Here is a 115,343-nt window from a genome sequence, read left to right on the forward strand (position 1 = left end):
AGGATAAACGACCGCAAAAAGAAATTTTTGATTTAACTGAAGACCCCCAAGCTACACAGAAGTTAGTTGCTGCGTTGCGCCAAGACGGAATATTGAGGTAGAAAAATGACATCAATCTATTATATTCAAGTAGAAGATCGAAATAGTATGGATGGCAACCGCAGCAATACTTTAGCAGGTTTAAAGAATAATTTTGCTGGTGAAAAAGAAGTACTTGTCTTTTCAAATCATGCTACAGAAATTACAGAAAAGTACGCTCAATCCGGAGTTAAAACAACAATTTATCAAAATGATGCTTATACAATTGCTAACTTTGATGCTGTTTTAACAAAACTAAAACAGATATTCAGAAGCAAAACAGATTATTTACTAGTCTTTGATAATGATAGTTTGGGTAGTAGTCTAGGAAGCAGAATTGCTGCCTTACTTGATATAACTTTTGTTGCAGATGCCAAAAAAATTACTGATACACCGAACTTGACGGTTACGCAAGATATTGGTGCTACTAGTGCCAAGCGAGTTATTCCCCTAGCTAAACAAGCGGTGATTACGTTTTCGTGTAATGGCGTTGCAGCGAATGAGCCGGCTAAAGTTGATGTGATCAGTTGGTCGCTAAATGAGCAAACAAAGCAGCAGTATCGCCAAGCAAAAACTGCGGGCAATGGACTGGCTTTTGCTAAAGTAGTGTTAGCTGGTGGTAAGGGATTAGGTTCACAGCAGCAGTTTAAGCCGTTGATGAAGTTAGCCCAAAAATTGAATGCCAGTGTTGGCGCCACTAAAGCAGTAACTGATTTGGGTTGGCTTAGTCCGGAACGCATGATTGGTATTTCTAATTTGACGGTCAAGCCAGATGTCTACTATGCTTTTGGCATTTCCGGTGCTGTCCAGCACACTAGTGGAATGAATAAATCAAAGCAAGTAATTGCAGTCAATACTGATCCAGAAGCACCGATTTTTAAATTGGCTAATTATGGCATTGTTGGGGATGCAAACAAAGTCATTAGCCAACTGAATGATCTTTTGTAAGGCGAAAAAATGAATGTTAACGCTAAGATAGCAACCGTTAAGGAGCTATGGAACTGGCGTTTACGCCAGAGTCGACAAAAAGTATTTGTAATTGAAAATGATCAGCAATATAGCTACGGTGAGATAGCCAAGTTAGTTGCGGCTAAAATTAAGTTACTGAAAGCATGTCGAATTGGTCAAGGCGATTTGGTTGCACTGCAGTTTGAACTTGATGTTGAAAATGTTGCTACTATTCTTGCGTGCATTGAACTTGGCGCAGTGATAAATCCACTGAATCCGCATTTGGACATTACCGAAGTTGAAAACTTAGTGGAAAGGTTTCAACCTTGTGCAATTATTTCCCAAGCTTCGGTTCGTGGACGAGATACCATTAGCAACTTTAAACACTTAAAGCATTATCAAGTTGAAGTAAATGGTGATCTAAAAATTTTTACCAGAATAAAGCACGGTATTAGTCCTTTTACTAATAAAGCAGGGGCTAGCGCACCAGTGATTGTAATTAATACATCTGGAACCAGTGGCCTGTCAAAAGGCGTGGTCTTATCTAATCAAAATGTTTTGGCTGCAGAAATAGGCTATAATGCTGCTTTCGGTATTAATAAGCATGACATGATTTTATTAGTTTCGGGACTTTACCATGCCATTGGCTTTCACCACGGATTAATTTCAACAATGATGGCCGGAAGCACTATGGTTTTAATGAAACATTATCAAGTTGATGAAGTGGCTAAATTGTTACTGCGGCTGCCGATTACTTGTATTGATAGCTTGCCAACTATTATGTATGATTTGCTTTTCCACGTTGCAAATATCGGACAGCTAAGAATGTTAATTTGTGGCGGTGACAAGATCAAAACTAGTCTGTTAGTCCAAGCAAAAAAGCGCAATATTCCACTTTATAATTGTTATGGATTAACAGAAGCAGTTCCGTTTAGTTACACGCCAAGCAATTATTTTGCGGAACATCAGGCTATGACGACAGCGGTAACACCAATAACTGGCGTCAAGGTTCGAATCGTTAAGAAACAGCACGTTGTCGAACAAAAAGACGTTCAGGGAATAATTGAAGTTTGTGGGCCAGTAGTGTTTCAGGGCTATCTTAATAATCCTGAGAAAACGCGTGAAGCTTTTGATCATGGCTGGCTGATAACAGGTGATTTAGGTCATTATAATAGTGACGGTCTTTTTGAAATTGATGGTCGCAATAGCGATAAGATAATTCGTGGCGGTGAAAATATTTCTGCAGCGTTAGTTGAAGAAAAAATCAAAAGCTGTCAAAATATTAAGGAAGTAGCCGTTTTAGGCGTGCCTGATGACCGTCTAGGACAAAGAATTGGCGCAATTATTGTTTTAAATCATAGTCAGCTGGCGCTAAATAAAACTAAGCTGCTTGCTGAATTACGAGAACAGCAAGTTGATAAAAAGTTATGGCCAGAAAAAATTTTGATAGTCGATTCTTTACCTAAAACAGCCAACGGCAAAGTAAAAAAATATTTATTACGAAAACTGCTGGAAGGCAAGAAGTAAATGGAAGATAATTTTTTTAAACGACAAATGGCGGATTATTTTATTACGCCCAAAATGCTAAATCACATGAATATTACACATGGTGGCACACTACTGGATAATGCCGATTCGGCAATGGGGATGTTTGCTAACTCATACTGTCATACGAGAACACTTACTGGCCGAATTGATAAGTTTATTTTCCACAAAAAAAGTTATGTGGGTGATCATATTAGTTTTTGTGTTAGTTTGCTTAAAACAACTTCCAAAACGATGACTATCTATGCTGAGATTAATCGGCTGGCAATCGATGATTCAAGCACGGAGCTAATTGGAGAAGCTGTGTTTACTTATGTTGCAGTGGATGAGAAACTGAATCCGATTGCTGGCTCAATTGAGCAGTATCATCCACAGGATCAAGAAGAGCAAAAATATCTTGCAATGATTAAAAAAAGATTTGGTATTAAATAATAAAATAGCGAGGTTGAAGGTAGAGATACTTCTCCTCGCTATTTATTTTTTTAACTAAAGTATTAAGATAAACTATAAAAATATTGATTAAAGCGCATTCACGAGTGCAAAACTACGATATTTACTTGTTTAAAACAACTTTCACAAAAAGATAGCAGTATAAACTTTGCCATAAATCCCATTGTGGTAACGTTTTCTATTATAGTTATTAATAATAGCAAGCATGTTATAAACAATTATTCATAAAACATAAAATAGGTTATATTATTTGTGCTTATTAACGATTAATTTTGAAAGGTGAAGTTATGAAACAAGAAAAAAGTTACGCGGGAGTAGCAGCCTCTGTTTATTTACACTTTGCAGTTGTTGGTGCTGCAACGCTATTTATTAGCCAATATCGGCAAATTTTAGCTAGTTCGTGGCATGCCAGCGAGACTCAAGTATCATTGGTCATTGCTATGGTTGGATTGGGCAGAATTATTACGATTCTATTTGCTGGAGCAATTTCAGATAAAATTGGGCGCAAGAAAACTTTACTAATTGCATTACTGAGTGATGCGGTTTTCTTGCTCGGAGCAGCTTTTGCTAGCAACATTTGGGTTGCTGGCATTGCGGCAATGTTTTTTGGTGCTACCAACTCATTTGGTGATACGGCTGGTTATCCGGCTTTAGCAGATGCATTTCCTACAAAAACAGCAACAATGAATTCTTTTGTTAAAGCGGCAATGCAAGTAATGCAAATGCTGTTTCCATTTTGTGTCAAACTAATTAATAATCCGCGGATAACAGCTTGTATTTTAGTATTAATAATTTCACTTGATGTTGTTATTACGCTTAAGACGGCTTACGCACCACAGGCTGTCGAAAAAAAGGATGATACAGGTGAAACTGAGACTCATTTAGCAGATGCTCAACAGCCCAAATTGGCAGTTGACGGTTTAATGATTATTGCATTAGGCTTTACGCTTTGTTTTACGTTTTACATTTTTTCTTTATATGCACCATATTATGGTCAATACGTATTAAATCAGCCTGCCGCAAGTGCTAATCAATTAGTTTCTTGGTATTCAATTGCCTCCTTAATCTCAGTTTTTGTTACCTCAGCTTTAGTTACAAAAGTTAAACGGCTAAATCTGATTTTGGTTTACTCAATCATTACTGCTCTTGGATTACTGTTTATGATCATTAGTCCGTCATTAGTGGCAGGCGAAGTCGGTGCTCTAGCAGTTGGTTTCTTTACTGCTGGTGGTGTGTGGCAAGTTGGCTTATCAGTTCTGACATCATATTTCCCACAAAGCCACGGTAAGATTACCTCATACTATAGTTTTGCACCAGCCGTAGTTTACTTTGTTGCACCATTAGTTGCAGCATTTGTATTAAAGGCAAACGCTGCAAGTACTTTGATGGTGTTCTGGATTACTGCAATTATCACAATAATTTCTGTAGTATTAGCAGCAATTTTAATTGTTCGCAGTAAGAAATTTGCTATTAAAGGCTAATTAATAAAAAAGGTGAATTTATTTATGTCAGAAAAAATAATTAAAGCCCAGGCAATGGGACGTAATGGTCAAATTGATTTTGATATTGCTGTGGCCAATGATCGGATTGAAGATATCAAAGTAACTAAAAGTTCGGAAACGCCTGGTATTTTTAAACAAGTAGTTGGCAAACTCAAAGAAAACGTCATTAAAAATCAAAGTTTTTCTGTTGATGCCGTTTCTGGTGCATCAATCATGACCCAGGCAATGCTAGACTCTGGTAGTAAGGCACTTAAGGAAAACGGTATTGCCATTCAGTCTAAATTATCAAAACCAGAGCACCGCGATGTAACTTTAGATGTCGATGTTGCAGTTATTGGTTCAGGAATGGCAGGTTTAATGGCTGCTGCGCGCGCCCTGGCGCTCGGAAAAAATGTCCTTGTGCTTGAAAAGAACGGTTATATTGGCGGTGCAACCATTCTTAATGGGTCAAATGTCGTTGGCACCGGATCAAAAGTTTCTGCTAATTTATTTGGTGAAGAAGCACAAAAAGATTCTCCAGCATTACTTGTAAAAGACATCACTCGTGAAAGTCGTGGAACCAATTACACAGAACTATCGCAGCTTTTAGCTAATAATATTGGTAAAGCCGTTGACTTTATCACAGAGTTTGCCAATCTTACCTATCAAAAAGCTGAAACGCAAACAATTGAGCATTCAGTCGACCGCCAAATTGAGATGCCATCAGAAAGTTCCTATGAATTAGTTTCAAAAGTCGCAGAAGCTTTTACGAAAAAAGGTGGAAAAATTCTACTTGAAACTAGGGTTGAACAACTGAATAAAGACGATCAAGGTAAGCTAGTTTCACTGGTTGCTGAAGGCAAGCACGAAACAGTAAAAGTTAATTTCAAATCACTTGTAATGGCAGCTGGTGGCTGGGGTGCACGTGATTATCGCGAGCATAAAACTAAAATTCCATACTATGGGCCAATGACTTCAACTGGTGATTATTTTGACTTTGCTCAAAATATGAATTTAGTAGCACGCAATCTTGACTGGTATAAGGTTTACCCACACGGTCTAGAAGTAGAACCGGGGATTGCAAAATTGACGACATATTCAACTAAAGAAGCTACTGATATGGGGGCTATTTTTGTTAATACCGATGGTAAGCGAATTGTAAATGAATCGGCACCTTATACTCATTTTAGGGATGCAATCGCTGCTCAAAAAGATAAAATTGCCTTTGTTGTTATGGATCAGCGAACTTGGGACAGGTTTTACGAATTATTGCTGAAATATGGTTTTACGGCAGATGAAGTTCAGGGCTTTTTTGATCTTGACGGCAAAAAGAGTCCAATTTTAGTCAAAGGTGATTTACAAACAGTCGCGCAAAAAGCTGGTATTAACTACACTAATTTGCAGAAAACATTAACAGATTATGCTGATGAAGTTAAAGCCGGCAAGGATCATGAATTTAACCGTCCAGCTAAATTTATGCACGAATATGAAGGATCTACTTATTACGTGATTGAGCAAAAGCTCCGTTTTTGTACGACCTTAGGTGGCTATGAAACTAATAAGCAAATGCAGCTGCTTGATCAGGAGTTCAATCCTGTTGCTAATTTTTATGCTTCCGGTGAAATAGTTGGGGGAGCTAATGGTCATGATTCAATGCCAAGTATGATGAATTCATGGAGTTATGCATCTGGATTTGTAGCGGGCACAGAAGCAGCAGATAATGCGAATTACCAGCAAATTTTATCGGCACCAGCAGAAAAAGCAGATACTGTATCTGGTGCCTCAGCTAAATAGATATTAAATAAGGATTTATTTTTAAGAAAGAAGAGCTTTAAAATGGCTAATAAAATTACGGGAATTAATGGTCCAATTACTGGTTGGTTAGATGGACATACTTATCTAATTGGTTTAATGGCATATCCGATCCGGCACTCAATGTCGCCAACAATGCATAACAATGCTTTTGCTAAATTAGGTTTAAACTATACTTACCTTTGTTTTGAAATAGGTAATAATAAGTTGGAAAAGGCTGTTGATGCAATTAGGACATTAGATATGCGGGGCTCAAATGTTTCAATGCCTAATAAAAAAGAAGTTATTAAGTACCTGGATAAATTATCTCCTGCTTCGGAAATGTGTGATGCGGTAAATACAATTGTTAATGACAATGGCGTTTTAACGGGTTACACGACTGATGGGATTGGCTTTGTGCAGGCCCTTAAGGACGAAGGTATTTCAATTAAGGGTAAGGTTATGACCATGACCGGGGCCGGTGGTGCTGCTACACCAATTGCTGTTCAATCTGCACTTGATGGTGCCAAAGAAATTAGAATATTTAATATTAAGGATGATAAATGGGCACAAGCTGAAAAGAATGTAAGAACTATTCAAGAAAAAACAGATTGTAAAGTTTCGTTAACTGAGCTTTCAGACCAAGAAGCATTTAAAAATTCAATTGCTGAAAGTGATATTTACTGTGATGCTACCAGTATTGGTATGAAGCCACTAGAAGATAAAACTTTGGTTTCAGATCCATCATGGTTCCACAAGGATATGGTTGTCTTTGATACTGTTTATTCGCCAAGAACTACTAAGCTAATGAAGGTTGCACAAGAAGCTGGCGTTGAACATGTTTATGATGGAATCGGCATGATGATTGATCAGGGAGCCGCATCATTTAAGCTATGGACCGGAAAAGACATGCCAACCGATTATATTCGTGAGATTATGTTTTCTGACGACAATAAATAATTGAGGTTAAACCAATGGCAACAGTAAAAATTAGAAATATTGTTTTAGGTGAAGGTTTGCCCAAGATTGCGGTTCCTAACGTTGGCTCAAATGAAGACGAAATTATTAATTCAGCGACGGAAATCTTAGCAGCTCGGCCTGACTTAATGGAATGGCGCATTGACTACTATTCTGTTGGGATTAATGATTATGAACAATTAATTACTACGGCTAAGAAACTACGCAAAGCGGTTGGCGAGTTGCCAATTTTAGTTACTTTTCGTACTAAAAATGAGGGTGGCGTCTGTGATTTAACTGAAGATGATTACCTCAAGCTGATAGAAACAGTAATTACTAATCGCCTTGGAGATGCCGTGGATATTGAATTATTCCATGATGAAAAACGGGTTCAGAATCTGGTTAATCTTGCACATGATTACAATCTTGTCGCAATTATGAGCAATCATGATTTTGAAAAAGTTCCCGCTAAAGATGTTATTGAATTTCGGTTGAAAAAAATGGCAGAGCTTGGTGCCGATGTGCCCAAGCTTGCTTGTATGCCTCATAGTGCCAGTGACGTCTTAACTCTTTTGCAGGCGACAACTGAAACACATGCGGCAATTACTAATCCGTTAATTACAATGGCAATGGGTGACATTGGCAAGGTAACTAGGATTGCTGGGCAAGTTTTTGGTTCAAGTTTATCTTTTGGCGCGGTTGGACAAACTTCTGCACCAGGGCAGCTTTCAATTGAAGATTTGCGCAACGCGGAGAACTTTTTAAAGTTGTAATAATAAAAAATTTAATTAAATAAGAACCGTAAAATTATTTAGCTTAATTTTACGGTTTTTTATGTGCCCAAATATTGCTCAAAAGACTACATAGTCAGTTTTTTGGTAGTTATTACTAGGTCATTATCTTGATTTCGTGAACAAAATTTCAATAAATAACTTTACATTTGTAAAATAAGCTATATAATTAACTTGAAATTAGAGAAAGGGGTTTCAATTAATGGAAAAAATTAATCAAGCAGAATTAGCAAAGTATTTGGATCATACTCTTTTGAAACCAAATGCAAGTAAGAAGGATATTTTGCAAACTTGTGCTGAAGCCAAACAATATCAGACAGCGTCTGTCTGTGTCAATGCGTATTGGGCAGGATTGGTTCACCAGCAATTAACTGGCACTGGAATTAATACTTGTTGTGTTGTTGGCTTTCCCTTAGGAGCTACCAGTACGGCCACAAAGGTTTTCGAAGCCAAGCAAGCTATCAGTGATGGTGCAGATGAATTGGATATGGTTATCAATATCGGTGAATTGGTCAGCGGAAACGCTGAAGCTGTTCAAAAGGATATTGAACAAGTAGCCGATGCCGTTCATGCACAAAACAAGTTATTAAAAGTGATTATTGAGACATCATTTTTGACTAACGACCAGATTGTTCAAGCTTGTCAATTGGCTGAAAAAGCTCATGCAGATTTTGTTAAAACTTCAACCGGTTTTAGTTCTGCTGGTGCAAAAACAGTTGATGTAAAGTTGATGCGCCAAACTGTTGGTGATCGCTTAGGAGTAAAGGCTTCAGGCGGAATTCATAGCTATGAAGAAGCAATCAGCATGATTGAAGCGGGCGCTAATCGTTTAGGTGTCAGTGCTACCGTCAAAATACTCGAAGGTGCAAAGGATTAAAGGGAGGAAAAATGGCTTATAAAAGAATTTTTGGTATTGTTTTAGATTCGATTGGTACTGGTGAGGCCCAAGATGCCGCCAAGTTTGACGATGTAGGTTCGGATACTCTTGGTCATATTGGCGAGTACTTTAATGGTGATTTGAAATTACCTAATTTACAAAAATTGGGTTTGTCTAATCAACGTAAGACTGCCATTAAGGGTGTTCCTAAGGCTGATCAGCCAATCGGATACTATGGCAACATGCAGGAAGTTTCGGTTGGTAAAGATAGTATGGATGGTCACTGGGAAATGATGCAGTTACCAGTAAAGACTGAACTATCATTTTTCCCGCACGGCTTTCCTGCAGATTTATTAGATAAAATTGCTAAGTTTTCCGGACGAAAAATTATTGGTAATCGTCCAGAATCCGGTACTAAGATTATTGCTGAACTAGGTGAGCAGCAAATGAAAACCGGTGATTTGATTATTTATACTTCTGGTGATTCTGTTTTACAAATTGCTGCCCATGAGGATGTAATTCCGGTTGATGAATTATACCGTATCTGTGAATATGCCCGTAGTTTAGTAAATGGACCCGAATATACTGTTGGCCGCATTATTGCCCGTCCTTATGTTGGCCCAGATAAAGATCATTTTACTAGAACGGCAAACCGGCACGACTTTACTCTTAAACCAACTGGAAAAACAACTTTAAATTATTTGCAAGATAATGGCGTGACAACCATTGGAATTGGTAAAATCAATGATATCTTTAGTGGAGAAGGTATCGATCAAGGTTACCATAATGAGAGCAATATGGATGGCATGGATCACTTAGATCATGTCATGCAAAAAGATTTTACCGGATTTTGTTTTACAAATTTAGTTGATTTTGATGCAATGTACGGTCATCGGCGTAATATAAAAGGTGACGGTCAAGCCTTAATGGATTTTGATCATCGCCTTGGTCATGTTTTAGCTCAAATGCATGAAGATGATTTGTTAATTATCACTGCTGACCATGGTAATGATCCAAGCTATCGAGGTACTGATCATACTAGAGAATTAGTTCCCCTTTTAGTTTATTCACCAAGCATGAAGAATCCGGGTAGTTTAGGAACACGGTCAACGTTTAGTGATTTTGGTGCCACGGTTGCGGAAAACTTTAAGACTAACACTAATAATTGGGGGACAAGCTTTTTGAATCAACTCAAATAATAGGTGAAACATGACAAATAACGGTGAAACAAAGTTAAAGCAGGCACTAATAGTTGCTCAGTTATACTACGAAGAGAATCTTAGCCAAGCGGCAATTGCTAAAAAAATGAAGCTTTCCCGCCCGACAATCTCTCGGCTATTACAGTTAGCCAAGGAATCAGGTTTAGTTAAAATTGAAATAGAAAATCCTTTTATTAATTATTCGGATTTAACTAATGTTTTGGCACAACGTTACCACGCACAAATAAAAATCGTCCCGTCTCATTATGCGGGTCAACAAACTAGTCTTGATAGCGTCGGCGCTTATGCTGCAAGCTTTTTGACTAATTTAGTTAAGCCTAACGACATTATTGGAATTGGTTGGGGCAAGACGATTCATGCTGTGACGACTAACTTAACTGAGCAGACAATCCCTGGAGTAAAAACAGTGCAGCTTAAAGGTGGCTTTAGCTTTAATCACGAAAAGACTTATGCCTATGAGAGTATTAATGAATTGGCGCAAGCCTTTCAAACACGCGCACAGTATTTGCCACTGCCAACTATTTTTGATAGTAAAACGACCAAAGAATTAGTTGAACAGGATCGTTTTATTAAACAAATCCTTGATTTAGGACAAAAGGCTAATATTGCTTTATTTACCGTTGGTAGCACCAACAATAATTCATTGTTGTTTAACTTAGGCTACCTCACTAAAGCTCAGAAAAATGAAATCCAAGCAAAAGCTGTTGGCGATGTTGTTTCCCGTTTTATTGATAGTGATGGTCAAATTATTGATCAAGAGTTAAATGAACGAACGATTGGTATTGAAGTGCAAGCTTTGGGGCAAAAAGAAAGTTCGATTGTAGTAGCAAGCGGCTTGCGTAAAACTGCGGCTGTTCATGCCGTCTTAAAAGCTCGATATGCAAATATTGCAATCATTGATGCTACGCTAGCCCAAAGTCTAATCGATTATGAATAATTATTCTCTGATATAGCCAAAATGAAAAAACCTCTCAATGCACCTAGATTGCGATAAAGGCAAGCAAAGACTGGTAATAAAAATATTTTGGCTATAACATGGGTAACTTTTTTTGCCCAAATTGTAAGCGCTTCCCTAACTTTGTTATTAAATTTTGTAAAAAGAAAGTAAGGAGCAGATAGAAATGAGAATGGTCGATATTATTGACAAGAAACGTAATGGTCAAGAATTAACTTCACCGGAAATTCAGTTTTTCATTGATGGTGTCTGCAATCAGACGATTCCAGACTACCAAACGAGTGCATTATTGATGGCAACTTATTTTGAAGATATGACGGATCAAGAAAGAGCCACTTTGACTATGAAAATGATGGAATCTGGCGATCGGCTAGATTTATCACAAATTCCAGGAATTAAAGTGGATAAGCACTCAACGGGAGGTGTTGGTGATAAAATCAGTATCCCTTTGGCTGCTGTTGTTGCGGCTACGGGCATTCCGGTCCCAATGATTTCTGGCCGGGGATTAGGGCATACTGGTGGTACTTTGGATAAGTTGGAGGCGATCCCAGGGTACCAAGTTGAAATCAGTGAGCAAGATTTTATCAAACAAGTGGCTAAAGAAAAATTAGCTATTATTGGCGCAACTGGTGATATTGCACCTGCCGATAAAAAAATTTACGCTTTAAGGGATGTCACAGATACTGTAGACTCGATTCCGTTAATTGCTAGTTCTATTATGAGTAAAAAAATTGCTTCTGGTACTGATGCACTAGTAATTGATGTCAAAACGGGATCGGGGGCCTTTATGAAGACCTTAGATGATTCTGTTGCCTTAGCTAAAGCCTTAGTTGCAATTGGTAAAGGCGTTGGTTTAAAGTGTATGGCAGTTATTTCCGACATGAATCAGCCTTTAGGATATAAAGTTGGCAATTCACTTGAAATAGAGGAATCAATTGATGTCTTGAAGGGTAAGGGTCCCGAAGATGTTAAAGAATTGATGCTTACTTTGGGTAGCTATATGGTTGTTTTAGGCGGTAAAGCTGCAGATGCAAAAACGGCCCGGAAATTACTGGAAGAGGCAATTAGTTCAGGTAAAGCATTAGATCGTTTTCGTGCCATGATCAAAGCTCAAGGCGGTGATGAACGTGTTATTGACGACTATTCACTCATGCCGCAAGCTAAATATAAGATTGAGCTGCCTGCTAAACAAAGCGGAGTTGTAGAAGAAATTAAAGCTGATGAAGTTGGAATTGCCAGCATGATGCTTGGTGGTGGTCGGCAAAAAGCTGGCGACCAACTTGACTACAGCGTCGGTATCGAATTGAAGAAAAAAGTTGGCGATGAAGTTAAGGCAGGAGAAAGCTTGCTAACCATTTATAGTAACCGGCCTAATGTTGATGACATTAAGGATCTGCTGTATCAGAATATTGCGATTGCAGATCATGCAGATAAAAAGCCAATGATTTATCGAGTTATTGAGTAGTTACTGTTAAAATTGAGGTTTGTCGGTAATTTTTAGCAAAATCAAAGGTAAAAGTCATTTACTTAATAGATAAGTCTGAGCTTTGACCATAGCGAACCTTAAATACATGAAATAGTAGCGATAGTTACTAGGAGTAGCTGCGAAGCTGTAAAAAGCAGCCCGCCAGGCTCTTGGTACTAAAAGATCAGATCCATTATCCTATTCATTATTTAGAAAGGTGGAAAAAATGCGATTTGTATTCTTATTAACCGGAATTCTTCTGGTGTTAGTAATTGGCTGGTTAGTTAGCAGCGATCGCAAGCATATTAAATTTAAAAAAATGGGCATTATGTTTGTCCTTCAGTTGGTTATTTCTTTTCTGTGCTTGAATACTTCTGGTGGTATTAAAGCGATGGGAGCAATCTCTAGTTTCTTTAATTGGCTGATGATTCAGGCAGCTGGCGGAATCAACTTTGTCTTTGGTGGATTAGTAATTCAAAAAGGAGCTTCGGTCTTCTTTCTTAACGTGTTAATGCCAATAGTTTTTATTTCTGCTTTGGTTGGAATTTTAAACTACTTAAAGATTTTACCGTTTATCATTAAGTGGACAGGCTATCTCTTAAACAAACTTGCTGGAATGGGTGAACTAGAAAGCTACTTTGCGGTTTCAACAGCAATCTTAGGACAGCCAGAAGTTTTTTTAACCATTAAAGATACCATTCCAAAACTAAATGAAAAACGTCTCTACACAATCTGTGCCTCAGCTATGAGTGCAGTTTCGGCGGCAGTTTTAGCTTCATATATGCAGCTCGTGCCCGGGAAATTTGTAGTTACTGCTGTTTTTCTAAACATTTTGTCAGCACTAATTGTTTCTTGCATTATTAATCCGTATGACGTGACTGATGAAGAAAACCAAGCGGTCAATGCGGAATCAGCAACTAGTGACTTAACAAAAGAACCATTTTTCCAAGTGGTTGGCAATTATATTCAGGATGGTTTCAACCTCGCCATTACTGTTGCCGCCATGCTAATTGGCTTTGTTGCCCTGGTTACATTTTTAAATAGTACTTGTACGGCACTCATTCATATCAGTTTCACCCAAATTTTAGGTTACATCTTCTCACCAATTGCTTATTTAATGGGAGTACCGGTTAAAGATATCCAACAGGTTGGCAGCTTGATGGCAACGAAGATGCTTACCAATGAATTTGTAGCGTTAGGAGAGTTACATAAAATAGTTCATGCTCTGAGTCCTAAGGCCGTTGCAATTATTTCTTCGTACCTGATTTCCTTTGCGAACTTTAGTGTAATCGGAATTATTACGGGGGCAATTAAATCAATTAGTGCAAAGCAAGGTGCATTTGTTGCCAAGTTTTCGATGAAATTACTTTTAGGAGCAACATTAGCATCGATTTTAACTGGCACAATTGTTGGACTCTATTTTTAAATTAATAATATTAAGAAAAAAACGTACTAAGATGCAGGGTGTCAAACGTTATGCAACCTGATTTAGCACGTTTTTTAATGTCTTTGGTTAACTTAAAAATTCTAAGACGCTTTCTACTTCGGTTTTTACACCGTTAAGAAGTGCATCTTCAGCAATAATAAATTTAGGACTATGGTTGGAATAAGGATATCCTTCCTCTTCGGTTCCACCACCAAGCAAGAAGAAGCAAAGAGGTGCAAGCTTACCATATGCGGAAAAGTCTTCACTAGCGCTCATCATTGTCCCTGCAGGAACCATTTCTTTAGGCAAAACTTTAAGTGCGCATCGTTTAACAAGACTGGCAATCTTAGGATCGTTTATGACTGCAGCATATGCAAACTGATAATCTAATTGGTAGGAAGCACCATAAGTGTCACATGTATTCTTGACAATTTTCTTAATTCTGTTGGCAATGGCCTGCCTCGTGTCCTCATCAATAGTGCGAACGGAACCGCCGATTGTGGCTGTGTCAGGTAAGACATTAACAGCTACGCCTGAATGAAACTTGCCCACAGTAACAACGTTTAGGTCTTTTGGCGGGGTAAAACGAGAGGTAATTGTATGTAATTGGTTAATAATCTCTGTACCGACAGTAATTGGGTCGATGCCTTCTTGCGGCATTGATCCGTGACTACCTTTACCCTGAATTGTTAGATCAAAAGCATCCGCGCCCGTTGTCACCGGGCCGTCAGTTACGATGTTAACAGTTCCGGCTTTAAGCCCAGTCATGATGTGCAAGCCAATAACAGCATCGAGATTATGCAACTGACCACTGGCAACAATTTCCTTTGCACCGCCAGGCACCTGCTCTTCAGCATGTTGAAAAATGACCTGAACCGTTCCGTGCAATTGTGACCGTAATTGAGTCAATACCTTTGTTGTTGCTAATAAAATTGCGGTATGCGTATCGTGACCGCAGGCATGCATGACGCCATCGTTTTGTGAAGCAAAGTCGAGCCCGGTTTCCTCTTTTACAGGAAGTGCGTCTATATCAGCACGTAGTAAAATCTTTTTTCCAGGGTATGCTCCCTTAATTGTTCCTAGGACGCTGGTAGGAGTGGGATGAGTAATAGTAATTTGGTCAAAGGATGCAAGAATCTGAGTTATTTCTTTGCTAGTTTTGTTTTCTTTAAAAGAAAGTTCCGGATGAGCATGAAAATATCGCCGCCATTTAATCATTTGCTCTTGCGGAATTAATTTAAACCAAGGCTGTGTTTCCATTATTATGATAGCTCCTTTTTAATATGCTCTTTGCCCTTTTTTGTATACCGCTTTATCTTCTTGTTGGACGGCAGTAATATCGGCTAATGGGTTAGCATCTAATACTAAGAAGTCCGCGTATTTGTTTGGTTCTAGCGTGCCGTATTCATCGGCAATTTGCATTAATTTAGCTGAGTTTTGACAAGATGTTAGTAGAGCATCATATGTGCTAAAGCCAATTTTAACCATCAATTCGAGCTCAAAAGGAGTCATAGAAAAATCGTTAAATGGCGTACCAGCATCGGTACCTAAGGTAATCGCAACACCGCGCTTATAGGCATGGGCAATATTATGACGTAAATCATCTAGTGCATCAGCTGCTTTTTTAATTTCCCAGTCGGGCAAAATACCAGTACCATATTTGGGAATAGCCCAGTCTGCCACAATTGTTGGCGTTAAAAAGGTTCCTTGAGAAAGCATAAGATCAATTTCTTCATCATTAACATAAAAGCCATGTTCAATAGAATCGACTTTGGCTTTGATAGCGTTCAAGATTCCTGGATTACCTTCTGCGTGTGCGGCTACGATGTTGCCTTTATGATGAGCTTCTTCAACTGCCGCGCTTATTTCTGCTGTACTCAATTGCGGATCATCCATAAAATCATTTTTAGTCATTACGCCACCGGTTGCCATGACCTTGATAGCCTTAGCTCCCTTTTTTTGCCCACGCCTTACGGCTTTACGCATTTCATCAGGAGAATCAACTAAGTGACCAAAGTTAGGGAAATCTCCGTGACCGCCAGTCATTGAATAAGGCCGACCTGATGGTAAAATCTCGGGTGCATGGTCAATCGTACCGTCAGCAACTAGCTTGCTTAAGGTAATATCAATATCATAAGTACTACCACATTCACGAATGTAGGTTACACCAGATTTTAAAAAGGTATGTAAGTTTTTGACAGCTCTAACCGTTGAGGCAACAACGTTAGCTGTAGTTCCACCATCCCCAACGCTTGGCTCCATGGTTATGTGAGTATGGCAATTAATTAAACCAGGCATCACATATTTTCCTGCTAAGTCGGTTTTTTGTTCAGCCGAGGGCAGGTTAGTGCCATCAGTCCCTACGCTGACGATTTTACCCGTTTGATCATCAACTAACATCCAGGCATCAGCTTGGAGATCACGTTTATTACCATCAAATAATGAAAAATTGTAAAAAAGCTGTTTAGTCATAATAACCTCCTTAAGTTTAAATTGAAGTGCTTTGGTAACATTTGCTGTAATAATTGTGTATTCTAATAATTGTTTAAGCTAATGTCAAATTTATTTTAATCTTTTATTGACTTAATTTAATAAATTGGTTAATATTCTCTTTAATTTATCTTTAATTATTGCTCAACCAAGCGGAGGTATAAATATGCAATTTATCATCTCATTTTTAGTCGTGATGCTGTTCTTAATGTTAGGAGAATGGGTATCTTCTCTAACGCACACCTATATTCCATCAGTTTTTATGACGGCAGTCTTATTTGTATTGGGTTATTGGACCTTTTTGCCCAAAGATGTTGTTGCAACAGCCTCTTTTGGTACTAATTTCAGCACAATTTGTGTTGGCCTATTATTAGTGCATTTGGGAACCTTAATGAGTTTAAAAAAGCTGCTTGAGCAATGGCGTGCAGTTTGTATCGCTCTTTTAGGCGTTTGCGGTACGCTAATTTTAACTTTAACTATTGGTACGCTGATTTTTGACTGGCACACTGTCGTTGCGGCAATTCCGCCATTAACAGGGGGATTAGTCTCGGCTCTTTTGATGACAGATGGATTAAAAGCTCAGGGAATTCAAACTCTAGTTGCTTTACCTGTATCAATGTTTATTTTTCACTCATTATTTGGCTATCCGTTAATTTCTTGGCTATTGAAAAAAGAAGGCGGTCGCCTGGTAAATGAATATCAGAAACAGCCTGTTAAGCAAATGGCACCAACCGGGTTAGATAATGATTCGAATGAAAATAATCTTTTTAAGAAAATGCCTGCTAAATACCAAACTTCTGCATTTATTTTGGTCAAAGTGGCCTTAATTGCCGCTCTTAGCAGTGGTCTGTCTATTGCATTAAAAACTTATCTGCACATTGACCTTAATTCAAATGTCATTTGTCTAATTTTTGGTGTTTTGGCCCATCAAGTAGGGTTCTTGGAATCCGATGTCTTAACTAAAGCTGGTGTTTATAACTGGTTAATGTATGGTTTGCTAGCGTATATTTTTGCTCAACTGAGCCTTACTACGCCACACCAAATGGGCACGATTATTGTGCAGATCATCGTTTTAATTATGCTTGGTTTACTAGGTATGTTTATTGCGTCTAGCCTTTTGGCAAAACCATTTAAAATGACTTGGCAAATGGCCTATGCTTGCTCACTAACATCTTTGTGCGGCTTTCCAGCCGATTATGTAATTACGAGTGAAGTTTCGCATGAAGTAGCTAATAATAAGGAAGAAGAGGCCTATCTGATGGAAAACATGATGCCTAAGATGTTAGTAGGCGGCTTTGCTACTGTTTCTGTCGCATCAATTATTATTGCCTCTGTTTTCTTGAAACTATTGTAAAGTTAGCCTGGTTAAAACAATTATTAAAGCTCAAAAGAGTAACAAAAACCGCTTTGCCATAAGCAAAAGCGGTTTTTAATTGCAACATAAGCGTGAGTCCAGTTCTTACTATTGTATTTTACCCAAAAATTTAAAAAATTGTCTAAACATGAAGGTAGCAATCACTGCATTATTAGGCTTCAAATAGTTTGATTAAAATTTTTGCAAGCTTTCAATTATAAAGGTCAAGCCCAGAATAACTATTGTACTAAAAAGTAAAACGATTATTCCGGAAGCAAAATTTAAATGAGAATTTTGATATATTAATCCTAAATAGCCTGAAGCTGAATCGACTGCATTCAGATAAGTCATTGGCAACCAAGCACTGATTTTTTTAAATATTGGAACAGCTATTTCTGCAATGTTTACTCCTAGAACTAATAAAAGAGTAAATAATAAAGTAGGGAGCTGTGTACGAAAAATTTTTGCAAAAAGTCTAACTAAAACTACTAGAAATAATATGCCCAAAATTTGTAAGGTAATAATTGGTAAAATCAGTTTTCCACTTGCCACAAAGTTATTAGTTACCTTACCGTTAACAAAACTATGGGTCAAATATGGAAATTCTAGGTTTCCTGAACCTGCACAGAATGTAGCAGCAATGAACATCAATAAATTTATTACTAAAAAGCTTCCACCAATTAAAATTAAGCCAGCGGTAATTTCTGTTGAGGTTAAGCGTAATTTGCTAATAGGAATAAGCTTTGTAGGGTTGAGCTTTTGTTTGTAATTTTCTGTGAATAGTAGGGTTAAAATAAATAAGGCCACTAGGGTGAATAAATAAGGCAAATATTGCTTATTAAGGTGTAACCAAAATTGGATACCTGTTACTGGCATATCTTGACTTTCATAGGCTAGAGGTTTTAGTTTTAAATAAGTAAAGAAATCCAGTTTAGTATTTAGCTCTTTTACTTGCGCTTGATTAATTTGATTAGAGTCAATTGCTTCTAAATACTTTTTTTCTTTTTTCTTTTTTTCCCACATAAGTGTATAGGCACGATGCCATTTATTGGCTTGAGCAGCTTGTTGTATTTGATAATCTTGTGAAGAGATTTTTTCATTGATCTTAATAGCATACTTGGTTTCTCTATAAAGATCGCTATTCTTCTTTTGCTGTAAAAGTTTCTTTTTTAGCTTAACATTTTCTGCTTGGTAGTATGTGATTTCTTTTTTTGCACCTGCCTGTAAAGTAAATTCTGATTCGGCATGCAGGTTCATGAATAAAACGATACCTGAAATTATAATTAGGATAGAAATACTAATTAGAGCTAACTTGTTTTTGATAACTTTTTTTAATTCAAATAAAAGATATTCCATTATTGTTCCTCTACACTTTTAAAATGATGGGCCCTAACTTTATCTAGCAAACAAATTAATATGAATAATATGAGTGTCCCAATAAGTAAAGTAATTAATCCGTTTGTAAAATTAATTTGATAATTATTCAGGTTATAAGCAATTTCACCTGAAACAACTTTGAATGAGTTAAGATATGTGCTAGGAATCCACTGAGCAATTTTGGTGAAAGGAACAATAACATTTATTGACAATTCCATACCAATTACTATGAGTACCGCTAATAATAGTGTTGATAGTTGGTTGTGTAATAGTTTGGCTAATAATTGAATAAATAGGGCTAAAAAGATAAATTCCAGAATTTGCAAAATCAAAAATTGGGGGATTAGTGCGGCTAATGGAACTAGATCAACTATTTGATGACCACTAACTAAATGATGGATGATCGTGGGATATTGTAAACTTCCAGTCCCAAAGATTAAAGAAGCTCCAGTAAAGACTAATAGGCTTAGTAGAAAAAACAATATGCAACTAATTACAACTCCGGTTGAGCAACTAATTAGTAGATTGTTAAATTTATTTATTGGCAGGACAGATGTAATATCCAAGCCATTTTTATAATTTTCAGTATATAGATACGTTAGAATAACAATAATTACTAACGTAAATAAGATTGGCCAATAAGATTGGTTTAAATCCAATAAAAGTTGATTACCAGTAATAGCTGCATCGCTTTCGTAGGGCATTGGATGGTTAATTAGATACTGATATCGTTTCTTTGCTCCAATAATAAAATTACGCTCATTATCACTTAAATTACTAGTTTTAATTTTTTTGATGTCATTGATTTTTATTTGATAAACTGGAATCCATTGATTTTTGTTAATATGTTTAACTATAGCTTGATTTACTTGTAACTGCTTCTCGGCTTGCTTAAGTGCAGTTTCAGTTCTTCGATAACTTTCGCTAGATGGCGAATACTTTTTTAATGCCTGCTTATCTTGAGCAATAACATTTTGCTGCATTGCAATATTGCCTTGTGCATCACCTTTTATTGAAGTACCATTATTAACTTGCATTACATTAAGATACAGAACACCAAAGGAGATAATTATTAAAATACATAAGGTAATTACTGATAAATTGGATTTGATGACTTTTTTTAATTGAAAACTAAAGTATGCCATTATTCTGGTACCTCACGCATCATTTGCTTATCTAAAACTAAGCGATGGGAATTTACAATCCTTAGCTCACTACTATAATGAGAGGTCATAATGATACATTTATTTTTCTTAATAACTTCTTGGGATAGACGGTCGTATAGTTGATTGCGACTTTCTTCATCCAAGCCATTTGTTATTTCATCCATTAAATAATATTCTGCATCACTAACAAAATACATAGCTACAAGCAATTTTTGCTTCATACCCAATGAATATTTTTTTATAGGAACTTTTGCATAATCTTGTACACCTAAAAATTCCATTTCTGCTGTTAGGCTAGCACTTGAGTTCCACATTTTCTTGACAAATTTCAAGTAGTCTAAACTATTGAGATTCGGATTAAGCCAGTCACTACTCTCAAAGAAAAAAACTTTTTCTTTATTTTGAGAATATGATTTACCATCTAAAAGGATTTTTCCTGTAGCTATCGGAATTAAATCTGTAATTGCGCGCAAAAAACTAGTTTTGCCTAAGCCATTTTCTGCAGCAATTTGATAAAATTGACCTGGCAAAAATTGATAATTAAAATCATGCAGAATTGGTTGCCGGGTCTTAATGGCCAGATTATTAACTTCAAGCATAGCTGTCTCCTTGATAAGTAAAGTAATGTTAATAAAAATGATAGGGTACTAAGCCCTATCATTTTTACTTTTTATTGATAATTAATAGCCGCCTTGGTAAAGATTTAACTGCAGTTCTTTTAGCTCCAAATGTTTCAAATGTTGGATTGTCTTGTGCATCTGCCTGAACGGTTGCAACACCTGCTACAGCTAATGAAGATACTGCTAGTAATGACATTAAAAGCTTTTTCATTTTCTCTTGCAAAGATTATTATAACTTATTTTTAATTAATATCAATGCTTATTTAATTTATATATAAATATATTTTAATATTTAACGGAATCTAGTTCAGGATTAAGTATGTTACGTAATTTTGTGAACTAAAAAATTGCTCAAATAGCTTGAATCAAATGACTAAAGGTAGTACTTATAATTTGGCACTAAGCGGAATAATGCTTTATACATAATTGCTCGCTTCTGTGAAGGGTTAAGTTTTTCGAAGTGAAGTTAAAGAAAATAACTGAACTAGAAACAGCAGTCAAAAAGTCAATGCAAAACTAAAAGGACTAATCCCCGATTGAATATCGAGAATTAGTCCTCAGTTTAATTGTTAACCTAGATTAGTCTTCGTAGGTACCAACTTTGTTTAATTTGCCCAAAACACTTGTGCCGTGAGGTGCTTGACCGATTGCAATTGTCAAATCTTGTCCTGCCAAGTTGCCGTGGTGTTCACCTTCAGCCCAGTGTGGGTTACCAGTAACATCGTAAACGTCGCCATTAATTGCAACGTAAGCGGGATTACCGTTCTTACCATCGTATTTTGCCAAAGATTCTTTTGTAAATTTCTCCATCCAAGAAACCCCTTTTCTTAATATATATAAAATAAAATAACTCCACTATTATCATAGTCGATAAGAACGGTTAAGTCTATCGAATTATTTTTTATTTTGATAATTGTAGCGCCAGCCTGCGATATCCCACGGGGTAAAATCGTAATCTAGTTTACGATGATAGGCTTGTTCGAAAGCAGCCACTTTTTGCTGGTAATCTTGCTTCAGCATTCGCTTCGAGTTTTCGTTAGCGCTCAGTTTTACATCTGGATAAATAGTCGGTAGAACACGGACCACATACTTATTTTGATAAAAATTAGGGTGGTCTTTTTCCAATTTATCGGTTGTTTGAAGCTCAATAAAAGTAGAAATGACTGGTATATTTTGTTTAGCAGCAAAATAGTACGCACCACGTTGAAACTGCCGCGGCTTCCGGTAATTCCACCACATTTCCTGTTCGGGGTAGATTAGAACCCAATTATCGTCTTCAAGTACATCGTGAAGGTGCTGGGGGAATTCCGTACCAACATAACTAGGGGTTTTGATTAATGGAATTGTGCCAACATAATTCATTAAATAGCATAGAAAACCCGGCAATTTTAGGTTAGTGTCCTCAATGGCAATAGCTAAATTGTGATGAGTTTTATTGGCTAAATGCTTGATTGGCAATGAATCCAGCTGATTGAAATGATTAGCTGTAATAATTGCGCCGCCTTTAGGCAGGTTTTCTAAGTTTTCAAGCCCCACAAATTTAGTGGTAGAAGTAAACAAGCCTGTTAACGCGTTAAAGATTAAATGACCGATCTTATTATTGACCTTACCCTTAATTGTGTCTTGCTCTGACCAAAAACTGTTAACCAAGCTTTTACGTTCTTTTAATGATAGAACCGGATCGCCAAGTTCAACTTTTGCATTCCAGTCTTCCCGGCTTACAGCCGCTTTAATATTTTCGATTACTTTTTCACGATTGTCGCCAATAATCATAAACTGACTGAACCCCGCTTCTTAACCTGCGCCCAGCTATTAGGGTCGTTGACTACCTTATCTTCTTTTGCAAGCATATGATTGAGCTTGCCACGGTCTTGTTCACGTTGCTCATCAGTATAGTTTTCAAGTTCTGCCTTTAATTCAGGGTAGAACTTGGTCTCCTTAGCACTAGCCCAGAAGTACTTTTCATATTGGATTGCAGTAAAATGCCACGGCTTAAAGAACAAGTTGTAATGAATTAAGCTTGGTGATGCAAGTGGCTCGGTATTTTCGTTGGGCATTGCATCCCATTTAGGATCGAGGTGCAAAATGCGCTTGTCACCAATTTCATTTAAATAGTCTTGGTCAGGCGCAATACAGTCGAAATGATAAGTTTCCAGCAAATCCATAAAGTGATCAATGAACTTTTCGTCGCGGAATGCTTTGCAGTTTAATACTAGCATACCGGAATTGATATACTTTTTAGGCTCTAAGGCTAAAACATCTTTGATATATGCCAGCATTTCTGGGACAAACTGAATTGATGAATCCGTGCATGCGCCAAATAAGTGATTGCCAAGTTCGGTTTCGTATAGTTTGCCAATGTCATCATTAATAATGGTATCGCTGTCAATATAAATTGCTTTATCATATTGCGGGAAAAGGTCAGGAATGAATAGACGGTAGAAAATAGACATTGTAAAGAAGTCTGCCCGTAAATAGTTTTCCTGCCGGTTTTCAATCGGAGCAACAATTTCATCATTTATCTTAAAGAATTTAACGTGAACATTGTCGGAGCCCAAGTCGACTAAATCTTGCTTGTGCTCGTCTGCCAGATCCTGACTTAAAAAGTAAACAGTGTAGTCTTTACTTGGATCAGCATGCTTAACTAATGAATTTAATGAAACAGCTGCATATTTAGTAAAATCATCACTAATAGCATAAAAAATAGGAATAGTCATAGTATATATATCTCCAAATTAAATATTAATTTTGAACTAAGTTATCTTTTAAATCAAGGTACTGCGTCAAGATATCATCGTATTCGTGCAATTTCAAAATCTCATGAACACGCTCAACTTGCCATGGCTTGACAGTCAAAGTATGAAAGATTGGCCAAAAACGAAAGCTGGTCGTAAAGTGCTGAATCACAGTATCAGATTGCAATTTGTACTGCTCATTGTAGCGGCGCGGTGCAATTTTCTTTTTAGTCGCAAAGTGATTGAGAGCCGATTGATCTGGCATTGGAACAGTTCGTGTTTGCAAAAGGTGCCTAATTTTAACAAATAAGTTAGTCTTTCTGATTTCTGGCAAATTTAGTAATAACACGCCTGAATTAACGTAGTCAAAGACCTTGTGCTCATGCAAATTATGGAAGAAAAATCGTCCCCAGTAATCAAGTACACCGACGAATTCTGTTTCCGTAAGATCTTGCTGGTAAAAATCAACTAGGCTGCGGCGGATAATCACATCAGCGTCAAGATACAAAATCTTATCTGGCAGCTGGGGAATCTGGTCGGCATAAAGCCGTAGCATTGCATAAGGCGTAAAGTGGGTACTCATATTGGCCACTAACGGTTCGCGGACAAATAAGCCAGTACAATCCATTAATTTTAACGTACTTTTAGGATTTTGCTCAACCAAAAGCGATTTGAGGTAATCAGCCGCGTGTTTACTAAAGGGACTAAATTTCTTTTTAAAACTTTGGGTGTACATCGTTAGGATGTAAATATGGAGTTCTTCGGATCCGCTATTTTTAAGCAAAGAAAGAATAGCGATAAGAATGCCATTTTCAGCGTTTGAATCACCGCAAAAAAGAATATTCATTTTGAACTCCTTAAATTAAATTTTTTGGTAAGTGCAATATTCATAGTTACTGCAATTTGCACGTTTTTGCATTGCTGCAATAATTTGCTCGTGCAATTTTTCTTGTTGCTGCTTTTTACTAAGCTGGGTAGCGGGATAAAAAGGGCCGTCAATAAAAACAGTTATTCGTGGTCGTTTACCCCATTTTGGTTTGGTATACGTTGTGGTCATAGTAAAACTAGGCGCATTCAATGCCACCGGAAAGTGCATACTGGTTTTAGGAAACGGCCGAATCTTAGTGTAATACGGCCAGACATGAGCTTCAGGATAAATGACGACCGTTTTGCCTGCCTTAATTACAGTTGAAACAGCCTTAATTAGTTTACCAGACTGTGCAAGATCGTTGCCGATGGGAAGACCAAAGTATGGTAATACCAATTTGCCTAAAATGGGGATGCCCCAGTTGGCTTGTGCCCCAATTGCATAATAATTTTGAGCAGGAATAATACTAAGTGGTAAAACAACATCACCAAAAGCTTGGGTGTGATTACCATAAATAAAGTATCCTTGATTACGTACCTTAGCTAACTTTTCTTTTCCAATTAAATGAACGTGCAAAATTAGGTGAATATAGACAAAACTAATTAAATGTCCCAGTGGGCGAACTATTTTTGCCCAGATCTTGCCACAGCGTGATGGGGGAAAAAGCGAATAATCGTCAGGCAACTGATAATCTTGTTGGTGACTATCTACTAAATCGTCAGTTAAGAGATGGTAATAGTATTGATGCTTGCCCATGAAACCCTTCTTTCAATAACAGTATTAGGTAATTTTATCATGAATTGCACAATAAGAAAAAGGGCGTCATATTTTTACACTTGAAAACAAAAAAAGCACACAATTAATGTGTGCTTTAAAATCATTAGCCGAAAATAGGATTATTTGCTTGTTTAAAATAAACCAATCAAGCAGCCAATTGTAACAATTAAGACCATAATAATAATTACTTTAGTGGCGGTTAACTGCTTACTTGAGACTAGCCACCAGCCTAAAATAACCATGACTAAAGGAAGCAAACCAGGGAAAATGCCGTCAAGAACGGTTTGTAAAGGTTGAAATTTACCTCCTAGAGGAATTTTGGCAACAGTTTTTAAAACAATCGTGTTAGCTGCCAGTGCACCGACAACCATTACACCTAAGATATTGAATGCATCGGTAATTCTTTTCGAGTTTTCACCAACGATTGTATCAATTGCACCAACACCAAGGCGATAACCACTATGAAATGCAACGTAGGAAATGGTTGGCCCAATAATGCCATAGGCGATGATATAAAAGAGTGGTCCGACTGGGCTGCCGCCTTTGGCTAAGCTCATTGCGATTGATAGTAAAATCGGAACAATTATTCCTTGAATAAGCGAATCTCCAATGCCAGCCAGCGGGCCCATCAGAGTGGCTTTAATATTAACTGGCATTTCTTCGGAAACATCATTGCCTAAGGCAATCTGTTCTTCAAGCGAGGCAACGATCCCGTTAATGATTTGTCCGGTTTGCGGCTCAGTATTATAAAACATTGAGTGCCGCTCAAGTAACCGGCGCTTTTTAGCAGGATCATTTTGATAATATTTACGGGCAAAGGGTAAATAAGAGTAAGCCCAGGCATGGCCCTGCAGTTTTTCATAACTCATTGAGCTGAGGTGGGTAAAACCCCATCTGTACCAAATTTGATTAAGTTCATGCTTTGACAGCAATTTTTGCGGTTCTTGGGTATTTTTAGTAGCCATCCTTGTTCGTCCCTTCTTTAAAATAAGTCTTCATCTTCATAGGTATCATCCGTATCGACCGCCTCAGGTCCATTATCGGCTGAACTAGCAGCAGGCTGATTGTTTTTGGCTGTAGCGACATAATAAAGGTATGCTACCAGCGCAGCAATAAATACAATGGCAATCATACTTAGTTTGGCAAAAGCCAGCAGTACGAAACCGGCAAAAAAGAAGATGAAGTGAGCTTTATTTTTAATAACAATACTCATGAGCATTGCGATTCCTAAGGCTGGCAAGACACCGCCCAAAACTTGAATAATGTGCGTAACAATTGCTGGAATGCTATTGATCAGCCAATTAACTAAGCCTTTACCATAGAAAATTGCTAAAAAAACGGGAACAGCACGTAAGAGAAAAGTAGTAATTTGCGGATAAACTAAGTGGTTTAGCACAATCTGGCGGTCGTCATTGTTATGGGCCGCTTTTTCTGCGCGCGTGTTCCAAAACGAGTAAAGTGCCATTCGGCCATTATAGAAAATTAGACCAAAGGTTTGCCCGATGAAAATGGCCAGTGTAACGGCAATTGCGGGATTTTTGGTAGTAGCCATGGCTAAGCCAATCCCACCATAGGCCGCGTAGGTTATTTCACTATTAGTTGCGCCACCTGTTGACAAGTTGGCAATGAAGACAGCTTGGACGGCTAAGCCGCATAGGATACCATTTTTGACATCCCCAAAAGCTAGCCCAACTAGCAGTCCGGCTACCAGCGGTCGGCCGACGATGTAAAATCCACCTGACATGCCGAATAGCCAAGGCGATTCAATCGCACCAAGGTAACAAAAGATGCCAGTCAGTAAAGCTGGAAAAAACAAATTATTCATAATTATTGCCTCCAAAGATAGTTAAGACATTGAATCAAATTTCTTTTTCATGGTTGACCAAGGCTTAATTTCATCATCTGGTAATAGCTGGAATTGGATTTCAATTCCGTGATTAGCAATATCCTCGAAGGCATCGTAATCAGCTTGGTCTAATGCGACTGTTCGCCCTAAAACCTTGGTTCCTGGTCGGGTATTCATGGGACCAACATTTAGTACTTTGCCAAAATCAATCCCCATGTCTGCAAGCTGTGCAAAAGTTTTAGGGGAATCACTAATTAAGAAAAATTTTTTCTTTGATGCAATTCCCTTGGCAATTTTATCCCCGGCTTCAGCTACGGTATAAATGCCAACCTTTAATTCGTTAGCCGCAGCCTTTAAAACTTTTCGGCGCAATTTATCATGTGCAATATTGTCGCCAACTACTAAAATACCATCGACAGGACGTGCTTTTGTCCATCTAGTCATTGTCTGGCCGTGAATAACGCGATCGTCAATTCGTACAACTGAAATACTCATTTTTCTACTCCTTTTTCAAATAATCAGAATTCAAGTTCATCATCATCTGGTTCATCGTGTGCAACATCAATTCCAGCTTTTCCGGCATTAAGGGCAATTGCTACAGCCTCATCTAAAGTCAATTGCTCAGTTAATTGCGGCACTAATTCAAGTAGCATAGGTAAATTCAAACCACTGACTACCCGAATGGTCTGCGGTCGCATTAAGTAAAATTTAAAAGCCTCGTTATACGGTGTTCCGCCTTTCAGATCGGCTAAAATTAGGATGGGCTCTGTTCTTGGCTCTAATAATTTTTTTAGCCGCGTTTGAAACGAACCGATACCATCCTGATCTAGTTCGATAGTCATTAAATGACTAGATTTACCCGCAATAAATTCAAAGCTTGATTTGATACCACTTGCTAGGTGACCATGTGAAGTTAATAAGATTTGCACTGTTATCGCCTCTTTTTTGTAATTACATAATCTTTACAACCAACATTATATGTAATCGCTTTCCACAAGTCAATTAATATTTTTACACTGTTTTTTAGTTATTGACAACGGTTTCAGTAATAGCTACAATTTAATTATGTAATTACAAAAAGGAGAAAGGAATTATGAAATATACGATTGATGATTTTGCCCAGCTGATTGATCATACAAATCTGCATGCTGATGCAACTGAAGCAGATATGAAAAAACTTTGTGATGAGGCTAAACAGTACCATTTTAAAATGGTTGCCATTAACCAGGTGCAAGCCAAATTTTGTTCCGCTCAGCTTGCCGGAACGGATATCGATACAGGAGCCGCGATTAGTTTTCCGTTGGGCCAAACAACAATTACTTCTAAGGTGGCAGAAACTAAAGATGCATTGGCAAATGGGGCAAATGAAATTGATTATGTCGTAAATTTGACCCAGGTCAAAGCGCATAATTGGTCATATATTGAGGAAGAAATGACAAAGATGGTAGTAGCTTGCCACAACCAGCATGTTCCGTGCAAAGTAATTTTTGAAAATTGCTACTTGACCAAAGACGAGATTAAACAGCTGGCGCTGATTGCTAAAAAAGTCGAACCGGATTTTATCAAAACTTCAACTGGGTTTGGTACCTCAGGAGCTAAAGTCGAAGATGTTAAGTTGATGAAAGACACGGTTGGCACAAAAGTTAAGGTTAAGGCAGCTGGCGGAATTAGAAATACAGATGACTTTTTGGCAATGATTGCGGCTGGTGCGCAAAGAATTGGTACTAGTTCAGGCGTCAAAATTATTGCTGCATTAAAAAAGCGGTTTGCTGCGGATAATGTTACTGCAATTAATCTTTAAATTCGCTAGAAATGGCCGTAGCAAGATAAAAAAACTGCTTTAATACTGGCTTTTTTAATGTTATACTATTAATATAATGATATAAAATAAATAAAAAGAAAGCAGTGGGTTTAATTGGCTGAAACAGATCTTCCGAAATATCGCGTAATTGCTAACGATCTTTTAAACAAAATTCAGACTGGTGTTTATGCACAAAACACAATCATTCCGCCTGAAGTAGAATTAGCAAGCACTTACCAAGTAAGTCGGCCGACCGTTCGCCAAGCAATTTCACTTTTAGTTAATCAAGGGTACTTGGAACGACGCCGTAAGCGTGGGACTTTAGTAAAAAAGGTGAAAATTGAACAGGAATTTACGCACCTGATTGAAAGCTACAGCGAGGAAATGAGTTCTAAGGGGATTTACCCTAAAACAAACTTACTTTATTTTGGCGAAGAAAAAGCTAATCCAGAAGTGAGTAAAAACTTACAACTCGAAGTGCAAGAACCGGTTTTTAAGATGGTCCGCTTGCGCTATGCCAATGAACAACCAACTGTTTTAGTAACAACTTATGTACCTAAAAAAAGGGTGCCCAAGTTGGCCGACTACGATTTTTCAACGGCTTCTTTATATAGCACGTTGGAGAAGTATCAGTTAAAGGTGACGCATGTCATTAGAAAACTAGAGGTGATGGAAGCAGACGAGACGACTGCCAATCTCTTAAATATTGCGGCTAATAAACCGATTTTTTACTTTCATACTCAAGGACTAACTTCTGATGAGCAGCCGATTGAGTATTCAATCGCTGAATATCGCGGTGATATCAATTCTTTTGTGATTGATGTTCAGCGTTAACAGCCATGTTTGCTATTAATTTGCAGAAAACCCCATGATTAGGACAACTAATTATGGGGTTTTTGGGTACCAGAATAATCTTAAGGATGTGTAACTAAAAAACTGATTTACGCGGAATCGCGGAAATCAGCTCGCAGTTGAAATTCATTAAACTTAAGTTTCACATTATGTCAGGTCAATTGCTCTGTCATTTGACTATAATTGAACCTGCAAGTGCTTTAGCTACTAAGTTATTTGGTCCAGAAGATTTACGATAAAAATGATGATGATGATTTTCTTGATGGTACTTAATTAGACCAACGCTGGTTTTAAGGTCATAACTTGTAGTGTCGTTTTTATTTTTGATTATGGTCAGTGATCCTGCTGCAAGTATAAAGCTGCTTTGTCCCTGCAGCTGCTTGATATTAGCTGAACCAGCAGCGAGATCAGCCTTCAAATTCATCTCACAATTTAAAAGTTTAAGGCTGCCGGCAGAAAGATTAATTTTAGCTGCGCCGTGAACAATTAAGTCAGTTAATTTAGCCGAACCCGCAAGCAATTCTATGTCTAAATTCTGCATGGTTAGATGAAGTAACGTGACGTCGCCTGCATAAGCCTTAATTTTTGTTTGTAAAAGCTCACAATCTAGCGGCAATGTAATATTGATGAGTGCCTGTTTAGTATAAATTAGATTTTTCTTAGCCCGGGGCTTTTTCTCCCGAATTAGTAGCTTTTTTCCAAACACAGTAATGTTTACATTTTCGTTAGCCTGACTAGAAATAATAGCCTGATAATTTTTACCACCCTGAATATTAATGGTAAAAGTGTATGTTTCAGCATCTATTTCAGTAAACTGCGGTAAATCAATTTGACGTGAATTTAAGTTTGCACTGTTGTTTTCTTGTTCAGCGAAAATATGTTTAAAAAAGTTTCCCATAATTAAACCCCTTGTTGTGACTAGTTTTTTGTGATTAAATTTTGCTATTTCTTAGTTTTTACTGATGTCTTAATTAAAATACTTTTAAAAACTAATGCAATTCTTTTTGCATAACTGGCAGTAAAAATTGTTTAAGCGGTTAAATTTGGTAAATAAAACTGATTGCGTAGTAATTGCTGCATGGAACCACTTCATATTTTTATTTGAAAAAGCTTTTGACATGGTAGGAACAGGGGATTAATAGCCTAGATATGGTAGGAACAGGGGATTAATAGCCTAGATAAAGTCGCACAGAATAAGATATTTTGCGTTTTTAGCAGCATTATTTGATGGCAGATTTGCCGCTAACAATTAGCTTTGATGAAGATTTGAAAATGCTAATCAAAATGGTGAATTCGCATCTAGCTGAGAATATATTGAGTGAATCATATGCTATAATTGAAACAGTTCTATAAATTTGCCAAAACTGTAACTTGAAAACAGTTATTTTGATAATCGGGAATTAGTACTAATTGAATTCACATCTTCGGATTTTTTGGTTGTTACCGGGGATGCCTATTTTTATAACGTTATCGAAGGTTTAGTCGACTGGTATTAACTGCTACATTAAAATTTGATGATAAAACATCGGTTTTAGATGGTTGTTAAATCAGTGATGACTAGAACTATTGTTCCATTAAAGCTAAATACTGAGTTGTTTTAGATGGTTGTTAAATCAGTGATGACTAGAACAAGATTCTACCCTTGTTAGTTGTGTTAACGGTTTTAGATGGTTGTTAAATCAGTGATGACTAGAACTATTACTCTCTGAGTTCGCATATTGGCTTAGTTTTAGATGGTTGTTAAATCAGTGATGACTAGAACATCTAATATCTTGATATCACTTGATCTAGCGTTTTAGATGGTTGTTAAATCAGTGATGACTAGAACGATGACAGCCGTGATTATGGCTACTATGTTGTTTTAGATGGTTGTTAAATCAGTGATGACTAGAACCTGGTTTTACCAGAACTTAGAGCTATTTTAGTTTTAGATGGTTGTTAAATCAGTGATGACTAGAACGTAGATTCATAGCAATGACCAATGCGGAAGGTTTTAGATGGTTGTTAAATCAGTGATGACTAGAACCTAAAAGCTCGGCCAAAAAAAGCTATGATCGTTTTAGATGGTTGTTAAATCAGTGATGACTAGAACAGAGTTTTATCTTGGATTATCGCTATATTAGTTTTAGATGGTTGTTAAATCAGTGATGACTAGAACCAAAATATTTTGTACCATAACGAGCGTTATGTTTTAGATGGTTGTTAAATCAGTGATGACTAGAACACGCTGGACTAATAGCTACCGACCAGACTGGTTTTAGATGGTTGTTAAATCAGTGATGACTAGAACAATGAAAGTACCTAAAGTTAATGGAAATTGGTTTTAGATGGTTGTTAAATCAGTGATGACTAGAACAATAAATATAATTTTCAGAGTCATATTTAAGTTTTATATGCTTGTTAGATCAGTGATGGTTACAATAAAGTAGCCGTAATAAAAATTGAATCAAATTAACTTCAGTATCAAGCTTGAGCAGCTAGCTTTTTATGCCAAATATGGACGTAAAATTTTGGAAAGTGGCGAATTCACACTCTTTAGTAGCAATTTAATGGAGTGTTCAGCCCAATACTTTCCATTACTTGCTTAATTATTTAGTTAATTTTGCTAGTTTTATCCAAAACAAAAGCCCTATTAAATAACGGTTTATTTAATAAGGCTTTTTAATTTTTAAGATTCTTGCTTGTTAATCAAGTTCTAGCCAAAAGGTGTTAGCTTGTCAGATGATTTGAATCTAGTTGATTTCGATATCACCGCTTTTACTGATTATTTTGAGTAAAGGGGCGCCATGATAGATTTTCTTATAATGCTTTCGCTGCTCACGACCCTTAACTTCGATATCACTGTCGGAGGTAGTTGATAAATCATAACTGATGTTAGTCATCTGATATGATTCAAAATCACCGTCGTTTAATTTAAAGGTGCTATTTCCAAGCAGTTTTGAATTCTTGATTTCAATATCGCTGTCGTTCAACGAGGCAGTGGTCTTAATTTGGCTACTATTAATTTCCACATCACCAACATCTAAGTAAAGTTTGCTGTTTGCTATTCTTGAATTAGCAATCTTTAAATCTCCTGGGCCTATGTGTAAATCAGCGGTTTTGGCTTTAACCTTAGCTAAATTAAAATCACCGTTGTTAACCCTTAAATCAAGGCTAGCGACATTTAAATTACTCAACGCAAAATTGCCATCAGCACATGTACCAGTAATTGACTTAACCGCGTTTGCGTTTGGGACGGTAATTGCGACTTCGTAGTTGCCATCATTTTTCTCTTGGGTGTCGTGATCTTCAACGGTTAAGATACCGCTTTTTACACCAGTATTAATTGTCTTAATATTTTTGCCGCTGACTTTTACTTGAAAACTGTTGCCTAATGAAATACGGATGTCTGGTCTGCCAGCCTTAAGCTTGATTTTATCAAAGCTTGCTACATTATAAGTTTGGCTTTCATGAAATTGTCGCGATGAATCGTCATCATCGTCGTCGTCATCATCTTCATCATCGTAATCTTCGTCGTCATCGTCATAGTCATCATCGTCGTCGTCTTTATGTTGGGTTTTGTGCTGCCAATTAAGAGTATTGAAAATGCCGGTGTGTGTGCGTGCAATATTTTGATCACCGTGATTGAGCTTACCGATGAATAATAAAATAAAGCCAATAATTAGGATCGCGCCACTTATTTGAAAAAACTTTTTCACGATTAATTCTCCTTCTTCTGGTTAGAATTGGTTTGATAATAATTTTTCTTGAAGAACTTTTTCCCCATAAATTGCATCAGTTTGGCACATTCCGCAATCAAAAAGTTGATTACTTTGGCAATAAACGGCGAGATGAGAAGAAAACCCCCAAGGCAAATAAGGACAATCCCCAGATAATAGCAGCCAGTTGCCCAGTTGCTGGTAAATAAGAGAGCGATTGACTTAAGAAAAGTAAAGCCACCGACAATGAATAGGCTTAATAAAACCGTAATAAAGGCAACAAAGATGGCCGCACAAATAGCAATGAACACAAACAAGAACAAAAAGATGGCCAAAATTAGTGGTATCCCAATCGGGGCAGCGCATAGACCAAGCAGAATATACCAAATAGCCTTTAAATTTGACCGTGGAGCCTTGGCTTTAATTGGAGAAGTATTATTGTTGGTCGAATAATCAGCTAAAATTTTAATTGCTAATTGTTTAGGAGTTCCAAATTCCTGCTCAATAGTTGACCGTCTAACAAAATCGCCATCAAGTAAGTATTCGCGGTAAAACTCAAGGATATCTTGACTTTCTTTTTCTGGCAAATCAGTTAGATTTTGTTCTAACTCAAAGATATAGTCATCAATTACTTTAGTCATTTTCTTCTCCCAACACTTGATCTACTTTATTGTTAAAGTCCTGCCACTCGTCTTGAATGGTTGCCAATAGTGCTAGACCGTCTTCAGTAATGTGGTAATAGCGCCGGTTACGGCCCTGAAATGGTTCATCGTGAGTGGTTAAATAATTATTTTTCTTCAATCTGCGCAAAACCGGATAGATTGTCGATTCGGAGATGTCAAAAACCTTTTGCACGTTTTGCGTTAATGCATATCCGTATAAATCTTCGTGCTTTAAAAAAGCTAAAACCGCACCGTCCAATAAACGAGTAGGTATTTGAATAGCCATGGCTCCCCTCCCCTAATATTATATGTTATATAGCATTCTAAGTTAGAATCTTCAAATTGACAAGATTAAATTACTTTTGACGAAAAAAACAGGGCATCAAAGCTCTGCTTTTTCTGAATCATTTTGTGAACAAAAAGTTTGAATTCATGCCATGATGACGTCACCATTTTTAGCAATCACGCGCAAGGAATCCTTGTCCTTACTTTTACTGTTAAAACGGCTGCCGATACTAGAACCGCGGTAAGTAATGTTGCCCTTTTTGGTCGTTATTTTTAAATTTAGGTCATGGTTCAATTGCTTTAACCGTAATGCCCCGTCTACAACTTGGATAAAGTTGCCATTAATCAGCTGGCTTTGAATGATTCGTAAATTGCCATCTTTAGCAGTAATTTTAAGGTTAAGATGGCATTGTTTAATATTAATATTTCCGTCTTTTAATTGTAGCTCTAGTTGACTGCAAATACTACGTTTGAAATCAAAATTACCATTCCTGGTTTGTAAAACAAAATTGGTAATTTGCGATTGAGTGATGATAGTACTGCCATCTTTTGAAGAAACAGTTAGCTCTTGAGCTATTGTTAAATTGTTAAAAAATAGTTTTCCATCTTGTTTTTGTAGTGAACAATTTTGCAGGTGTAGATTTTGCAAAATAATGCTGCCATCTTGGTTGTTACCACTAATTGAAGTAAGTGAATCAGGCGAGGGAACGGTGACTTCAACCGAACAGCTAGGAAAACGGCGGTTAAGTATAATTCGCCGATTTTCAGGTCTATTTTCCTTCTCCTTGATTAGCAGCACATGATTTTTAAGCTGGATATCAATTGCACAATTGCTATAATCAGCTACATTAATTTTAAACTGTTGGCCCGGATGAATAAATATTTTACTATTCCGGACTTTGAGCCTAATTATAGAGAACTCACCGGGTTGCATTGTTCTTTTTTGCAGTGGAGTCTTTTTAGCGTGAAAATTTAAGAAATAGCCATCACTTGTTTTTTTCTCGTCAGTCGGTGGTGCTGTTATTTGGGTAATCTGCTTATAATCAGCCTTGATTTTTTTGGCAAGGGCGGCGGGAGTACCAAGCTCCATTAAAATCTCTTCTTTGCTTTGGCAATCGCCATTTCTTAAAAATGCACGATAAAAATTGAGTGCATCCTCTTTTTGGGCTGCAGATAACGCATTTAATTGGGTAGCTAGACTAGCAATGTAGTCATCGATTATTTGAGTCATCTTTTTCTCCTATTCTAAAAATTTGAAGTCACTAGTTTTAATAGGGAAATTTCTCAACTATATATAAGTATACGCCATTATTTATTAAATATTTATGAATAATCCTTTTTGCCTAAATTATTCAACTAGTTATGCCACAAAAATTGGTCAATCTTCTTAGCGACTGCTTTATTCTCGTGTAATTTGCTATGCTGACCACCGGGGCCCTTAACTTCAATTTCATGATAGCTAGCGGCTCTTGTTTCTACTAAGTAGCGTAAAGAACGGGCAGAGGTGACGCTAACCGCATCATCTGAATTTGTGCCATCTTCTTTATTGCCAAAAATATTTAAAATGTCTACTCCTCTTGGATAGTCCTTGCGGTGCTCTAATAAGTATTGGTAGGTGGAAGAAGAATATTTCGGCTTGCCCGTTTTTTCAAGGCGGTTACGATTAGGCTGGTCATCCATGCCAATAATCCCGTTAAAAGGTGCGCCTAAATTAACTTGCTTTTTGAGTTTCGGCAACGCATTATTTTGCCCATACTTTATTTGATAAAACAAAAACGTTAAATTGCCCATTGAATGAGCAACAGTATTATAGCGACTGATGTGATATTTACGCTTAAGCAGTAAGAGCAAATTATGAATCCATTCACGGGTTACAAAGTAGTCGTTGTTGGTATTATCTTTTAACACAACTTGAATTAGTGGCCTTTTAGTATTCTTAGGCCAGGAACCTGAGAGCTTAACTTGGCCACTTCGTGAAATTGTGGCTGTCAAAACTCGATGCGCATTGTCATGCTCTTCAGCGTAAGTAATCATGCTGTTAGTTGACCGTGCGCCTGCACCATAACCATGTAAATAGATTGTTGGAATGGTGTCTTGGTGTGCGGCAGTTTTTTGCTGGTTTTGCGTTATTGCTGTAGAAGATGACACGGCAACCTTTTGTTGCTTTTGGCGCCAAGAAAATAAGCCTATTCCGATTAATAGCAATAATAATATTCCAAATAGCCAGCGAGAAGTTTTTTTACCCATAATTAATTTGCTCCCTTCTGCCGAGATTAGTTACTATCAATATAAAAGTGAATGGCATAATAAGCAACTCATAGTGCTTTTAGGTTGATAATAAGTTGGCAATGAACGGCGTGAGTTGTAAACTCAAAAAATAAAAGAGGGAAAATGATTTTCTTGCCGGCATTGAGCGTAAGGTGACGAGCACTGCACTAAAGCAGCGTGTCAAAGAAGTGGTGACTAATATTAAGTAGACGGATTAATAAGCGCTTTCAAAAATAGGCAATAAAAAAAGCACCGACTTCTTGCAGTGCCATTTTCATTATGGTGGGTGGCCAGGGGCTCGAACCCTGGACCCACGGATTAAGAGTCCGTTGCTCTGCCAACTGAGCTAGCCACCCGTTTCTGTTGACCGTTAAATATAATATCAATTATTAAACCATTTGACAAGGTTTTTGTGCAAAATAATTAGCAGAATTTTGTTTTTTGTAGAAAAAGCTTCCATTTTGACTCAAAACTGGCCAAATAAAGAAAAATAAGTAGAGCTTACACGGCTAGATAATGGAAACTATTTTCTGAGTTCTTTGAATGAAGAAGCAGATGTAAAAATGACTTTAAGGAACTTATAAAAGCACTAAAACCATTTCAGTACTAGTCAGCTATTAAAAACCATCCGCATAATTATAGGTAGTAAATCAAAATTAGTGATTAATGATCATTAATATTCATACTGGCAGTGAATTGATTGACATCCAGGTAGAACGTGCTAAAATATTTGCACTTGTTGAAACAAAAGACAGCAATAGGTAATCTATTGCTGTCTTTCATAAAGATAATGGGTGGCCAGGGGCTCGAACCCTGGACCCACGGATTAAGAGTCCGTTGCTCTACCAACTGAGCTAGCCACCCAAATTTGCTGAACTAACGGTCAACGAGAACTATTATGCTATTATTTCAAGTAAAAAGCAAGGTTTTTTATTAAATTTTCGTGACTTTTTTGGCTAAAGTTGCAAAAAACAGTATAATGTTAAGCAAAGGGGGCTTTCGATGCCAAAGAAAATTCTCGTAGTCGATGACGAAAAACCGATTTCAGATATAATAAAATTTAACCTGACTAAGGAAGGCTTCGACGTCGACACTGCCTATGATGGCGAAGAAGCCATCAAAAAAGTTGATGAATATAATCCCGATTTGATGATTTTGGACTTAATGTTGCCAAAAAAGGACGGCTTGGATGTTGCCCGCGAAGTGCGGCAAACACATGATATGCCGATCATTATGGTAACTGCCAAAGATACAGAAATTGATAAAGTATTGGGCCTTGAAATGGGGGCCGATGACTATGTTACTAAACCTTTCTCCAACCGTGAATTGGTTGCCAGAGTTAAGGCTAATTTGCGTCGGCGCAGCATAGTTAAAAAGGTTGAAAGTGCCAACGAAGATACTTCAACTAAAAATATTGCCATTGGCAATTTGGTAATTATGCCTGACGCGTACATTGTAGAAAAAGAAGGCAAAAAAATCGAGTTGACTCACCGTGAGTTTGAGTTACTCTATTATCTAGCTCAGCATATGGATCAAGTAATGACCCGGGAGCACTTACTGCAGACAGTTTGGGGATATGACTACTTCGGTGATGTCCGGACTGTTGACGTAACGGTTCACCGTTTACGTGAAAAAATTGAGGACAATCCAATTCAGCCGCAGATTTTAGTGACTCGCCGTGGCGTTGGCTATTATGTAAAGCAGCCTACTGAAGAATAATGAAGAAAGCCCGCAGAACTAACACGATGCGAGCTTTCTTTTTATATTGATTTGATTAAAAAGATGAAGAAACTAAAAAATAAGTTTAAACATTTAACAATTTCGATTAACACGACTTTAGCCATTGTCTTTATGGCGATGATCATTGCCACAATTGAAGTAATTGGGGCTTATTTTACGCGCCAATTAGAGCAAAATAGTATTGAAAACTTTCAATCTTCAATTCAAGTGCTTCCTATTGTCAGCAATCAGTTGTCCGCACAGCTCTTAAAAGACGACCGGCATACAAACAGCAATTTAAACCGGATTGTTGGCGATTATAGCAATGGAATCGGCACAATTAGTGAAATTATTGTTGTTGATAATAAAGATATTATTCGGGCTGTGTCTAATCTAAATGATAAAAAGCGCATTGGACAGCGGGTCAATAATACGTTGGTCAAGCAGGTTACCTCTACAGGCAGGCAAGCAACTAAGGTAATTAATGACCACGGCGATTTTATGATTCAGGTAACACCGCTCACTGCTGGTAACGGTTCGGCTAATACTGTCGGTGCAATTTACGTTCGAGCGTCAATGCAGGGCGTTTTTAATGACCTACGCAACATTTCATTAATGTTTTTGGTCACTTCTTTGATTGCCGCTGTGATGGGTGCCATCTTGTCTTTAGTCGTGTCGCATGCGATTACTAAACCAATTGAAGAGATGCAGAGCCAAGCACTAAATATTGCTGACGGTGATTATTCTAGTCAGGTAAAAATATATTCTAATGATGAATTAGGACAATTGGGGCAAGCTTTTAATACATTGTCTGTCAGAATCGAGCGCTCACAAGAAGAGTCTGAAAGTGAACAGCGAAGGCTGGATAGCGTCTTGTCTCACATGAGTGACGGGGTTTTAGCGACTGATCGACACGGTAATGTTAATGTTGTTAACCAAATGGCACTTAGTTTTCTGAATACCACCGAGGACCAAATTATTAATAAGCCAATCGCCTCCGTTCTGGGCTTAGATGAAACCTCGCAGGATTTAATAGCCAGTCAAAAAGGTATTGTTTTAACTGTTAATCAGGGCACACGCGATGAAGTGATTTTACATGCTAGTTTTTCACTGATTAAAAGAGTGACGGGCTTTGTTTCTGGTAGTGTTTGTGTTTTACACGATATTACTGAGCAGCAAAAGAATGAAAATTCCCAAAAGCAATTCGTATCCAATGTTTCGCATGAATTGCGTACGCCGCTTACGAGCCTGCACGCCTATATTGAAACTCTGAATGAGGGGGCATGGAAGGATCCTAAGATTGCGCCGCAGTTCTTACAGGTTACCCAAGAAGAAACTGAGCGAATGATCCGGATGATTAATGAACTTTTGAGCTTGTCTCGCATGGATCGTGGGGTATCAAAAGTGGACGTTGAATGGGTCAACTTTAATGACTTCGTGTCTCATATTCTTGATCGCTTCGACATGATTGTAAAAACAGACGCTAAAGAAGGCAAAAAGAAATATACCATTAAGCGGAGTCTAAGCTCGCAGGCGTTATGGGTTGAAATTGATACCGATAAGTTTGCCCAAGTCATTGATAATATTATGAATAATGCAATCAAGTATTCGCCTGATGGTGGTGTGATTACGATTAAATTGCGCCAAGAACGGCAACAGATCATTTTAAGCATTGCTGATCAAGGCCTGGGAATTCCGCGGGAAGATCTTTCTAAAATTTTTGATCGTTTCTACCGGGTTGATAAAGCGCGCTCCCGTGAACAGGGCGGTACTGGTTTAGGGTTAGCCATTGCAAAAGAAATTGTGGAAGAACACCACGGTAAGATTTGGGCTAATAGTAGCGAAGGCAAAGGCTCAACTTTCTATATTGCTTTGCCATATGAACCGATGAGTGAAGGGGATGATTGGGATGAAGTCTAGGTTTAAGTTTAGCGACATATTATTATCGGTTGGTACTTTTATCGTTTTCGCCCTTTCAATCGTCTTGTGGATTTTTATTATGACCAATGATCAGTATTTTAGCCGAATTGATCAGACTAATAATGTTAGTCAAAATTCACGCAGTCGTCGAAGCCGGATCATCTATAATCTTTATTTGCCGACCAGTGCTTATGGCTTTAAAAATGGGCAGCCATACCGCTTATATGATGCTAAAAAGAATTTACCACTCGAATATATCAAAGACCTAAAAGAAGTAAAATATAAAAACATTAGGGAAGTTAGCTCTAATCAAAAAGAATATGAAGCGATGCTCAATGACCCTAAGTATTTACAGTTGACTTTCCCTAATGAAGTCAGTGTGAATTTGTTTACGAAGAAAAATTTAAAAAGTACGGATCAAACATTTCGGCGCTCGTTTATCTCGCCAAGTAATGATGTTCTTTACCTTGGCAATGACAAAACGACAACAATCTATCGCGTTGAGATAGCTAATGCCAACTTTAATCGCTTGCGCGAATATGCCGCTAAGTCACGAGCTAAAAAACCGGTTAAATTTGTGCGGATGAAAAATAGTTACGAAACTTTTTATGATCAACCTGAAAACTGGCGGGTTTATAGTTACTTGACCAACACCCAGACTGATTCTTATTTTGTCTCGCGCTTACTAGGTACGGCAAATGTTACCTCGAGCAATAATAAAAAAGGGTGGACCACGTATTCACTCAATTATTACACCAAATTGCGGGTGCCCGATACTAAAGCTGGCCGGCATGACATGCTTTATACCCGTTATGAAAAGCAGAAAAATTTAAGTGAAAATGACCGCTTGATTGATAGCGTCGAGTATGTGCATAAATTAGGACTAAGTGAGCAGGATCTGCGCTATTTTGATACAACCAAGGACAAGCTAAGCTATAGCAATTACATTGAAGGCATGCCTGTTTTCATGGGGAAACACAGTCCTCAGGTCAGCACGAAATTGACGCAAGATACCGAAGAAGTTGCCTTTAGTAATTTAGAACTGCAAATTCCTATTCCATTTGATGGGCAAACACGGACACTGCCTGCTACTGGCACGGTGATCCAGCGTCTGATTAATGCCGGTTTAAAAAAGACGGAAATTCAGCGAATAATTGTGGCATATCGAATTGAAAAAGATCATAGTCATGATAGCTTGGTCAACTTGATTCCAACATATTACATTAAAGCCTACGACCAGTGGAAGAGTGCGCAAGAATGGGAAAAGCAAGATTTTAATAAGCTAGCGGTGAAAAGTCAGGGAGAAGGTAAGTAATTATGGATAGAAAAAGAATTGAATGGCTATTTTTCGTTGTTTTCCTATTAATTGACCTTTACCTAGGAATCGAAATCTGGCGCTCACCGATTAGTCTAAGTTCGACTGCAGGAACAACTTCCACCAGTATTAGAGCGGAAATGCGGGCAGATGGAATTGACCTGCCCCTGCATCTGTCACATAAGCAGCAGTCAGGCTATTATTTAGCAGCCAAAAATCGGGACTATCTTTCCCGTAAAACTAATGGCTTAACGCAAGTGACAACCCATTATTCAAAAGCGGACAATTCTTTAACGGGTACGCCGAAGGCTGTAGTACTACTCAATGGTGATCGGAAAAAAATCTTGCAGCAGCTAGAAGATTTTAAAAATGACCCAGAAAATGTTCCTTATGGGAAAAAGTTTGTGTACGACCAAAGTATGTCGGGGGATGATACTTACTGCTATGTGCAAAAGACGTCTTATGGTCAAATTTATGATGGTGATGCACAATTGACGATTAATGTGCATAATAATCAGATTACTAATTACACGCTTTCTTACATGGGACCGATTAGTTCTGTGCGTGAATCGCAACTAATTATTAGCCCGTGGCATGCCGTGAAGGCCATGTATACTGACCGTGAAATCAGTAATAACTCGCGGGTAATTCAAGTAAAATTGGGCTATTCTAAATTGACTGAAGTACGTGGCAGCACCATAATGCTTCCTACCTGGTTGATTTTAGTCGAAAGCAAAGCAACCAAAAATATTACGGTTAAACGGGTTAATGCTTTTACAGCGCAAATTTTGCAGAGTGGCTCGTATAATGTCCAGAAAAATTAGAAAGGGAAAATTGGTGTGCGGGTTTCTGTTTTAGCTAGTGGATCGACTGGTAATACCAGTTTGATTGAAACTGGCCAGCATAAAATCCTGATGGATGCTGGCTTATCTGGTAAGAAAATCAAAACGTTATTAGGAGAAGTAGGAGTTGATATTAACGACATTGATATGGCCTTTTTAAGCCATGATCATTCTGATCACAGTAAAGGACTTGGGGTATTAATGCGCCGCTATCCGAGAATTGCGGCATTTGCCAACAGTGGAACATGGGAATATTTAAGTGAGTCGCACAAAATTGGTCAAATTCCCGTCCAGCAAATGAATATTATTGAACCCGGACAAACGAAGACTTTTGGTGATCTTGACGTAACTGCTTTTGCCACTAGCCATGATGCTGCGGAACCGCAGTATTACGTCTTTTCTAGTGCTGGCAAAAGGATGGCCTTTTTGACGGATACAGGTTATGTATCGCAAAAAGTCAAAGCGGTAATTGAAGATGCCGATGCTTATATGATGGAATTTAATTATGATGATATGATGCTCCGTAATGGTCCGTATTCATGGTCTTTAAAACAGCGAATTTTGTCTGATGTCGGCCACTTATCCAATGAGGATGCGGGGCAAGCACTACTTGATGTGGTTTCTAATAAAACAAAACATATTTTTTTAGCACACCGCAGTCAGCACAATAATACAGCTAAGTTGGCCTACGATGCCGCTAAGCAAATCCTAGTCAATGGCGATGCTAATTTACCAAGTGATGTTAAAATTATGTTAACGGATCCAGACGAGCCGACTAATTTAGAACAAATTTAAAAAAATAAGCACATGTTTTTCAGTATACTAAACAAAGATATGTAAAGGAGATTACAAATGGACAATCGAAATTCTGGACGCAAGCAAAATGGTCTGGTTAAAACTGCCATTGTTGGTGTTGTCGCAGGTTTAATTGGGGGCGGCGCTTCCTATGTTGCCCTGGATCAAATTAACAATGCAAATCTGAATAATAATGCACAGACGACTATTAGTTCTAATAGTGCAAAAACATCAAAAAATAGTGCAAAAACTAGTGGTGTAATGACGCCGGCATATAATGACGTGAAGGGTGCTGTTGTTTCCGTTATTAATTTGAAACGACAATCAAGTAGCAGCAGCAATTCGATCTTTGATATTTTCGGTGATGACAAAGATGATAATGCTAGAGGCAAGGGCCGGCTGCAAACATACAGTGAAGGCTCAGGTGTTATCTACATGAAGTCAAATAACAAAGGCTACATTGTTACTAATAATCACGTTGTTTCTGGCAGTGATAAAGTTCAGGTTATGTTGTCAAACGGTAAAACCGTGAACGCTAGAATTGTCGGAACCGATGCTACGACTGACTTAGCTGTTTTAGCAATTGATGGGCAATACGTAACGCAAACGGCTGAATTTGGCGATTCCAAGAGTCTGCAAGCAGGGCAAACAGTTATTGCGGTTGGCTCACCATTAGGAAGCGAATATGCATCCACAGTCACTCAGGGGATTATTTCGGCACCAGCGCGTAGTATTACCTCTTCATCGGCTAACCAGCAAACAGTTATTCAGACTGATGCCGCAATCAATCCGGGTAATTCCGGTGGGGCACTGGTTAACTCCGCTGGTCAGGTTATTGGAATCAACTCAATGAAACTATCGCAATCAAGTGATGGGACTTCCGTTGAAGGAATGGGCTTTGCTATTCCGTCTAATGAGGTTGTGAACATTGTTAACCAACTGGTAAAGAAGGGTAAAATTGTCCGGCCGCAGCTTGGGATCAAGGTAATTGCACTGCAAGGAATTCCTTCAAGCTACCGTAAACACCTCAATATTAAGTCCAACTTGAAGAGCGGCATTTACATTGCGGGTGTGAATAAAAATAGTGCGGCAGCTAATGCAGGAGTTAAAGTTGGCGATGTAATAATAAAAGTTGACAATAAGGTTATTACTGATGTTGCATCGTTACACACCATTTTGTATAATCATAAAATCGGTGATACGGTGACTTTAACGGTTAACCGCGGTGGAAAAGAAATTAATTTACATGCAAAACTTGAAGCAAATTAATCTGGATAATATTCATTAATTGAAGATAAAAAAGGCTATACTTGGCGATTTTAGCTACAAGTATGGCCTTTTTGCTAATAAAAATGATGAGAAACATTAAATAGTTCGTCTTTTATGTCTGTCAAGAAAAAAAGACTTGCTTTTTTCTTGTTGATAACTGTGGAAAACTTTGTGGATTGTGCATAAAGTGGGGTAAAGTGCTTTCGTTTTATTGTGGAAAAACTGTGACTTGTGTGTAAATACTAGTAAAAAGTTGATAATTCAAACAATTGTTCAAAGCGTCAAATCAGTGTTTTACGGGTAAAGTTTGTGAATGTTAACTGTGAAAAGTGTACATGTGGGTAATTTCAGCGGGTTTTTTAGAAATATTTTTTACAAACACAAATTATCCGCCTGTTTACAAAAATGACCACAAAATGTAGTTTTTGCTTGTGCACAACTGTGGAAAAACAAGGTGGAAACAATGAGAATTAGGGGATAAAATAGAAAACATGAATATCAAAATCGTCTGTGTAGGTAAGTTAAAAGAAAAATATTTTAAAGACGCGATTGCCGAGTATCAAAAGCGGCTCAGTCGTTTTGCTAAAGTTGAGTTAGTGCAAGTACCTGATGAAAAAGCACCAGAAAAACTCAGTGCTGCTGAACAAGAAAAGGTTAAAGAACTTGAAGGTCAGCGTATTCTTAATAAAATAAAGGACAAAGAATATGTTTATGTCACTGCAATCAAGGGCAAAGAAAGAACTAGTGAAGCATTTGCACAGGAATTAAAGGATTTGGCTACTTACGGCCACTCTGACGTAACTTTTGTCATTGGTGGCAGTCTTGGTACAAGTCAGGCTGTGAATAAGCGTGCGGATGAATTATTGAGTTTTGGAAAGCTAACAATGCCCCATCAACTAATGCGAGTGGTTCTAATTGAACAAATTTACCGCTGCTTTATGATTAATAGTGGCAGCCCATACCATAAATAAGACAAATTGGGGCCAAAAAGCTAATTTTTCAGGCTCGATAATTTGCCGAAAAAAAGAAGTCAAAATTTAAATTAAGATAGGTTTTAGTATGAAAAAAGTCGGAATTCGTGAAGTCGCGCAGGAGGCTAATGTTTCTACTGCAACAGTATCCCGGGTCTTAAATAATCGGGGATATATTAGCCAAGAAACGCGGGATAAGGTGCAGGCGGCAATGAAAAAGCTGGAATATTATCCCAATGACTTAGCAAGAGCCTTATATAAGAAAAGAACATATACGGTTGGCCTAATTTTTCCCTCAAATGTGCATCCGTTTCAGGCGGAATTGATTCAGGACATTGAATACTTACTGTCAAATCAGGGGTATAAAGTTTTATTGTGCAATAGTCTAAATAATCCGGAAAAAGAAATTGCCTACTTAACGATGCTCAAAAAGAATCAAGTAGACGGCATTATTGTTGGTACGCATAATAAGCATATTGATGGCTATAAGAACACGAAATTGCCGGTAATAGCAATTGACCGTGATTTAGGAAAGAATACGGCAACGGTGTCCTGTGATAATTATGCTGGTGGTCAAATGGCCGTCCAATTGCTAATTGACCGTGGCTGTAAACAAATACTTGATATCCGGGGTGATAGTTCAATCAAGTTACCGGCAAACGAGCGAACAGTGGCTTACCGGGATTTAATGAAAAAATACGGCCTAGAGTCGCATGTTTTGGAGGTACCGTTTGTGTTAGCGGCAGACCAAAAACGGCAAATTATTGAGGATTATTTAGGTAGCCACCCCCAAATTGACGGTATTTTTGCTGGGGACGATTTATTGGCTTCATTGGCTATTTTTTACTTGGAAACACACCATAAAAAAGTTCCTGACGATGTTAAAGTTATTGGTTTTGATGGGGCAAAAGAGACGCTCTTATATAATCCGCGCTTGACGACAATTAGGCAGCCGATTGAACAAATTGCACGGACCGCTACTGAAAAGCTGATAAATGAAATAAACGGTCAAAAAGAAACAGATCAATTAAAACTACCAGTAACCTTATTTACTGGGCATACAGTCTAACTAGCAACGAGCAGAAAGTGCCGTTGCTTTTTTTAGTAATTTTATGTAACCGGTTGACATATGTAACGGGTTGCACTATATTACAAGAGAATGAAAGTGCTAACAAGGAGATAGATTGATGGAGAAAAAAGCAACTAATAAACATGAAATATATTATCAGCCTAAGGATGTGTGGGTTGGCGATATTATGCCTTACGCCAAAGACGGGAAATTTTATATTTACCACCAACGTGATGAACGAATAAATGGCCCGATTACGGATCCCTTCGGGTGGTCGCTGGCAACAACAACGGATTTTGTTCATTATCAAGATTTTGGTGAAGTGCTTAAAAGAGGTAGTGATCAGGACTGGGATCAGTTTATTTATGCTGGATCGGTTTTTGAGGCCAAGGGAACAATTCACGCCTTTTATACCGGCTACAATAAGGAATTTTTGAAAGCAAATAAACCGTCACAGATTTTATTACATGCGACAAGTAACGATTTTGTTCATTGGACTAAGTCAGCTAACGCTTTACAACTGAAACCGCAGCCGGGTTATGACGATCGCAATTGGCGTGATCCTGCCGTGATTTGGGACGAAGAAAACCAAGAGTACCTGTTAATCTTGGGTGCACGCAAAGGTCAGGACAAGCACCGGCTAACGGGACGGCTAGTTAAATATACTTCACCTGATTTAACTAATTGGCAATTTAAGGGCGATTTTTGGGCCCCTAATTTATACACCATGTTTGAAATGCCGCAGCTATTTAAGATGGGTGATTGGTGGTACTTAATTTATTCCGAATACAGCGTTAAAAATAAGGTCTTTTACCGCATGAGCAAGTCTTTGTCCGGTCCTTGGCTTAAGCCCAAAGATGAGGCCTTTGATGGACGGGCATATTACGCTGCGAGAACAGCTTTTGACGGCAAGCGCCGAGTTTTGTTTGGCTGGGTACCAACTAAAAAAGCAAACGATGATATGAATAATTATGAATGGGGCGGTACGTTTGTCCCGCAAGAAATTTATCAGCGCTCGGACAATACGTTGGGCGTGCGACCAATTGAAGAAATTTGTGCGGCCTTTTCTTCACGTAAGAAGCTTGGAAATCAAGAACTAACAGCAGTTGATACGTTGAAAAAGCAAGTTTTAATTCATAATACCGGTGAGCATTTCTACTTTCACAGTACGATTAACTTTGATGAAACGGTTAGTGATTTTTCAATTCGGCTGTATCAAAATCCTGCAACTGATGAATCTTACGAATTTAGGTTTAACTTGGATGAAGGGCAATTAACGCTTGATAAGAATCCGTGCTATCGCTGGTACCAGATGATGGATAAGGGCCTTGACCGGCCAATCAAGCTCAAAGCAAACCATGATTATGATCTGAAGCTAATTGTGGATGATAATATCTTGACTATCTATCTTGACGGGGTGGCATTAAACGCACGCGTTTACCATAAATTCGGTCGAGAATTGGCGGTAACGGTCACTAATGGCCGGCTCAAGCTGCGAGAAAGTGAATTTTCAAATGACTATCAAAAATAAAAAGGAGAAGACTAATGGCAGATTATGACAAGATTGCCCGCGAGGTCCTAAAAGATGTTGGTGGCGCCTATAATGTTGTTAGTGCAACGCATTGTGTTACTCGTTTGCGTCTTATTTTGAAGGACATTAATCTAGCAGATCAAGACGCACTAAATAATATTGAGGGAACAAAAGGCGTTATCTATAATAGCGGTCAATTGCAAATAGTTTTTGGCCCTGGTGCTGTGGAAAATGCTTATGACGCGTTTGTTAAAGTTTCCGGTGCCAAACAGGTCTCTGTTGATCAAATTAAGGACGAAGGGGCGCAAAATAAAAATAAATTTCAACAGGCTTTTAAGGTCTTTGGTGATATCTTTATCCCAATAATTCCGGCTTTTATCGGTGCGGCAATGATCTTAGGCTTGCGCTCATTACTGGCAACTCCAGGGATGTTCGGCATGACCAAATCGCTGGCCGAGCAGAGCGTCTATGTTGGTGATTTTTGCAAGTTTCTAAACGTAATTGCGACAACCTTCAAGATCTTACCGGTCTTAGTAATGTATTCGGCAACCAAGCGGTTTGGCGGCAACCCAATTTTGGGTATTCTAGTTGGATTTGTAATGATATCGCCAGATTTGGCTGATCGTAACGCTTTTGTCTTAGGAAAAGTTCATCCGGAATACTGGAACCTGTTCGGATTGAAAATTGCGGCGGTTGGCTTTCAAGGTGGTGTCTTTGCTGCAATTTTGACGGCATGGTTCCAAGCCAAGGTCGAAAAGCTGGCTAAAAAGTATGTTCCAGAAATGATTTCATATATTTTGGTGCCAATGATCACACTGCTTGCAGCTAACTTGTCACTCTTTTTGCTCTTTGGCCCGCTCGGCTTATGGATTGGTGATGTCCTTGGCGGCGTCATCAACTTCCTTTACATGAAGATGAGTGCTTTTGGTGCCTTTGTCTTTGCGGCAGGCTTGCAGCCATTAGTAGTTACCGGTACACACCAAGCAATTCAGGGAATTGAAGCTAATCTGATTGTTCAAACCGGTTTTGATTATATTCAACCTATTTGGTCCGTTTCAATTATTGCCCAAGGTGGTGGCTGTATTGGAATGTACCTGATTTTAAAGCAAAAATCTAAGGACCGCGATATTGCGATTTCCAGTTTTATTCCAACCCTAGTCGGAATAACAGAGCCTGCCATTTTTGCTGTTAACTTAAAATATAGTATTGTGCCATTTGTTTGCTCCTTTATCGGAGCCGGGTTTGGCGGCGTCTACATGAAACTGTTCAATGTTAAGGGATTAGCACAAGGCCTGACCGTTCTTCCGGGCTTAACCGTTGCTCGGCCAATTGGCCCATATATTATTGGGAACTTGATTGCCTTTATTTTGCCAATCTTCTTTATCTTAATTTGGAATAAATTTAGGCCAATCTTGCCGGAAAATAAGCGCCGGGTTAACCATAAGGAAAGTGAAATTCTTGTACCAACTGATGACAATTCGGTCTTAGCACCTGTTGATGGTGAATATTTACCACTGACGCAGGTTAATGATAAAACTTTCTCGCAAAAACTCGTTGGTGATGGCTTTGCTATTGAACCGGTAACAGGGGATGTTTTTGCCCCGGTTAGTGGTAAAGTGATCTCTGTTTTTCCAACTAAGCATGCTATTACGCTTGAAAGTGAAAACGGGGTTCAGATTTTGCTACATATGGGAATTGATACCGTGGATTTAGGAGGCAAGGGCTTCACCGTTTTAGTTAAAGACGGGCAAGATATTGCAGCGGGTGATCCGCTAGCCAAAATGGACTTGCAGGCAATTAAAGATGCGGGTAAACAAACGACCGTACTGGTGTTGTTCCCAGACTATCAGAAGGGCTTTAATGTGAAAAACACGGCAACCGAGGTAAGCCACGGGAACTTGATGATTGAATTAAACAAATAATTCTTAAGCAAAAAAGAGGACAGTTTTTCTGCGCCTCTTTTGTATTGTTTGTATCACATGAAAAAGTCTGTTTTAATGACAGTGATTAAGATATTCCGCTAGATTAGAAAGGAATTTGCAATGGCTGAAGCTGTTAAAGTTACCAATGAGCGCTATCGCCTCAAGTATCATGTTTCTACGCCGGGGGGATGGATGAATGACCCGAATGGCTTTTCGTTTTTTAAAGGCTATTACCACCTTTTTTACCAGTATTATCCCTATTCCGCACAAAAAGGGCCGATGCACTGGGGACATTATCGCAGTCGCGATTTAGTGCACTGGGAAGAATTACCGATTGCCCTAGCACCCGATGACGAGCAAAATGTTTGTTTTTCAGGTAGCGCGATTGAAAAAGATGGTCGGCTGTATTTGATTTATACAGGGCACCAATATCATGACCTGAATGATCATACGCAGTTTACTGAAACGCAAAATATTGCGTATAGCGATGATGGCATTCACTTTAAAAAAGATGCTCATAATCCAATCATTGCTGCTGCTCCGGCTGATAATACGCAGCATTTCCGTGATCCTAAGGTATGGCGCCAAGGCAAGTATTATTACATGATTTTAGGCAGTCAGGCGGCAAATGGCTTAGGACGGGCGTTAACTTACCGCTCTGAAAATTTATTCGACTGGGAATATTTGGGACCAATTGCTAACGCACAAACTAGTGCGCAAGAGGGCTTTATGTGGGAGTGCCCCGATTTATTTACACTAGGAGACCACGACATTTTATTGTGTTCGCCGCAAGGCATCGAACCCGATGGTTTACGCTTTTTAAACGAGTTTCAAACTGGCTATTTTAGTGGCAAAATGGATTATCAGCAGAACAAATTTGCTCACGGGGCGTTTACAGAATTAGACCATGGACATGATTTTTATGCGGCCCAAACAATGCTTGCCCCAGATCATCGGCGGATTTTGATTGGCTGGATGGATATGTGGAATGCCAACTTTCCGGAACAAGCCGACGGCTGGTCGGGTGCGCTGACAGTTCCACGGGAATTAAGTTATGCTTCTGGTCATTTGTATATGAAGCCGATTGCTGAATTAATGAGTTTGCGAACTGAAAAAATTATGGCTGAAGAGGGAGTGGTAACATCCCTTGAGGTCACGACGCCGGATTCGCAGCATTGTGAACTGCTTTTTGAAGCCGATACGTCATCTTGGTCGGGTAATGAAATTAGTTTTACGCTCGAGAGCAAACAGCAAGATTTGGTTTCATTAACTTGGAGTAAAAAAACTGGGCAAGTAACGGTTATCCGCGCTGATAAACCTGATGGGGATGACAAACGCTATGGCAGTCTCCAAGCTAGCGCAAGCTTAAAACTGCATATCTTCATTGATACGAGTTCGATTGAGTTCTTCTTAAATGATGGTGAACTGGTCTTTTCAGAGCGTTATTATACCGAGAATCAACCGCAAATCTTCTTTAGCGCTGATAAAGGAATTAAGGCAAAAGTCGAAGGTTATACTTTGGCAAAATAAACTCTAGCTAAAAAGAGCGGCAGTGGTGGTTAAAACATCACTGCCGCTCTTTTATTATTTTAATGTAAATAAAGCAATGTTAGTGGCTAATAAAAGACCCGCGGCCCATAACCAATCACTGCGTTTAACGGGAACAGCCACGATGACCGAGCGCTTGGCATCTTCGCGAAAGCCGTGCGATTCCATTCCCTGTGCCAAGTTTTCGGCCGAATTAAGCGCGACTAGGATAGCCTTAAAATAGAGAACGGGAGACCAAAAACTAAGATAAACGCCACGCATCATTGCCGCTGTGCGAATTTGTTTAACGGCAGTTTGCATGCGTGGAATAATGTTGAGTGCTGCTAGGACCCCATATGCGAATTTGCTAGGTAAATGAAAATTTTGTTCAAATGAACGTGCCAATTCTTCGGCACTAGTTTTTTGGGCGACACAGCAGATTGTCAGCGTGTAAACGTAGATTCTGCTAGAAAGACTTAAAGCGTTGGTTAAATTGGGCTGAGGTGCAAACCAGTAGAGTGTGGCAAACACGGTAAAGGCCGCAATTAACGGCACGGTAAAAGTTAACAGGAGATTTTTAACTTTCATGTGGCAGTAAAGCAAATAGCACGTGCAAAAGCCGATAATTAGCACATTGGTAATTAGACTGGTTTTAAAAGATATTTCAACCGAAATAATTAAAGCGACAATGAATTTAAAACTGGGATTCATAACTAGCCTCACTTGTCTACGTATGTTAATTGTTGCTGGTCAAATACAAGGTGGTAATCGCACCAATCTGCCAAATTAGTTAGTTCATGGCTGATAATCAGAAGTGTCTGCCCCCTTTTTTCCTGGCTTTCGCGCAACAGACCCATTACTTTTTGTGCCGATTGGTGATCTAAGCCGCTTAAGGGCTCATCAATTAATAAAACGTCTTGATCAGCAATTAGCATTAATAAAATTTGTAATTTCTTTTGTTGACCGCCCGAAAGTGAGTAGACGACTTGGTCTAGTGTCTGGTCAAGATCAAGGTCTTTCACCTCTTTCGCAATTTTTTGATCGGAATAAAAGTTGCTAGTGCGCATTTTTTTACTTAGGTTAAGCTCATCTTCAACGGAAACGTTAATAAATTGATCACTTGCACTTTGAAATATCTGCCCGACTTGACGCAAATATTTTCGCATGCGTAAGTTGCGAATTTCTTTTTGGCGGTAAGTCAAACTACCAGTGTATGTGAGCATCTTGGTTAGCGCATTGAAAAGCGATGTTTTCCCCACACCATTAGGGCCAGTGATTAGGGTGGCTTTGCCTGCCACAATCTTTAGGTGCTCCTGCTTTAGCAGTAACCGGTTCTGCTTAATTAAGGTATTAGTAAGTTCAAAGCAGCTTGTTTCATTAGTTGGTAGGGCAAAAGAATAATGCTCGTGGTGGTCATTTTGCTGAAGAAGCTGCTTTTTTTCGGCAGTGCTTAAGGCAGTAACCTGGTGACCGGTAAATTTAAACAAACAGTCACAAATACCCTCATAATCGGCTAGAACATGGTCGCTTAGAATAATTGTTTTTCCTAAGTCACGAAGATGAGCCAACTTTTTAATTAAAAATTGGCGGGCAGCAGGGTCGCAACTTGCAAAAGGCTCATCAAGCAGAAAAAGATCGACATCCATTGCAATTAAAACAGCAAGAGCTACTCGTTGCTGCTCACCGCCAGACATAGTATTGATTTTTTGATCAAGCAGCTGGTCGATCTGGGCAAAAGAAGTTGCTTTTTGCAATCGTTTTGAGTAGTGCTCACGGTCAATTTCCAGGTTTTCAAGTGCAAAAATGATCTCTTCACGCGGTGTTGCCATTGTGAATTGCTCGCCAGCATTTTGAAACATCATTGCACTCTTAAGCCCATTAAGATCAACAGTTCCGCTAACTTTACCAGCATATTTAGGATAAAGGCCAGCTAAAATTTTTAATAGCGTCGATTTACCGCAACCTGTTGGCCCGATTAATAAGGAAAATTTGCCCGTCGGGATATTAAGATTAACATCTTGCAAAATAGGCTTTTTTTCATCATATGAAAAAGTAAGGTTTTTAGTTTTCAGCAATTTTTTAACCAATCTAAAAAAGTCGCCATGGCATAATGCCAGGCGACGTTAAAATTCAGTGCTTTTCCCTTCGCTGGCATTATCCATAGCAGGTTCAGTGGGTATATTCTCAGCCAAGATGGCACCCCAATATTTCAGGTCAATTATACATAAAAGCAATTTTCTTGTCTAGTTGCGGCAAATTAGGCGTCGTTAATAGCACTTAAGGCTCAACTTCTATCACAGATGTTAAAAACATATAAATAGCGGCGCTTTTTGCTATATAATAAAATCATGAAAATAAATTACTAATTAGAAGGTGACATCATGGCAGCAGTTAAGCTAGAACAATATTTGGCAAGTGTATTGGATTCAACTAATGCGGATACGAATGAAGTCCGGTTAAAGCCCGGAAACAAGGCCTTTAACCTGTTTAGGGTTTACCTTGAAAATCATAATACGGGTATTCACCGGTACCAAACCAGCAATCCCACAATTCTGTACGAAGCTGAAGGCATGGCAAAAACTAAAATTAACGGACAAAACTTAACTTTAAAAGCGGGTAATTTGCTGTTTTTGCAAGAAAAATGTGGCTATGAGGTCGAAAAACAAGGGAAAAATGATCTTTTGGTCAAATTAGAATTTAGTTCAAAGGTTAATTGCGCGGATTTTTTGGGAGAAAAAGCAACGCTCAATTCACGTGAACAAAAAGTAGCCGAACAGCTTGTTCAAATTCTCAAGACTAAGAGACTATTAAGTTTGCGCTGCTCACAAATGTCGCGCCCGAGTCAGTTAATGAAAAAAGTTATTGATGAATATTTAAACCACAATCTTTTTACGCGCAGTATTATTGCCGCAGAATTGCGAATACTTGTGATTACGGCAATTAGAAATCAAGACTTGGAAACAGCGCCAGCTAATCAACATAAGTTTGCGCAAACGGCGTTAGAACGTTACATTGATGCAAACTATACTGATATTACTTTAAATGAAACAGCAGAACACTTTGGACTCAACCCGAATTACTTTTCCAGTTTAGTTAAGCAAAAAACTGGTAAGAGCTTTGTTGAACATGTCGATGAACGCCGCATGCAGGAGGCACGCAATTTGCTTGCTCGGCCTGACATTTCGGTTAAAGAAATCATTGCGCGGGTCGGTTATAATGGTAAATCGTTCTTTTACAAAAAATTTAATGAATATTACCATGAAACGCCGGTACAAATGCGTGCGGAATTGTTTAGACAGGCCAATATCAATTTAAAGTAAGAGCAATATTTTTATCAAAAAAGGAGCGGACTATTTTGCAGAGCGCTCCTTTTTAAGTTACATTTTTTCCAAACGTTTAATTCGGTCACTTGTAGGCGGGTGACTGTCGAATAAGTGGGTAAGACCATGTCTTTTACGTAGCGGATCTTCGATATACATGCCAGCACTACTTGGATCAGCAGCTTTCATGGGGTCAGAACCGTCAATTTTTGTCAAAGCAGAAATCAAACCGTGAGGATTACGGGTCAACTCAACTGAAGAAGCATCTGCTAAATATTCACGGTTGCGTGATAAAGCCATCTGAGCAAGACTGGCACAAATAGGTCCTAAAATAAGTACAAAGATGATCGCCACGATTTTGAAAATAACGACAATAGTATTGCCATTATCGTTGTCACTGTCGCGATCATCATCAATCCACCAAATATAGCGACTAGCAATGCCTGATAAATATGAAATGACACCAACCAGTACGGCTGCAATAGTGGAAACCAAGATGTCATAATTTCTAATATGTGAGATTTCGTGACCTAAAACGCCCTCAAGTTCCTCGCGATTCATCATGTCAAGTAAGCCCTGGGTGACGGCAACTGCAGAATGGTTTGGATCCCGGCCGGTTGCAAAAGCATTAGGACTAGGATCATTGATAATAAAAACGCGTGGCATTGGTACTTTGCCGACTAGCGCCATATCTTGAACAACGTGCCATAAAACGGGGTTATCTTGTTCATGAATTTCTTGGGCATGATTTAGACTCATAACCATATTAGCGGGATTAGGCAAGACAATTAACATGTAAATCGCACTAAAAATAAGCGCAATAATTACCCCTAATAAAGGTCGATTGCCCCAGATAAAACCTAATCCTGCACCAACTAGGGCGAGAATAATGACGAATAAAATCAAGATGCCAGTAGTTTTGCGTTTGTTGCTGGCAATTTGTTGAAATAACATAAAATTGACCTATTGCTTAGAATTTAACTTTAGGTACTTCTTTTTCAGCTTCACTCGTTTGTAAGTAATCAACTTTGCGGAATCCGTGGATATTAGCAACGATATTGGAAGGAAAAGTTAACAACTTTTGATCGTAAAGAGCTGCAGATGAATTGTAAAGTTGCCGTGAATAAGCAATTTTATTTTCAGTGTTGGTTAATTCTTCCTGCAGTTGAGCAAAGTTCTGGTTAGCTTTTAAATCAGGATAATTTTCCGATAAAGCAAAGATTGATCTCAAAGTATCAGAAATTTGGTTAGAAACCTTTAACGTTTGGGCATGATCATCACTTGGAATAGCAGTCAACTGGTTCCGCAATTGAACAACTCTTTCCAGAGTTTCACTTTCATGCTTGGCATAGCCCTTAGTAGTTTCAACTAAATTAGGAATCAAATCGTTGCGCCGTTTTAATTGCACATCAATCTGGCTCCAAGATTCGTCAGTGTAAACTTTAGCTTTTTGTAAGCCGTTATAGATTGCAATATAAATTGCGATGAGCAGGATAACAATAATCGCAATAATTATTATTAACCAAGTTGAATTTGACATAATTTTTCCTCCTTATGTTTATTCAATTATAACTGATAAAGTTAAACTTGAGTATTAAAAAAAGCTTTAGCAGCATTTGCAGGTAAAGCTTTAATAATTATTAAGTTTTATAGTAGTATCAATGCCCAGCCAATTAGTGTCAAGATGATTAAACCGGCGTATTGCATTAATAGCCATTTTTTGAAAAATTCACTGCGGGAAACAGTTGCATTTTGAGTAAAAGTTTTTAAAACAAGCATATTGGCCATAGAACCAATTGGTGAACCGAAGCCACCGATATTTGACCCCAAAAAGAGGGCTTTGGCAAATGTGGTAAACTTACCGACTAAAATGGTTGCTGGAACGTTGCTAATGATTTGACTAGAGATAATAGAAGTAAAGTAGGTAGATGTCTCAGAGTTGACCATGGTGTGAATCAGGGTAACAATCATTGGAATCTGCTGGATATCGCTAATAAAAATAAAAAAGCAAGTAAAGGTTAGCAGCAAGGCGTAGTCGATTTTTAACAAAATGTGCGGATTAATTATTAAAGCTAAGATAGCTGCTACAATCATTGGGATTGCAACGTTAATAACTTTGAAAACACCCAAAAAGAATAAAGCAAAAACTGCGGTAGTAATCACAGTTGGGCGTACGCTGATATTAATCTGTTTGATATCCTGAACGGGAATTTTTTTCTGTGGGATAAAGTGAAAAATGATGAAAGTAATCACAACAGCTGCAAGCAGGTATGGCAGTGACCATGAGAAAAATTCTAATGCAGTGACGGAATATTTGCTAACAAGAAAAATGTTATGTGGGTTACCCCACGGAGTAAATGCGGCTCCGATATTGGCTCCCATTCCGATTAAGGTAACTGGTAGAATTTGCGGTAAATCGCATCTTTTAGCAATGTTTAAGTACAAGGGAATTAATGTAAGCGCTGTTATGTCATTACCCAAAAACATCCCAGAAATAATCGCCAGTAGCGTAAACAGGATATTGAGCTTGCGCATGTTATCGGCAATACTAGTTAATTTGTAAGCTAGTACATCGAGAACATGCAGGTAAGCATAAATTTGAATAATAATTAACATCGCGGCGACAGAAAAGATTGTGTGTAAGTTAATATCCGCCAGCCGAGGTCTAGCAAAGAAAAGACTGATTACCGTCACCACAACGGTAATTTGCAGAATTTTATCACTAAAGATCTTTTTTAAGACGGTCATAAAATGTCCCCTTTCACAAGTTACAATCATCTATAGTTGCTATATCCATTTTGAGCTTTTTTTCCTGTATACGCAATATAAATATTTGGATAGAAAAAAAACCATAAAATAAATAGCGGATAAAAGGGGCCAATAAACATAACTTTTGACTTCTGAACTTGTTCCACCCTATACTTGAGGAAACAGGCATTGATTAGGAGGAATTTTTATTATGAGTAATTCAGAAACAGTTAATGTTAATATTAAATCTGCTGCTGCAGATAAAGTAAAAAACCAAGTTGAAGACGGTCAAATTGTTTTGCTATCTTTGAATGATGGTTCAAACAAATACTCAGATGTTGGCGGTTCTTGTGCTGCTGGCTCACGTTTCCAATTTGTAATTTTGGATAAACAGGATCCTGATTTCTCAATTGAAGTTGAAAACAATGCTGGTCTTAAGATTTATACTAGTCCTGCTGAAATGCAATATCTTGGCAATGACCTAGTTGTTGATGTGAAAAATGCAGCAATGAGCTTGTCAGATGATAGTGGTGTTATTGACGGCGCAATGACAATAAATAAACATTAAAAAGTATAGTTATAGTATTTAAATCCAATGTTGGAGACAATCAGTTTTGATTGTCTTTTTTTGGGGAAAACTCTTTAGCTAATATTTTATATACATTAACATAAAATATTTATAAAAAAATATAGAAAACGCTTGCAAAAAATAATATATAATGTATTATATAGTTATAGCAACGCCCCATGAATACAAATCAGACTGCATAACTTCATAAAATTGATATTTGATATTATAGAAACGTGGCGATGTTATAAAATGATTTATGCTAAGATTCATGTATTCATGAGTTTCTAATCCTTAATTATTTTAAATTTATATTTAGAGCAAAGGAGAAGAAAACTATGAATAAAAAGAAATTGAATAAAGCCATTTCTGCTGTAACTATGTCTGCAGTTTTATTGGGAGTAGGGCCAGTTTCTACTGTACTTGCGAAAAATGTTGGTGGTGGCGATTGGACATACGGTACTGATTGGAATTTTGGCTGGTCGAAATATTATCATGGTAGTAAAAAGCATAGTGCTTCAGTTTCTTATAGGGGGGACGAGCACCGTAGTACAGCAAAAAAAGGAGTAACTGCATATGCAGAATACCATAAGGTACCTGCAACAGGCTTGTCTTATTGGTGGAATGTATATTAAATTTTATACGTAACTTCATATTAATCTTGATAGGTGTAGTTGGTTATTAACTGCACCTATTTTTTATAGGAGGTTCCTGATGAAAAAGATAGTTTCTGGCTGTTTAATGGTTGCCACAATCCTCACTTACCTGATGATTATTAGCTTTTATCAAGTAAAAGATTATGACCAAATAGTTCGGATGGGACAGACAAAATCTTCATACCAAATTTATCTAAAAGACAGCCAAATAACTCCTAGTGATCAACTGGCCTTTTTTAAAAACTTGGCCAAGCAAGATGGCGTATCAATTATTTTAACAACAAATAGTCTGAATAACGTAGTTGAAAAATCTGTCATTGTCAATCCACAATCTTTTCCCAAAACTTCTTTTCGGCTCAAGCAAATAGATTTGGCCGACAAGAAGAACTTTTATGCTAGTTATAATACAAAAAAATTGACACAAAAGGGTACAATTCCTGTTTTTGCTAAAAACAATAAAGTAATCTTACAAAGTATGGACAGGTATTTTCAAAAAAAGCAAATAGTTGATGGTGTGTATACCATTATTCCTGGTAAATCAAGTAAAAAAGCTGTTCTTAAGAAATTGGCTCGTTTTTATGGTGTTTCCCGGGCGCAGTTACTAAAGCCGACTATTGGGAATAAGTTTGAATATTTTACGAAAAACATTCTTATTCTGGGATTTCTCTTGGTGTTGACTATTTTAGTCTTTCTTTTAGTTAATACCTATTACCCGATTACTCAATCAAGTACAATTGGCATTAAAAAGTTAAATGGCTGGAATAATAGGGATATTTTATTTGATATGATCAAATTTGGTATCTTGACGATCCTTATTGTTGCTACTGGCCTTGATTTAATTTCTTTCATGCTTTTTTCTTATCAACCGCAAGGCTTTTTACTTTGCTGTATATTAAGCCAGATAATAATTCTGTGCTTGTATATATTAGTTAATATTTTTACTTATATTATTATTAAGCACTTATCAATTGCAGATATGCTTAAGGGGAGTTTTCACTTCGGTTTTGGCATTAAATTAGCCTTTATTTTAAAAGTCATGATGACGATTACTTCAACAGTTTTACTAGTTAATGTCTCAAATGCAATTACTTCTGTAAGGTCAAACTATCAGTTGCAGCAGGATTGGAGTAAAGAAGGCAAGTTACTAACAGTCAATTCTGTTAGCTCTTTTTTTCAGACTAACGAAAAGCAAGCAGAAAAAATCATGAGCAATTGGTTCAAGACAATAGCTAAAAATAAGGGAGTTTATTATGTAGATAGCGAAATATCAACTGCAAAGGCTATCTTACCCGAAAAAGCCACGATTCATAATCCAACAGCCAAATACGCTATGATGACTGTTAATCGTAATTTTATCAATGCCAAGTTACCACGAGTAAAGAAATATTTAGATTCTACTTCCCACATTTTTTTAGTACCAATTAAGTATCGCAGGGCTAACTCGCAAATTAGGTATCTTTTGCAGTGCTATCGGTACAACGATTTAGCTAGTAAACAACAAGAAAAATTAAAACCTGAGCAAGTAAAAATAAAGATTAAATATTACGATGAAAAAATTAGCCCAATTACTTACAATGTAAGGTTAAAAAAGCGATTTGTTAATCCCATTATCGAAGTCATGGAAGAATCGCGAATAACAGACGGACAGTCTTTATTCTTGAGTAATACCGATAAAAATAGTCCAATTAAAATTGAAAATAATCAGCAGACCAAAAGAGTATTAGAAAAATCAGTGCAAAATGCACAAGTTAAGCAGCTAGGGTTAAAGTTTGTGACCGTAAGCGAAATACTAACAACTAGTTTAGATTCTTCATATCGCGGATTACAAGCACTCTTAATAGGCTTAATCGCTATTTTTATTATTAATTTATTTACGACAACTTTTCTAATGTTATACATCATCTCAAGTAAGCAAAAGAAACTAGCTGTTGAACGTTTATTAGGTTATCGCAAAGTTGATCGCTATCAAATAGAAATTTTGTTGATCTCTTGTCTCGGTATTAGTGAAATTTTGGTTTTAGTTTATTTAAAGGCAACAATTATCTCACTGTTATTAGCAGCTTTGTTAGTTTTAATCGATTTATTAGTATTTGACTTAGTAGTACGAATAATTGAAACACGGGACTTGTCATTTCTGCTCAAAGGAGGACTAGCATGATTGAACTGGAAAATGTCAGTAAAGCTTTTGGAACTAAGAAAATATTTGATCACTTTAATTTGCACATTGATAAAGGAGAGATGGTGGCAATTATCGGACCCAGTGGGTCAGGCAAAAGTACCTTATTAAATATTATCGGCCTAATTGATAATATAGACGATGGCAAATACAGGTTTGAAGAAAATACTAATGTCAAACCAAATAGTAATTTGGCGCAAAAAATTATCAGAGAAAAAATCAGTTATCTTTTTCAAAACTTTGCCTTAATTGAAGAAGAAACAGTTGAGCAAAATTTAATGCTGGCATTAAAATATGTTCACCAGAAAAAAGTAGAAAAGTTGGGGTTAATTAAGGCAACACTCAAAAAAGTTGGATTAGCTGAATATGAGCAAAATAAAATATATGAGCTTTCTGGAGGACAGCAGCAAAGAATAGCAGTGGCACGTGCCCTAATAAAGCCTAGTAAGTTAGTCTTAGCCGATGAGCCAACTGGTTCTTTAGATAGTAGAAATCGTGATGAAATCCTTCAACTGTTATTAGAGCTCAACCAAGCGGGCAAGACTGTCTTGATAGTTACTCACGATGAGCAGGTTGCACAGAAATGTAATCGAATAATTAAATTGAAGAGCAATATCAAGAGTTAATCATTGCTAGCCTTATTTATATTGAATTGCAATGACAATTCTTTGTTTGATTCCCAATATTAGCTGCTGATGAACGGTTACTTGCCTCATTATGTCTGACGTGTTAAACTGAATAAGATTTTCGAAAATCTGAAAGGAAGTATAGTACTATGCGTAAAGGTGAAAATTACAACACTGGTTGTGAACCAAACCAAAGACCTAAGAACAAGAAAAACGGTAAAAAGCGCGTTGCTCACGTAGCAGCAGTTGTTGCTTTCTTGAACAAGGCCAAAGCAGACGAAAACAAATAATCTGCTAGTAAAGAATTAAAAAGACAGATCATGTAAGTGATCCGTCTTTTTTTATTATCTAAATTTGAGTAAAATTAACATAAACATGAGTTAAGGGCAAAAGGAGCTGTTTTAAGTGAAATTTCAGTGCAGTGCATGCGGATTACGAATAAATTCCAGACATTTTAAACAAGAAGGACTAGTTAATCCGCAATTAACCAGTATTTGCGATCTCTGTATTCAACGTGGAGAACAACCAGCCGATTTTGCCAATGTTGCCGTTAATATATTTGCGCAGGGCTTACTCTATACTTTTACTGGCCTAAACGATAACAATGTCCAGTCTGCACCTTTTTTCGTTACTAAAAAAGAAAGCCGCAAGCGCTACGAAGCTTTTATCCAGGATTATGATGGCAACGACTTAGCTCAGCAACAATTGCCACGACCAGACTTTAATCAAGCCGTAATTGACAGTGAGAAAGGCAGCCTTGACTTTATTCCTAGTATGGAACTAACTTTTGCGGAAAACTTGCAAAAACTTGGTCTAAAAGTTGATTTTAAACTAAATGAAGTTGACTACATTGATCGTGAGCGTATTCGGGCTAAGTATCATTATCGCTGTCAATACTGTGGTCGGCGTGGTCGCAGTGTCGATCATAAGGACCCAGTATCGTTATCGCATAATAACGATTTTGACAACTTGATCTTATCTTGCCAAGAATGCAATCGCATTAAATCAAACATGCCCTATGAATTGTTTGTTCAGTTAAATGATCAAATTCCTAAAATTAACCAAAAATTGGTTAAGTATGAAAATGCGCTTGCCACGCTTAAAGGCGAGTTCGACCAAAAGCGCCGTGAGTTAGCAGCTACTATGCACCTCAAGGGTGTGGTTAATGATCCGGAACTAAATCAAATGCGTAAACAAAATAAAAAATTACAAGACGCAATTGATAGTCTGGAAAGCGATTATAAAGACTTGCGTTCTTTGCGTGAGCAGCACTTTATGACAGGCTGGAAATTAATGCTTGAGAATAAAAAAGAAGATATTATTTAAATTTGATTATTGGAATAGTTGTGAATTAAGCAAATTAATTCTAATAACTTTGAATAGCGTTGATTAAAAATCAGCGTTTCATAGAAAAGATATGTAAATCTAAAATGAAGAAAAGATCACAAAAATCTAGATTGTTAATTGGTTACGCTATTTCTGGTTTAGGTGATCAATTCTATATTTTCGCTATCCCGCTACTACTACTATCAAAAACTCATTCGTCAATTATTATGGGGCTCTTAACGGCAATGGAATATTTACCTACAGCATTGTTTGGTCTCACTATTGGACCAATATTTGATATTTGGCCAAGAAAAAAAGTAATGCTGATATCGTTACTCATGCAAGCAATTCTTGTCGTGTGTGCCCCCTTGTTGATTATCAAAGATATCCCTATTTTTTGGACTTTAGTAGCTGTGTTTCTATTTGGAACTTTTGATTTAATTACATGGACAGGTTATCAAATTTTTATTGCAGAATCTGTCGACAATAATGAACTGTCAACAGTATCTGGACAAGTAGGACTAATTTCTGCGATTCAGAAAACCTTTGGGCCGGGAATAGCTGCGATTATAATCAATTTAGTTAATTATGCAGGAGGCTTTCTGCTAGACGCACTCAGTTTCGGCTATTTAACTTACGTTGTCAAAGACTACGAACCCTTAAATAGAGAACCAGGCTATTTTGAAAATAAGCGATCTTTTAAAAGCAGCGCAAAGAACGGTTGGACTTTTTTGTTTTCGCAGCCCATTATTAAGTGGATTATTATAAGCTTTTTTGTGGCCAATATTGGTTTTCAAACGGTGGTTCCAATGCTGACGTTTTTACTAAGACAAGTAATGAAAACTTCTGTGAACATGATTAGCGTATTCTTTTCGATTGCAGCCATAGCTAGTATTATCGGCAATTTTATCTATCTACGCTTAAACAAGAAAATAAAGTTGGGTTTGCAGCTGGTATTAATTGGCATTATGATTGCTCTTGGCTTTGTATTAATGTTGAATGTTAAGTCATTTATCATGGTAACTTGTGGCTATGCGATTGTTTCATTTGGTAGTGTTTGGTCACAGGCAAACTTTTTTACCGTTATTCAGTCTAAGACACCGAATCGTTATAAGGGGACAATCACTTCAATCGCAACATCTTTAACAAGACTAATTGGACCGATTATGTCAGTCTTTAGTGGCGTGCTAATAAGATATGAAGTGCATTCAATTTTTGTGATTGCAATTTTTTGCATGGTCGTGTCGGTCGCCATGACTTTTACCAGCAAATTGTCACGCCTAGATTAATGTAAGTAGAAACTACATCTCCATTTATTTCTAGCCATAATTAATCATAAAAAAGCACCAAGTTACATAGTAACCTGACGCTTAAATAAACTAACTTTGCCAATAGTTAGGACGCTCATGTGCTTTAACGCTTCTTATTTGGCTTATAGACATATTTGCTCAAATCTTCTTTGCAGTCATTGATAGTAAAGCCATATTCATATTCGTGGACGCCGTCAAAACTTTCTCTCTTATCAACATTAAAATATGCTCCTATAGCGGCAAGTATATTTACCATATCCATAAAGCCGTCAAAAGAATAGACTGCTATATACAATGCGCCATTTATTGACTTCTCACATTTGTACTCATACAGATCTTTAATGCCCTGTTTTAAAAGCAAAATTAGGTTATCTCGATTGACCTCATCCATTCTTAATCAGCTCTTTCTATTTGAAATGCAGCAGTAAGCTAAAAAACAACAGCGGACGTTGATAAATATGTTTAGAAGAAGTAGAACTACATATCCGTGACTGCCTACGTTAGGAATAGTGATATTATTAGTGCAAGTTACATTGAGGGTTCCAAAAGCCGCTCTTGCCACCTTAATAATTTTCATAATCTTACCATTATAATTTGAATAAAGATAGGAGAAATACGTTTAATTTCTATGGGAAACAAAAAATCAATAGTTTTTGCTATTGATTTTTTAACTATTTAGTTGCTTTTTAAAAGCCATGCAATTGCACTATTTTTTATCTTTCATCTGGATTGTTGTGTAGTTTAAAAATACATCCTTAAAAACCATCATTGGCATATGGAATTACAGCTAGATTAACTTTGATTTTCTGACCCTTTTTAAGAGCACGTTTAGAAGAAGAATAGTTAATTAAAGTTGTGTATGACTCAGTTAACACTGTTGCGGTGGCAACGCCGTTATATCGTTGTACATGACCATCAATATAGCCTACATTAGCAGTCAAAACTGCTAAAACTGTCGATAATGGACTAATTGTTAGTACTGTTGCTATTAGCCCGTGTCTAATCTTTTTTGTTAATTTCATTTTTTACCGCGCAAATTTCATCTTTTAACCAATTTAACCAGCAAACCGGGCTATAATGAAGATATGAGAAAAGAGGCTAAGATATGAAACCGAATAATATAACTAAAATTAAAAAAGCCAGTCTGGGTCTTCCAATAGCAGTGTTTAGTCTGCTTTGTTTGATTAGCTCAACGGCTGTTGCCAAAGCTGATACATCAGAAAGCACAAGCGTTGATACTACCAAATTTGGCTATTGGACAGGCAAAGATGGCGACTGCGAATGGACTTATAGTGTAGTCACCAAAACACTGGTAATTAACGCATCAACAAAAGCTAACCAGCTGTCCAACATACCATTTAAAAAGGAATTTAATTGGTATACCAATATTCAGCATATTGTTTTTGAAACGCCAGTCAAGTTGGCGGCTGATTCAAGCGAGAAGTTTGCCTACCTTACCAATTTGCAGGATATCAAGGGCTTGGACAAGGTTGATACTAGCGAAACAGTAAATATGTCTAAACTGTTTAAAAATGACTCTTCCCTGACTAGCGTAGACCTTAGTAATTTTGATACCAGTAAAGTAACTAATATGAGCCAGATGTTTGAAGGGGTTGCTGCTCCCAGTTTGGATGTAAGTAAATTTAATACAGCTAACGTAACTGATATGAGTTACATGTTTGGATATTCTAAGGTTAAAAACTTAGACTTGAGTAACTTCAATACTAGCAAAGTAATTAACATGGCATATATGTTTTCAAGAACCAATATGCCGATTTTGAATTTAAGTAACTTTGATACCAGCAAGGTAACCAATATGCGTAACATGTTTAGTTTTAGCCAGGTAAACCAACTTAATCTAGCAAATTTTGACACTAAAAACGTAACTGATATGAGTAATATGTTTTCTATGCTTGAAAATGTGACAAGCCTGGACTTGAGCAATTTTGATACCAGTAAAGTTACTAATATGGACCTTATGTTTAATGGCAGCTCTGCCTTGACTCAGCTTAATCTCCATGGCTGGAATACCAAGAATGTTAAGAAAATGAATAATATGTTCAACTCTCTTTACAACATTACCAGCCTAGATCTCAGTAGTTTCAATACTGGTAAAGTAACGGATATGGCATTCATGTTTGGGTATTGTAAAAAGCTCAGCAACTTAAACCTTAGTAATTTTAATACAAAAAATGTGACTAGTTTTGCTTACATGTTTGTTGACAACAAGAGCATTAAAAGCCTTGACTTGCATCATTTTAAGACCAGCAAGGCAAAAGATATGTTGGGTATTTTTAGTGGTGACACTTTGCTAGAAAAGGTTAATTTGAAAGGCTGGAATACGAAACGTGTTACCCGAATGTCTAGCATGTTTGAAAACTGTCCTAACTTAGTCAAAGTTGACCTTCGCGGCTGGCATACTCCAAAGCTAAAAGAAACCTATAAAATGTTTGCAGGTGACAAAAAGCTGGCAGGTGTTGATCTGAGCCATTTTAATATGCAAAACAAGGGCATTTTGATTCAGACCGGAAATCCAAAAGGCTTTGCTGTCAAGTTGGGACATTATCGCTTACAGAAAAATTCAGGTGTTGGTCAGGGCTTTAAGCACATTCAAGCAGTTGGCAGTGGTACGCTTTACAATCCTAAAGGTAAAAAATATACTGAAAAGCAGTTGCTGAAGCTTTACAGTCATTCCGCAAAAAGAAGTCCAATGGAAATATATGTTATGTATAACGGTAAAAGGCCACAATTGCCAAAAGGACTTAAAATCAAATAAAAGTTAAAGCATAAAAACAGGGTTAATTTACATCGAATAGTGTAAATTAACCCTTGTTTTTTATTTTAGCTCCAGTCTTCAAAATCCAAAGTGGTTATCTGCTTTCTAGTTGTTTCAACTAACCAAGCGGCTAGTTTTAATTCAGCAATTGTCGCTTTGGAAGAAGTTAGAACGTTGTATTCATTAATCAAGGCAGTATCATAATTTTCTAACAGCAGCTTTCGGCCATAGTCATAGTCAAACCCATACTCCTTTTCCTTTTCAAAGAGCTTTTGAAAAGCCTCTTTGTCAGCAGTTGTTGCTACTTGTTGGTCATGTTCGGCTTCTTCAGGGGTATTAATAGGTTTTAATTTGACACCACCGTCAAACTCCACGTCACTAGCTTTGATAAAACTCTTAATTGCTACCAATTTTTGCTCCGTTGTAATTAATAACTTGTTAGTTTTTGGATCAAGAGCTGGCTGCTTAATCTTTGTACCATCATCGTTAACATAATTTTCGTAATATGGTCCGGGATTTAAAAAGTGGTAGAATAGTTCAGCTTTCTTTTCACTAGGAACCCATAAATAGATTAGGCCGTCGACCTTGAGCTTACTTTGTTGACTAGTTTTCAGGTTAATACCAGTTGGAATCCCGGAGAAATCATAAAGTTTAGTATTTTCAGTTGATTTTGGCTTTACAAAGGAATACGCAAGATCATCATAATTAATTGTAGGCAAGTAATTTCGTAGCTTAATAAAGCTCCCATCAACATATTCATCAGGATAATCGTGCAAGCGATAGATATATCCTTCAAAGTCTTCAGCCCATGGAATAACTGCAAGATCAACTTTAATTCTTTGGCCTTTGTTCAACGTATGCTTAGTTCTGTTATTAGATATTGTTTGAGTATTTGTCTTTTGGAGTACCGTAGCATAAGTTACGCCATTATAAATCAGGATATAGCCATCAATACTGCCGACATTATTTGCTAGAATATAGCGGTTTTTTCCTAAAGAAAAATAGTTTTTATTTTTTATTTTTACTGTGGGTAAATAATAAAAGTGTTCCTGATTGTCCGACTTGAAATACTTACTATAGTAAAATGTCGGCTTAGTCTTGCTTTCTTTGACTTCACCTTGATATTTGACAACTGAATTCGTAGCTAAGGTCCGTTTTTGCGACTTGCCAGACTTCGTGTAAATAAGTGATTTATGGCTTAAAACCAACTTGCCAATTTTAGTATTTTTACCATTAACGGTTTTTACATAGGCATCGTTAACATAGTTGCCTTTACCAAGATGATAGTACTTTTGACCATTGATTTCTCTTGCGCCATAGTATGGAAGCGCAGTTTCATCGTCAACATATCTATAACCATTGACATCAGAGTCATAATCAGTATTCGCATTCTTTGGATTGTTTTTAATTTTATGTCCAAATTTATTAAAAATAGGTGCATCGGTGATTAAGGTAACTTTTCTTTCACTTTTCTTTGTTTCCTTCTTTGCGGCTTGTACTATCTGTGTGTAATTGAAAGTTGAAAGCAACGGGCTGAGTGCCAATAAGGCTGCTGTCAGACTAATGCCAATTTTTTTAATTAATTTCATCATTTTAGCCTCACAAAATTACTATCTAAGCTTATTATAGCTCACTTAAATGTCTTTAAATATAGCAATCGGTACAGATAGTGCAGAAAAAGGCGCTATCTATCTATAGCTTTTGCCAGTTTTATCGTTAAAACCAATTTAACCAGTAAAATCGGTTTATAATGGGAGTATGAGAAAAGAGGTCATGAAATGAAAGCAAATAGTTTAACTAAATTCAAAAAGAGCGGTCTTGCCCTGACTGCCGGCTTGCTTAGTCTGCTCTGTTTAACCGGCTCAACTGCGGTGACTAAAGCCGATACGCCAGCTAGCCCGACACCAAGCAGTCCAAGTAATTCTTCAGCCGATATTGGCTTATGGACGGGTAAAGACGGTGACTGCACCTGGAAATTTGACCTAGTCACCGGAACATTGACAATTAGCGCGCCAGCGAAAACCAGTCAGTTGTCAAGTACGCCTTTTAAAAAGGAATTTATCTGGTCTGACAGTATTGAACATATTGTCTTTGAAACGCCGGTTAGACTGGCTCCTGATTCAAGTTCAAAATTTGCGGAACTCCGCCAGTTACAAGATATTAAGGGCTTAGATCAAGTTGATACCAGTCAAGCAACTGATCTGTCATTTTTGTTTGCCAATGATAGTTCTTTAACCAGTGCAGATGTGAGTCATTTTGAGACTGGCAAGGTTACCAACATGAGTCGGATGTTTGACAACACCAAACTGCCGACGATTGATTTGAGCCACTTTAACACTGCCAATGTTACCGACATGAGCCGGATGTTTGCTCTTGTGAAAGCTCCCAGGCTGGATCTTACGAGCTTTAATACCAGCAAGGTCACTGACATGAGCGGGATGTTTGACGAAAGTGACCTCAAACAGCTTGATCTGTCGAATTTTGATACTAGCCAAGTGACGGATATGAGTGGGATGTTCCTTAACACCGCCATTGCACAGTTAAATCTGGCTAATTTTAATACTAGTAAAGTCACTGATATGAAAGCCATGTTTGCTCAAACTAAGAACTTGCATAGTCTCGATTTGCACAATTTTAATACGGCCAATGTAACTAAGATGGACAATCTGTTTAAAGGCAGTAATCTGACTGAGGTTAATTTACAAAACTGGAATACCAGTAACGTGACCAGCATGTCATATATGTTTTATGACTGCCCTAATTTGACCAACCTGGACATAAGCAGTTTTGACACGGGCAAGGTCAGGAATATGTCTTATATGTTCGCCAAGTTTGCGCATCTGGACCAAGTCGATCTAAGCAAGCTCGATACACACAATGTCGAAAACATGCAGGATCTGTTTGCGCACAACCCGAACCTGACCAGTTTGGATTTAAGTCATCTAGATACGGGTAGTGCTACCAGAATGACAGCCATGTTTCGCGGCGATAGTTCCTTAACAACTGTGAATTTGAAGGGCTGGAATACCCAAAATGTCAAGTACATGGATTCGATGTTTCGTGACAATCACAAACTGGTTAAACTTGATTTAAGCCACTTTAATACTAAAAATGTAACCGAAATGTTTGCCGTCTTTATGGGTGCCACGAGTTTGAAAAGGGTTGATTTGCATAACTGTGACACGCGTAAAGTTGAACGAATTAGCCAAATGTTTATGGACTGCCCTAGCCTTGTCTTTGCGGACTTACGCGGCTGGAAACTGCCAAAAATGTATGTTTCAACGCGAATGTTTTACAATGACCGCCAGCTCACTAGCGTTGACTTAAGTCACTTAAATATTCATAACAGTCAAATCTTGGCTAAGGCAGGTAACACCAAGGGCTTTGCCGTGAAATTAGGACATTACCGTTTGCGCAAGAGTTCCGGTGTCGGCCACGGCTTTAAGCATATTCAAGCGGTTGGCAAGGGGACGATTAACAAGCCAAAAGGCAAGAAATATACCGAAAAGCAGCTTTTACGGCTTTATAATCACTCCGCTAAAAAGAGCCCAGTGGAAGTCTACGTGATGTATAACGGCAAGAAACCTCATTTTTCAAAAGAAATGACTATTAAATAGTTTTAGTCAAATTGATAGTGAGGCTAGCTATTATCACAAAGCTGAATTATGATGAAATTAATTAAAAAACTATTAAGTTAGGAGAAATAATAATGGATAAAAAATAGCAAAAAGAATCGCTATTGCCTTATGCGGCGTGGCTTTAACTGGCGTTGGTGCAACTTCAATCATTAAAGAAAATACCTACACGGCGAGTGCTAATCATCAAGGCACTAGAGTCTGGGTTCAATATGGTACATTAAAATACGCACTTAAAGGTCCCTCTGGACGGGTATACCCAGCTGGAACCAAAGTTGCAAGACGCGCATATAATGACACTATACCAGCAAGCTCTTTACCAAATGAGCCATTTTATTTAACCTTAATCATCGGTGGCTTGCCAGGAGCAAATAATCTAACTGATGCCGGTGGTGGAGCGATTGCTGAATCTTATGTAAATATTGGTACATGGAATGAACAGGATTATCCAAGTAATAGTGTAGCTCTTGTAAATAATACTATGGACAATACTGATTTAAAATCAAGTGACTTCCATCCAGTAGACAGTAGCAATCCAGATGTACCTCATGCTAATGTTGATGAATTAAATAAAGTATATGCTGACTTAGTAATGATTGGGCAACATAATTCAGTCAAAGGCGCAGACAAAAAAGTAGTTTATTCGCTTACTGATCGCTATATGAAAGCTAAAGGAATCGGTGTTACTCAAGCTGAAGTAGACCAATTAGTTGCGGACATTAATACTGCTATTGCCAACTATAAAAGGACCGGTCATTTATCTGACTCAGGCACCACTGCTGGTAAGCCAGCCAATAGCAATACTACGACTGCCAAGAAACCAACTACAGTTAATGTAAGCAAATCTCGCTACGTAAAATTGCGTAAAGCATCATATTGCTATAATCACAAAGGCAAGCGTGTTTCCAAGAAACTGCTCAAAAAGGGGAGTATTATTAGAATTAACGGCAAAGTGTACCGGATTAAGGGTAAGACATACTATCGTATTGCCAAGAATCGATATGTTCGGGTTGTCAACGTTGCTAAATAATAAAGTCTGTCCATTTGAACCGCGGCTTTGGTGGCAGCAATAAAAACAAAAAAGAATGCTAAATCTTTTTGATTAGCATTCTTTTTATTTTCCTAAGGCGAAAAGCAGACTTTGTTTTATCAGCCGCTTAGTCTCCCAGTGGATAGCTCATGGTTCTAAACTGGGTAATGGTTGTTTTAAGATACCAAGTTGCTTCCTTAACCTGTGCGACCGTTGCCTTGTTATTGCGCAGGATAAGAGAAGCATTGACAAGTGCACAACCATAGTTTTCCATCAGGTCACTGTATGGACTATTGGTATACTTGTTTTTACCGTCATTGAATAGTTGCACCAGTTCCTGCTTGTCGGCTTCTGAAGCTACCTTTTGGTCGTTTTCGGCTTCCTTAGCCGAATTAATTGGTTTCAACTTAAGACCGCTAATGTATTTAACGTCACTTGCTTTGAGCAGGTTATTGCCGTAGACCAACTTTTTCTTAGTTGGTTTATCACTGTCCGGTTCCTCCGGTGCAGCGGGTAGCTGATCATCAAAGACGTTCTGGTCATCGTAATTTAGACAATGATAGAATAGCTCGGCCTTGTTTTCACTCGGCACCCAGAGATACATGAGACCGTCAACGGTCAGATCGCCGTATTTTGGTTTTTGGATTTTTTTGCCAATTGCTGCTCCAGTAGTATCGTATAGTTCAACACTGTCACCGGACAATGATCGAACAAAGGTGTAAATTAGATCCTCATAATTAACAATTGGCAAGTTCTTGTTCAATGAAATACTGGACTGCTCAATGTATTCCTGATGATGGTCATGTAGCCGGTAAAGATAGCCGGCAAAGCCGTCATCTGCATATGGAATCACGGTTAGATCAACTTTGATTTTTTGCCCCGGTTTCAGCTGATGTTTAGTGGCAATATAGTTAACTGAGGTGGTATTGGTTTTGCGCAAAACGGTTGCGGTGGCTGTTCCATGATAGCGCGCAACGTGCCCGTTGATGTAGCTGACATTGGCCGCATTAATGTAGCGGTTCCGACCTAAAGAATAGTATTGCTTCTTCTTAATTTGGCGGGTTGGCAGGTATTTGACTTGCAGGTGTCGAGCCCAATCATCTTCGTAAAAGAAATACTTGGGCGCCTTTTTGGCCGCTTTAATCTTGCCCTGATAAGTAACTATGGCATTTTTAAGTAATTTCTTGCCCGTGGCGGTCCCGTTTTGATCGTACACAATTGAGCTGTGACCTAAAACTAGCTTGTCCTTTTTGATGTTATGCTTGTTTTGCAGCAAAACTGCGGCTTCGTTAAGGTAATAGTGATTAGCAAGCTGGTAATATTTTTGCCCGTTAATTTTCCTAGTGCCGTAATAAGAATAGCTGTTTGCCATCTCGTCATCGTTTATGTCAGCATCTGTTGTGACAAAGCCCTTCTTAGAGTCAATCGTAAAGTTGACTGGCACTTTATAACCTCCGCCAGGGAGTTGCTTTAGCTTGATCTTATGGCCCAGCTTGTCATAAACATAATCATTTTTAAGCAGCGTGACTTTACCCTTGGCCTTAGTTTTTTTCTTAGCCGCCTGCACTGTTTGCATTTGATTCAAGTTTGGCAATAGCGGACTGAGCGCCAGGACAGTTGCCGTCAATCCAATCCCGATTTTTTTCGTTAATTTCATTATTTCACCTCGCAAAAAGTCTACATAATCTCATTATAGCGCATTAAGTTTGCCGGTCAGTGTTCAAAATAAAAAAGGTAGGTTCTTTATAACTCGGTAAAAATATCTGCTTGACTTAAAGAATACTTGAAGTGCTAAGCTCTGAATAAATAAGGAGGCAAAAAGATGCAAAGAGCAAAAGTCGTTGTTCACATGTATGTGACAATTGATGGCAAAATTGACGGGAAGACCGAGAGTCCTGAATCCGGTCAATATTATAGTGATGAATTATTTGTTTTAAGTAACGCTGACGGTAACGGCCGGCGCACAATCCAAATGTACGCTGCACCAGACACAATTGACTTGACGAAATACAGTCCTGAAGGTATTGACGATCAGGATTGGTTACCTGACATTAAGTCAGATACTTGGTCAGTTGCGTTTGACCGCAAGGGCAAATGTGGCTGGAATCAAAATTATTTCTTGTATAATCAACACCGCATGCACGCAATTGAGGTGGTTACGCGGCAGGCTAAAAAAGAATATCTTGCTTTTTTACGGTCACTCAATATTCCCTACATTATTTCTGGCGATGAGAACTTTAATTTAGCGGAAGTACTGGTCAAGTTAAAGCAGCATTTTGGCATTGAAACACTGGCTGTTTGTGGTGGAGCCAGAATTAATGGCGTCTTTTTGGAGCAACATGTCGTTGATGAAATTTCGCTTGTGATCTCGCCCTATGTTAATGGGGACAAAGAGATTAAGGCGGCTTTTGAAACAGCCACGCGCATTGACGACCGCTTCAAAATCGACATGGTAAAAAAGCTACCTGACGGCGGTGTTCATTTACTTTTTAAAAAAGATAACTGAAAATAATTGAGTAAAAGATTAGCTTGTATCTTATGCGGGCTTTTTTATGTAAAAAATTCGTAATGATCTTTTATTAGCAAAACTACTACTGCCATGTATAATGAAGATAACTGGTTACAATTAGTAGAGAAGATAGAGCTATGAAACAAGAATCATTATTTGCAAATAATGCAGCTAGTGAGCCACTAGCGAATCGGGTCAGGCCGCAAAATTTAACTGAATTCGTTGGTCAAGAGCAATTGCTTGGCCCGGGTAAGATTTTGCGGGAAATGATTGATCATGATCAGGTTTCCTCCATGATTTTTTGGGGCCCACCTGGAGTGGGTAAGACTACTCTGGCTGAGATTATTGCGCGGCAAAGTCAGGCAGGTTTTTACAGTTTTAGTGCCGTTGATAGTAGTATTGCAAAAATTCGCAAAATTATGAAGCAAGCCGAAGAAGAAAGCCAGTTAGGACAGAAGACTTTAGTTTTCATTGATGAAATTCACCGCTTTAACAAGGCGCAGCAGGATGCTTTTTTGCCGTATGTTGAGCGTGGCAGTATTACTTTAATTGGCGCAACCACCGAGAATCCTTCCTTTGAAGTTAATTCAGCCTTGCTGTCACGTTGCAAAGTTTTTGTTTTAAAGGCACTTGAAGTTACCGACATTATTAAATTGCTCAAAAATGCCATTAATAACCCTAACGGTTTTGGTAAGGTTAAAGTTAACATTGACGAGCAAGAAATTAAGGCAATTGCTAAGTTTGCAAATGGCGACGCACGTACTGCGCTCAACACCTTGGAAATGGCTGTTTTGAATGGTGTAAAAAATGGTGACACGATCAGGGTGACGATGGCCAGTTTAAAACAGCTGATTACGCAGAAGTCGGTTTTATATGATAAAAATGGGGAAGAACACTACAACATTATTTCCGCCTTGCATAAGTCGATGCGTAACAGTGATGTTAACGCCGCAATTTATTGGCTGTCGCGCATGCTAGAGGGCGGGGAAGACCCGCTCTACATTGCGCGGCGGCTCGTGCGTTTTGCCAGTGAAGATATTGGGTTAGCCGACACCAACGCACTCAACGTGGCAATCAATGTTTTTCAAGCCTGTCAGTTCCTAGGGATGCCGGAGTGCGATGTTCATTTAACGGAAGCCGTGATTTATCTGTCGCTAGCACCCAAATCCAACGCTGTTTACAAGGCACGACTTGCGGCCGAAAAAGACGTTAAAAAAACAATTGATGAGCCGGTTCCGCTCCAAATTCGCAATGCCCCAACTAAATTGATGAAGGACTTGGATTACGGTAAGGGCTATGAATACGCTCATCAGACCCAAGATAAACTGACAACGATGAAGACCATGCCGCCTAATTTAGAGGGGCACGAGTATTATTTGCCGACTGAGCAAGGGCATGAAGACCGATTTAAAAAGCGTCTGCAGCAGATTAAAAAGTGGCACCAAGAACACACCCAGTAAAACAAGCATACAATGAAAAAGCACTAGCTAGTTCAAAATACACAACTCCGCCTTTTTTCTGAGTCGTGTATTTTGAATTATTTATTAACTTAATTGTTTTGCTATAATACCCTGCAAAGTTTGCCAATTCCACCTTCATAAGCGTATTTAAGTATAAAAAATTTCCTAACTAGTTTGCACACTTTGACTTAGCGTTTTATCAACTGAGTAGCAAGCTTTTCTTTCCTATTTTGACAGGTTCAATAGACGGCTCACAGCCCATTTTACTAATAGTCATTAATTTTTTCTGATTGCTGGGTAGTGTATGAATAAGACTATTTCTTAGTTAATATCATGACGCCGCCAGTTCCTTCCTTGGGTTTGAAAGAGCAAATATTGTCACCTGAACTTTCATTGGAACAGCTTGCAATTTTTTAAACTACAAAAAGCCGGTATTGACGAAGTTACCGTAGATAATAAGGAGATTTCTTGTGGTATTCAACAGGAAGACCAATGTGACAAGAAGTAAAACTCTAAAATGATAATGCTGATTTTGTATTCGTTTTTTGTGATAGTTTTATATAGTTACTTTCTTGGAAAAGCTAGAGCGAATACCATATTATATATATAATTTCAAGATAATTTATTGACAAATCATCGATTCAGGTGTATTATAATAAATGTAGGGTAGTTCTACATTATATTAAAGAGCCGGTGTTCACTACATGCAAGTCTCAACAAGCAACTCTTAAGGAGGTTATTAATGTCACAAAGACCAAAAAAAAAGCCACAGACCCAGTCTGAAGCTACTAAAGGAAAAATAAACATCACTTTGTTTTTTCCTTTAGGAGTTTGCAATTTCAAGCTTACAATTCAAAAACATTGCTTGTTTGTAATTGTCCCGCTAATTACGATTCTAATAATCAGCACAACTCTTTTCTTTATTTATTTTCATTAATTATTATATACTATTAAGTGAAATACTTCAACGATACTGTAATTGCTTTTATTTCTTAAGGCTTATTTATAGTGTTCTCGGTGTTTCACTACGTGTTTTAGATGGGTGTTAGAATTAAGCTTTCGCTAAGCTAAAAATAGACTGGAAATTATTATTTCCAGTCTATTTTTCTAAGTAAAGCTAGTTATTCTGGAAGTTACTTAAGAACTTCGCTGTTTTTTCATTTTGTGGATGATTAAACAATTGGTCAGGATTGCCTTGTTCAGCAATTACACCATCACTGATAAAGAAAATCTGATCGGAAATATCACGGGCAAAAGCCATTTCATGGGTAACGATAATCATCGTTAAACCAGTAGTGGCCAAGTTTTGCATAACGCTTAAAACTTCACCGACCATTTCTGGGTCAAGTGCACTAGTTGGTTCGTCAAATAGCAAAATCTCTGGGTCCATGCTAATCGCCCGTGCAATTGCAACCCGTTGCTGCTGTCCACCTGAAAGTTGGCTAGGGCGGGCATTAATGTATTGCTCCATGCCAACTTTTTTAAGGTTTGCGAGGGCAACTTGGCGAGCCTCTTCTTTTGAACGCTTCAAAACAAGTTCTTGGCCGACCATGCAGTTAGCCAGCACATTTTTATTTTCGAATAAATCGAATTGTTGAAAGACCATGCCGACCTTGGACCGGTAAATGTTCCGATTATAGTTTGGCTCTAGGACATTTTCACCGTGAAAAATAACTTCGCCGGCGGTTGGTTCTTCTAGTAAATTGATACACCGTAAAGTAGTCGATTTACCACCACCAGAAGGTCCAATAATCGTAGCAATTTCGCCTTTATTAATATCAAGAGAGATGTCACGCAGAACTTGATGTTCACCAAAAGCCTTTTGAATGTGCTTTAAGCTTAAAATAGTTTCATTTGTTTCAGTCATTATTTATTAGCCTCCGTGTCTTTTGTTGCTCCTACTTGAACCTGATTTGCCATTAAGTTATAGTTTTTGCTACCCTGCAGGTGCTTTTCAATTAAATTGAAGATTCTGGTAGTCGTGAACGTTAACAACAGGTAAATTGCGGAAATGGTTAAGTAAGTCGGGAAGAACTTGAAGGTTTGACTGGCAACCGTTGTTCCGACAAAGAATAATTCAGAAACGGAAATGATGCTCAAAACGGAAGTATCCTTAATATTGACGATAAATTCGTTAGTAATTGATGGCAAACAGTTCTTGATTGCTTGTGGCAAAATAATGTGCCACATTCTTTGATTATGTGTCATTCCCAAAGCACTAGCTGCTTCAAACTGACCTTCGGGAGTTGAAATAATCCCACCTCGGATAATTTCGGCTAAATAGGCACCGGTATTAATCGAAACAATGACTAACGCAGCAATTGTCCGGTCAATATTAATGTGCCAGAATTGGGCTATGCCATAGTAAATTACAGCGGCCTGTACCATCATTGGCGTGCCCCTGAAGATCTCAATGTAAACGGCTAAGAGCCAATTGACAATTTTTAAGAGCCATTTCTTACCCTGGCTGGTTGGAGTTGGGATAGTTCTGATGATACCGACAAACAGGCCGATAAAGAAGCCGGCGATGGTACCCACTAAGGCTAAGAGCAGGGTCATGCCAATCCCGTTTAAAATCATGCCGCCGTATTGCTTCCACATTGAAACTAGCCACGGCTCGGACTTCCCGTTTTTACCCTTTTTCTTATCATCAGTTTTTGGCTGCTGCTTAATGGCCGTGGTCATTAACTTTGTTCGCTGGGAATTTGGAATTGTACCTAAAACGTGGTTGACTTCTTTTAGCAGCTGCTTGTTTGGCTTAGCAATTCCGATAGCAGTAGTTGAATCTTCCTTGGAAACCTTGAACCCGGCCATTTCGCTAATTGGAATCGCCTTAATGTCAGGATCAACCATCTTAAAGGAAGTTGATTCGGTATCTTCGGCAACGTAGCCATCAATCGTGCCTGAAATTAAACTTTGGCGCATTGCCGCAAAGTCGCGCATTGCCGGCTGTCTTTTAGCGCCCTTTAATTGCTTAATCAAAGCATAATGCGAAGTACCTTGTTGGGCGGTTAATTTCGCACCCTTAAAATCATTTAGTGTTTTAGCATTAGCGTATTTGCTATTAATCTTGGTGATAACAACAAAAGTGCTGTTTCTGTATGCATTGGAAAAATTAATTGCCTTGGCCCGCTCAGCCGTTGGGCTCATCCCAGCAATAATCAGGTCGGCCTTGCCACTAGTCAAAGCTGGCAGCAGTCCATCCCACTCAGTTTTGACAACTACGACTTTGCGGTGCAGCTGTTTACCAATAATTTTGGCAATCTTCACATCGTAGCCATTGGCGTACTCGTTTGACCCCTCGATCGGAACAGCACCATTAGCGTTAGTAGTTTGGGTCCAATTGTATGGTTGGTAATTGGCCTCCATAGCTACTTTGAGTTCACCGCTATTACTTTTTGCTTCAACTTGAGAAAAGTCGAAGTTGCTGCCGATAATGAAACTGAGCAGCACAGAAAGTAGAACGGTAATCCACTTATTTCTTGACTTCATTTTGAAAACCTCCGAAAATCTTGTTTCAAATAAAGCCAATACAATAAAAAGCGTAAACAAAAACCTCGTTGCTCTTCAAAACAACGAGGTTATAATTAATCATCTTTAGACAAATCATATAGCGCTCCCTGGGAATTAACCAGGACAGTCTGCAAGATATTCTCTTTGCAGCCCAACAAAAACATCAAAACGAAAATCTTTTTGTTTCGGCGACAATTCTTACGTTATCTTTCTTTGTGTTCGTTCACTCCAGATAATTTTGTAATGGTCGCGACCTCTATTGCATTGGAAATTATTTAACTTATGAAAAATAATAGGCTAAAAACAAAGGCTTGTCAATCTTTTCATTTAAAGATTATTTTATCATTATCTCATTTCCAACCATGATCTGAGCGATAGTCACGCTTTTTCATGCGGGAAACATATGGATTTCCAGCCACATAAAAGCGCAATTTTTTGTTAGCCCATTCGCGTTCCGACTGGTTGACACCAATGCGTGGACTAGTTGCGATTTTCTGGGCATTTTTGCGGTGACGATCGTTTAAGTCAATAGTAAAAGGGGAATCACTAAGAAAATGTAAATCCCATTTTTTATCATGAATACCAAATGCCTGCATCATTTTTGCCGGTCCGCTGGTTAAAGCAATGCCACTTTTACCTGAGCGGTTTAAACACATTTGTTCAATTCCCCAGATGGGTTCAATTGCTCTAATTAAAACTCCTTGCGGTTCATCTTTTTGTCTGGTTGCTACGTCAAAAAAGAAATATTGTCGCTGAGCATAAATATAGATTGTTCCACCGGGGCCATATAGTCCTTCATTTGCCGGACTACGATGACCGCCATATGAATGTGCCGCACGATCTTTAACACCCAAATAAGCTTCGGTTTCGACAATATAGCCGCCAAGTACCTGGTTATTGCTGCGATAAGTTAATGGCCGGCCGATTAAGTCAGCACTGATGGTTTCGGTTGATTGATTAGTAAAATAAGTTGTGTAATTCATTTTTTCCTAAAGTAGTACACTAATAATAATTGAGGTGAATGTAATGACAAAAATAAAGCTAGTCCGTGTATATGCTCAAGATCAGCCGGAGGGCTACCGCATTTTGGTAGACCGTTTGTGGCCAAGAGGTAAGAGTAAAAGTGTGTTGCACCTTGATTGTTGGGCAAAAGAAATTGGACCGACAACTGCTTTACGTAAATGGTTCAATCATGATGATAATAAATTTTCTGAGTTTAGGCAAAAGTACCTGGTAGAATTGGCGGAAAATCCAGCAGGGGCCGAGTTTGTTAAAACTGTTGAAAACAAGCTGCAAGAACAGGATGTTTTATTTTTATACGGGGCAAAGGACCCTCTGCATAATCAAGCTGTGATTTTAAAAGAATACGTTGAAGGGCAAATAGTTAATTTGCATTAGTAGACAATGAAGTAATAACAGCCTTGTTTTACTTAAAAAAGCCAATAAAAAAGTTAAGCCCATTAAAGCAGCTTAACTTTTTTATTTTGTAGTTTTGCCCTTAGCAAAATTTATAGCTTGCGGCCGTGCTTTTTAATCCGGATAAAGTGAAACGCAATGGTTAACAGCAAGACGCCAAAAACGATTATTGCAAAGACGGTATTAGGTAATTCATAGTGCAGAGGTGGCAATGAAACCAGCAGTTTTAGAGCGATAATCCCAATAAGAACATAAGCCATTGGCTGCAATTCTGGGATAATATCCATTAATTTGATGATAATCTCAGCTACACCTCGCATGCATAAGATTCCAATCATGCCACCAATTAAAACGACGACCGGATTACTGGAAACGGCTAAGGCTGCTAGAACCGAATCAATTGAAAAGACGATATCCATCGCTTCAATTGAAATAACTGTCCGCCAAAATAGGGATAGGAAATGTTTGCCTTTTTTTGGGCGATGACTAGCAATTTTGGCTTCTTCAGCCTTTTCTTCGGCTGCAGCTTTTTGTGGATGGTGCTGATCATAAAAATACTTAATGGCGAGGTAGAAAAGATAGAGACTACCAGCCAATTTAATTTCCCAAAAATTAATTAAGTATGTACCAATTCCAATTACAATGAAACGGAAAATGTAGGCACCCCACATGCCGTAAAATAATGATTTTTCTTGTTGCTTCTTATCTGGCAAAACCTTAGTTTGTGCTGCCAAAACAACGGCATTATCAACGGAAAGAAGACATTCCATGAGAATTAAGGTTAAAATAATTAGCCAGTCTTTACCGCTAGTTAAAACATGCAGCCAGTTATTAGCGCTAAAGAATGGGGCATACAATTTTAAAATTGCCATTTAAAAGTTCTCTTTTCTAGTTTAATCAAGTGATAGTCACGTTGCTTTGCTATTTTAGCATAAGTAAACTGTTTTACTGATTGCAAGAGCCCAAGCCAGTTAGGCTAAGACCTTATAAGGCGCTAAAAACATCAAGAGCATCGCCAATAATTGCGGATATATCATTTGCCGGGATAGCGGTTTTATTAATTGCCCAAACTTTTGCGCCTGCTTGGCGGTATGTTAGTAGTTGAGCGAATGGATAAACGACAAAGCTAGTACCGGAAATAATGACAAGATCAGAACTCTGCATGGCATTAACTGCCTGAGCTAACCGGTCGCCATTAATTGCTTCTCCGTATAAAACGATTCCAGGGCGAATAATGCCGCCACACTCTTTGTGACAAAAAGAGTCGGCATATTCCGCATAAGTAACTGATTTGTGGCATTTGGTGCAATAAATTTCGTATAAGCTACCGTGAAATTCGGTTACGTGCTTATTGCCAGCCTTTTTATCTAAGCCATCAACATTTTGGGTAATTAATTCACCTTTTTGATTACAGATTTCGGCAATTTTTTGGTGGATTTTGTTAGGCTTAGCTTCTGGAAAATACATGTTGTCCATAACGAACCGATAAAAAAATTCAGGCCGATTGTAGAGCGTGTCTGCACTTAAAATTGTCTCGGGGCTCTCACTCACGCCGTCGTAGATACCGTTTTTGGAGCGATAATCCGGAATACCAGAATGAGTTGATACGCCTGCACCAGTCAAAAAAGTGATATGCTTGGCCGCGTTAATATCTGCCTTGAGTTCAGTAAGTTGCTGTGAATCAATCATAAAATGTTTCGACCTTTCTCAAAATTATTACTATGTGATAGTTTACTACAAGATTTTTACTTTAAACCAGGTTTATTTAGTAAATAAAAATTCACACGATAGTAACTTAACGTGTGAATTTAAACATAATTACAAAATTTGCATCTGATGCTTTTGACATTGCTCAATCATTTCTTGGGGCCAAACACTTGCTTGCACTTCGCCAATGTGTGCCTTAGCAAGTAAAAGCATGCATAGACGAGATTGACCAATGCCGCCACCAATAGTATAAGGAAGTTTGCCATCTAAAAGCATCTTGTGAAATGCCAATTTTTCCCGGTCTAGGCAGTCAGCCTTTTTCAGCTGTTCGTGCAAACTTTCAGGACTGACACGAATACCCATTGAGGAGATTTCGATCTTCTGGTCGAGCGGTTCATACCAGAAAATCAAGTCACCGTTTAATTGCCAATCATCATAGTCAGGGGCCCGGCCATCATGAGGCTCACCGCTGCGTTTTAGTTTGTCACCGATTTTCATAATAAAGACAGCTTTTTCTTTTTGGGCGATTTTATCTTCACGTTCTTCGGGACTTAAATCTGGCCACGTGTCTTCTAATTCTTGGGTCGTAACGAAGTGCACCTTTTCGGGTAAACGGTAAGTTGAAGCAGGATAGCGAGCCGCACATTCTGCTTCGATTTGTTTAATTGCCGCAAAAATCTTAGTTACCGTTTCTTTTAGAGTATCTTCTGTCCGCTCTTTTTTAGCAATAATCTTTTCCCAATCCCACTGGTCAACGTAAATTGAGTGGAAATTATCGAGATCTTCGTCGCGGCGGATAGCGTTCATGTTAGTATACAAACCTTCGTGCATGCCAAAACCATATTTTTTCAGGGCCAGTCGTTTCCATTTCGCAAGTGAATGAACGATTTCAATTGTGTCATCTTCAGGCAAATCCTTAGCATCAAAAGCGACTGGACGTTCAACCCCATTTAAATTGTCGTTTAACCCAGTGCTTTTTTCGACAAAAAGCGGTGCTGACATTCTTTGCAAGTTTAGCTTTTGACCCAATATTTCTTGGAATCTTTCTCTAATAAAGACAATTGCGGCTTCAGTGTCACGAATTGTTAAAGTTGGTTGATAATCTTCTGGCAAAATTAAAGACATGGTAGTTACCTCCAAATTTTTGAGCCAAAGAAAAAGCCCTTTGTCCCGTAATAATAAAAATAAGGACGAAAGGCTTTTTCCGCGGTACCACCTAGATTGCCCAAACTTTGGGCCACTCATGAAACACAATCATGCTTCACCAGTTTGATAACGTACTGGAGACGGCACCACCTACTTTAATTACTAGTTCAGTGTGCTGCTAGAAGTGTTTTTCGATAATCCAGGGTCTGCCGATTTTCCACTAGCACCGGTTCACTTTAAGAGATAGATTATTTACTCGTCTTCATCACTGCATTTAAGTTAATAGTAATTTAACAACTATTTTAATTAAAATGCAAGTAAAAATTAATATAAAATAATAAAAAACGGTTTGGCAATCTAAAAAGCCTTGTTCTGTTATAATGGATAGGAATATTTATTGAGAGGAAATTTTATGGCAAGTTTTTATCTTATTTTGGATGCCTTGCTGCTTGGCTATACTTGCTATAGCTGGTACTGGCAGGCCAACATCAACTTAAAGGGACATTATCGGTCCTCATCAATTATTTGGGCGATAATTTTTATTTGGATTGGCTTTGCTTGGCAACTGATTGAAAAAAGTGATCCTGGCCTGTCTGTTTTTTTAGCGATCCTATTAGTGATGAGCATTATTGACGGCTTTACCGGGTTTGCACCTAAAAAAGCAGTTGTGTCGGGCTACTTTCGCCGAACTGTACCGTATTCAGAAATTGCGTTGGTAACACTAATCAGAGTGCCTAATCCGAAAAAGAAAGCTGTGATTTGTATTTTAACAACGCAGAAAAATCGGCAATATTATCTCCAATTTTCAACGGGAGTTGCTCAGATCGTGGAGACGATTAAGAGCTATGCGCACCGCAGTATTAGAATTGAAATTCAGGATTTATTATAAAAATAATTTAGCAAGCAAGAGACTAGTTTTAGCTGATAAGCAGGACTAGTCTTTTTTATTACCTATAAAAGTGAAAAATATCACAAAATGTTGTAAACTATACTATAATTGGTGTTTTTAAATTAGAAAGCGTGAAACTGATGCTTAATAATGATTTTAATGATGTTGTTCAAAACCGCCATTCCGTTCGAAATTTTGACAAGAACGTTAAAATTCCGCGCGAGGAATTCAAGCAAATGTTCGAAGAGACTATTACCGCTCCGTCGGGCTGCAATCTGCAGGGCTGGTACTTTGAAGTTGCTGATACACCTGAGAGTCTCGCTAAAGTAAAAAAGTACATGATGAAGTTTAACGATCCGCAACTGAATACCTGCTCTGCGATTGTTCAAATGTTTGCTCGTGTTGATGCTTACAAGAAATACCGGGAAATGTGGAACAAAACTTATGAAGAGGGTCACATAACCAAAGAGAAGTTAGACGAAGTTTTGCGGACTTTTCTTCCCCTATACGAAAATGGCACCTATGATATGTGTGCAACAGACGCAATTAGGTCCTGCTCACTTGCTGCAATGCAGTTTATGCTCGTGGCACGCCACCATGGTTATGACACTAACCCGATTGCTGGTTACGATGAATCCAAGATTGCCAGAACTTTCAACCTTGACCCGAAAATCTATCTGCCAGTGATGGCGATTGCTATCGGTAAAAGTAATGAGTCTGAGAAAGAGCAAATTAAAACCATTCGCTATCCAGTTGAAGATGTCTATCACTTTGCGGATTAGTGAGCATAATAAAAATTGCCTAAATGAGACCTTGTTCAAGTTAAAGAGATAAAAAGGCAGCCAAATTGGCTACCTTTTTATCTTTAGTATTATTAACAGCTAATCTTGTTTATAAAATTGGTGACAACATCCGTGAAAAACTTTGAAGAGTTCGTAACCAACGACCTTGCTGCTCAATCATTTCTGGTGTCAGTAAAGTAGAAACTTGCATGTCGTCCTCAAATGATTTGGCAACTTCCTTAGTGAAGTTTTTATCATAGAAAACAGCCACGTCTTCAAAGTTTAGGTCATAAGAACGATAATCTTGATTCATTGAGCCCACGGTTGCGAAATCGTCATCAACGACAATGGTTTTGGCATGGATAAACCCATTATTGTAAATATAAACTTTAATGCCGTAGCGAGATAATTCGTTCGCATACCACTGCGTTGCCCGGTAAATGAAGGGATGATCCGGCTTGCACGGAATCATGATGCGCAAATCAACACCAGACATGGCAATTGTTTGCAGCGTGGCAAACATCGCGTCATCTGGAATTAGGTAAGGTGTTTGAATCCACAAGCGTTTTTCAGCTTGAAACATGAGCCGGATAATACCGTTACGCATATTAGCGTTGTAACGGTCGGGCCCATCAGAAATAATTTGGGTGGCTACATCACCGGGATGAATTTCATTTTCATCCAAGTTAGGGAAGAGCATCGTGTTAAAAGTAATAATCTGATCCTCTTGCTGAATTGAGGCATTCCAGTCCATGACGAAACGTTCTTGCAAAAGCAATGACGCGGATCCGACAATTCGCACCTGACTGTCGCGCCAGTAGCCGAACTTTTTCTTGCGACTCAAATACTGATCACCGATGTTGAACCCGCCAGTCCAAGAAGTTTTTCCGTCAACGACAACAATTTTGCGGTGGAGATGGTAGTTGATGCGGTAACGGGTAATCATATTGCGTGAAGTAATGAAAGGCAGAACCTCGCCCCCGGCCTTACGCAGCTGGTCAAACCAAGTTTTGGTTGCACCCATTGAACCCCAAGCATCATAGAGTAATCGCACCCGAACACCCTGTTTAGCTTTTTTAATTAGTAAATCAAGAATTTCGTTACCGATTTGATCATTATAAAAAGTGTAAAATTCAATATTGACAGTCTGTTTAGCATTTTCAATATCGCGCATCATGTCGCGAAACATTGGTACACCATCAGTATAGAGCTGAACGTGATTGTTTTTGCTGAGCGGCGATTCGCTGTTACGGTCAAAAAAGCGGACAACCATGCTCGCTTTTCCTGAGGTGTCTGAGGGACTGGTCTTTCTCGGCGCCTTGGTAATTGACTTTTGCACATTGCGCAGTCCGATATGGTGCTGCTTGTTAATGGCAAAAATGTTTTCCTGCGAAATACCTCGTCCAAAAAAGCCGTACAAGATAATGCCAATAACAGGGAAAACTAGTAAGATAATTAGCCAAGCCCAAGTTGTTGAGACCGAGCGCCGGCGGTGAAAGACGATGTAGAAAGCTAAAATAGTGTTAGTAATAATGATAATGCGAATAATATCGCGGAGTAGAATCACGTAGTTCCTCCAAAAACAAAAGATTATTTTTTAAGTCCAATAAATTTATCAATAATACTGATTACCAGCGGATTATCATGCATCCAGCTGTGCTCGGCGTATTTTTTACCCCGAATTTCGACCTCATGATAGGATTTGGCGTGTGGTGCCAGAATATAGCGAATGCTTTTAGCCGAGATAACAGAAATAAATTTATCGCTATTTGTGTTATCAAGTACATTACCATAAATATTTAAAACCGAAATATCGGGATTGAACCTTTTACGCCTAAATAATAAATAAAGATAGTGCAAATTAATTACCGCTGGTCGACCGTTGCGATTGAGGCCGTTAACGTTGGGAATATCGCCCATATAGGTAACACCGTCAAATGGACCGGCAATGAATGCGCACATTGTTAGCCGCGGGAAATTTTTCCTGTGGTATGTCCGCATTTCGGTTCGCACAATACAAGGACAAGCTAAGGAATGAGCCACAGCACGGTAATGTTTAAAATGATACCTGTTAGCCAAAAATGGCAGGATAAATCTTAGATAATAATCAATTGCGTAGACACCGACAATTCTCTGCCGAAAAACTACCTGCACAATAGGATTTTGATCCCCCGTCCATGTTCCTTCAAGCTTAAAGTTACCAAGCAAATCAGCGGTTACCTTGAGAAATTTAGCATTATTTTTATCTTTTAAGGCTTGCTTAACCATAATATTGGTGGTGTAGTCACCGCCGCGGAAGCCGTGAAAATAAATAATCGGTATTTGCTCAAAGTCACCGGTTTTGCTTTCAACAGTAGCATTATCTTCAATCCGTCTTTTATGTAGACGTAAAAAAATGCGCATTGGTGCAATTGTTGCTAAAATAGCTAAGGAAATCATGTTGAACCGACTAGGTTCTTTTGATAAATTGTGCTTACGGTTCTTCTCAGCTTCTTCTTTATATTTTTTTGTATTGAAGAACATAATACCACCTTAAAAATAGAGCTACCTACATTTTAACATTGACTACGAAAATATAGTGACAGAGGTACATATGAAATTTTACGCCGTAAAAAAAGGCCGTACACCAGGTGTTTATCGCACATGGGATGCAGCCAAAAAACAAGTTGATGGTTTTCCTAACGCCGAATATAAGTCCTTTAGCAAAGTTACGGATGCAACGGACTACTTGGATTGGGATCAGCCAACAATTAAGCAGGTTTTTCAAAAAGACGAAGACTCCTTAGAGCAAGCAATTGCCAAAATACAGCGGGCTAGTCAGACAGTTAATAAAAAGCAGCAAGTGCCTAAACAGAAAAAGACACATGCTGCAACAGAAAATGAGACTAGTGGCGACTATTTTGCCACGATTTATACTGACGGTGGAACCCGCAATACGGGCAACTTCAAAGGCGGCCACGTGAAGGGAACCGACAAGGCTGCCTGGGCTTATCTAATTGAGTGGTATGACCATAACCAAAAACAAACGGCATATGACTCGAATGGTGAATTTGGTGCTACTAATAATAAGATGGAGCTAACCGCCTTAATTGAAGCTTTGAAAAAGTTGCTGCAACTGGGCTTTAATCAGCAGCCATTATTGTTTGTCCTCGATTCTCAGTACGTGTTAAATCCGATCACTAAAGGCTGGCTCAAGGGTTGGAAAAAACGGGGCTGGAAAAAGAGCACACCGGGTGCAATTGCCAATTTAGAATGCTGGCAGGAAATGGACCAGTTGCTAGAGCAATTTCCTAGCGCCCAATTCGAATGGACTAAGGGCCATAATAATAACCGCGGCAATGAATTTGTCGACCATACGTTAAATAAGTTTATGGACCAAATGTGATTAGTTAAAGACGACGATTGTACCGCCAAATAAGTGACTAAAGAAATTAGTTACATTTTGCCAAGCTTGTTCTAGCCAGTTACGGTTTTCAGGGGTATTGACTTTGTCAAAAATGCCCTTAGCATCTTTTTTGATGTTATCGGATAAAGCTCCAGCTTGATCTTTAAACTTGTTGTCTTTTAAGGCTCCAGAATTGCGGATTTCAATTAAAACATTAATAATCTGCTGTTTTTGGTTATTGTTAATAACATCACCTAAGTGGTTAATATTAATTTGATTGTTAACGATGTCACGAATTTGGCTGTCAGAAATGTTGTTGCCAATTTTACCCATTTCTTGTTTGGCACCGGCAACGGCGTTGTTTAATTGAGCGTCACTGTAACCATCTTTACTCTTGTTTTCCTTGGTAATTTTACTTAAAGTTCCCATTTCGTCTTGGGCGGCATTAACCTGACTTTGATTGAGGCTTTCACCGGTTTTGTGGTAAGCAGCATAGACACCAGCTAAAGCACCAGAGCCATCGATTGGCACGGCACTAGTCACATAGATATTTGCATCAGCAATTCCGGCCGTTAGTGCGGCATTTTTATACTGATCGGCGGTGATAGTCGTGATATTGTTTTTACCTTGATAATCCAAGATTTTGACATTAATGCCGCTGCCTTGAGCAGTCTTTTGAATCATTGCACTGGACCAAACGCCAGAATTAGTGGTGAAGTTAGCCCCCGAAGGATTAAGATATTTAACTAAATCGCTTCCTGTGATGGTAATAGTTTGGTAACTATTGCCGTTTAACGGCTCACTAAGCGTTTTAACTGTTCCGCTGCGCTGACCATCCGATAAAGAAGTTCCTAGACAAACAACGGGAAGATCATCTGCCTTGACTGTTTGCTGGGGCAGAGATAGTCCCAATGTTCCGATTAATAACGTTAAAATAGTAGTAATAATAGTTGTTGCTTTTTTCATAAAATAATCAACTCCTTGTTTATTGCTATTAATTATACTAAATGCTGATTACAAAAGTTTAAAATAGCTTTTTAGACCATCCGGTTTACGATATTTTTAATATTTTAGATGGTATAATAAAAAACAATGAGGGAGGTAGCGATGATTCAGCAACCTGAATTAACTGTCATAATGCCGGTCTACAATGTTGAAAAATATTTGCCGCGAGCACTAGAACACTTGGCTAAACAGAGCAACCCGAATTTCAAATTGTTGATTGTCAATGATGGTTCAACTGATAATACGAGAAAAATTGCGGAAAGTTACCGGAATGATTTTCACGACTTAAAAATTATAAATAAACCTAATGGCGGTTTGTCTGATGCCCGCAATGTTGGAATCGACAACGTTGATACGCCGTATTTTACCTTTCACGATGGTGATGATTGGGTAGATTCTGGTTATACCGACTTTTTTGTCCGAGCTTTTCATGAACATCCCGAAGCAGCAATGGTTTCTTGCGGTTTTTGGCTTGATTACGAAAATAAGGAAGGTTCCGTGCCAGCAACTAAGAAGAAAGTAAACGGGATGAAAGAAAAGTTGCGCAGTTATCAGCTTATCTGCAATCCACTAGGATCATTATTTGACAATCACTTCTTAGCAACACCAGTTAAAGGCTACACATGGAATAAGGGTTATAAGCTTTCCGTTGTTCGGCAAAATCACTTGCGCTTTATGGGCAACTTGGCATTTATGGAAGACCAGATTTTCAATGTGCAGTATTTAGCTAAAACAGATGGCTTTTATTGTGACAGCACGCCGCTATACCATTATTGGCAGCGCAAAGACAGTATGGTCCATAACTTCAATTTAAAGATGATTCCTGATAACTTTCGGGCAAATTATATTATCCTTAAAACGATGATACGTAGTTTGTGGCAAGAGCACAAAAAGGAAAAAGGTTCTGAGCAAGAGCTGCTTGAGGCTAGTGAAAGGGATCAGCGATGAGAGAAAAAGTTAACGGTAACGAATTATATTACAGCAAACTGGGTAAGGGAGAACCACTTCTTTTATTGCACGGTCATCACTTAGATGGCGGGATGTTTGACCAGATTATTGCCCCGCTTGGACTTTATTACACAGTTTATGTCCTTGATATGCGCGGACACGGCTTAAGTGAAGGCGAAATAGCGCAACATTATCAGACTGAAGTTAAAGATGTCGCTGATTTTATTGATCAGGTTGGCATTCGGGGCTGTTATTGTTTTGGCTTTGATGCTGGTGGCTTAGTTGCAATGATGCTTGCAAGCCAAGACCAAAAGGCTTTTAAAAAGTTGATGGTTGCCGGTGTATTTGTCAATGGCAATGGCATTAGACCATATCATTACTTAACTGAGGGAATTTTGCGCTTTTTGAGGCGTAATCGTGACAGTGAAGTAGAATTGACCGAAAGCTTTATGTCCGTTGATAGCTTAAAGGCAATCTCAATTCCAACGTATTGTGTTGTTGGCGAAAAAGACTGGGTCAAGGTAGAACACGTTCGCTGGTACAGTCAGATTATTCCGCAGGGCCAGCTTCTTGTAATGCCGAGACAGAAACATGAAAGTTATGCTGTGAAAAGTTTTAAACTTCTTAATTTAATGGAAGATTTTTTTAAATAAATATTTTTTAACAAAACGTCGAAAAAGTTTTCGGCGTTTTGTTTTGATTTTTACCTTTTCTAGGCACTAGGGACTTTTTTTGGTTATAATAGACTTGCAAAGATAGTATTTTAAATAAAGAGGTAGCTATGAACAAAGAAGAACTTCTTCAGTTAATGCATCCAATGAAGTTAATTGGGTTAAGTGGTAATCCTGCTTTAAACGAAAAGATCGCCACGATTTTGAAAAAACCGCTAATTGAAACTGCTGTGCAGCATTTTAGCGATGGCGAAATTCAGGTTAATATTGGTGAAAGCGTCAGAGGATGTGACGTTTTTGTTATCCAGTCAATTCAAGATCCAGTCAACGAAAACTTTATGGAGTTAGAAATTGTCTTGGATGCATTGCACCGCGCTTCTGCGCACCGAATTAACGTTGTTGTGCCTTACTTGGCATATTCGCGTTCTGATACTAAAACACGTTCCCGTGAACCAATTACAGCTAAACTGGTTGCTAATTTATTGCAGATTACCGGCTTAGACCATTTAATTGCTTTAGATTTACATGCTTCGCAAATTCAAGGCTTTTATAATGTTCCGGTTGACCATCTGCACGCAATGCCGCTGTTAGCGCAATACTTCCTTGATAATGGAATTGCGACTAAAGAAGAAGACGATATTGTTGTTGTTTCACCTGATCATTCAGGAGCAAAATTAGCGCGGAACTTTGGGCAGTTCTTTGATGCGCCAATCGCAATTGTTGACCAGCGTCGTGAACGTTATGACACTGATGTACATGACATGATTGGTGACGTTAAGGACAAGAAATGTATTATTGTCGATGATTTGATTGATACAGGTTCACGCATTTCTTCTTCAACTAAATCAGTTTTAGCAGCTGGCGCTAAAAAAGTTTATGTTGCAGCTACGCATGCACTTCTTTCACAAAATGCACTGGAAACGCTTAATGAATTGCCAATTGAACAAATAGTGGTAACTGACACAATTAAGCACAGCCACTATCCAGACAGAATGGTTCGGATTTCCGTCGATTTGCTTTTGGCTCGTGGAATTAATTATGTGTATAATGATCGCTCAATGCATTTGTTAAGTGAAAGTGACTTAAAATAATTTAATAATTGGCTTTTATTTTTAAATACTTATAAACGTTGTTGCTTCAATATTTTTTAGTGCTATGATGTATTTTTGTTTATTTATTTTATAACATTGGTATAATAAAAAACAAAATGCGTAGGAACGGAGAATCCATTATGGCACGAAGGAAAAATTATAAGAGAAGACGAATTATTTTAAGTAATACCTTTCATTTAATTAGGGAAAATGGCATGGACAATGTGTCATTTCAGATGATTGCAGAAAAATCAGGGATTTCCAAATCTCTTCTTCAATCATATTATCCCCATAAAGCAAAGTTAACGGATGACGTGGTTCGTAATATTCTTAATACCTTGGATGAGCAGGTAAGAAAATCCAACCATGCCAAGGAGGGCAATATTTGTGCCCGAACTAAGGCTTTTATTTATACGATTGCGATGCTGGGAATCTATGACAAGGGACTCAAGCGAATTATTTCTGAAGTTTTCAGTAGTAACGAGACCCTTGATAATTGGAGCCAAATGCTTAATAGCTGGGTAAAAGATAACCAAATTTTTGATGAAGATGCTTTTGATTTAAATGAAGTAGAGTATGGCATTGCATTTGTAGTAACTGGGGTTGGCCGGCTATACCATGACAGTAAAAGATTTAGTCTGTCCGCCGAGCAGCTGGCAGATTACGCTACTAGTTCATTAATGTATAGTTTCCTGCATTGCACCCCAGAACAGGTTAACCACGCTCTTGAAGCTGGTCATGAGATCATTAAATCAACTGATATCGAAGCAATTCATCACGCAATTGATACGATGTTTGATGAAGAAAAAGAGATCGTCTGTTAGGAAGGAAAAATATGGCAAATGGCGCGCGAGATGATCTGCGCAGAGTAACTCAGGAACAGAATGACCAATATCAAAAGGTACTGTCCTTTATTATTTATCTAATTGTGACGCTTATTATGGTTACGGTTACTTTTCTCAATCCTTTTTTCATGAAGAATCAGATTAGAACTGACAATAATGAAGCCATCATTGTTAGGCAGGTCAACAAGCACTTTGATACACTTGCTAGCGAGATTGGGGCCAATAAGAATGGCAATGCCAATCTTTTGACTACTAAGCAAACGCAACCGATTGCCGATCATATTATTGATTATACTTTGGGTGCTTTTTTTAAGTTTAATAATCTTAATTTAGCTAACCAAATTTTATACGACATTGATTTAAATATTGACCAAGGGGCATCAAGCGATGCTCAGTTGGTTCAGCAAAAATTAAAAAAGCAGGGCAGTAATGCACCTTATGAAGTAGTTGATGCGTTCAGTTTAAATACAATGATGGTGGGCAGCAATGTTGCAACGGCATTACTACTGCTTAATATTATTGTGTTAGTAATGGCTGCTATCAGCTTGCGCTCGCTTATTAGTGACTTGCACACAGAGATGACTTCGAAAAAGTTAACCCATACTATTACGGGTGCGGCCATGTGGGCAAGTTTTTGGCTAATGCTGATTGCGGGAATAATTGCGCTTATTCCAATAGTTTTTAATGTCAGGGAAATTGCTGTTTTTGGCTATATTTTGGAAATTAGCAGCAGTATATTCTTGGATTTTGTAATTGTGGGGGTTGTCCTCTACATTTTAAGTGCCATTTTATGGGAATTTACAGCGCAAGAAAATTAGCTGCTTAACTACTCCTTGACCTTCTAAAAGCTCCTGACTAATTAATAAGTGAATTGTTCAGGTGACCCTGTCTTTTTTTAATAGGCAATTACGAACTAAGGAGTTAATAATGAAAATTTACTTTGCAAATGCTCTGTTTTCTCAGGCAGAAATCAATTATAATGCCCAATTAGCAGCTAAAATTCGTCAACTAGATCCTGCAATTGATCTATATTTACCGCAGGAAAATGCTGCAATTAATGATAAAGAAGCGTATGCCGATTCAAAAATGATTGCTCAGGCCGATACTGATAAGCTCCTTCAAAGTGATTTAATGGTTGCCGTTCTTGATGGTCTCAGTATTGATAATGGGGTAGCAAGCGAAATCGGTATTGCCTACGCTAAAGAAATTCCGATTATTGGTCTGTACACGGATACACGACAAAAGGGCAGTAATAATAAGCAAAAATTAGCTGCACTAAGTGAAATCGCTGAAAATCAATTTCACTACGTAAACCTTTATACAACGGGACTAATTAAGTTAAATGGGACAATTGTTAATAATGAACCTGATTTATTACAGGCAGTTGCAAAGTATTTAAAATAGCAAAATAAAGCCACGGAAGTAAAATTTCCGTGGCTTTTTTCTGTCATAAATTAGTTGCTTCCTAGTCGAAAGAGCTTGAAATGATAAGAAAGAATTCCCGCAATATCAACCCGGTATTCATGCCCATTAACTAAGGGAGTAGCTCCCGGAGAATAAGTAATAATGGTTGTAAAATTGCCATAGCCGGAATTATGATAATTGTGAACTTCCTGAGCTTGATAAGTGGTTTGCGTATCCTCATCGGTAATAGTAATTTGCGGAATTTCTTTAATTACTTGATCGGAGCTATAAAAAGACCAAGCAATGTTTTGTCCTTGGACTAATTCGAGCGGAAAAACGCCTGAACTAGGATAAGTGACTTGCTGTTGACTTGGCTTGCGAAAGACGTCAGCTGAATTAAGAACTTTTTGAACAGAATAGCGATAACCGTTTTTTCCGTAAGCGGCTCCGATTCCGGTTGTAGTCAGTCTAGTTGAGAGTAACCAGGCACGGTGGCCTGTGTCTGGCCCGGATAAATTATAGCGATCAGTAATTAAATCAGTAATTACATCGCCTGCAGTTTGGTCATGAGTATTAAAGTTAAGATTAGCAGAATTGGAAGTGGAGCGGGCGATTTGCCAAATTGCTTTGCTAACGTTGCGCGGCCTTTTTTCATAAGGAAGGTTGTGCTGGTTAATTAACGGATTGGCATTTAAGGTTGCCAAAACGGCGGCCGTTTTTTGTGCATCAATGCTGTCTTGTTTGGCCTCAGCTATTGGTGTTAAGCCGAAAAGTCCGCGATAATAATTAATGTAAGCGAGTTGATCACTAAGATAAGTCGGGGTTAGCACGCCTTCTTTAAATTTGCGGTTGAGCTGCGGCTTAGTTACATAGAGGTTATCTTCATTAAAAGGAGTTTTATCTAAAGCAGCATACTCTTGTTGCAATTGCTTTACTTGGTTTGCTTCACTTGGCGTGAAATCAGCCGCGTGAGTAGTTGTAGCGCTAAATGGAAAAATGAAAAGTAGGCTGGTAAGTATAATAGATAATTTGCGTAACATTTTTCAAGACGCCTCCTAACTATGAAATATTATAAGGCAAAAAAGCCCTTTAGATAGCTACAAAACAAAAAATTAAGAAAAGCTGGTAGAAAAGAGCGTTTATTAAATATGATTAACCCAAACATACCACAAGCAAGAAATGTTGAACTGAAATTGGTTAGTAATCTTGATGATTGGGACGGCGTTACTGGTCCGGTTGACCGTGATTTGCGTCAAGTCGTTGTTCAAAAAGCAACAATCGGCAAGAATTATACTTATGCCTTGCAACATGTTGCTGGTGATACTTTTGTTTATCGCGGCCATAATGGTCAAAATGTTAACTTTAATAAAAATAAGCCGGTGTTGTTCATGACGGGAACTGCTGCAGGGCATACCCAAACATTTGAATATGCGAATAAATTTGGTCAATATTTTGTGGGAACTAAGCCAAATGACCTTAATATGAGCAGTACGTGGTCGAGTTGGTCAAAGCAGATTGCCCGGGTTTCCCTGTGGCACGCACAAAAATATCGTTCTAATACAAGCGTGCAACCTCGGCTAGCTAACTTGAATCATGCAGGTAGCGACTTTGGCGTTGGTTGTGCGGGTGACCAATTTGCCCGCGTCGAGGCGGCCGTTTCACCTGATGGCCAATATTTTCTGATTGCTTACGGTGATAACGATCATAATGGTTACTTTGCACTATACCGCCTGAGTGCAATTAATGATGCCTTAGATCATGCCACAACTGCCAGCAAATATGTTGATATAACAACTGTACAATGCCTTGCCGCTTTTAAAATTCCAACTTTATCTGGCAATCAAGGACAGGTAGGGTCTTTGCAAGGATTTGCCCTTGATCATTATGTTGTTAATCACAACGACCAGTTTAATCTTTATCTTTCTAGCCAGCCGTCTACTGATACAGCTGGCTTTGACCGTAAAATTGTTAAAATTCCGTGGGGCGAAGTTAATGCTGCCGGTTGGGAATTAGTTGATTTGACAACCGCAACAGAACTGGCAATTCCAGGCTATTATACGGAAGTTGAAGGCATTCAGGTTGTAAGTAATAACAATGTTTTGGTGACGGTTGCCTACCACCAACTGCACGATTTTGCTAATCCAACTAAGCATCCCACTAAAATTAATAAAATTTACCAAGTAACTTGGGGACTTTTATAGCCAACAATAATGTTCGGAAAAAATATTGGATTAAAAGTCAAAATGATTACGAGCAAAGCGAATTTTCACAATGAAAAAAAGCGGACTATTAACTAATTGAAAAATTACTCATGTTTTTTAAGATTTAGGTTCGGATTAAAAAAATATTTCTAAAATTCGGCTAATTTGTGCTTTTTTAGGCTTACATTGCCGTATAATTAAAAAGTTAGAAACATTAATTAAGAGGTAAAAATAAAATGACTAGGAAAACACAGGTTGGCCTAATTTTTGGTGGCAATTCATCCGAATATGAAGTCTCAATTATGTCAGGCCACAATATTTATAATGCAATTGATCAAGATAAGTTTGATGTTCACCCGATTTGGATTACCAATGACGGGTACTTGGCTAGTGAAGCAGATTCTTTTAAGGTACTTAAAGATCCACACTATACGGTGCAAAATCCGCACAAAGTCGCTAATATTTCTAATCTAATTGAGTTAGCTAATTTACCTGAAATCGATGTTTTCTTCCCAATTGTCCACGGTAACTTAGGCGAGGATGGCAGCCTGCAAGGTTTATTTAGAATTTTGGATAAGCCATTTGTAGGTGACGATGTTTTATCTGCTGCAGTAACAATGGATAAGGAATTTACCAAGATTTTGGCGCAACGAGCTGGTGTTCCAGTTGCCGACTGGATTGCAATTAAACGCTTTGAATATGACGAAGAAAATAATGCTAAATGTGATTACGCAAAAGTAAGCGAAAAATTGGGTGGCGACTTGTTTGTTAAGCCATCTAATCAAGGCTCATCTGTTGGGGTTCACCATGTTACAAGCGAGAAAGAATACCGTGAAGCTTTAGCCGATGCCTTTAGGTATGATGATAAAGTTTTAGTAGAAGAAACGATTCATGGTACTGAAGTTGAAGTTGCTGTTTTAGGCAATGACAAGCCGCTTGTTTCTGGGGTAGGTCAAATTATTAACGCTGCGGGAACCTTCTATAGTTATGAAAATAAATATGATGATGATTCCACCACAACGCTGCAGATTCCAGCCGAATTACCAGCAGAAATTGTTGAAAAAATTCGGGCTAATGCTTTAAAAGTTTACCAAGCAACTGAATGTAGTGGTTTGGCTCGGGTTGACTCTACTTTACGTGAAAGTGACCAGAAGATTGTTTTGACTGAAGTCAATGCATTACCAGGTTTTACTAACATTAGTATGTATCCAAAACTGTTCGAAGAAGCGGGCATTCCTTATTCTGAATTAATCACACGGTTAATTGAAATCGGCCAAGAACGTTATGAGCATAAAAAGACGTTGCTACATAAAATCGGTTAATTAGATTGTGCTGGGAGTAATATTTTATGACTAAAGATAAGCATGATTTTGAAGAATTGACCGCCCCTGCAGCAACAGCTAAGGAATTGCAGATTAGTGTTGCCACTTTGCGCAAATATTCCTTAATAGTTGAAAAAGTTGCCGGTAAGCCTGATTATTACGCTAGAACCAAACAAAATGCCCGGTTATATAGTAAAAAGGATGTTCAAGACTTAAAGGATTTTCATAAGTTAGCACAGGAAAATGGCCTTACTTTGCAAGAAGCGGCACAGCAGATTTTTGCTGTGAGTGATAAAAGCGCAAAAGAATCAAATGCCGTGGACGAACCTAACAATGAAGTGATGAGCACACCGCAGGTAATGAAACTTCTTAATGCCTTGCAACAGACTATCGGACAACAAAATTCAGCGCTTGCGAAATTACAAAAGCAGTTAAATCGAATTGAAAAGCAGAATAAAGATCTACTAACAAGACAGAAGGAGTTAGAAAATTCATCTGCCAAAGAAGCCGATTTTGCTAGCTTACCTGATATTTCAGGAATTGTAACCGATGATCTGGCAACTGCACCAATTTTTGCTGAAGAAACTAAACCACTGACGCCTGCTGAAAAGCGGGCGCAGGTTGCTAATGATGAACAAAAATCGAGCAAAGAAGTGCATGATGAAATTTTGTCAAAAGCACAAGAAAACGCCCAAAAAAGTACGGTTAATGCGCACCGGACATTGTCAGATATGCAAGTAGAACCGGAAAAAAAGCACTGGTGGCAAAAATTTATTGATATGTAGATTAAGTAAAAACGACTTTTAAAAAAAAGCCGTTTTTATTAATGCCAAATTTAGCAAACTTAAGTTAAACTTTTAATTATGATATCCGCTTTTGAGGTACAGTAGACAAGTATAGATTAAGGATGATTACATTGAAAAAAACTAAGCAGCGCTATATGTTGGCGCTAGTTGTAGCCATTATTGGACTGGCCTTGACGGCGTGTACTTATTTTGCCACTGACATCTACACTAAGCATGATGTAGCAGTAATTACGGACCGCACGATTAAGGACACTTTAGTTGAAAAAAGTACGGATGTGTATAACAACAAGGACGAAACCAGAAAACAGGTGCTTCACCTCAAAGTTTTATCTGGCAAGCATAAGAACCAAACTTACCGAACGGTCAATTATTATTACCCATCGCAATTGATTACGCAAAAATACCGGGCTGGTCAGCGGATTTTTGTCAATATTAAACATAATGATCCGGCTATTCAAACGCCTAAACGCGATTGGGTGTTGGTTTTAGCACTGACAGTCATGGCGACACTAATGGTAGCCGTTTCTGGTAAAAACACGCTGGGACTGATTGCGTCCATGGCTTTGAGCTGGCTCCTGTTTTACCTCGTAATTATGACCGATATTAAACTGAACGGCTCGTATATTGTGCTGCTCTTTGGCTTTGCTGACATCGTCTTTTCCTTTTTCAGCTTATTGCTTGTTCAAGGACTTAATAAAAAAATGCTGGCGACCTGGGCCGCGACGCTGTTAGGAGTCTTTGTTTCGTTTGCTTTGTGCTACTTAATTATGCGCCTTACGGGAGAGTCCGAAATCAAATATGAAACTGGCGATTACGCTACCCAAGATCCCCGCGGCATTTTTTTAGCACAGACCTTGCTCGGCATTTTAGGAGCAGTGATGGATGAAGCAACGGATATTATCTCAAGCTTATATGAGTTAATTCAGACTAAAAAAGATTTGACTGCCAAACAGCTGATTGAAAGTGGCCGAACAATGGGCCAAGAGATTATGGGACCACTGATTAATGTGTTAGTGCTGATTTTCATGTCTGAAGCGTTGCCGCTAACAATTATTTATTTACGTGACAACAACACTTTAAGTTCCACCTTTGGCTTCACCTTATCTTTAGGAGTAACGCAAAGCGTTATCTCCGCAATTGGAATTGTTTTGACGGTCGTTTTCGCGACTGGCTGTAGTTTATTCTTCTTAGAAGGTCAAAAATGGAAGGAGTGGAATAAAAAGTGAACACATTAATGGCACTGATAATCGTTTTGGCAATATTAATGACGGTCATTGGCGGTGAAACCGGCATTCGTAGTTTTTTCAGTGTGCTAATTAACACCTTATTGTTAATTTTGCTGGCAATTCTGATTTCATGGGGTATTAGCATTCCCGTGTTAATTTTGATTTTTATTCCACTCAAATTAGTGACAATAATCTTTTTGGGAACGCATGACTATCAAGTAGCGAAAAACTCATTTTATTCTGCTCTAATTGTGTGTTTAGTTGTCAGTTGTTTGATTTTAGGATTCGAATGGCTGGCACAAGCTGCTGGTCTAGGCCCAGAAGCAGGAGAGATTCTCGTTGGTTTATCACAAATGCCGGGGCTAAGTTATCCGCTAATTGCCGTAGCTGTTGCGATTTTTTCAACGCTTGGAGCGGTTGCGGAAGCGGCGGTTGCAATGAGTTCTGGATTATTAGAAATTAAAAAGCACAATCCCGAGATTACCCATGAAGAACTACTGAATAGTGGGGCAAAAATCGGCAACGATGTTTTAGGAACAGCGATGAATACCATTTTATTTGGCATGTTTGGTAGCTTTCTTTCCCTATTTTTGTGGTATATTAGGCTCAATTACACATTAGGTGAAATTTTAAATGAAAAATTATTTGTCAATGAAACGCTTATTATTATGTATTCATTGATTGGTGTATTACTAACTGTGCCATTATCGACTGCTTTTTTAGCAAAAAAGATGGCTAAACGTGAGGTGAAAAAATGAAAGTAAATGATTTAACGTTAACTAACTTTAACAAGCGGGAGTTTAAAGTTCATACTTATACTCTGGATTCAATTGGTGACTTAGTGACTCCTAAGCATCCGCTTGCTATTATTATTCCAGGTGGCAGTTTTGACCACTTGTCTTTACGAGAAGGCGAGCCGGTAGCACTTGCCTTTAATAACTGCGGCTTCAACAGCGTTGTAATGGAATATAACTTGGTTCAAGATGAAGGTGATATCTATCCGGATGCGGGGCTAGATGTATTGACTACGGTTAAGTACTTTCGTGATCACGCGCGTGAATACAATATTGATCCTGCAAAAATTGTTACTGTTGGTTTTTCAGCTGGCGGTCACGTGGCCAGCTTTGCCAATAGCATGGCTAACTCTCCTAAATACCAAAAAGAATTTTCTTTTACCAGCAGTGCCGTCTTACCATCTAAGACTATTTTAGGGTACCCGTTAATTAACTTAGCTAAAATTGGCTTTGATGTCCCCGCTGAAGAGGAGGGCAAAGTACCGCCAGATGAGTTTGTTAAAAATAGCTCATTGGGTGTAACTGCCAAAACGCCTGCAACTTTTATTTTTCATGCGTGGGATGATCCCGTTGTATTAGTGACAAATACCATGGAATATATTGCTGCTTTACATGCTAAAAATGTGCCATGTGAGGTTCATATTTTCAATCGTGGTGGTCACGGCTTTTCATTAGCCCGTAAGGATATGGTAATAAAAGGGCGCGAGTGGCAGGAAAATCCGCATGCGGCCCACTGGTTTAAGTTAGCTCAAGAGTGGTTGGCCAGCGAATGGTCATAAATAGGCAGTGTAGCTGCTTTTTGTGGGCTATTTGCCAGCATTTAGACTTACTAGAAAGAATATTAATATAAAAATTAAAAAGTGCGAATTTTTTTAAACAAAAGTATTGCATTTATTTCTAAAAGGTATATAATTGCACATATTTGAATCAAAAGAAAGGACATGATTTTTTGAAGTTAACGAAAATAAAAATTTTAACAGCAATTAACGGCGTACTAACTTTAAGCAGTCTAATCATGTTATTCTTTGGATTGTGTAATCAAGTTAATGAGTCAAGTCGCCTTTTAGATGATGAGCAAACAATTGCCCTTAATAGTGGGAATGGTTTATTCATCTTTACAGCAATAATTGCCGTAATCATTTTTGGATTTGCCTTCTTTGCCAGTTGGCTGAGAAGTGAACCTGCGAAGGCTCATTTGTTAAGACACCATGCTTAATTAAGAAAAAACTGCACTTTTGGTAAGACACAAAAGCGCAGTTTTTTTATTTGGTTTTGATTAATGACAATCAAAAATAGGACAAAATAAAAAACAGCTTAGTCAATTACTAAACTGTTTTTATTATTAGGAAAACTGAAATCTATTACTCTTTTTAATACCAATGATGACTTAACCAAAAGCTCTTGGCATTAACCCATGAACCGTAGCGGCCGTATACGTAATTATCGGCAACTCGTTCCTGGTTCTTAGGGGAATAATTACCATGAAGGTAATTAATGTTTAATTGGTACTTACCGTAACACACACCATTTCTAGCATAGTAGTTACCACCGGATTCTCTCATTGCAATCCAGTTCTTGGCAGCACGTTCACGCTTAGATAATTTTCTAGCAGCTTGAACAGTTTGAACATTTGAACTGGTGTTAGTTGTTTGCGCAACAACAGTAAAACCAAAAGATAGTGCTAAAGCTGCAATTAACTTAGTTAACAGACTTTTATTTTTCTTCAATTTCTTCATTCCCTATAAAAAAGATCATTTATTTACTATGGATAATCATACACATGCAATATTTCATTGTTGTTACAGAATTAACACGCGACTCTTACAATCAAGTTTTAATGTTATTTCTGCATAGTTTTGGTAGAATTTAGAGGAAACTATTCTAGGAGGTAGATTATGACTGCAAAACATTTTTATGAAACTTTTCATCCTGATCATTATGACTTGTTTATTGATGTTAACCGTGAACAGAAAACAATTACCGGTACTTCAACAATTACCGGTGAGGCAATCGAAGATACAATTTTAATTAACCAAAAATATATGACTATTACAAAAGTCATGTGTGATGGTACTGAGGTTCCTTTCACCGTTGATGATGAGGACGAAGCAATAAAAATTGCGGTAGGCAAAACTGGCAAAGTTACAGTTGAGATTACTTATTCCGCACCACTAACTGATACTATGATGGGAATTTATCCTTCATATTACAAAGTGAATGGCGTTAAAAAACAGATTATTGGAACACAATTTGAAACTACCTCAGCTCGTCAGGCTTTCCCATGCGTTGATGAACCTGAAGCAAAGGCCACTTTTTCGTTAGCCCTTAAATATGACGAGCACGAAGGCGAAACGACAATTGCTAATATGCCGGAAATCAAGGTTGAAAATGGCGTTCACTATTTTGAAAAAACAGTTAGAATGTCCAGTTACTTGATTGCGTTTGCGTTCGGTGAATTACAATCTAAGATGACAGAAACCAAAGACGGCGTCAAAGTAGGCGTGTTTGCGACTAAAGCGCATCAAGCTAAGGAACTAAACTTTGCGCTTGATATCGCCAAGCGGGCAATTGAATTTTATGAGGAATTCTATCAAACTAAGTACCCATTACCACATTCTTGGCAATTAGCGCTACCTGACTTTTCTGCCGGGGCAATGGAAAACTGGGGCTTGGTTACTTACCGTGAAGCCGCAATTTTATTGGATCCAGACAATGCTACTCCTGAGCAAAAAGCTTATGTGGCAACAGTTATTGCCCATGAACTTGCTCACCAATGGTTTGGTGATTTGGTAACGATGAAGTGGTGGGACGATTTATGGTTAAACGAAAGTTTTGCCAACATGATGGAATATGTCTCAATTGACGCTTTAGAGCCTGAATGGCATGTTTGGGATAACGTTTACCAAATATCAGAAGTTCCTGCTGCTTTAAATCGTGATGCCACTGATGGCGTTCAACCAGTTCACGTTGAAGTTGAACATCCTGCCGATATTGATTCGATTTTTGATAGTGCGATAGTTTACGCTAAAGGCTCAAGAATGTTAGTAATGGTTCGCGCTTTATTGGGCGACGAGGCATTGCGCAAAGGGCTGAAGTATTACTTTGACCAACATCAGTTTGGCAATGCAACCGGTGACGATCTGTGGAATGCATTGTCTACTGCAACTGACTTAGATATTGGTAAAATTATGCACACTTGGCTCGATCAACCTGGTTATCCGGTTGTCACGGCTAAAGTTAATGCAGAAAATCATTTGGTTTTAAGCCAAAAGCAATTCTTTATTGGTGAAGGCAAAGATGCTAACCGTAAATGGGCAATTCCACTTAACGCCAATTTCGCTGCGCCACAAATTATGTCAGAGCGTGAACTTGATCTTGGTGATTATCAAGACCTGCGTGCAAAAGCTGGTCATGCATTACGCATTAATGTTGGTAATAGTTCGCACTTTATTGTTAACTATGACGAAACATTGATGAATGATATTATGACCGAAGTTGATCAATTACAGCCAGTTGACCAATTACAACTCTTGCAAGACTTGTCCTTGCTTGCCGCGGGTAACCAAATTTCTTATGCGCAAATCATTCCGCTATTGCCGAAGTTTGCTGCATCTAGATCTAATATTGTTATTAATATTTTATTCAATATTGTTGATCAATTGCGGAAATTTGTCACTCCCGGATCGGCTGACGAAAAAGCGTTGAAGGCATTTTGCAATAAATTATCTGCCGAAAATGTAACCCGCTTAGGCTGGCAAGCCAAAGAGACTGATACTTCAGATGATAAACTGATTCGACCAATCGTCTTAATGGCTGCGCTATATGCAGAAAATTCTTCTATTTATGCAGCAGGTCACCAAATTTTTACAGAAAATAAGGACAATTTAGCAGCCATTGAGGCATCAGTACGGCCTCATGTTTTAGTAAATGAAGTTAGAAATTATCATCAACCTGGTCTTGTTGCCGACTTAATTAAGCAGTACCAAGAAGCAGTAGATCCATACTTTAAGCAAGACTTGTTAGCAGCTATTACTATGACTAAGGACAAGAATGAATTAGAGAAGATTGTGGATAATTTGGAAAATGCTGATATTATCAAACCCCAAGATCTTCGTGCTTGGTACCGCTCCATTTTACTTAACCAGAATGGTCAACAATTAGCATGGGATTGGTTACGTCAAGACTGGTCATGGCTTGAAAAGACAATCGGTGGCGATATGGAATTCACAAGTTATATCACTGTAACTGCGAAAGTTTTCGATACCGCACAAAGATTAACGGAATTCAAGGAATTCTTTGAGCCAAAAATCGATCAACCAGGACTTGGTCGTGAAATTAAGATGGATACACGCGTAATTGCAACAAAAGCTGCTTTAGTTGCAAATGAAAAAGCTCAAGTTAATGAAGCAATCAAGGCAATTTTGTCGCAGGATAAGTAGTAATCTAACACTTATCAAGTTCGTATCATTAGGTTAATATTGATAGACTTAAAACACCAAGCTAAACATTTAGCTTGGTGTTTTTTCATTGGTGCAAAATAACACTTTAAGTAATTAATTGTAATTTATTAATGGTAATAGTAATTGACGTAGCAGAATAGGCACTTTTATCGTACCAGCTTTTCCCTTATTAACAAATGCGCTAGTAAATTAAAAGGGCATGCTGCTGTAAATTGCAACATGCCTTTTTAATTATTATTAACTTAGAGTATTCACGAGTTAGTCATAGACGATGACTGCTTCATGCTTAACAACATTATGCCAAACATGCTTGATTTCACCTGGCTTAATATTGACGCAACCGTGAGAACCGCCCCGCAAGTACGCCTTTTTACTCCAATCGCCGCGCCAACTGGCATCATGCAATCCGCAACCGCTAAGAGTAAATGGCATCCAGTATTTTACCGGAGAGGCATACTTTGAACCGTCATTGTTGCGGCCACGTAAAACAGCAGGCGACTCTTTATACTGAATATACCATACGCCAGTAGGGGTACGGTTTCCTTTGCCGCCATTTTCAGTTCCAGTAACAACATCGTTTAAGTGAACGGCTAATTTGCCTTTTCTGACAATCCATAATTCTTGTTTCTTGAGAGAAACAACAACATAATCATTTCCGATTCCATGATTGGACTTGTTATAGCCTAGACCATAAGTACTGTAGCCTAAACCATAGATGTAATCTTCACCATTTAAGCTGGTTGTACCTTTTAAAAAGGCCTCTTCAACTGCTTTTTGCGCTTTTTTGACGTTAACGCCCCAGCCGTAGCTCTCATTTTTGACGGTAATTGCTTTACTATTAAGCTTATTTTTAACCGGTACTTTAAACTGGTAGCTTTTATGAATTGTCGAAACTTCTTGGTCGATCTTATTTAATTTCGCTGTTAGATTCTCCGAATTAATAAACGAGAATGTACCTTGTTTAAAAATGACCTTGTTAAGGAGCTCATTTGCCTTTAATTTATAGGACTTACCGGCAACTTTGTAGGTAACGCTGGCACGACTAACTGACGTTAATTTGCTGTTGGCACTTTCTAAATCAGTATAGTAGTACTCGTAATTTTTCTTGTTGGGCATGGTTGTGTGTTGTTTAGCAAAATAATCACGCACAGTTTGCCGATCAATTGTGTTAATGCTGGGATCACGCTCGATTGCGACTTTACCTTTTTCAAGGGTCACAATATTGTTGGCCTGGCGGTTAATTTTGGCCGTTGCCTTGGCAACAGTTAAATTACCCACTTTAACACCATAAATACTTACATTAGGGTTAAAATGGTTGGTGGCAAATTCTCTTGCCTGTCTTTGTGACTCGACATGGTGGTTATATAAAACTACGCCGAAAACAACCGCTAAAATTAAAACAATTCCAATAATGATTAGGTAAAGATTGTTGCGATTATTGTATTTTTTTAAGTTTTTTCTCGATTCCATAATTTTTACCCACTGTAAATAATTTTTTAAAAATAATTGCGGTTCCAGTTTATCATCTATTGTGGCTCTAGTAAAATACAATAGTTAAAAAACTTGTTTAGGAGGTTCGCATGGAAAATGATCCGTTAATTTTTGATGTTAATATTGCCAAAGAAAAGCCCAATTCATACCGGAAAACCAAGAATAAGTCAGGCTGTCCCTTTTGCGCACCAGATGAATTGAGTAACATCTATGACCGTAACGGCGATATGATTTGGTTGCGCAACAAATATCCTACGTTGCGTGATACGGTTCAAACCGTTCTAATTGAGTCGAGCGATCATCAAGGCGATATTACCACTTATTCTACTAAACAAAACCGGGCGTTAATGCGTTTTTCTTTAGCATGCTTTAATAAAATGCGAAAGCAAGAAGAATTTCGGTCAACCTTGTGGTATAAAAATTTTGGCCCGCAATCGGGTGGATCACTCATTCATCCTCATATGCAGATTGTTGGCCTGAAAAAGCAAGACGGCTACCATTATTTGTCAGAAAAGAATTTTAATGGGGTTACTTTGTTTAACCAGGAAAACGTAGAAGTCAATATTGCCCGTTTTCCGGTTCAAGGCTATATTGAAATTAATATCAATTTGCTTAATAGCGCCGGTATAGACTTGTGGGCAGATTGGATTCAATGCGGAGCAAAATATATGCTGACGGTTCTTTCGAATGGCCGGTGTGATTCGTATAACCTCTTTTTTTATCCGCGAAAAAATAATGTGATTTGTGCTAAGCTGATTGCGCGTTTTGCTGCGCCACCATATTTTGTTGGCTACAAACTATCCCAAGTAGATAACGAAGAGAAATTACAGGACGAGGCCCAAAAATTACGGCAGTTTTTTGCCATCACCAATAATAAATAATTAAACTTGCTGCAGATAGCATTGATAGTTTTTCTTTATGCCATTATTATAATTTTTAATAATCTTAAGCACGATTATTTGCGGCTTATTTGGTTTAGCAATATAATGACAACGTGTTATTTAAGGAGAAATCAGATGCGTAGAGAACAAACTAGAAACTTGGCAATTACTGCCTTATTTATTGCAATTTTTTTACTGCAGACTTTCGTCCCTAATATTGGTTATATCCGTATTTTGCCTGGCTTGCCTGCAATTACTACAGCGCCGTTGACAGTTGCTGTTTATTCACTGTTAATGGGACCGGTTGCCGGAACTTGTTTTGGCATTTTCTGGGGACTGCTACGGGTGATCCTAGCATATACCCAGCCTGGTGATATGGTCAGCTTAATCCTATTCCAGAATATTTTTATTTCATTTATCCCAAGTATTTGTGCGGGACTTTTCCCAGGGCTAATTGGTAAGGCCAGTCAAAATAAGAGTAGAGGCGTTAAAGAAGGCAGCTATATCGTTGCTGGTGCAGTTACGTCATTAACAAATACGGTTTTAGTCATTCTTTTGACTAGTCTCATTTTTATGGGAAATTCCTCCAGGCTAATGGGGTATATGGGCAATTTTGCCACGGGAACACCTTTGATCCAAGCACTGATTATTGCGCTTGGCATGAATGGACTGATTGAAGCAATCTTTACTGCTATCGTTACGCCAATTATTGTTACCCCGTTAAAAACCGTGATGAGTAGAGCTAGATAGTCCGTTTTTAGATAAATAATTAAATTTAAAAGTCATTTGCTTTGCAAATGGCTTTTTTTGTTTGACAAGTTCAAAATAATGGAATAGTGTATTAGTTAAATAATACAGAGAAATGACAGTGAGGTTGAATTATGACTGAAATTTTACGAGTAGATCAAGTTACTAAAACCTACGGTAAACGAGGAGAAAAGCAATATCAGGCACTTAAGGGGATTAATTTCGCCGTTAATTCAGGTGAATTCGTTGCCATCATGGGTGCTTCTGGTTCAGGTAAAACCACTTTGCTTAATATTCTTTCTACACTTGATAAACCGACAACGGGCCACGTTTTTATTAATCACCAAGACAACAGCACACTTAATGCCAACCAGCTAGCAGACTTCAGGAGTAAGCAAATCGGTTTTATTTTTCAAGATTTTAATTTACTGGAAAATTTGACTAACCGCGAAAATATTGCCTTACCGTTGACACTTCAAGGGGTAAAGTCTAGTCGAATTGATCCGTTAGTTGACCGTATTGCTGCTAGGTTAAGTATTAGTCAGATTATTAATAAATATCCGGCTGAAGTTTCTGGCGGGCAGAAGCAGAGAGTTGCCGCAGCTAGGGCTTTAGTACATGAACCAGCAATTTTATTAGCTGATGAACCCACTGGAGCTCTTGATTCAAAGAGTGCGCGTGAACTGTTAGATACAATGAGCGACTTAAATACAAACGATGGTATTACAACCCTAATGGTTACGCATGATCCACTTGCCGCCAGTTTTGCTAGCCGTATTTTGTTTATTAAAGACGGAAAAATAGGTGAGCAACTACTCAAGCAAGATTTACCGAGACAAAAGTTTTATCACCAATTGCTTGAACACTTAGGTACTGAAGAATAGGGTGAAAATCATGATTTGGAAACTTTCTTTAACGGGCATCAAAAGCCGACTTAAAGACTATCTCGTTCTTTTTTCAGGCTTAATAGTTGCTAGCATGATCTTTTACATGTTCTTAACGATTGCTATTAATCCTTCTTTTATTAGTCATGATGTCAATGCCTCAACGGATTATCTAAATTTCACCTTTGCCTTTGGGATCGTTTTATTAGTCCTGATTACTTTTGTTTACTTAATTAATGCCAATTCGCTTTTGCTCAGTATGCGCAAGCATGATTACGGTATGTTTATGTCGCTAGGAGCTAAAAGCAGCCGCATCGGGCTATTGATTTTTATCGAAACCTTAATTACTGGGATATTGGCTACAATTGCAGGTATTGTCTTGGGCTTTGGCTTAACTGCTATTGTGTCACAATTACTCATTACAAAATTAAATTTACAGATTACTCACTTTGCTGTGATTTATCCGCCAGCAATTGGCTGGACACTCATTTTCTTCATTTTCATGTTCTTTTGGGGCGCTATTCATAATGTGCGAAAATTAACGCACACGCCAATTATTAGCTTACTCAAGGAGGATCAAAAACCTGCTAAACTAGGTAATCATCCGATTAAGCTTGCAGTTGAAGCTGTTTTGGGTCTGCTATTATTAGCGGCTGGTTACCATATCTTGGGTCTGCCTTTAAACATGTTTTTACTAATTATTCCAGGTGCACTCATAACAATTGTTGCAGGAACGTATTTTATTTTTGATGCCGCGTGTGTTGGCGTCATTAATTTCTTAATTAGAAAAAGATCTCTTTCTTATCGCAGATTGCGCGTTTTCATCTTGGGCCAACTGAAGTTTCGCCTGCATGACTTAACTAAAATCTTAACTATTATTTCACTGCTGTTTGCTTTGGCATTGGGTGCAATCACTGTGGGACTTAACTTCACTACTCTTAAAGATTTGGGCAAAGAAAGCATCTATTACGACAATATTGTTGTCAGCGCATCGCCCGCCGTTAAAACCGAAGTTGCCAAATTACATATTTCTACTGAGCAAACCTATCATTATAAAGAAAATCACAAGAATTTATTTTTAATGCGGGATGAGTTAAAAAAGCAGCCGGTTAAAGACAAAGAGGCCTATTTAGCAGGTCATGAACCAACATATAAAACTGTCAATTTAGCACTTAGTGACCTTGCTAAAAGTGATACACATGCAAACAATGCCTTTAGTTCACTACTAGGGACGACTAAGAAAATTAAACTGGTGTCCCATTCTGACTGGCAGAACTTACCCGGTAAGCCTCATTTCTTGTCATTAATGTTAGTTAAAAATTTCGAACAGGATTACCCAACTTTATTAAAGATTCAGCAATTACAATTAAAAGAAAATCCGCATTACCTTAACCAATTTAATGAGAGCAAACCGGTTTTCTATCAATTAATTAGCAATTTCAGTGGCGGGTTTGAATTTATGGGCTTTTTCTTGGGACTCGCTTTCCTGACCATGCTGGCTTCTACCTTGATGTTTAAGGTGCTAAGCGGTGCAGCTAGGGACCGTATTCGTTACCAGATGCTTTATCAAATTGGTGCACGAAGAAGAGTTTTAAGTTCAGCAGTTAAAAGTGAACTGGGTACATTATTCTTGCTGCCTGCGGTATTAGGAATATTAGATGTTTTATTTGGATTGAAACTATTTAGGATTCTTTTGCCTAATCCGTACCATCACTTATGGATTCCATTTACAATTTTTATTGTTCTGTACTTTATCTACTATGCAATCACGGTCAAGCTGTACCAGAAAGTCGTCTTACCACAGGAAAAATAAGCAAATGAAAAAACTAATCTCTCGCTTAGATTTTTTAATACTTTTGCGCTAGGAGAAAAATTATGATTTGGAAATTATCGTTAACCGGAATCAAAAACAGAATGAAAGATTATGTCGTGCTTTTTTCCGGCTTAATTGTTGCCAGCATGATCTTTTACATGTTCTTGACGATTGCTATTAACCCCGCTTTTCTTGCCAAGGATCTTCAGGTTAACCACTTGAATTACGTCAACTATATTTTTACTTTTGGCATCGTGTTGTTGATGATTATTACATTCTTTTACTTGCTCTATGCCAATACCTTCTTGTTAAGCATGCGTAAACACGATTATGGGATGTATATGATGCTCGGGGCAAAAAGCATGCGGATTGGTCTTCTAATTTTCTGCGAAACTTTACTGACCGGGCTAATCGCGGTAATTGTGGGGATTATTTTAGGCTTAGGCTTAACCGCACTTGTTTCTCGGCTGCTAGTCAGCAAGTTGGGTCTAGCAATTAACCACTTTCAGGTAATTTTACCTCGGGCTATTTTAGGCACGATTCTTTTCTTTATTATTATCTTTTTCTTCGGTGCGCTTTTTAATGCGCGCAAGTTAACAAAAACCCAAGTAATCAGCCTGCTGCACGAAGATCAAACACCCGTTAAGTTGAAGCGGCATCCACTATTATTGCTAGTTGAGGGAATAGCCGGCATTGGCCTGCTTGCTTGCGGTTATTATGTGATGACCCTGAACCCCAATAATATCTTCAAGATTATTCCCACAGCTCTGATAACAATTGTTGTTGGTTCATACTTTGTTTTCAATGCGGTCTTCACGTCAATTATTAACTTGCTTTTAAAGAATAAAAAAATTTCCTACCGTGGTATTCGCATGTTTACCTTGGGGCAGCTGAAGTTTCGCTTGCATAGCTATACTCGCATTTTAACCATGATTTCACTTCTTTTTGCCTTGGCATTAGGTGCAATCACGGTTGGCCTTAATTTTAATTCTCTTAAAGAGACAGTTGCCCAAGGATATTACTATGATGCAAGTATTTGTAGCGATTCTAAGCCTGTTAAAAAGGAATTGGCAAAGCTGACATTAAAAAGCCAGCAGACATACCATTATAAAGAGGATCGCCAAAAAGCCTATTTTCAAAGTGCCGAACTGACCAATAAACCACTTAAAAATAAGGAATTAGTTGACTCAAGTACTTCAACCGGCATGATAAAAATGCGCGTTGTAACCGTATCTAAGGATAGTCTTGCGCCAATTCTTAGCAATTTCTTTCCCAATACCGGTAAGGTAGTGCAACTGGTAACAAAAGAAAAGTACCGGCAATTGAAGCAGAAGCCGAAAGCAATTACCTTGATTAGGACGAAAGACTTCGTTCACGACTACCCGCGCATTTTAAAAATAGAGCACATGGAGGTAAAAGAAAACGTAGCTGCAGCTAATGTAACCAATACTAGTAAAGCTAATGCCTATCAAATGGTAGTCGGCTATGTCAGCGGCTTTGAATTCATGGGTTTCTTTCTCGGGCTAGCCTTCTTAACCATGCTTGCTTCAACCTTAATGTTTAAGGTACTCAGTGGTGCTTACAATGATCGCTTGCGCTACCAAATGCTGGCCAAAATGGGAGTGAGAATTAAATTGCTCCGGCGCTCAATCATGATGGAAATTGGTGCGTTGTTCGCACTGCCCGGCATTTTAGGCATAATTGATGTTCTCTTTGGGCTTAAGCTATTTAGGACACTGCTAGAAAATCCTTACAGTGGTCTAATATTACCGTTTACCATTTTTATCATTCTTTACCTCTTTTATTATTTATTGACGGTTAAGTTATATGAAAAAATCGTCTTAAAGTTTAAGTAGTAGCTCGTATTTAGCTGTGAATTATCAGTTCACAGCTTTTTTTTACGGTAAAATTTGGTTGCAAGAAAAGCGCCTTGCAATAAATAGTAAGCGAATTAATAAAAACTATTTAAATATTTATAAAATAATTTTAATATTTTTTATTGACATCTTAATTTACTGTGCCTATAATTCTAAGTATTAAATTAAATTTTGAGGAGGCTATTTTAATGAACAACGAACAAATTAACGCGCAATTGCACATTAAAATAGCTGCTGCTCAAGAAATTATTATTGCCTTGTTGTCGAGAAGGACTTAGCAAACGAGAATTACTAATGGTAATTCACCCAAGTTAAGCCCTTGTTTACGTCTTGATGAATGAGGCTTAACTAACAATTAGCCTGATGCCTCATTCATTAACTTGAATGAGGCTTTTTGTAGGCATGGGATAAAGGAGAAGATGATGAAAAGGTTTACTAAAAAGGTATTGGGTGTCCTGACAGCAGGCACAGCAGTATTGATGCTAGCGGGATGTTCAGTTGCCAAAAATGGTGGTAGCGGTGCCGGCACCAAGCAAGATAAGGATACAGTTAAAATTGGGGTCAATATGGAGCTTTCCGGCACCGTTGCAGGTTACGGTAACGCCGAAAAGCAAGGAATCCAGTTAGCCGTCAGTGAAATTAATAAAGCAGGTGGAATTAACGTCAACGGTCATAAGAAAAAGATCAAGTTAATCATGCGTGATAATAAATCGTCAATCGCTACATCAGCTTCTGTAGCAGCGCAATTGACGACTAAGGATAAAGTTGCCGCAGTAGTGGGACCTGCTACGACTAATGCGGGAACAGCACAAATTCCAAACGTTACCAAGGCTGCTGTACCATTTGTCAGCCCGTCTGCAACTGATCCAAAATTCACCTTGCAAAAAGACGGTAAGGTACAGCAATACGTATTCCGGGCATGTTTCCAAAACAATATTCAAGGTGAGAGTGCAGCCAAATTTGTCATGGACAAGCTGAAGGCAAAGCGCGTAGCAATTTATGCTGACAATTCTAGTGATTACGGTACGGGCTTGGCTAAGGCGTTTAAGAAGACCTTTAAAGGCAAGATTGTTGATAATCAGACTTACTCGGCCGGAGATAAGGACTTCAATGCAGTTTTGACTTCGTTTAAAGCTAAAAACGCTGACGTAATTTATGTTCCTGGCTACTATACGGAAATTGGCTTAATCATCAAGCAAGCTCGTCAAATGGGCATTAAGGTTCCAATCGTTGGTGGTGACGGGATGTGTGACTCAAAACTGGTTCAGATTGCTGGTGCCAAAAATGCCACTAAGATTTTCTACACCACACCATTTTCAACTCGCGTTGCTGCTCAAGATCCGGTTGCTTCCAAATTTTTAAAAGCTTTTAAAGACCGCTATCATGCAGATGCGCCTGCATTCTCAGCTCTAGCATATGACTCGGTTTACATGGTTAAACAAGCAATCGAAGACGAGAAATCTGATGATTCTACTAAGATTGCAGCTGGGTTAGCTAAGCTCAAGGACTTTAAGGGAGTTACGGGCAAAATGACAATCGACAAATACCATAACCCAGACGAGCCAATTGTTATTGAAGAAATTACCAATGGCAAAATTAATAATTCATTCAAGATTGAGTAGGGTAACTTTTTGTCAGCAGATTTACTAAATTAAAGGAGCGATTAAATTTGCAAATAGTTTTACAGCAAATCATTAATGCTTTGTCGCTAGGTTCAATTTACGCCTTACTGGCTTTAGGCTACAGCATGGTTTACGGCATTATTAAATTGATCAACTTTGCTCATGGCGATATTTACATGCTCGGTGCATTTTTTGCATACTATGCAATTAGCCTGTGGCATTTTAACTTTATTACTGCCTTGCTTTCAGCAATGATTGTTGGTGCGATTGCAGGTGTTGTGATTGAATATTTCGCATATCGGCCACTACGTAAATCACCGCGGATAGCTGTTTTGATTACCGCAATTGGTGTGTCATTTTTACTCGAAAACGGCATGTCCTACCTGGTTGGTTCAAATGCTCGCAGCTTTCCCCAGGTCATGGAACAAGTTAATTACAATATCGGCGGCGTGATCATTTCCAATGTCCAGGTCTTAATCTTGGCAACGGCTTTAGTTTTAATGCTTTTATTACAAGTTATCATTAAAAAAACCAAGATGGGGCGCGCAATGCGTGCCGTTTCGGTTGACCCCGATGCAGCGGAATTAGTTGGCGTTAATGTTAACCACACTATT

Annotated in this window: 105 protein-coding genes, 2 tRNA genes, 2 pseudogenes, 1 CRISPR repeat array, 2 riboswitches and 1 other annotated feature (1 of these 113 only partly in view); of the genes and pseudogenes, 65 read left to right on the plus strand and 44 right to left on the minus strand. The window is 38.2% G+C overall.

The genetic code is table 11. The features are described 5' to 3' along the window. The first annotated feature begins 105 nt into the window (after positions 1 to 105). From J3U69_RS03335 to J3U69_RS03390, 12 genes are all read left to right on the plus strand, one after another. A complete protein-coding gene (locus J3U69_RS03335) occupies positions 106 to 1,026 on the plus strand; it encodes an electron transfer flavoprotein subunit alpha/FixB family protein (protein WP_267413028.1) in 921 nt (306 codons plus the stop codon). Between the two features lie 9 nt (positions 1,027 to 1,035). Beyond that, the gene (locus J3U69_RS03340) at positions 1,036 to 2,553 is read left to right on the plus strand and encodes a class I adenylate-forming enzyme family protein (RefSeq protein WP_267413029.1); all 1,518 of its coding nucleotides are present in this window, start codon (positions 1,036 to 1,038) and stop codon (positions 2,551 to 2,553) included. Next, positions 2,554 to 3,003, plus strand: a complete 450-nt coding sequence (locus tag J3U69_RS03345; protein ID WP_220220515.1) for an acyl-CoA thioesterase — start codon at positions 2,554 to 2,556, stop codon at positions 3,001 to 3,003. Between the two features lie 305 nt (positions 3,004 to 3,308). Continuing rightward, a complete protein-coding gene (locus J3U69_RS03350) occupies positions 3,309 to 4,502 on the plus strand; it encodes an MFS transporter (protein ID WP_267413030.1) in 1,194 nt (397 codons plus the stop codon). A 24-nt stretch (positions 4,503 to 4,526) separates the two neighbouring features. Beyond that, a complete protein-coding gene (locus tag J3U69_RS03355) occupies positions 4,527 to 6,296 on the plus strand; it encodes an FAD-dependent oxidoreductase (protein ID WP_267413031.1) in 1,770 nt (589 codons plus the stop codon). A gap of 42 nt (positions 6,297 to 6,338) precedes the next feature. Beyond that, on the plus strand, positions 6,339 to 7,253 hold the full coding sequence (locus J3U69_RS03360) for a shikimate dehydrogenase (protein WP_267413032.1): 915 nt from the start codon (positions 6,339 to 6,341) through the stop codon (positions 7,251 to 7,253). Positions 7,254 to 7,267: 14 nt separating this feature from the next. Beyond that, complete coding sequence (gene aroD / locus J3U69_RS03365; protein WP_267413033.1) at positions 7,268 to 8,023, plus strand: type I 3-dehydroquinate dehydratase; 756 nt, start codon at positions 7,268 to 7,270, stop codon at positions 8,021 to 8,023. 220 nt (positions 8,024 to 8,243) lie between these two features. Further along, the gene (gene deoC / locus J3U69_RS03370; RefSeq protein ID WP_267413034.1) at positions 8,244 to 8,918 is read left to right on the plus strand and encodes a deoxyribose-phosphate aldolase; all 675 of its coding nucleotides are present in this window, start codon (positions 8,244 to 8,246) and stop codon (positions 8,916 to 8,918) included. 11 nt (positions 8,919 to 8,929) lie between these two features. After that, positions 8,930 to 10,117, plus strand: a complete 1,188-nt coding sequence (locus J3U69_RS03375; protein ID WP_220220521.1) for a phosphopentomutase — start codon at positions 8,930 to 8,932, stop codon at positions 10,115 to 10,117. A 10-nt stretch (positions 10,118 to 10,127) separates the two neighbouring features. Beyond that, a complete protein-coding gene (locus J3U69_RS03380) occupies positions 10,128 to 11,075 on the plus strand; it encodes a sugar-binding transcriptional regulator (protein WP_220220522.1) in 948 nt (315 codons plus the stop codon). Positions 11,076 to 11,259: 184 nt separating this feature from the next. Next, positions 11,260 to 12,558 carry a pyrimidine-nucleoside phosphorylase gene (locus tag J3U69_RS03385; RefSeq protein ID WP_267413035.1) on the plus strand — a complete coding sequence of 433 codons (1,299 nt, stop codon included), beginning with the start codon at positions 11,260 to 11,262 and terminating at the stop codon, positions 12,556 to 12,558. Positions 12,559 to 12,784: 226 nt separating this feature from the next. Beyond that, positions 12,785 to 13,984 carry a NupC/NupG family nucleoside CNT transporter gene (locus J3U69_RS03390; protein ID WP_267413036.1) on the plus strand — a complete coding sequence of 400 codons (1,200 nt, stop codon included), beginning with the start codon at positions 12,785 to 12,787 and terminating at the stop codon, positions 13,982 to 13,984. Between the two features lie 87 nt (positions 13,985 to 14,071). Here J3U69_RS03390 and J3U69_RS03395 read toward each other — a convergent pair whose 3' ends face one another. After that, positions 14,072 to 15,244 carry an amidohydrolase gene (locus tag J3U69_RS03395; RefSeq protein WP_220220525.1) on the minus strand — a complete coding sequence of 391 codons (1,173 nt, stop codon included), beginning with the start codon at positions 15,242 to 15,244 and terminating at the stop codon, positions 14,072 to 14,074. A gap of 18 nt (positions 15,245 to 15,262) precedes the next feature. Beyond that, entirely contained in the window at positions 15,263 to 16,456 is a 1,194-nt protein-coding gene (locus J3U69_RS03400) for a metal-dependent hydrolase family protein (protein WP_220232606.1), read from the minus strand. Between the two features lie 184 nt (positions 16,457 to 16,640). Between J3U69_RS03400 and J3U69_RS03405 the strand changes: the two genes are divergently transcribed. Continuing rightward, on the plus strand, positions 16,641 to 17,828 hold the full coding sequence (locus tag J3U69_RS03405) for a hypothetical protein (RefSeq protein ID WP_267413037.1): 1,188 nt from the start codon (positions 16,641 to 16,643) through the stop codon (positions 17,826 to 17,828). Between the two features lie 192 nt (positions 17,829 to 18,020). Here the strand turns inward: J3U69_RS03405 and J3U69_RS03410 are convergent, their stop codons facing one another. The 13 genes from J3U69_RS03410 to J3U69_RS03470 form a co-directional block, all read right to left on the minus strand. Next, the gene (locus tag J3U69_RS03410) at positions 18,021 to 19,184 is read right to left on the minus strand and encodes a hypothetical protein (protein ID WP_267413038.1); all 1,164 of its coding nucleotides are present in this window, start codon (positions 19,182 to 19,184) and stop codon (positions 18,021 to 18,023) included. Next, positions 19,184 to 20,350 (minus strand): hypothetical protein, encoded by a 1,167-nt coding sequence (locus tag J3U69_RS03415; protein WP_267413039.1) that lies wholly within the window; start codon positions 20,348 to 20,350, stop codon positions 19,184 to 19,186. The genes J3U69_RS03410 and J3U69_RS03415 overlap by 1 nt, the downstream gene beginning before the upstream one ends. Next, positions 20,350 to 20,970 (minus strand): ABC transporter ATP-binding protein, encoded by a 621-nt coding sequence (locus J3U69_RS03420; RefSeq protein ID WP_220232611.1) that lies wholly within the window; start codon positions 20,968 to 20,970, stop codon positions 20,350 to 20,352. The genes J3U69_RS03415 and J3U69_RS03420 overlap by 1 nt, the downstream gene beginning before the upstream one ends. A 64-nt stretch (positions 20,971 to 21,034) precedes the next feature. Beyond that, positions 21,035 to 21,187: a hypothetical protein gene (locus J3U69_RS03425; RefSeq protein WP_267413041.1), complete on the minus strand. Its 153-nt coding sequence runs from the start codon at positions 21,185 to 21,187 to the stop codon at positions 21,035 to 21,037. Between the two features lie 383 nt (positions 21,188 to 21,570). After that, positions 21,571 to 21,801, minus strand: a complete 231-nt coding sequence (locus tag J3U69_RS03430; RefSeq protein WP_103752724.1) for a cytochrome b5 domain-containing protein — start codon at positions 21,799 to 21,801, stop codon at positions 21,571 to 21,573. A gap of 84 nt (positions 21,802 to 21,885) precedes the next feature. Beyond that, on the minus strand, positions 21,886 to 22,764 hold the full coding sequence (locus J3U69_RS03435) for a lysophospholipid acyltransferase family protein (RefSeq protein WP_267413043.1): 879 nt from the start codon (positions 22,762 to 22,764) through the stop codon (positions 21,886 to 21,888). Further along, positions 22,761 to 23,708: a glycosyltransferase family 8 protein gene (locus J3U69_RS03440; protein WP_103752726.1), complete on the minus strand. Its 948-nt coding sequence runs from the start codon at positions 23,706 to 23,708 to the stop codon at positions 22,761 to 22,763. Before J3U69_RS03440 ends, J3U69_RS03435 begins: the two co-directional genes overlap by 4 nt. 25 nt (positions 23,709 to 23,733) lie before the next feature. Beyond that, entirely contained in the window at positions 23,734 to 24,573 is an 840-nt protein-coding gene (locus tag J3U69_RS03445) for a glycosyltransferase (RefSeq protein ID WP_103752727.1), read from the minus strand. 15 nt (positions 24,574 to 24,588) lie between these two features. Continuing rightward, positions 24,589 to 25,350 (minus strand): lysophospholipid acyltransferase family protein, encoded by a 762-nt coding sequence (locus J3U69_RS03450; RefSeq protein WP_220220535.1) that lies wholly within the window; start codon positions 25,348 to 25,350, stop codon positions 24,589 to 24,591. A gap of 152 nt (positions 25,351 to 25,502) precedes the next feature. Beyond that, positions 25,503 to 26,336, minus strand: a complete 834-nt coding sequence (locus tag J3U69_RS03455; protein WP_267413044.1) for a PTS system mannose/fructose/sorbose family transporter subunit IID — start codon at positions 26,334 to 26,336, stop codon at positions 25,503 to 25,505. 17 nt (positions 26,337 to 26,353) lie between these two features. Further along, a complete protein-coding gene (locus J3U69_RS03460) occupies positions 26,354 to 27,196 on the minus strand; it encodes a PTS mannose/fructose/sorbose/N-acetylgalactosamine transporter subunit IIC (protein WP_220220537.1) in 843 nt (280 codons plus the stop codon). Positions 27,197 to 27,217: 21 nt separating this feature from the next. Beyond that, positions 27,218 to 27,712, minus strand: coding sequence for a PTS system mannose/fructose/N-acetylgalactosamine-transporter subunit IIB (locus J3U69_RS03465; RefSeq protein WP_103752729.1), 495 nt, complete (start codon positions 27,710 to 27,712; stop codon positions 27,218 to 27,220). A gap of 23 nt (positions 27,713 to 27,735) precedes the next feature. Continuing rightward, positions 27,736 to 28,146 carry a PTS sugar transporter subunit IIA gene (locus J3U69_RS03470; protein ID WP_267413045.1) on the minus strand — a complete coding sequence of 137 codons (411 nt, stop codon included), beginning with the start codon at positions 28,144 to 28,146 and terminating at the stop codon, positions 27,736 to 27,738. A gap of 164 nt (positions 28,147 to 28,310) precedes the next feature. Here J3U69_RS03470 and deoC (J3U69_RS03475) point away from each other — a divergent pair, with 164 nt between their 5' ends. Both deoC (J3U69_RS03475) and J3U69_RS03480 read left to right on the plus strand, forming a co-directional pair. Next, entirely contained in the window at positions 28,311 to 29,018 is a 708-nt protein-coding gene (deoC, locus tag J3U69_RS03475; RefSeq protein WP_267413046.1) for a deoxyribose-phosphate aldolase, read from the plus strand. Between the two features lie 114 nt (positions 29,019 to 29,132). Further along, the gene (locus J3U69_RS03480; RefSeq protein ID WP_103752732.1) at positions 29,133 to 29,852 is read left to right on the plus strand and encodes a GntR family transcriptional regulator; all 720 of its coding nucleotides are present in this window, start codon (positions 29,133 to 29,135) and stop codon (positions 29,850 to 29,852) included. 187 nt (positions 29,853 to 30,039) lie between these two features. Here the strand turns inward: J3U69_RS03480 and J3U69_RS03485 are convergent, their stop codons facing one another. From J3U69_RS03485 to J3U69_RS03520, 8 genes are all read right to left on the minus strand, one after another. Then, positions 30,040 to 30,768, minus strand: coding sequence for a DUF4097 family beta strand repeat-containing protein (locus J3U69_RS03485; protein ID WP_267413047.1), 729 nt, complete (start codon positions 30,766 to 30,768; stop codon positions 30,040 to 30,042). A gap of 630 nt (positions 30,769 to 31,398) precedes the next feature. Then, positions 31,399 to 32,292: direct repeats of the CRISPR family, unit length 36 nt; unit sequence GTTTTAGATGGTTGTTAAATCAGTGATGACTAGAAC. A gap of 310 nt (positions 32,293 to 32,602) precedes the next feature. Next, positions 32,603 to 33,568, minus strand: coding sequence for a DUF4097 family beta strand repeat-containing protein (locus J3U69_RS03490; RefSeq protein WP_267413048.1), 966 nt, complete (start codon positions 33,566 to 33,568; stop codon positions 32,603 to 32,605). Between the two features lie 2 nt (positions 33,569 to 33,570). Further along, complete coding sequence (locus J3U69_RS03495) at positions 33,571 to 34,209, minus strand: DUF1700 domain-containing protein (RefSeq protein WP_220232621.1); 639 nt, start codon at positions 34,207 to 34,209, stop codon at positions 33,571 to 33,573. After that, positions 34,202 to 34,516 carry a PadR family transcriptional regulator gene (locus J3U69_RS03500; protein WP_103752736.1) on the minus strand — a complete coding sequence of 105 codons (315 nt, stop codon included), beginning with the start codon at positions 34,514 to 34,516 and terminating at the stop codon, positions 34,202 to 34,204. The genes J3U69_RS03495 and J3U69_RS03500 overlap by 8 nt, the downstream gene beginning before the upstream one ends. 144 nt (positions 34,517 to 34,660) lie before the next feature. Then, on the minus strand, positions 34,661 to 35,746 hold the full coding sequence (locus J3U69_RS03505) for a DUF4097 family beta strand repeat-containing protein (protein WP_267413049.1): 1,086 nt from the start codon (positions 35,744 to 35,746) through the stop codon (positions 34,661 to 34,663). Positions 35,747 to 35,871: 125 nt separating this feature from the next. Continuing rightward, on the minus strand, positions 35,872 to 36,762 hold the full coding sequence (locus J3U69_RS03510; protein ID WP_267413051.1) for an alpha/beta hydrolase: 891 nt from the start codon (positions 36,760 to 36,762) through the stop codon (positions 35,872 to 35,874). 301 nt (positions 36,763 to 37,063) lie between these two features. Further along, positions 37,064 to 37,139 (minus strand) — tRNA-Lys (locus J3U69_RS03515). A 435-nt stretch (positions 37,140 to 37,574) separates the two neighbouring features. Then, a tRNA-Lys gene (locus J3U69_RS03520) sits at positions 37,575 to 37,647 on the minus strand. A gap of 138 nt (positions 37,648 to 37,785) precedes the next feature. On the opposite strand from J3U69_RS03520, the gene yycF reads away from it, so the two are divergent. The 12 genes and pseudogenes from yycF (at position 37,786) to J3U69_RS03575 (ending at position 51,666) form a co-directional block, all read left to right on the plus strand. After that, a complete protein-coding gene (gene yycF / locus J3U69_RS03525; RefSeq protein WP_103752739.1) occupies positions 37,786 to 38,502 on the plus strand; it encodes a response regulator YycF in 717 nt (238 codons plus the stop codon). A 63-nt stretch (positions 38,503 to 38,565) separates the two neighbouring features. Further along, positions 38,566 to 40,422 carry a cell wall metabolism sensor histidine kinase WalK gene (gene walK, locus J3U69_RS03530; protein WP_220220544.1) on the plus strand — a complete coding sequence of 619 codons (1,857 nt, stop codon included), beginning with the start codon at positions 38,566 to 38,568 and terminating at the stop codon, positions 40,420 to 40,422. Continuing rightward, positions 40,403 to 41,737 carry a YycH family regulatory protein gene (locus J3U69_RS03535; RefSeq protein WP_267413052.1) on the plus strand — a complete coding sequence of 445 codons (1,335 nt, stop codon included), beginning with the start codon at positions 40,403 to 40,405 and terminating at the stop codon, positions 41,735 to 41,737. The genes walK and J3U69_RS03535 overlap by 20 nt, the downstream gene beginning before the upstream one ends. A 2-nt stretch (positions 41,738 to 41,739) precedes the next feature. Beyond that, positions 41,740 to 42,561 carry a two-component system regulatory protein YycI gene (locus J3U69_RS03540; RefSeq protein WP_267413053.1) on the plus strand — a complete coding sequence of 274 codons (822 nt, stop codon included), beginning with the start codon at positions 41,740 to 41,742 and terminating at the stop codon, positions 42,559 to 42,561. 15 nt (positions 42,562 to 42,576) lie between these two features. Beyond that, on the plus strand, positions 42,577 to 43,374 hold the full coding sequence (locus J3U69_RS03545; protein WP_103752743.1) for an MBL fold metallo-hydrolase: 798 nt from the start codon (positions 42,577 to 42,579) through the stop codon (positions 43,372 to 43,374). Between the two features lie 57 nt (positions 43,375 to 43,431). Next, positions 43,432 to 44,643 carry a S1C family serine protease gene (locus J3U69_RS03550; protein ID WP_103752744.1) on the plus strand — a complete coding sequence of 404 codons (1,212 nt, stop codon included), beginning with the start codon at positions 43,432 to 43,434 and terminating at the stop codon, positions 44,641 to 44,643. 491 nt (positions 44,644 to 45,134) lie between these two features. Then, positions 45,135 to 45,614 (plus strand): 23S rRNA (pseudouridine(1915)-N(3))-methyltransferase RlmH, encoded by a 480-nt coding sequence (gene rlmH / locus J3U69_RS03555; RefSeq protein WP_220220548.1) that lies wholly within the window; start codon positions 45,135 to 45,137, stop codon positions 45,612 to 45,614. 88 nt (positions 45,615 to 45,702) lie between these two features. Continuing rightward, positions 45,703 to 46,683 carry a LacI family DNA-binding transcriptional regulator gene (locus J3U69_RS03560; protein ID WP_220232627.1) on the plus strand — a complete coding sequence of 327 codons (981 nt, stop codon included), beginning with the start codon at positions 45,703 to 45,705 and terminating at the stop codon, positions 46,681 to 46,683. Positions 46,684 to 46,801: 118 nt separating this feature from the next. After that, positions 46,802 to 48,214, plus strand: coding sequence for a family 43 glycosylhydrolase (locus J3U69_RS03565; protein ID WP_267413055.1), 1,413 nt, complete (start codon positions 46,802 to 46,804; stop codon positions 48,212 to 48,214). A 14-nt stretch (positions 48,215 to 48,228) separates the two neighbouring features. Then, positions 48,229 to 49,647, plus strand: a pseudogene (locus J3U69_RS03570) (PTS transporter subunit EIIC); the annotation flags it as partial. 57 nt (positions 49,648 to 49,704) lie between these two features. After that, a pseudogene (locus J3U69_RS10400) lies at positions 49,705 to 50,136 on the plus strand (PTS sugar transporter subunit IIA); the annotation flags it as partial. 120 nt (positions 50,137 to 50,256) lie between these two features. After that, positions 50,257 to 51,666 (plus strand): glycoside hydrolase family 32 protein, encoded by a 1,410-nt coding sequence (locus J3U69_RS03575; protein ID WP_267413058.1) that lies wholly within the window; start codon positions 50,257 to 50,259, stop codon positions 51,664 to 51,666. A gap of 54 nt (positions 51,667 to 51,720) precedes the next feature. Here the strand turns inward: J3U69_RS03575 and J3U69_RS03580 are convergent, their stop codons facing one another. Then, positions 51,721 to 52,374, minus strand: coding sequence for an energy-coupling factor transporter transmembrane component T family protein (locus tag J3U69_RS03580; protein WP_220232630.1), 654 nt, complete (start codon positions 52,372 to 52,374; stop codon positions 51,721 to 51,723). An 8-nt stretch (positions 52,375 to 52,382) separates the two neighbouring features. Next, a complete protein-coding gene (locus tag J3U69_RS03585) occupies positions 52,383 to 53,750 on the minus strand; it encodes an ATP-binding cassette domain-containing protein (RefSeq protein WP_267413059.1) in 1,368 nt (455 codons plus the stop codon). 36 nt (positions 53,751 to 53,786) lie between these two features. After that, positions 53,787 to 53,877: riboswitch (TPP riboswitch) on the minus strand. 167 nt (positions 53,878 to 54,044) lie between these two features. Here J3U69_RS03585 and J3U69_RS03590 point away from each other — a divergent pair. Next, positions 54,045 to 54,983 carry an AraC family transcriptional regulator gene (locus tag J3U69_RS03590; protein WP_103752748.1) on the plus strand — a complete coding sequence of 313 codons (939 nt, stop codon included), beginning with the start codon at positions 54,045 to 54,047 and terminating at the stop codon, positions 54,981 to 54,983. A 57-nt stretch (positions 54,984 to 55,040) separates the two neighbouring features. On the opposite strand, the gene htpX is transcribed toward J3U69_RS03590, so the two are convergent. From htpX to J3U69_RS03605, 3 genes are all read right to left on the minus strand, one after another. Then, on the minus strand, positions 55,041 to 55,937 hold the full coding sequence (htpX, locus tag J3U69_RS03595) for a zinc metalloprotease HtpX (RefSeq protein ID WP_220220556.1): 897 nt from the start codon (positions 55,935 to 55,937) through the stop codon (positions 55,041 to 55,043). Between the two features lie 16 nt (positions 55,938 to 55,953). Beyond that, positions 55,954 to 56,523 (minus strand): LemA family protein, encoded by a 570-nt coding sequence (locus tag J3U69_RS03600; RefSeq protein WP_103752750.1) that lies wholly within the window; start codon positions 56,521 to 56,523, stop codon positions 55,954 to 55,956. A gap of 107 nt (positions 56,524 to 56,630) precedes the next feature. Then, on the minus strand, positions 56,631 to 57,731 hold the full coding sequence (locus J3U69_RS03605; RefSeq protein ID WP_267413060.1) for an SLC13 family permease: 1,101 nt from the start codon (positions 57,729 to 57,731) through the stop codon (positions 56,631 to 56,633). A gap of 211 nt (positions 57,732 to 57,942) precedes the next feature. On the opposite strand from J3U69_RS03605, the gene J3U69_RS03610 reads away from it, so the two are divergent. The 7 genes from J3U69_RS03610 to J3U69_RS03640 all read left to right on the plus strand — a co-directional run bounded on the left by J3U69_RS03610 (position 57,943) and on the right by J3U69_RS03640 (position 64,372). Then, positions 57,943 to 58,299, plus strand: coding sequence for an iron-sulfur cluster biosynthesis family protein (locus J3U69_RS03610; protein ID WP_267385591.1), 357 nt, complete (start codon positions 57,943 to 57,945; stop codon positions 58,297 to 58,299). Between the two features lie 338 nt (positions 58,300 to 58,637). Further along, on the plus strand, positions 58,638 to 58,934 hold the full coding sequence (locus J3U69_RS03615; protein WP_267413061.1) for a lactococcin 972 family bacteriocin: 297 nt from the start codon (positions 58,638 to 58,640) through the stop codon (positions 58,932 to 58,934). 79 nt (positions 58,935 to 59,013) lie between these two features. Further along, the gene (locus tag J3U69_RS03620; RefSeq protein ID WP_267413062.1) at positions 59,014 to 61,113 is read left to right on the plus strand and encodes a hypothetical protein; all 2,100 of its coding nucleotides are present in this window, start codon (positions 59,014 to 59,016) and stop codon (positions 61,111 to 61,113) included. Next, positions 61,110 to 61,757, plus strand: a complete 648-nt coding sequence (locus J3U69_RS03625; protein WP_267413063.1) for an ABC transporter ATP-binding protein — start codon at positions 61,110 to 61,112, stop codon at positions 61,755 to 61,757. Before J3U69_RS03620 ends, J3U69_RS03625 begins: the two co-directional genes overlap by 4 nt. Before the next feature lie 149 nt (positions 61,758 to 61,906). Continuing rightward, positions 61,907 to 62,047, plus strand: a complete 141-nt coding sequence (locus J3U69_RS03630; RefSeq protein WP_090094091.1) for a hypothetical protein — start codon at positions 61,907 to 61,909, stop codon at positions 62,045 to 62,047. Between the two features lie 115 nt (positions 62,048 to 62,162). Beyond that, on the plus strand, positions 62,163 to 63,083 hold the full coding sequence (locus tag J3U69_RS03635; RefSeq protein WP_267413064.1) for an HNH endonuclease: 921 nt from the start codon (positions 62,163 to 62,165) through the stop codon (positions 63,081 to 63,083). A 104-nt stretch (positions 63,084 to 63,187) separates the two neighbouring features. Next, positions 63,188 to 64,372 carry an MFS transporter gene (locus J3U69_RS03640; protein ID WP_267413065.1) on the plus strand — a complete coding sequence of 395 codons (1,185 nt, stop codon included), beginning with the start codon at positions 63,188 to 63,190 and terminating at the stop codon, positions 64,370 to 64,372. Positions 64,373 to 64,496: 124 nt separating this feature from the next. On the opposite strand, the gene J3U69_RS03645 is transcribed toward J3U69_RS03640, so the two are convergent. Beyond that, on the minus strand, positions 64,497 to 64,784 hold the full coding sequence (locus J3U69_RS03645; RefSeq protein ID WP_267413066.1) for a hypothetical protein: 288 nt from the start codon (positions 64,782 to 64,784) through the stop codon (positions 64,497 to 64,499). A 364-nt stretch (positions 64,785 to 65,148) separates the two neighbouring features. Continuing rightward, positions 65,149 to 65,415 (minus strand): hypothetical protein, encoded by a 267-nt coding sequence (locus J3U69_RS03650; RefSeq protein WP_267413068.1) that lies wholly within the window; start codon positions 65,413 to 65,415, stop codon positions 65,149 to 65,151. A gap of 83 nt (positions 65,416 to 65,498) precedes the next feature. On the opposite strand from J3U69_RS03650, the gene J3U69_RS03655 reads away from it, so the two are divergent. Then, on the plus strand, positions 65,499 to 67,169 hold the full coding sequence (locus J3U69_RS03655; protein ID WP_267413069.1) for a BspA family leucine-rich repeat surface protein: 1,671 nt from the start codon (positions 65,499 to 65,501) through the stop codon (positions 67,167 to 67,169). A 65-nt stretch (positions 67,170 to 67,234) separates the two neighbouring features. On the opposite strand, the gene J3U69_RS03660 is transcribed toward J3U69_RS03655, so the two are convergent. Continuing rightward, on the minus strand, positions 67,235 to 68,761 hold the full coding sequence (locus tag J3U69_RS03660; protein WP_267413070.1) for an SLAP domain-containing protein: 1,527 nt from the start codon (positions 68,759 to 68,761) through the stop codon (positions 67,235 to 67,237). A gap of 186 nt (positions 68,762 to 68,947) precedes the next feature. On the opposite strand from J3U69_RS03660, the gene J3U69_RS03665 reads away from it, so the two are divergent. Further along, complete coding sequence (locus tag J3U69_RS03665; protein WP_267413071.1) at positions 68,948 to 70,786, plus strand: BspA family leucine-rich repeat surface protein; 1,839 nt, start codon at positions 68,948 to 68,950, stop codon at positions 70,784 to 70,786. Positions 70,787 to 70,922: 136 nt separating this feature from the next. Continuing rightward, entirely contained in the window at positions 70,923 to 71,834 is a 912-nt protein-coding gene (locus J3U69_RS03670) for an SLAP domain-containing protein (RefSeq protein WP_267413072.1), read from the plus strand. A 127-nt stretch (positions 71,835 to 71,961) separates the two neighbouring features. Here the strand turns inward: J3U69_RS03670 and J3U69_RS03675 are convergent, their stop codons facing one another. Next, positions 71,962 to 73,491, minus strand: coding sequence for an SLAP domain-containing protein (locus tag J3U69_RS03675; RefSeq protein WP_267413073.1), 1,530 nt, complete (start codon positions 73,489 to 73,491; stop codon positions 71,962 to 71,964). Between the two features lie 165 nt (positions 73,492 to 73,656). Between J3U69_RS03675 and J3U69_RS03680 the strand changes: the two genes are divergently transcribed. Together J3U69_RS03680 and J3U69_RS03685 are read left to right on the plus strand one after the other, a co-directional pair. Further along, positions 73,657 to 74,340: a dihydrofolate reductase family protein gene (locus tag J3U69_RS03680; protein WP_267413074.1), complete on the plus strand. Its 684-nt coding sequence runs from the start codon at positions 73,657 to 73,659 to the stop codon at positions 74,338 to 74,340. 140 nt (positions 74,341 to 74,480) lie between these two features. Continuing rightward, complete coding sequence (locus J3U69_RS03685; RefSeq protein ID WP_267413075.1) at positions 74,481 to 75,803, plus strand: replication-associated recombination protein A; 1,323 nt, start codon at positions 74,481 to 74,483, stop codon at positions 75,801 to 75,803. A 1,117-nt stretch (positions 75,804 to 76,920) separates the two neighbouring features. Here J3U69_RS03685 and J3U69_RS03690 read toward each other — a convergent pair. From J3U69_RS03690 to J3U69_RS03700, 3 genes are all read right to left on the minus strand, one after another. Beyond that, complete coding sequence (locus J3U69_RS03690; RefSeq protein ID WP_267413076.1) at positions 76,921 to 77,670, minus strand: amino acid ABC transporter ATP-binding protein; 750 nt, start codon at positions 77,668 to 77,670, stop codon at positions 76,921 to 76,923. After that, positions 77,670 to 79,295 carry an ABC transporter substrate-binding protein/permease gene (locus J3U69_RS03695; RefSeq protein ID WP_220220575.1) on the minus strand — a complete coding sequence of 542 codons (1,626 nt, stop codon included), beginning with the start codon at positions 79,293 to 79,295 and terminating at the stop codon, positions 77,670 to 77,672. The genes J3U69_RS03690 and J3U69_RS03695 overlap by 1 nt, the downstream gene beginning before the upstream one ends. A gap of 111 nt (positions 79,296 to 79,406) precedes the next feature. Next, positions 79,407 to 79,583: riboswitch (Lysine riboswitch) on the minus strand. Between the two features lie 83 nt (positions 79,584 to 79,666). Next, positions 79,667 to 80,299 carry a DNA-3-methyladenine glycosylase gene (locus J3U69_RS03700; protein ID WP_103752765.1) on the minus strand — a complete coding sequence of 211 codons (633 nt, stop codon included), beginning with the start codon at positions 80,297 to 80,299 and terminating at the stop codon, positions 79,667 to 79,669. Between the two features lie 43 nt (positions 80,300 to 80,342). Here J3U69_RS03700 and J3U69_RS03705 point away from each other — a divergent pair, with 43 nt between their 5' ends. Next, positions 80,343 to 80,714, plus strand: coding sequence for a DUF488 domain-containing protein (locus tag J3U69_RS03705; protein WP_267413078.1), 372 nt, complete (start codon positions 80,343 to 80,345; stop codon positions 80,712 to 80,714). 110 nt (positions 80,715 to 80,824) lie between these two features. Here J3U69_RS03705 and J3U69_RS03710 read toward each other — a convergent pair whose 3' ends face one another. The 3 genes from J3U69_RS03710 to asnA all read right to left on the minus strand — a co-directional run bounded on the left by J3U69_RS03710 (position 80,825) and on the right by asnA (position 83,564). Next, positions 80,825 to 81,604 (minus strand): TerC family protein, encoded by a 780-nt coding sequence (locus J3U69_RS03710; protein WP_103752767.1) that lies wholly within the window; start codon positions 81,602 to 81,604, stop codon positions 80,825 to 80,827. A gap of 112 nt (positions 81,605 to 81,716) precedes the next feature. Continuing rightward, positions 81,717 to 82,421, minus strand: a complete 705-nt coding sequence (locus J3U69_RS03715) for an NAD-dependent protein deacylase (protein ID WP_267413079.1) — start codon at positions 82,419 to 82,421, stop codon at positions 81,717 to 81,719. A 129-nt stretch (positions 82,422 to 82,550) separates the two neighbouring features. Then, the gene (gene asnA / locus J3U69_RS03720) at positions 82,551 to 83,564 is read right to left on the minus strand and encodes an aspartate--ammonia ligase (protein ID WP_220220579.1); all 1,014 of its coding nucleotides are present in this window, start codon (positions 83,562 to 83,564) and stop codon (positions 82,551 to 82,553) included. A gap of 58 nt (positions 83,565 to 83,622) precedes the next feature. After that, positions 83,623 to 83,863 (minus strand) — a binding site (T-box leader). A gap of 134 nt (positions 83,864 to 83,997) precedes the next feature. On the opposite strand from asnA, the gene J3U69_RS03725 reads away from it, so the two are divergent. After that, positions 83,998 to 84,474: a hypothetical protein gene (locus J3U69_RS03725; protein WP_103752770.1), complete on the plus strand. Its 477-nt coding sequence runs from the start codon at positions 83,998 to 84,000 to the stop codon at positions 84,472 to 84,474. 140 nt (positions 84,475 to 84,614) lie between these two features. Further along, complete coding sequence (locus J3U69_RS03730) at positions 84,615 to 85,256, plus strand: nitroreductase family protein (protein ID WP_220220580.1); 642 nt, start codon at positions 84,615 to 84,617, stop codon at positions 85,254 to 85,256. A 109-nt stretch (positions 85,257 to 85,365) separates the two neighbouring features. Here the strand turns inward: J3U69_RS03730 and cls are convergent, their stop codons facing one another. Continuing rightward, a complete protein-coding gene (gene cls, locus J3U69_RS03735) occupies positions 85,366 to 86,823 on the minus strand; it encodes a cardiolipin synthase (protein ID WP_103752772.1) in 1,458 nt (485 codons plus the stop codon). Between the two features lie 23 nt (positions 86,824 to 86,846). Beyond that, positions 86,847 to 87,779: an alpha/beta hydrolase gene (locus J3U69_RS03740; RefSeq protein ID WP_103752773.1), complete on the minus strand. Its 933-nt coding sequence runs from the start codon at positions 87,777 to 87,779 to the stop codon at positions 86,847 to 86,849. 70 nt (positions 87,780 to 87,849) lie between these two features. Here J3U69_RS03740 and J3U69_RS03745 point away from each other — a divergent pair, with 70 nt between their 5' ends. Beyond that, a complete protein-coding gene (locus J3U69_RS03745; protein ID WP_267413080.1) occupies positions 87,850 to 88,641 on the plus strand; it encodes a ribonuclease H family protein in 792 nt (263 codons plus the stop codon). Here J3U69_RS03745 and J3U69_RS03750 read toward each other — a convergent pair whose 3' ends face one another. Then, positions 88,642 to 89,607 carry a DUF1002 domain-containing protein gene (locus J3U69_RS03750; RefSeq protein WP_220220583.1) on the minus strand — a complete coding sequence of 322 codons (966 nt, stop codon included), beginning with the start codon at positions 89,605 to 89,607 and terminating at the stop codon, positions 88,642 to 88,644. A gap of 141 nt (positions 89,608 to 89,748) precedes the next feature. On the opposite strand from J3U69_RS03750, the gene J3U69_RS03755 reads away from it, so the two are divergent. From J3U69_RS03755 to J3U69_RS03780, 6 genes are all read left to right on the plus strand, one after another. Continuing rightward, positions 89,749 to 90,594, plus strand: coding sequence for a glycosyltransferase family A protein (locus tag J3U69_RS03755; RefSeq protein WP_220232650.1), 846 nt, complete (start codon positions 89,749 to 89,751; stop codon positions 90,592 to 90,594). Continuing rightward, a complete protein-coding gene (locus J3U69_RS03760; protein WP_103752777.1) occupies positions 90,591 to 91,247 on the plus strand; it encodes an alpha/beta fold hydrolase in 657 nt (218 codons plus the stop codon). The genes J3U69_RS03755 and J3U69_RS03760 overlap by 4 nt, the downstream gene beginning before the upstream one ends. Before the next feature lie 128 nt (positions 91,248 to 91,375). Further along, positions 91,376 to 92,356 (plus strand): ribose-phosphate diphosphokinase, encoded by a 981-nt coding sequence (locus J3U69_RS03765; RefSeq protein WP_103752778.1) that lies wholly within the window; start codon positions 91,376 to 91,378, stop codon positions 92,354 to 92,356. A gap of 140 nt (positions 92,357 to 92,496) precedes the next feature. Next, on the plus strand, positions 92,497 to 93,180 hold the full coding sequence (locus tag J3U69_RS03770; protein ID WP_220220585.1) for a TetR/AcrR family transcriptional regulator: 684 nt from the start codon (positions 92,497 to 92,499) through the stop codon (positions 93,178 to 93,180). Between the two features lie 11 nt (positions 93,181 to 93,191). Next, positions 93,192 to 94,019 (plus strand): hypothetical protein, encoded by an 828-nt coding sequence (locus tag J3U69_RS03775; protein WP_267413081.1) that lies wholly within the window; start codon positions 93,192 to 93,194, stop codon positions 94,017 to 94,019. A 109-nt stretch (positions 94,020 to 94,128) separates the two neighbouring features. Then, a complete protein-coding gene (locus J3U69_RS03780; RefSeq protein WP_220220587.1) occupies positions 94,129 to 94,605 on the plus strand; it encodes a nucleoside 2-deoxyribosyltransferase in 477 nt (158 codons plus the stop codon). A 50-nt stretch (positions 94,606 to 94,655) separates the two neighbouring features. Here J3U69_RS03780 and J3U69_RS03785 read toward each other — a convergent pair whose 3' ends face one another. After that, positions 94,656 to 95,645 (minus strand): CAP domain-containing protein, encoded by a 990-nt coding sequence (locus J3U69_RS03785; RefSeq protein ID WP_267413082.1) that lies wholly within the window; start codon positions 95,643 to 95,645, stop codon positions 94,656 to 94,658. A 108-nt stretch (positions 95,646 to 95,753) separates the two neighbouring features. Between J3U69_RS03785 and J3U69_RS03790 the strand changes: the two genes are divergently transcribed. The 7 genes from J3U69_RS03790 to J3U69_RS03820 all read left to right on the plus strand — a co-directional run bounded on the left by J3U69_RS03790 (position 95,754) and on the right by J3U69_RS03820 (position 102,170). After that, positions 95,754 to 96,806 carry a helveticin J family class III bacteriocin gene (locus tag J3U69_RS03790; RefSeq protein WP_267413083.1) on the plus strand — a complete coding sequence of 351 codons (1,053 nt, stop codon included), beginning with the start codon at positions 95,754 to 95,756 and terminating at the stop codon, positions 96,804 to 96,806. Between the two features lie 236 nt (positions 96,807 to 97,042). Continuing rightward, the gene (locus J3U69_RS03795) at positions 97,043 to 98,128 is read left to right on the plus strand and encodes a D-alanine--D-alanine ligase family protein (protein ID WP_220232655.1); all 1,086 of its coding nucleotides are present in this window, start codon (positions 97,043 to 97,045) and stop codon (positions 98,126 to 98,128) included. Positions 98,129 to 98,154: 26 nt separating this feature from the next. Then, positions 98,155 to 98,913: a transcriptional regulator gene (locus J3U69_RS03800; protein WP_220232657.1), complete on the plus strand. Its 759-nt coding sequence runs from the start codon at positions 98,155 to 98,157 to the stop codon at positions 98,911 to 98,913. Between the two features lie 122 nt (positions 98,914 to 99,035). Further along, positions 99,036 to 100,160, plus strand: coding sequence for a YibE/F family protein (locus J3U69_RS03805; RefSeq protein WP_416381935.1), 1,125 nt, complete (start codon positions 99,036 to 99,038; stop codon positions 100,158 to 100,160). Further along, positions 100,157 to 100,918 carry a YibE/F family protein gene (locus J3U69_RS03810; RefSeq protein ID WP_220220592.1) on the plus strand — a complete coding sequence of 254 codons (762 nt, stop codon included), beginning with the start codon at positions 100,157 to 100,159 and terminating at the stop codon, positions 100,916 to 100,918. The genes J3U69_RS03805 and J3U69_RS03810 overlap by 4 nt, the downstream gene beginning before the upstream one ends. After that, entirely contained in the window at positions 100,915 to 101,733 is an 819-nt protein-coding gene (locus tag J3U69_RS03815) for an alpha/beta hydrolase (protein WP_267413085.1), read from the plus strand. Before J3U69_RS03810 ends, J3U69_RS03815 begins: the two co-directional genes overlap by 4 nt. Positions 101,734 to 101,903: 170 nt before the next feature. Beyond that, positions 101,904 to 102,170, plus strand: coding sequence for a hypothetical protein (locus J3U69_RS03820; RefSeq protein WP_220220594.1), 267 nt, complete (start codon positions 101,904 to 101,906; stop codon positions 102,168 to 102,170). 154 nt (positions 102,171 to 102,324) lie between these two features. Here the strand turns inward: J3U69_RS03820 and J3U69_RS03825 are convergent, their stop codons facing one another. After that, positions 102,325 to 102,690 carry an aggregation promoting factor surface protein gene (locus J3U69_RS03825; RefSeq protein WP_220220595.1) on the minus strand — a complete coding sequence of 122 codons (366 nt, stop codon included), beginning with the start codon at positions 102,688 to 102,690 and terminating at the stop codon, positions 102,325 to 102,327. A gap of 159 nt (positions 102,691 to 102,849) precedes the next feature. Between J3U69_RS03825 and J3U69_RS03830 the strand changes: the two genes are divergently transcribed. Beyond that, on the plus strand, positions 102,850 to 105,393 hold the full coding sequence (locus tag J3U69_RS03830; protein ID WP_267413086.1) for a M1 family metallopeptidase: 2,544 nt from the start codon (positions 102,850 to 102,852) through the stop codon (positions 105,391 to 105,393). A 279-nt stretch (positions 105,394 to 105,672) separates the two neighbouring features. Here J3U69_RS03830 and J3U69_RS03835 read toward each other — a convergent pair whose 3' ends face one another. Further along, entirely contained in the window at positions 105,673 to 106,884 is a 1,212-nt protein-coding gene (locus tag J3U69_RS03835) for a L,D-transpeptidase family protein (protein WP_220220598.1), read from the minus strand. A gap of 110 nt (positions 106,885 to 106,994) precedes the next feature. Here J3U69_RS03835 and J3U69_RS03840 point away from each other — a divergent pair, with 110 nt between their 5' ends. From J3U69_RS03840 to J3U69_RS03870, 7 genes are all read left to right on the plus strand, one after another. Beyond that, complete coding sequence (locus J3U69_RS03840; protein ID WP_220232661.1) at positions 106,995 to 107,786, plus strand: DUF4931 domain-containing protein; 792 nt, start codon at positions 106,995 to 106,997, stop codon at positions 107,784 to 107,786. Positions 107,787 to 107,921: 135 nt separating this feature from the next. Further along, positions 107,922 to 108,536: an ECF transporter S component gene (locus tag J3U69_RS03845; RefSeq protein WP_220220600.1), complete on the plus strand. Its 615-nt coding sequence runs from the start codon at positions 107,922 to 107,924 to the stop codon at positions 108,534 to 108,536. Positions 108,537 to 108,667: 131 nt separating this feature from the next. Continuing rightward, positions 108,668 to 109,417, plus strand: coding sequence for an ABC transporter ATP-binding protein (locus J3U69_RS03850; RefSeq protein ID WP_103752803.1), 750 nt, complete (start codon positions 108,668 to 108,670; stop codon positions 109,415 to 109,417). 10 nt (positions 109,418 to 109,427) lie between these two features. Further along, positions 109,428 to 111,230 carry an FtsX-like permease family protein gene (locus tag J3U69_RS03855; protein ID WP_267413087.1) on the plus strand — a complete coding sequence of 601 codons (1,803 nt, stop codon included), beginning with the start codon at positions 109,428 to 109,430 and terminating at the stop codon, positions 111,228 to 111,230. Between the two features lie 62 nt (positions 111,231 to 111,292). After that, positions 111,293 to 113,086 carry an FtsX-like permease family protein gene (locus J3U69_RS03860; RefSeq protein WP_267413088.1) on the plus strand — a complete coding sequence of 598 codons (1,794 nt, stop codon included), beginning with the start codon at positions 111,293 to 111,295 and terminating at the stop codon, positions 113,084 to 113,086. Between the two features lie 440 nt (positions 113,087 to 113,526). Beyond that, complete coding sequence (locus tag J3U69_RS03865) at positions 113,527 to 114,729, plus strand: ABC transporter substrate-binding protein (protein ID WP_416381936.1); 1,203 nt, start codon at positions 113,527 to 113,529, stop codon at positions 114,727 to 114,729. Positions 114,730 to 114,776: 47 nt separating this feature from the next. Further along, positions 114,777 to 115,343: the 5' portion of a branched-chain amino acid ABC transporter permease gene (locus J3U69_RS03870; RefSeq protein ID WP_103752806.1), read on the plus strand. 312 nt of this gene lie beyond the right edge of the window; 567 of the gene's 879 nt are visible here — the first part of the coding sequence; it begins with the start codon at positions 114,777 to 114,779; its stop codon lies beyond the right edge, outside the window.

It is taken from the genome of Lactobacillus sp. B4026 (assembly GCF_026535825.1).
Classification (GTDB): Bacteria; Bacillota; Bacilli; order Lactobacillales; family Lactobacillaceae; genus Lactobacillus; species Lactobacillus panisapium.

Excerpts from the sequence above, each read along its gene's own strand:
- J3U69_RS03335 (WP_267413028.1), top strand. The coding sequence starts at position 106 with ATGACATCAATCTATTATATTCAAGTAGAAGATCGAAATAGTATGGAT.
- J3U69_RS03340 (WP_267413029.1), top strand. The coding sequence starts at position 1,036 with ATGAATGTTAACGCTAAGATAGCAACCGTTAAGGAGCTATGGAACTGG.
- J3U69_RS03345 (WP_220220515.1), top strand. The coding sequence starts at position 2,554 with ATGGAAGATAATTTTTTTAAACGACAAATGGCGGATTATTTTATTACG.
- J3U69_RS03350 (WP_267413030.1), top strand. The coding sequence starts at position 3,309 with ATGAAACAAGAAAAAAGTTACGCGGGAGTAGCAGCCTCTGTTTATTTA.
- J3U69_RS03355 (WP_267413031.1), top strand. The coding sequence starts at position 4,527 with ATGTCAGAAAAAATAATTAAAGCCCAGGCAATGGGACGTAATGGTCAA.
- J3U69_RS03360 (WP_267413032.1), top strand. The coding sequence starts at position 6,339 with ATGGCTAATAAAATTACGGGAATTAATGGTCCAATTACTGGTTGGTTA.
- aroD (WP_267413033.1), top strand. The coding sequence starts at position 7,268 with ATGGCAACAGTAAAAATTAGAAATATTGTTTTAGGTGAAGGTTTGCCC.
- deoC (WP_267413034.1), top strand. The coding sequence starts at position 8,244 with ATGGAAAAAATTAATCAAGCAGAATTAGCAAAGTATTTGGATCATACT.
- J3U69_RS03375 (WP_220220521.1), top strand. The coding sequence starts at position 8,930 with ATGGCTTATAAAAGAATTTTTGGTATTGTTTTAGATTCGATTGGTACT.
- J3U69_RS03380 (WP_220220522.1), top strand. The coding sequence starts at position 10,128 with ATGACAAATAACGGTGAAACAAAGTTAAAGCAGGCACTAATAGTTGCT.
- J3U69_RS03385 (WP_267413035.1), top strand. The coding sequence starts at position 11,260 with ATGAGAATGGTCGATATTATTGACAAGAAACGTAATGGTCAAGAATTA.
- J3U69_RS03390 (WP_267413036.1), top strand. The coding sequence starts at position 12,785 with ATGCGATTTGTATTCTTATTAACCGGAATTCTTCTGGTGTTAGTAATT.
- J3U69_RS03395 (WP_220220525.1), bottom strand. The coding sequence starts at position 15,244 with ATGGAAACACAGCCTTGGTTTAAATTAATTCCGCAAGAGCAAATGATT.
- J3U69_RS03400 (WP_220232606.1), bottom strand. The coding sequence starts at position 16,456 with ATGACTAAACAGCTTTTTTACAATTTTTCATTATTTGATGGTAATAAA.
- J3U69_RS03405 (WP_267413037.1), top strand. The coding sequence starts at position 16,641 with ATGCAATTTATCATCTCATTTTTAGTCGTGATGCTGTTCTTAATGTTA.
- J3U69_RS03410 (WP_267413038.1), bottom strand. The coding sequence starts at position 19,184 with ATGGAATATCTTTTATTTGAATTAAAAAAAGTTATCAAAAACAAGTTA.
- J3U69_RS03415 (WP_267413039.1), bottom strand. The coding sequence starts at position 20,350 with ATGGCATACTTTAGTTTTCAATTAAAAAAAGTCATCAAATCCAATTTA.
- J3U69_RS03420 (WP_220232611.1), bottom strand. The coding sequence starts at position 20,970 with ATGCTTGAAGTTAATAATCTGGCCATTAAGACCCGGCAACCAATTCTG.
- J3U69_RS03425 (WP_267413041.1), bottom strand. The coding sequence starts at position 21,187 with ATGTCATTACTAGCAGTATCTTCATTAGCTGTAGCAGGTGTTGCAACC.
- J3U69_RS03430 (WP_103752724.1), bottom strand. The coding sequence starts at position 21,801 with ATGGAGAAATTTACAAAAGAATCTTTGGCAAAATACGATGGTAAGAAC.
- J3U69_RS03435 (WP_267413043.1), bottom strand. The coding sequence starts at position 22,764 with ATGATTATTGGCGACAATCGTGAAAAAGTAATCGAAAATATTAAAGCG.
- J3U69_RS03440 (WP_103752726.1), bottom strand. The coding sequence starts at position 23,708 with ATGACTATTCCTATTTTTTATGCTATTAGTGATGATTTTACTAAATAT.
- J3U69_RS03445 (WP_103752727.1), bottom strand. The coding sequence starts at position 24,573 with ATGAATATTCTTTTTTGCGGTGATTCAAACGCTGAAAATGGCATTCTT.
- J3U69_RS03450 (WP_220220535.1), bottom strand. The coding sequence starts at position 25,350 with ATGGGCAAGCATCAATACTATTACCATCTCTTAACTGACGATTTAGTA.
- J3U69_RS03455 (WP_267413044.1), bottom strand. The coding sequence starts at position 26,336 with ATGGCTACTAAAAATACCCAAGAACCGCAAAAATTGCTGTCAAAGCAT.
- J3U69_RS03460 (WP_220220537.1), bottom strand. The coding sequence starts at position 27,196 with ATGAATAATTTGTTTTTTCCAGCTTTACTGACTGGCATCTTTTGTTAC.
- J3U69_RS03465 (WP_103752729.1), bottom strand. The coding sequence starts at position 27,712 with ATGAGTATTTCAGTTGTACGAATTGACGATCGCGTTATTCACGGCCAG.
- deoC (WP_267413046.1), top strand. The coding sequence starts at position 28,311 with ATGAAATATACGATTGATGATTTTGCCCAGCTGATTGATCATACAAAT.
- J3U69_RS03485 (WP_267413047.1), bottom strand. The coding sequence starts at position 30,768 with ATGGGAAACTTTTTTAAACATATTTTCGCTGAACAAGAAAACAACAGT.
- J3U69_RS03495 (WP_220232621.1), bottom strand. The coding sequence starts at position 34,209 with ATGACTAAAGTAATTGATGACTATATCTTTGAGTTAGAACAAAATCTA.
- J3U69_RS03500 (WP_103752736.1), bottom strand. The coding sequence starts at position 34,516 with ATGGCTATTCAAATACCTACTCGTTTATTGGACGGTGCGGTTTTAGCT.
- J3U69_RS03505 (WP_267413049.1), bottom strand. The coding sequence starts at position 35,746 with ATGACTCAAATAATCGATGACTACATTGCTAGTCTAGCTACCCAATTA.
- J3U69_RS03510 (WP_267413051.1), bottom strand. The coding sequence starts at position 36,762 with ATGGGTAAAAAAACTTCTCGCTGGCTATTTGGAATATTATTATTGCTA.
- yycF (WP_103752739.1), top strand. The coding sequence starts at position 37,786 with ATGCCAAAGAAAATTCTCGTAGTCGATGACGAAAAACCGATTTCAGAT.
- walK (WP_220220544.1), top strand. The coding sequence starts at position 38,566 with ATGAAGAAACTAAAAAATAAGTTTAAACATTTAACAATTTCGATTAAC.
- J3U69_RS03535 (WP_267413052.1), top strand. The coding sequence starts at position 40,403 with ATGATTGGGATGAAGTCTAGGTTTAAGTTTAGCGACATATTATTATCG.
- J3U69_RS03540 (WP_267413053.1), top strand. The coding sequence starts at position 41,740 with ATGGATAGAAAAAGAATTGAATGGCTATTTTTCGTTGTTTTCCTATTA.
- J3U69_RS03550 (WP_103752744.1), top strand. The coding sequence starts at position 43,432 with ATGGACAATCGAAATTCTGGACGCAAGCAAAATGGTCTGGTTAAAACT.
- rlmH (WP_220220548.1), top strand. The coding sequence starts at position 45,135 with ATGAATATCAAAATCGTCTGTGTAGGTAAGTTAAAAGAAAAATATTTT.
- J3U69_RS03560 (WP_220232627.1), top strand. The coding sequence starts at position 45,703 with ATGAAAAAAGTCGGAATTCGTGAAGTCGCGCAGGAGGCTAATGTTTCT.
- J3U69_RS03565 (WP_267413055.1), top strand. The coding sequence starts at position 46,802 with ATGGAGAAAAAAGCAACTAATAAACATGAAATATATTATCAGCCTAAG.
- J3U69_RS03575 (WP_267413058.1), top strand. The coding sequence starts at position 50,257 with ATGGCTGAAGCTGTTAAAGTTACCAATGAGCGCTATCGCCTCAAGTAT.
- J3U69_RS03580 (WP_220232630.1), bottom strand. The coding sequence starts at position 52,374 with ATGAATCCCAGTTTTAAATTCATTGTCGCTTTAATTATTTCGGTTGAA.
- J3U69_RS03590 (WP_103752748.1), top strand. The coding sequence starts at position 54,045 with ATGGCAGCAGTTAAGCTAGAACAATATTTGGCAAGTGTATTGGATTCA.
- htpX (WP_220220556.1), bottom strand. The coding sequence starts at position 55,937 with ATGTTATTTCAACAAATTGCCAGCAACAAACGCAAAACTACTGGCATC.
- J3U69_RS03600 (WP_103752750.1), bottom strand. The coding sequence starts at position 56,523 with ATGTCAAATTCAACTTGGTTAATAATAATTATTGCGATTATTGTTATC.
- J3U69_RS03605 (WP_267413060.1), bottom strand. The coding sequence starts at position 57,731 with ATGACCGTCTTAAAAAAGATCTTTAGTGATAAAATTCTGCAAATTACC.
- J3U69_RS03610 (WP_267385591.1), top strand. The coding sequence starts at position 57,943 with ATGAGTAATTCAGAAACAGTTAATGTTAATATTAAATCTGCTGCTGCA.
- J3U69_RS03615 (WP_267413061.1), top strand. The coding sequence starts at position 58,638 with ATGAATAAAAAGAAATTGAATAAAGCCATTTCTGCTGTAACTATGTCT.
- J3U69_RS03620 (WP_267413062.1), top strand. The coding sequence starts at position 59,014 with ATGAAAAAGATAGTTTCTGGCTGTTTAATGGTTGCCACAATCCTCACT.
- J3U69_RS03625 (WP_267413063.1), top strand. The coding sequence starts at position 61,110 with ATGATTGAACTGGAAAATGTCAGTAAAGCTTTTGGAACTAAGAAAATA.
- J3U69_RS03630 (WP_090094091.1), top strand. The coding sequence starts at position 61,907 with ATGCGTAAAGGTGAAAATTACAACACTGGTTGTGAACCAAACCAAAGA.
- J3U69_RS03640 (WP_267413065.1), top strand. The coding sequence starts at position 63,188 with ATGAAGAAAAGATCACAAAAATCTAGATTGTTAATTGGTTACGCTATT.
- J3U69_RS03645 (WP_267413066.1), bottom strand. The coding sequence starts at position 64,784 with ATGGATGAGGTCAATCGAGATAACCTAATTTTGCTTTTAAAACAGGGC.
- J3U69_RS03650 (WP_267413068.1), bottom strand. The coding sequence starts at position 65,415 with ATGAAATTAACAAAAAAGATTAGACACGGGCTAATAGCAACAGTACTA.
- J3U69_RS03655 (WP_267413069.1), top strand. The coding sequence starts at position 65,499 with ATGAAACCGAATAATATAACTAAAATTAAAAAAGCCAGTCTGGGTCTT.
- J3U69_RS03660 (WP_267413070.1), bottom strand. The coding sequence starts at position 68,761 with ATGATGAAATTAATTAAAAAAATTGGCATTAGTCTGACAGCAGCCTTA.
- J3U69_RS03665 (WP_267413071.1), top strand. The coding sequence starts at position 68,948 with ATGAAAGCAAATAGTTTAACTAAATTCAAAAAGAGCGGTCTTGCCCTG.
- J3U69_RS03675 (WP_267413073.1), bottom strand. The coding sequence starts at position 73,491 with ATGAAATTAACGAAAAAAATCGGGATTGGATTGACGGCAACTGTCCTG.
- J3U69_RS03680 (WP_267413074.1), top strand. The coding sequence starts at position 73,657 with ATGCAAAGAGCAAAAGTCGTTGTTCACATGTATGTGACAATTGATGGC.
- J3U69_RS03685 (WP_267413075.1), top strand. The coding sequence starts at position 74,481 with ATGAAACAAGAATCATTATTTGCAAATAATGCAGCTAGTGAGCCACTA.
- J3U69_RS03690 (WP_267413076.1), bottom strand. The coding sequence starts at position 77,670 with ATGACTGAAACAAATGAAACTATTTTAAGCTTAAAGCACATTCAAAAG.
- J3U69_RS03695 (WP_220220575.1), bottom strand. The coding sequence starts at position 79,295 with ATGAAGTCAAGAAATAAGTGGATTACCGTTCTACTTTCTGTGCTGCTC.
- J3U69_RS03700 (WP_103752765.1), bottom strand. The coding sequence starts at position 80,299 with ATGAATTACACAACTTATTTTACTAATCAATCAACCGAAACCATCAGT.
- J3U69_RS03705 (WP_267413078.1), top strand. The coding sequence starts at position 80,343 with ATGACAAAAATAAAGCTAGTCCGTGTATATGCTCAAGATCAGCCGGAG.
- J3U69_RS03710 (WP_103752767.1), bottom strand. The coding sequence starts at position 81,604 with ATGGCAATTTTAAAATTGTATGCCCCATTCTTTAGCGCTAATAACTGG.
- J3U69_RS03715 (WP_267413079.1), bottom strand. The coding sequence starts at position 82,421 with ATGATTGATTCACAGCAACTTACTGAACTCAAGGCAGATATTAACGCG.
- asnA (WP_220220579.1), bottom strand. The coding sequence starts at position 83,564 with ATGTCTTTAATTTTGCCAGAAGATTATCAACCAACTTTAACAATTCGT.
- J3U69_RS03725 (WP_103752770.1), top strand. The coding sequence starts at position 83,998 with ATGGCAAGTTTTTATCTTATTTTGGATGCCTTGCTGCTTGGCTATACT.
- J3U69_RS03730 (WP_220220580.1), top strand. The coding sequence starts at position 84,615 with ATGCTTAATAATGATTTTAATGATGTTGTTCAAAACCGCCATTCCGTT.
- J3U69_RS03740 (WP_103752773.1), bottom strand. The coding sequence starts at position 87,779 with ATGTTCTTCAATACAAAAAAATATAAAGAAGAAGCTGAGAAGAACCGT.
- J3U69_RS03745 (WP_267413080.1), top strand. The coding sequence starts at position 87,850 with ATGAAATTTTACGCCGTAAAAAAAGGCCGTACACCAGGTGTTTATCGC.
- J3U69_RS03750 (WP_220220583.1), bottom strand. The coding sequence starts at position 89,607 with ATGAAAAAAGCAACAACTATTATTACTACTATTTTAACGTTATTAATC.
- J3U69_RS03755 (WP_220232650.1), top strand. The coding sequence starts at position 89,749 with ATGATTCAGCAACCTGAATTAACTGTCATAATGCCGGTCTACAATGTT.
- J3U69_RS03760 (WP_103752777.1), top strand. The coding sequence starts at position 90,591 with ATGAGAGAAAAAGTTAACGGTAACGAATTATATTACAGCAAACTGGGT.
- J3U69_RS03765 (WP_103752778.1), top strand. The coding sequence starts at position 91,376 with ATGAACAAAGAAGAACTTCTTCAGTTAATGCATCCAATGAAGTTAATT.
- J3U69_RS03770 (WP_220220585.1), top strand. The coding sequence starts at position 92,497 with ATGGCACGAAGGAAAAATTATAAGAGAAGACGAATTATTTTAAGTAAT.
- J3U69_RS03775 (WP_267413081.1), top strand. The coding sequence starts at position 93,192 with ATGGCAAATGGCGCGCGAGATGATCTGCGCAGAGTAACTCAGGAACAG.
- J3U69_RS03780 (WP_220220587.1), top strand. The coding sequence starts at position 94,129 with ATGAAAATTTACTTTGCAAATGCTCTGTTTTCTCAGGCAGAAATCAAT.
- J3U69_RS03785 (WP_267413082.1), bottom strand. The coding sequence starts at position 95,645 with ATGTTACGCAAATTATCTATTATACTTACCAGCCTACTTTTCATTTTT.
- J3U69_RS03790 (WP_267413083.1), top strand. The coding sequence starts at position 95,754 with ATGATTAACCCAAACATACCACAAGCAAGAAATGTTGAACTGAAATTG.
- J3U69_RS03795 (WP_220232655.1), top strand. The coding sequence starts at position 97,043 with ATGACTAGGAAAACACAGGTTGGCCTAATTTTTGGTGGCAATTCATCC.
- J3U69_RS03800 (WP_220232657.1), top strand. The coding sequence starts at position 98,155 with ATGACTAAAGATAAGCATGATTTTGAAGAATTGACCGCCCCTGCAGCA.
- J3U69_RS03805 (WP_416381935.1), top strand. The coding sequence starts at position 99,036 with ATGATTACATTGAAAAAAACTAAGCAGCGCTATATGTTGGCGCTAGTT.
- J3U69_RS03815 (WP_267413085.1), top strand. The coding sequence starts at position 100,915 with ATGAAAGTAAATGATTTAACGTTAACTAACTTTAACAAGCGGGAGTTT.
- J3U69_RS03825 (WP_220220595.1), bottom strand. The coding sequence starts at position 102,690 with ATGAAGAAATTGAAGAAAAATAAAAGTCTGTTAACTAAGTTAATTGCA.
- J3U69_RS03830 (WP_267413086.1), top strand. The coding sequence starts at position 102,850 with ATGACTGCAAAACATTTTTATGAAACTTTTCATCCTGATCATTATGAC.
- J3U69_RS03835 (WP_220220598.1), bottom strand. The coding sequence starts at position 106,884 with ATGGAATCGAGAAAAAACTTAAAAAAATACAATAATCGCAACAATCTT.
- J3U69_RS03840 (WP_220232661.1), top strand. The coding sequence starts at position 106,995 with ATGGAAAATGATCCGTTAATTTTTGATGTTAATATTGCCAAAGAAAAG.
- J3U69_RS03845 (WP_220220600.1), top strand. The coding sequence starts at position 107,922 with ATGCGTAGAGAACAAACTAGAAACTTGGCAATTACTGCCTTATTTATT.
- J3U69_RS03850 (WP_103752803.1), top strand. The coding sequence starts at position 108,668 with ATGACTGAAATTTTACGAGTAGATCAAGTTACTAAAACCTACGGTAAA.
- J3U69_RS03855 (WP_267413087.1), top strand. The coding sequence starts at position 109,428 with ATGATTTGGAAACTTTCTTTAACGGGCATCAAAAGCCGACTTAAAGAC.
- J3U69_RS03860 (WP_267413088.1), top strand. The coding sequence starts at position 111,293 with ATGATTTGGAAATTATCGTTAACCGGAATCAAAAACAGAATGAAAGAT.
- J3U69_RS03865 (WP_416381936.1), top strand. The coding sequence starts at position 113,527 with ATGATGAAAAGGTTTACTAAAAAGGTATTGGGTGTCCTGACAGCAGGC.